The sequence below is a fragment of the Nocardia sp. PE-7 genome, from assembly GCF_030486425.1.
Lineage (GTDB): Bacteria > Actinomycetota > Actinomycetes > Mycobacteriales > Mycobacteriaceae > Nocardia > Nocardia salmonicida_A.
The window spans coordinates 6,076,274-6,191,616 of record NZ_CP129614.1 but is presented as its reverse complement, the minus strand read 5'-3'; the positions used below and the strand labels follow the sequence as shown (position 1 = coordinate 6,191,616).

Below are 115,343 nucleotides of genomic sequence, written 5' to 3'. Positions count from 1 at the left end.
ACTCTCATCGTCGGAGCCGGGTCGGCGGGGTGTGTACTCGCGGCCCGGCTCAGTGCGGATCCGGCGCGCTCGGTGCGAGTGTTGGAAGCCGGCCCGGCCTGCCGGACGACTCGGGAACTGCTCGACCCGGCTCACCTGCCGGTCGGCCCCGAATCCCAGGTGCTCTGGCGGTACCGGGGAAACCTGGTGCGCGGCAAGCTCATCGGTGGATCAGGTGCGATCAACGGCAGCTACTTCATCCGCCCACCCGCCGCCGACTTCGCGGCATGGAGTGCGGTGGCAGGCCCGCGTTGGTCGTTCGAATCTGTCCTTCCGGTGTTCTGCGACCTCGAACACGACATGGATTTCGGCACGGCCCCGGGCCACGGCGTCGGCGGCCCGATCCCGATCTCGCGAACCGACAACCCCACCGAGTTCAGCACCGAGTTCGCGCAACGGTGCGTGGCAGCGGGATTCCCCGAAATCCTCGACCTCAACACACCGACGGGGTATGCACAGCCACGACCCGCGCCGACCGAGAGCCGGGGTGGCATACGGCAGGAACGGCCTCCGATTCTCGGCTCTCCCGGAGTGCCCGATGTCGACCCGACGAGAATCTTCACGCGGCTGGGTGCGAACCACACCGATGGATTCGGTCGGGTGCCGTTGGCGGTGTCGCGGGGTCGTCGAGCGGGGCCGGCCGTGACCCATCTCTATCCAGCGATGCAGCGACCGAACCTGCTGGTTACCAGCGACACCATGGTGACCCGGCTACTCCTCCGCGGCACGAAGGTGATCGGTGTGGAGTGGGCGCGCGGTCGTGAACATGGGCGGACCTATGCCGATCAGACGGTGTTGTGCGCGGGTGCGGTGGAGTCGGCCGCACTGCTGATCAGATCCGGGATCGGCCCCGAACCACTGCTGCGCTCGCTCGGTGTGCCGATCGTGCTGCCCGCTCCGGTCGGCGCGTGGTGCACCGATCACCCCGAGATCGGCGTCGAATTCCCCGACGACGAGCCCGACGAGCCCGCGGTCCCGCTCGAATACGTCCTCGAGATCGACGACCTCGAACTACGTCCGTACACCCAGATGTACACGCCGGGTCTGCGTCGCGTGGGAGTCGCTCTGATGCATCCCGAGTCGACCGGCGAGCTGACGCTCGTCTCGACCGATCCCACTGTTCCCGCCCACGTGGACCAGCGCTACCTCCGCGGCGAAACAGACCGCGCCCGCCTGCGCGACGGCGTAGCGCTCACCGCGGATCTGCTCGGTCGACCGATCGGTCGCATCGACGACGCCTGGCTGTACGCCAACCTCGGGACCTCGCAACACCTGTCCGGTACCTGTCGCATGGGCCCCGAGCGCGACGAGCGCGCGGTGGTCGACGATCAGGGCCGCGTCCACGGAATCGACGCCCTGACGGTCGCCGATCTGTCGGTGGTCCCGGTCCCGCTGCGCCGTGGTCCACAGGCCACGACAGTGATGCTCGCCGCAGCCATAGCCGACCACATGGTCATGTGACGAAGTGACGGTTGATACCACGATGTGACCTGCGGGACAAACCCAGACTTCTGGCATTTTGCTCGATAACTGCCCGGTACAGTTTGTAGCGGGAAAGAAAGGCAAATGGTCAGCAATCTTGCAGGTGGGCGGCCCCCACGGCAGGCATCGGAGTCGGGCGCACAGCTCGGTGCTCTGGAAGCCTATGCCGCACAGGCCCATGGATATCTCAGTGCCGGTGGTGAACAGCTTACCCAGCTGGCCGGTCTTCTACGTCCGCTCGTTCTCGAATCATGGCTGCGCAGTGTGCGCGGTGGTGTCGATCCGACGGACGTCATCGACGGTCGCGGGCTGCGCGGCGCCGATCTCGAGCGGTATCGCGATGCCCATCCCATCGCCGCGCTCATGCCGCTGATCGACAAACTGCTGGTCCAGGACGCGTCGCACGCCGGATTGATCGTGACGGTGGCCGACCAGTTCGGTCGCGTGCTCTCGGTGCACGGTCATCCCGAGCAGGTCGCCGCCGCCGCCGAGATCGGCGTGCGCGAAGGCGACGATCTCAGCGAACGCCGGATCGGCACCAACGCCGTCGGCCTCGTGGTGCGCACCGGCCGCGCCACCTGGATCCACGGACCCGAACATTTCCTGCATCGCATGCATCAGATCACCGGCGCCGCGGCCCCCGTGCACGAGCCGGACGGCCGTCTGATCGGCGTTCTGATGATTGCCGGCGGGATGCGGGTGGCCAAGCCGGAAATCCTCGCTCTGGTCAAAGCCGCCGCGACCGCCGCCGAAATGGACCTGGTGCTGCGGGCGATGCGCGCGAGCCACGGCATCGCGGCGCCGGCGGCGGCCAATCGCGACGACACCGAACAGGCCAACCTCGGTCTCGACGTGCTGGGCCTGGGTCAGCCTCAGCTGAGTATCGCGGGGGAGCGGGTGCCGCTCTCGCAACGTCATGCCGAGATCCTGCTCTTGCTCACCGAGCATCCCGAAGGCCTCGGCGCCGACCACCTGGCGCTGCTGCTCGACGACACCGATCTGGACAACGGCACGATCCGCGCGGCGATGTCGCGGCTGCGTTCGGTGATCGGCGCCTCGGTTGTCGGTTCGCGTCCTTACCGTCTGCGCGTGCATGTCGCAACCGATGTGGAGGCCCTGCGGGCCGCCCTCGACTCCGGTGATATCGAATCCGCATTGCGCTTGTACGCGGGCCCGGTACTGCCGCGCTCCTCGGCTCCCGGCATCTGCGACATCCGCGATGAGCTCCGGGTTCGGTTGCGAACCGCCGTCCTCGCCGCCCCCGACGCCGGTGTGCTGCGTCGGTGGACGTCGGGCCCGGAGGGACGCGACGACGCTGCGGCGTGGGCCGCCTACCGCTCGACGGTCGATCGTGATTCGCCACTGTATGCGCAGATAGAAGCCAAGATCCGAGTACTGGATCGGCGCATCGGCGCAGATGCAACGCAGATGCAACGTTTCGGCTCATAGTGTCCGGGTCTGAAGGTGTGGTGGCTCACATATCGGTGTTCGATGTGTTGGAGCCCACACTCATGCCCTGGTCATGAGTCCTCACTCAGTCCGACTGGACAATCGACCGGTTTTTTTACCGGAATAAGTTCCCTTTTATTAAATGAGCGCCTACTGTCGGCCTTGCATGGACAGGCACCATGTGACGTAACTGACACAGGCGTTGGAGGAACGATCATCAGCTAGGCACCCGCGACGGACGCATCGTCCGTTTGCTTCGGCGACCCGTGGTCGCCGATCTCGTCCACATGATCTGTCGGGGATCTTGCGCGAGTGTGGCGTCACGCCCACCGCGTTCATATCGAATCTTTCGGTTCACGAGGTGTATTCGTGCTGCCCGAAAACATTCGATCTGCTGTTCTTTCGCGATTCGAGGAGGCTCTGGTGCACGGTACGGAGTTGGGTGGGTTCAGTGCGCGACCACAGGAAGCGCAGGTCGTCGGCCTGCCGTTTCCGCTGACCCCAGCCCAGCTGGGTGTCTGGTACGCGCAGCTGCTCGACCCCGATGTCCCGATCACCATCGCCCAGTACATCGAAATTCACGGCGAGCTCGATGTCGCTGTGCTGCAGCAGGTTTCGGCCGAGGCCGCGCACGCGTACGGCTCGCCGCTGGTGCGCATCGGCGAATTCGACGGTGTCCCGCACCAGTACGTCGACCACACCATCGCGGTCGAGCAGGAGCTGCCGCTGATCGATCTTCGCCACCACGACGACCCCGTGGCCGCCGCGCAGGAATGGATGCGCGCCGAGTTCGGCGCCCCCATCGACCTGCTCACCGACCGGCTGGTGGCGGGTGCGGTGCTGCGGGTCGGCGACGAGCGGTGGTTCTGGTATCTGCGTGGCCATCACATCGTGCTCGACGGGTACGGCGCGTTCACCAACTCCCAGCGCGTCGCCGAGCTGTACACCGCGCGGATGCTCGACATCCCGGCCCGCGACGTGGTGCCGGGCGAGCTGTCGGCACTGGTCGAGGGCGAACAGCGGTACCGCGAGAGCACCCGTTTCCTCGGCGATCGTGAGCACTGGGCCCAGCGCATCGCGGGCCTCGACAGTCCCACCGCGCTCGACGGCCGCACCGCGCCGCGGTCGGCGATCAACCTCGTGACCGGTGGACGCCTGTCGGAAAAGCTGGTCGACCGGCTGGAAACCATTGCCGCCAGCGATGATTCGGCGATCTCCGCGGTGATCCTGGCCGCCTTCGCCGCCTACCTGGGCCGCCTCACCGACTGCCCGGACGCGGTGCTGAGCCTGCCCGTCACCGCCCGCACCACCGCGGTCATGCGCCGTTCGGCGGGAATGCTGTCCAATATCGTGCCGCTGCGACTACCCACGGGCGCGGCGGGTTCGGCCGCGACCTGGGGCGAGCTGCTGCGCGCGGCGCGGGTGGAGGTGGCGGGTGCGCTGCGCCATCAGCGCTACCGTGCCGAGGACATCCGCCGCGACGCCGAGGACGACGGCCGCCCCGCCCGGCGCGCGCTGTTCGGCCCGCTCGCCAACTTCATGCTCTTCCGCAGTGACCTCACGCTCGGTCCCACCACCGGCCGCTATCGGGTGCTGTCCACCGGTCCGATCGAGGACCTGAGCCTCAATGTCTACTACGGCGACCGCGATCGGGTGCACGTCGATTTCGAGGCCAACCCGCATCTCTACGACGCCGACACCCTGGCCCGGCATCACGCCCGCTTCCTCGGTTTCCTCGAGCGCCTGGCCGCTGCCGACCTCGGCACCCCGCTGAGCGCGATCGAGGTGGCGACCGAACTGGAACTCCAGGTCAGCACGCGGATCTGGAACTCCACCCGGTTCGACGTCGATGCCGCGCTGGCCGAACGTTCGGTGCCGGCGGCCACCCTGCCCGCTCTGTTCGAAGCCCAGGTCGCGCGTACCCCCGACGAGGTGGCCGTGCGGATGGCGTCGTCTTCGCCCACCGAGGACGCGACGCTGACCTATCGCGAACTGGCTCAGCGGGTCAACCAGCTGGCCCGGCGCCTGCGGGCGGACGGCATCGGCCCGGAATCGCTGGTGGCGCTGAGTATTCGGCGTTCGCCCGAACTGGTCGTGGCGATGTACGCGGTGCTCGCCGCGGGCGCGGCCTACGTGCCGATCGACCCGGATCATCCGGCCGAGCGCATCGCGCACATCCTCGCCACCGCCGCCCCGGCCGCGGTGCTCACGACCACCCGCGACGGCGCGCCCGTCGACGGGCTGCCGGTGCTGACCGTGGACGCCCTCGACCTGAGCGACTACGACGACGCCCCGCTGACCGATGCCGACCGCACCGTGCCGCTGCGCCCCGGTCACCCCGCGTATGTCATCTTCACCTCCGGCTCCACCGGTCTGCCCAAGGGCGTCGCCGTCGAGCACGCCGCGATCGTGAACCGGCTGGTGTGGATGCAGCAGACCTACCGGCTGCACGGTGTCGACGTGGTGCTGCAGAAGACCCCGACCACGTTCGACGTGTCGGTGTGGGAGTTCTTCTGGCCCTTGCAGATCGGCGCCACGCTGCTCCTGGCCGAGCCGGACGGACACCGCGATCCCGGTTACCTTCGCCGCGTGATCGCCGAATACGGCGTCACCGTGGCACATTTCGTGCCGTCGATGCTGGAAGTCTTTCTGGCCCAACAGGAAATCGCCGAGCGCACCTCGCTGCGGCTGGTCTTCGCCTCCGGCGAGGCTCTGCCCGCCGCGCCTGCCCAGCGGCTGCGGCTGCTGACCGGTGCCCGGCTCCACAATCTCTACGGCCCGACCGAGGCCGCCGTCGACGTCACCTTCCACGAGGTGAACGACAGCGACCGGGTCACGGTGCCGATCGGCGCGCCGGTGTTCAACACCCGGCTCCATGTTCTCGACTCACGGCTGCGGCCTGTTCCGGTCGGGGCTTCGGGTGAGCTGTATCTGTCGGGGGTACAGCTCGCCCGGGGTTATGTAGGACGTCCCGAGCTCACCGCCGGACGTTTCGTCGCCGCGCCCGCGGTGGTCTCCACCGACTCCGGGCGCTCGGTCGCCGAGGGCGGATCCGGTGCCGCTGTCGTGCACCCGCTGCCGGGTGAGCGGATGTACCGCACCGGTGACCTGGTCCGCTGGACCACCAATGGTGAGCTGGAATACCTGGGGCGCACCGACTTCCAGGTGAAGCTGCGTGGTCTGCGGATCGAGCTCGGCGAGATCGAGGCCGTCTTGGAGAGCGTCGACTCCGCGGCGCGCGCCGTGGTCGTGGTGCGTGACGACGCGGGCGTCGGCGAGCAGTTGGTCGCCTATGTCGTGGAAGCCGAGCCGGGCGCGGTCGCGATCGACGATCTGCGCGAGACCGCGCTGCGCGCGCTGCCCGCCTACATGGTGCCCGCCGCGTTCGTGCTGCTCGATGCCCTTCCGGTGAACGCCTCGGGCAAGCTCGATCGCAAGGCCCTGCCCGCACCCGTCCGCACCGTCGTCACCTACGCCGAGCCCGTCGGCCCGGTGGAGCAGACCGTGGCCAGGGTGTTCGGCGAGGTACTCGGCCTCGACCGCATCGGTCGCGACGACGACTTCTTCGCTCTCGGCGGCAACAGCCTGGTGGCCACCCAGGTCGCGGCCCGCCTCGGCGCCGACCTCGGCTGCCGCCTCGGCGTGCGCGATCTGTTCGGCGCGACCACCGTCGCCCGCCTCGCCGCCGCCATCACCGAAGGTGACGACACCGGTGTCTCGGCTCAGCTCCCCGTGCTCGCCGCTCGCCCCCGCCCGGCACTGATCCCGCTTTCCCCCGCACAGCAGCGAATCTGGTTCCTCAACCGCTTCGACCCCTCGGCCCCCGGCTACAACATGCCGTTCGTCATCCGCCTGCGCGGCACCGCCGATCTCCCCGCCCTGGTCGCCGCGCTGCACGCGGTCGTCGACCGCCACGAGGCCCTGCGCACCGTGTTCCCCGCGGTCGACGTCCCCGGTGGTGAGGTTGCCGAGCAGGTCGTCCGCGATGCCGGGTCGGTCCGCATCGGTGATCCCGTCGCGGTGTCGGCCGCCGACCTCGACGCCGAGCTGACTCGTTTCGCTCGCGCCGGGTTCGATCTCGAACGCGAAGCTCCCTTCCGCGCGGGCATCTTCGTCGTCCCAGAGACTGTCGACACCGCTGTGGACAACTCCGCCTCGCGGCTCGCCGAGTGCGTACTCGCTGTCGTGCTGCATCACATCGCGGCGGACGGTGTTTCGCTGCAGGTGCTCGTTCGCGACGTACTCACCGCCTACCGCGCCGCGGCCGACGGCGTCGATCCGGGTTGGTCGCCGCTGAGTGTGCAGTACGCCGACTATGCCCTCTGGCAGCGCGAACTCCTCGGCGCCGAAGCCGATCCGCAGTCGCTCGCCGCGCGCGAAATCACCTTCTGGGAGCGGACGCTCGCGGGACTGCCCGACCAGCTCGAGCTGCCCTCGGCCCGGCAGCGGCCGGTCGAGCCGAGCATGCGCGGCGCGCGCACCGCCTTCACCATCGACGCCGACCTGCATCGGCGGCTCGCCGATCTGGCCCAGCAGGCAGGCGCCTCGCTGTTCATGGTCCTGCACACCGCGCTGGCCGTGCTCCTCGCGCGTCTGTCCGGGACCACCGACATCGCCATCGGCACCGGCGTCGCGGGCCGTGGTGACCGCGCCATCGACGACCTGATCGGCATGTTCGTCAACACCCTGGTTCTGCGCACCGAGGTCGACGCGGCGGCGAGCTTCACCGCCGCGCTCGAAGACACCCGCGAAACCGACCTGGCCGCCTTCGCCCATGCCACCGTTCCCTTCGATCGCCTGGTCGACGTCGTCAACCCGGCTCGCTCGCCGTCGCGGCACCCGCTGTTCCAGGTGGCGTTCAACTTCCAGGCCGTGCTCGACACCACCTTCGAACTGGCAGGCTCGCCGGTCACGGTGCGTGAGATCGAACTCGACATCACCAAGTTCGACCTACAGCTCACCCTCGCCGAACGACGCGGTGCCGCAGGCGAACCCGACGGCATCGACGCCGTCATCCTGTACGCCACCGATCTCTTCGACGAGTCCGAGATGCACACGCTCGGCGCGCGTTTCGTGCGACTACTGGCCGCGGCGGTCACCGCCCCCGACACCGCGGTCGGTGACCTCGCGCTGCTGTCGGAGCCCGAACATGCCCAGCTCGTCAGCATGCGCGGAGCGCCGGTGACCGCCACCGGCCTGCTGCCCGATCTCCTGGCCACGGCCGTCGCGGCCGATGCGGATCGCGATGCCGTGACCGACGGCGACCGCACCCTCACCTACCGTGAACTCGACCGGGCGTCGTCACGCCTGGCCAGGGTCCTCATCGACAGTGGCGTCGGTCCCGACGACGTCATCGCCGTCGGCATCCCCCGCTCCATCGAGTCGGTCCTCGCGGTGTGGGCTGTCGCCAAGTCGGGCGCGGCCTGGCTGCCGGTCGACCCGAGCTACCCGCTCGATCGGATCACCCATATGGTGACCGATTCCGCTGCGCGACTGGGTCTTACAGTGTCCGAGTCGCAGTCCGCGCTGCCCGGCTCGATCGACTGGCTGGTCCTCGACGAACTGAAGCTGATGGCCGAATGCGCCGGGCGTTCCAGCGATCCCCTCACCGATGTCGAACGCGTTCGCCCCCTGCGCACCGAGCACCTCGCCTACGTCATCTACACCTCCGGCTCCACCGGTGTGCCCAAGGGCGTGCTGGTCACCCAGGCGGGCATCGCCGGTTTCGCCGCCGAGGAAACCGCCCGCATGTTCGGCTCCGCCGACGCCCGCGTCCTGCAGGTCGGCTCCCCGTCCTTCGACATCTCGGTGATGGAGTTCCTGCTCGCCGTGAACTCCGCCGCGACGCTGGTGATCGCCCCGCTGGGCCGCCATGTGGGAGACGAACTGGCTCAGCTGCTTTCGGAGCAGCGCGTCACCCACGCGCTGATGACTCCGTCCGGCCTGGCCGTCCTCGATCCCGCTCGACTCGACGACCTCCGCATGGTGATGGTCGGCGGCGAAGCCTGCCCGCCCGACCTGATCGCCCGCTGGACCACCGGACCCGTCCCGCGCGCGTTCGTGAACGCCTACGGCCCCTCCGAGACCACGGTCGCCACCAATATCAGTGCCCCCCTCACCGCTGATTCCCCGCTGACCCTCGGCACCCCACTGCGCGGCATCACCCAGTGGGTGCTCGACGCGCGGCTGCGACCGGTCCCCACCGGTGTCGCGGGCGAGCTGTATGTCGCGGGCGCTCAGGTGGCCCGTGGCTACCGCTCCCGCGCGGCCCTCACCGCGGCACGGTTCGTCGCCTGCCCGTGGGCGCCCTCCGAGCGCATGTACCGCACCGGCGACCTGGTCCGCTGGACCGCTGACGGCACCCTCGAGTACCTGGGTCGCAACGATGACCAGGTCAAACTCCGCGGCTTCCGGATCGAACTCGGCGAAATCGAAACCGCCCTGCTCGCCCTGCCGTCGATCCGCCAGGCCGTCGTGCTCGTCCGTGCCGACGCCCACCGCGGCGACCAACTCGTCGCGTACCTGGTGCCCGCCGCCACCGGAGACCGAGCCGTCGACGCGACGGCAGCGGCGCTCGAGGTCGACGCGATCACCGCTGCCCTGCGTGGCACCCTCGCCCCGCACATGGTGCCGTCCGCGTTCGTCGTGCTCGATGCGCTGCCGCTGACCCCCAACGGCAAGCTCGACCGCTTGGCGCTGCCGGAGCCGGTGTTCACCGCGCGCGCCTTCCGTGCGCCCGCCGCGGGCATCGAGTCCGCGGTGGCTCAGGTGTTCGGCGAGGTGCTCGGGGTCGAGCAGGTCGGCGCCGACGACGACTTCTTCGCGCTCGGCGGCAACTCCCTCGTCGCCACCCAGGTGGCGTCTCGCCTCGGCACCACGCTCGGTCGCGCGGTGTCGTTGAAGGTGCTGTTCGAGACGCCGACGGTGGCCGCACTCGCCGCGATGCTCGACTCCGCGGAAGCGGTCGCGCCGAGGCCCGCCCTGACGGCAGGCGAACGGCCGCAGCGGGTTCCGCTGTCCTACGCCCAGCAGCGCATGTGGTTCCTGAACCAGTTCGACGCCGAATCGGTCGCCGACAATATCGCCGCCGCCATCCGCCTGACCGGCGCCATCGACTACGCCGCGATGAACGCGGCCGTCGCCGCGGTCTTCGTCAGGCACGAAGCGCTGCGGACCCGCTACCCCGCCGTCGACGGCATCCCGTTCCAGCAGGTGCTCGACGCCGACCAGCTGACGATCACCCTCGAACCACACGCGATCGCCCCGGTCGACCTCGACAGCCGGATCCGCGCGCTGGCCGCTGTCCCGTTCACGGTCGACCAGGAACCCCCGGTCCGCCTGCATCTGCTGCACACCGACGCCGACGAGCACGTCCTCGTCCTCGTGCTGCACCACATCGCCGCCGACGGCTGGTCGGTCGCGCCGCTGACCCGCGACGTGATGGTCGCCTACGCCGCGCACCGGGCGGGCGGCGCGCCCCAGTGGACGCCACTGTCGTTGCAGTACGCCGACTTCGCACTCTGGCAGCGCGATGCCCTCGGCGCCGAGGACGACGCCGATTCCTCCATGTCACGCCAGATCGCCTTCTGGACGAACGAACTGGCGGATCTGCCCGATCTGCTCTCGCTGCCGAGCGACCGTCCGCGCCCGGCGGTGGCCTCGGGTCGCGGTGCGCGCCACACCTTCACGGTCCCCGCGGCGATCACCGAACGACTGCGCGGCATCGGCGCGGATGCCGGCGCCTCGCTGTTCATGGCGCTGCACACCGTCTTCGCCGCCACACTCGCCAAACTGTCGGGCCAACAGGACATCTCGATCGGCACGCCGGTCGCGGGCCGCGGTGACCAGGCACTCGACGACCTGGTCGGGATGTTCGTCAACACGCTCGTGCTGCGGGCCCGGATCCGGCCCGAGGCCACCTTCAGCGAACTCCTCGGCACGGTCCGCGACGGCGACCTGCGCGCCCTGGCCAACACCGACGTCACCTTCGATCGTCTGGTCGAGGCGCTCAATCCCGAGCGCTCGACCGCGCGGCACCCGTTGTTCCAGGTGATGCTCGACTTCCAGAACAACTCCCGGACCGAACTCGAACTCGCGGGCTTGACCGCCACGGAAATCGAGATCGACACCCACACAGCCAAATTCGACCTGCACCTCACCCTGCGCGAGACCTCCGACGGTCTCTTCGGCCGCTTCGAGTACGCGACGGACCTCTTCGACGCGCAGACCATCACAGATTTCGGCACCCGCTTCCTGCGGATGCTGGATGCGGTGACCGCCGATCCCAGCGTCGTGATCGGCGACATCGACCTGCTCGATACCGCGGAGCGCACCCACCTGCTCGACACCTGGAATGCCACCGCGTACCCGGTCGACGAGCGCATGACGCTGGTCTCGCTGTTCACCGCGCAGGCCCAGCGCACCCCGGATGCGACCGCGGTGAGCTTCGCAGGCGAATCGTTGAGCTACGCCGAGCTCGCCGCCCAGGTGAATCGGCTTGCCCGACTGCTGATCTCGATCGGTGTCCGCCCCGATCGCACCGTGGCGCTCGGTATGCGTCGCTCGACCGACCTGGTCGTCGCCATGTACGCGGTCCTCGCCGCGGGGGGCGCCTATGTGCCGCTCGACCCGGACCACCCGGCCGAGCGCATCGCCCAGGTGATCGCCGCCGCCGACCCGGTCTGCGTCCTGACCCGCGCGATCGACGACATCGATCTGTCCGCGCGGGATCACGATGACGTGCGCGTGTGCGCGCAGCCCGCGATTCTCGATCTCGAGCAACTCGACACCACCGACTACTCGTCCGAGCCGATCACCGACGCCGATCGCCTCGCCACCCTGACTCCCGGCAACGCCGCCTACCTGATCTTCACCTCCGGCTCCACCGGCCTGCCCAAGGGCGTGGTCGTCTCCCACGCCGCCATCGTCAACCGCCTGGTGTGGATGCAGGACGCCTACCGCCTCACCCCCGACGACGTCGTCCTGCAGAAGACCCCCGCCACCTTCGACGTGTCGGTGTGGGAGTTCTTCTGGCCCTTGCAGATCGGTGCCCGCCTCGTATTGGCGCGCCCCGACGGTCACCGCGACCCGGCCTACCTGGCCCAGCTGATCGACGCCGAGCAGATCAGCGTCGCCCACTTCGTCCCCTCGATGCTGGCGGTCTTCGTCGCCGCGCTCGACGAAGCGGATGCCCGCGCCGACGCGGCGAGCGATGCGATCACGACCACCGACAGCTGCGCATCGCTGCGCCTGGTGTTCGCCTCGGGCGAGGCACTGCCGCCCGCACCTGCCCAACTGCTGCGCCGGCGCACCGGTACGGCTGTGCACAACCTGTACGGGCCCACCGAGGCCGCGGTCGACGTCACCTTCCACGAGGTGATCGACGCCGACACCGTCGCTGTTCCGATCGGCGCACCTGTGCACAACACCCAGGTGTACGTCCTCGACGGTCGACTGCATCCGGTCCCCGTCGGCGTTCCCGGCGAGCTGTACCTGGCAGGTGCTCAACTGGCGCGAGGCTACGCGGGCCGTGCCGACCTCACCGCGGACCGCTTCGTCGCCAATCCGTTCACCCCGGCCGAGCGCATGTACCGCACCGGCGACCTCGTCACCTGGAGCGTGGACGGTGAGCTGGAGTACCTGGGCCGCACCGATTTCCAAGTGAAGCTGCGTGGTCTGCGGATCGAACTCGGCGAGATCGAAGCCGTCCTGTCCGGAATCCCCGAGATCACCCAGGCCGCGGTCATCGTCCGCGACGACGCCCTGGTGGCGTATCTCGTCGCACCACAGGACCTCGACGTGGCCGCGGTGAAGTCCACGCTGATCCGTACCCTGCCCGCCTACATGGTCCCCGCGGCGTTCGTCGTTCTCGACGAGTTCCCGCTCAACACCTCCGGCAAGCTCGACCGGAAGGCCCTGCCTGCACCGAGTTTCGAGGCTGCGGTGTTCCGTGCGCCGACCACCGAGGTCGCTCGGATCGTGGCAGCCACGTTCGCCACGGTCCTCGGTTTCCCCGCCGACCGCGAAGTCGGTCTCGACGACGACTTCTTCGCCCTCGGCGGCAACTCCCTCAATGCCACCCAGGTCGCGGCCCGCCTCGGCGCTGCCCTCGACACCCAGATCCCGGTCCGGTTGCTGTTCGACGCGCCGACCGTGGCCGACCTGGCCCACCGGTGCACCGCCCTGCGCGGCACCGGTGGCCGCCTCGAACTCACTACTCGCGAACGGCCACAGCGGATTCCGCTCTCGGCCGCGCAGCGCCGGATGTGGTTCCTCAACCGCTACCTAGCCGACGTCGACGGCATCGGCGATGCCGTCGACAACATCCCGGTCGCGCTGCGGCTCACCGGCGACCTCGACATCGCCGCCCTCGAAGCCGCCCTCGCCGACGTGATCACCCGGCACGAGACCTTGCGAACCAGCTACCCCGACGGCCCGGAGGGCGCCGAACAGCTGATCGCGGACACGGCAGAACTCACCCTGCGGCCCGAGGCGATCACCGAGGCGCAACTGCCCGAGCGCCTGGTGTCCTGCGCCGCGATCCGATTCGACCTCACCACCGAGATCCCGCTGCGTGCGGCCCTGTTCGCGGTGAACGACGACCACGTGCTCGTCCTGGTGGTCCACCACATCGCCGCGGACGGTTTCTCGCTCGGCCCGCTGGCCGCCGACCTGATGGCCGCCTACGCCGCCCGCCGCGAAGGGACCACCCCCACCTGGGCGCCGCTGCCGATCCAGTACGCCGACTACACCCTCTGGCAGCACGAAAACCTCGGTGACGCGGCGGATTCCGGCTCGCAGGCGCACGCCCAACTGGCCTTCTGGCGCCACGGCCTGGCCGGCCTGCCCGAGCAGCTCGACCTGCCGACCGACCGTCCCCGCCCCGTCGAATCCACCTACCGTGGCGCCGTCCACCGCTTCCAGATCGACTCCGATCTGCACAGCGAACTGCGCGAACTGGCCCGCAAGCACGAGGCCACCCTGTTCAGCACCGTGCACGCGGCACTGGCCGTCCTGCTGGCCCGCCTCTCCGGCGGCAGCGACATCGCCATCGGCACTCCGGTGGCGGGCCGTGGCGAGGCCGCCCTCGACGGCCTGATCGGCATGTTCGTCAACACCCTGGTCCTGCGCACCCAGATCGACCCGCGCGTCGAATTCGAGACCGCCCTCGACGCCGTCCGCGCGGGCGACCTCAACGCCCTCTCGCACGCCGACATCCCGTTCGAGCAGGTCGTGGATGCCGTCGACCCGGCGCGAGCCCGCAACCGCCACCCGCTGTTCCAGGTGGCACTGGTTCTGCAGAACTTCACCGTCCCCGCGCTGGAGGCCGCGGGGCTGCGCGTCGACCCTGTCGATTTCGATGCCGCCGTGGCGAAGTTCGACCTGCAGTTCACCGTCGGCGAATCCGACGACATCGACGGCCGCGCGAACGGCATATCGATCGAAATCGCCTACGCCACCGACCTGTTCGACGAGGGCAGCATCGCGGTGCTGGCTCGTCGCTTCACCCAGGTGCTGGCCGCCGTCGTCGCCGATCCGACGGTCGTGGTGGGCGACATCCAACTACTCAGTGCCGAAGAACAGCAGCGCACCCTGCACGACTGGTCGTCCACCGGCGCTTCGGTGGCCGCCGCCGACACCATGGTGGACCGATTCACCCGTGCCGCCGCTCTCGACCCGAACGCCGTCGCCGTGAAGGCGGGCGAACTCAGCCTGAGCTACGGCGAGCTCGACGCCTGGTCCAACCGCCTGGCCCGGCGTCTCGTCGCCGCGGGCGTCGGCCCGGAATCGCTGGTCGCGGTGGCGCTTCCGCGTTCGTTGGAGTTGCCCGTCGCCTTGCTCGCCGTGCTGAAGGCGGGCGGCGGCTACCTGCCGATCGACCCCAACTACCCGGCCGATCGCATCGAATACGTGCTGGACGACGCCCGTCCGCACTGCGCCATCACCAACGACGAGACCGGCCTGGCCCACGACTGGTTCGGTGGCCCGGTCATCGACCCCGGCGCGGGCAACCTGTCCGACTTCGCCGCCGAACCCCTGACCGACGCGGACCGGCGTACACCCCTGACACCCGCCAACGCCGCCTACGTCATCTACACCTCCGGCTCGACCGGCCGCCCCAAGGGCGTCGTCGTTCCGCACGAGAATGTCGTCGCCTTGCTCGACAACACCGCAGCGCGTTTCGACTTCGGTCCGTCGGATGTGTGGACGATGTTCCACTCCTACGCCTTCGACTTCTCGGTGTGGGAGCTGTGGGGCGCGCTGCTGCACGGCGGCTCGATCGTCCTGGTCGACTACTTCACCTCCCGCTCACCCGAACAGTTCCGCGAGCTGCTGAGCACCGAAGGCGTCACCGTGCTCAATCAGACGCCGTCAGCGTTCTACGGGCTCATCGCCGCCGACCTGGCCACGCTCGAACCCACCGAATACGCCCTGCGCACAGTGATCTTCGGTGGCGAAGCGCTCGAGCCCCAGCGCCTGGCCGGCTGGTTCGCCCGCTACCCGGACTCGCCCCGCATGGTGAACATGTACGGCATCACCGAGACCACCGTGCACGCCTCCTACCGGGAGATCACCCCGAACACGAGCTCCGCCAGCGTGATCGGCGGCGCCATCTCGGGACTGACACTGCGCGTGCTGGATTCGCGTCTGCGCCCCGTTCCCGTCGGCGTGCCCGGCGAGATCTATGTGTCCGGACCGCAGTTGGCGCGCGGCTACCTGGGGCGACCCGACCTGACCGCGAGCCGCTTCGTCGCCGACCCCTACGGGCCTGCCGGATCCGTCGCCTACCGCTCGGGTGACCTCGCCCGCTGGACGGTAGCGCCGGACCATCCCGACTCACCGGCTTCGGCCGCCGCCGAACTCGAATACCTCGGCCGTGCCGACCAACAGGTGAACCTGCGCGGCTTCCGCGTCGAGCTCGGTGAGATCGAGGCCGCGCTGCTGCGCAGCTCGGTGGCCCCGCGCGAAGTGGCGGTACTCGTCCGTACCGACCTGGTCGACGAGCCGCGAATCGTGGCCTACCTGGTCGCGGAATCGACCCACATCGACACCGCCGACCTGCGCAAGGAGCTGGCGCGGACCCTGCCCGAGCACATGCTCCCTGCCGCCGTCGTGCTGGTCGACCGCATCCCACTCACGGTGAACGGCAAGCTCGACCGCGCCGCGCTCCCGGCGCCCGTCTTCGAGACCACCGCCTACCGCAAGCCCGCCACGATCACCGAGCAGATCATCGCCGACGTCTACACCGAGGTCCTCGGCCGTGCCGACGGGCAGCCGGTCGGCGCCGACGACGACTTCTTCGCCCTCGGCGGCAGCTCGCTGCTGGCAGCCAAGGCCGTGGCCCGCATCGGTGCCGCCCTCGACCGGCGCGTCGGTGTGCGGACCCTGTTCGAGACGCCGCGCGTCGCCGAGTTGGCCGCCGCCGTCGATGGGCAGTCCGAGATTGCTCGGCCCGCGCTCGTCGGCCGGGCCCGTCCCGAGTTCCTTCCACTGTCCCCGGCTCAGCAGCGGATGTGGTTCCTCAACCGCTTCGACGGCGCGTCGGTGGCCTACAACATCCCGTTCGCGCTGCGCCTGAGCGGTGCGCTCGATACCGGTGCGTTGCAGGCCGCGATGTCGGACGTGGTCGCCCGGCACGAGTCGCTGCGCACCATGTACCCGGTGTCGCGGGCCGCGGGGACCGACGTCGACGGCACCCCGACACAGTCGATCGTGGCTGCCGCCGACGCCGTGGTGTCGCTGGAACCGATCGCGGTCGCCGACGCCGACCTGCCCGCGGCGATTCGCGAACTGGCCGAGACCACCTTCGACGTCACCACCGAGATCCCGGTGCGCATGCGCCTGTTCCAGGTGGCCGATACCGAATTCGTGCTGGCCGCCGTCATGCACCACATCGCGGCCGACGGCTCCTCCATCGCGCCCTTCGTGGCCGACCTGATGCGGGCCTACACCGCCCGGCTCGCCGATTCCGCACCCGGTTGGGCCCCGCCCGCCGTGCAGTTCGCCGACTACGCACTGTGGCAACGAGACCTGCTCGGTGACGAGTCCGATCCGGAATCCGTGGCCGCCCAGCAGGTCCGCTACTGGCAGACCCAGCTCGCCGGACTGCCCGATCAGCTGGCCCTGCCGACCGATCGACCACGCCCCGCCCGGCAGAGCCTGCGCGGCGACAAGGTGAACTTCACCGTCGACGCCGATCTGCACGCCGCGCTGATCGCCCTCGGCCGCGGCAACGGCGCCACGCTGTTCATGGTGGTCCACGCGGCTTTCGCGGCCCTGCTGGCCCGGGTCTCCGGCACCGCCGATATCGCCGTCGGCACCCCGAACGCGGGACGCGGCGAAGCCGAACTCGACGAGGTCATCGGCATGTTCGTCAATACCCTCGTCCTGCGCACCCCGGTCGCGGCCGACGCCGCGTTCACCGATTTGCTCGCCGCGGCACGCACCGCCGATATCGCCGCGTTCTCGCACGCCGATGTGCCGTTCGAGCGGTTGGTCGAGGTGCTCAACCCCGCCCGATCCACCGCGCGGCACCCGCTGTTCCAGGTCGGTTGTTCGTTCCAGAACCACGAGCGCGGTCAGCTGGAACTGCCCGGACTGACCGTCGCCAACATCGAATTCGACACCGGCGTAGCACAGTTCGACCTGCACCTGTTCGCCCTCGACAACTACACCGCCGACGGCTCTCCGGCCGGTATCGAGATGGCCCTCGGCTACGCCACCGATCTGTTCGACGCCGCGACCGCCGAACGCTTCGTCGGACAGCTGCGCCGGGTGCTCGAATCCGTCACCACTACACCGGATGTCGTCGTCGGCGACCTCGATGTGCTCGGCACCGACCGCACCCTGCTCCTCGAGACGTGGAACGACACCGCTCATCCGGTGGAGCGGACCACCCTCGCCGAACTGGTTGCCCGTCAAGCACACCGAACCCCGACGGCCCTCGCGCTGGTGGACGACGCGACCGGGGAATCCCTGGACTACGCCACCTTCGATGCCCAGATCAACCGTGTCGCTCGGCTCCTGATCGCCGAGGGCGTCGGCCCGGAACGCACTGTCGTGCTGGCCATGCGCCGTGGTATCGACCTCGTGATCGCCATGCACGCCGTCGTCCGGGCGGGCGGCGCGTACGTGCCGATCGACCCTGATCACCCCGTCGACCGTATCGCCGACATCGTCGCCACCGCGGCACCGCTGTGCGTGCTCACCACCGCGGTCGACGGTCTGCCGATCTCTGTCGACGTCCCCGTCTTCGAACTGGATCACCGTGCCCTGCAGGATCTCTCGACCGACCCGGTGACCGATGCCGAGCGCATCGCCCCGCTGCGTCCGGAGCACCCCGCGTACATCATCTTCACCTCGGGCTCCACCGGTCGCCCCAAGGGCGTGGCGGTCCCGCATGCCGCGATCGTCAACCAGCTCGCCTGGCTGCACGACCGCTTCGCCATGACCGGCACCGATCGCGTCCTCCTGAAGACCCCCGCCACCTTCGACCTCTCGGTCTGGGAGTTCTGGTCGCCCCTGAGCTCCGGCGGGGCCCTGATCGTCACCCGCCCCGGCGACGAGCGTGACCCGGATCGGCTGCACACCACCATGACCCGGCACGGCGTCACGGTCCTGCACGCGGTGCCGTCACTGGTCGGCATGCTCCTCACCACCGAGACCGAACTCCCGGTGTCGCTGCGCGCCGTCCTCGCCATCGGCGAAGCACTGCCTGCCGCCACCGCCACCCAGTTCCGCGCCGGCGGCACCGCCGCCACTCTGCACAACCTGTACGGCCCGACCGAGGCCGCCGTCTCGATCACCGAATACGAAGTAGCCCATGACCCGTCGCACGTTGTTCCGATCGGCGCACCGGCCTGGAACAGCGCCATTTACGTTCTCGACGCGCGTCTACGGCCGGTGCCGATCGGCGTAGCAGGCGAGCTCTACCTGGCCGGAGACCAACTCGCCCGCGGCTACCACGGCCGCCGTGCGCTTACCGCCGACCGCTTCGTCGCCAACCCCTTCGCCACCGGGGCAGCGGTGTCGCCCGGATCGCGGATGTACCGCACCGGCGACATCGTGCGGTGGCGTGCCGACGGCACCCTCGAGTACCTCGAACGCGCGGACTTCCAAGTCAAGATCGGTGGCTTCCGCATCGAACTCGGTGAGGTCGAAACAGCCCTGCTGCGCTGCGCCGAGGTGCGTGCCGCGGTCGCGGTGGCCAAGACCGACGAGCACGCGGGGGCCCGGCTGATCGCCTATGCGGCGGTCGCCGACCTGACCCCGGGCGACGAACGAACCGTCGCGGCCCGGCTACGCGGCGAACTCGCCGCGAGCCTGCCCGCCTACATGGTTCCCGCCGCGCTGGTGGTGCTCGACGCGCTGCCGCTCAACGCCAACGGCAAGGTCGACCGGGCCGACCTGCCCGAACCGGAGTTCGCCGAGGCGGCCTTCCGCGCCCCGGTCACCGAAGTCGAACAACTCGTCGCTTCGACTTTCGCCGAGGTGATCGGCTGCCCGAGCGCCGGACTCGACGACGACTTCTTCGCGCTCGGCGGCAACTCGCTGATGGCAACCCGGCTGGCCGCCCGTCTCGGCGCCGCGCTCGGCATCCGCGTCCCGGTAGCAGCGGTCTTCGACGCCCCGACGGTGGCCGCACTGGCCGAACACCTCGCCACCGCCGATCCCACCGCCGCCCGCCCCCCGCTGACCAAACGCACCAGCGAAGGGCCCGCGGTCCTCTCGCCCGCGCAGCAACGCATGTGGGTTCTGCACCAACTGTCGCCGCAGTCCTCGGCCTATCACATCCCGGCCGCCATCCGCCTGACCGGTAACCTCGACCTGCCCGCCCTACAAGCGGCGGTCGCCGACCTCCTGGCCCGCCACGACACCCTGCGGACCCGCTACCCGGACACCGCGGGCGGCCCCGTACAACAGGTGATGCCCGCCTGGTCCGCGGCCGTCGACCTCACCCCGATCCCGGTCGCGCCCGCCGATGTCGAAACCCGAATCGCGGCACTGGTCGCGCAACCCTTCGACATCACGGCCGCGCCCCCGATCAGAGTCGCCCTCTACCGCCTCGCCGACAACGATCACGTCCTCGTCGTCGTGGTGCACCACATCAGTGCCGACGGCTACTCGATCGATCCGCTCACTCGAGACCTGGTGCGCGCCTACGTCGATCGCAGCCAAGGGCGCGAACCCGGCTGGAGTCCGCTGGAAATCCAGTACGGCGACTTCAGCGCCTGGCAACGCGACCTGCTCGGCACCGACGCCGACCCCGACAGCGTGCTCACCCAGCAGCTCACCTACTGGACCCGCGAACTCGCGGGCGCACCGGAACTGCTGGCGCTGCCGACGGACCGTCCGCGCGCGGCCCGGCGTGCGATGCGCGGTGCGACGCTGGAATTCGAGATCGATGCCGCGCTCACTCGCACCCTCGACCAGATTGCTCGCACCCACGGAACCACCCTGTTCACGCTGGTCCACAGCGCCCTGGCCGTCCTGCTCGCCAAACAATCCGGCAGCGCGGACATCACCATCGGCGCCCCGGTATCCGGTCGCGGCGCTCGCGAACTCGACGATCTCGTCGGCATGTTCGTCAACACCGTCGCCCTGCGCACCGAGATCGACTCACGCGCACCGTTCACCGATCTGCTGGCCCAGGCCAAACGTCGTGACCTGGCCGCCCTCTCCCACGCCGACGTCCCGTTCGAGCAGGTGGTCGATGCCATGGGTCGCACGCGAACCGGCGCCTACACCCCGCTGTTCCAGGTGATGCTGACCTTCCAGAACATGCCGCCGGGCGGTATCGACCTACCCGGTCTCCATGTTCGAACGCTGGACCCCGGCCTGACGGAAGCCAAGTTCGACCTGCACCTCACCGCCCTGCAGCGCTACGCGGACGACGGCGCCCTGGACGGCCTCGATATCCATTTCGGCTACGCCACCGACCTTTTCGACGCGTCGACGGTCGAGGCGCTGGCCGAACGGTTCCGCAAGATCCTCGCCGCCGTCGCCGCCGATCCCGCCGTGGCGGTGCGTGCCATCGACATGCGCACCGACGCCGAAAAGACCCCACCACCGAGCACCTACACCATTGCCGATCTTCCGGGCCTCGTCGGCTCGGCAGCTCGGCTCGCGCCGGCGACCGTGGCATTCGTCCACGGCGAGCACGCCATCTCCTACGGAGCACTCGACGCCAAACTCGCCGCGGTGAGCAGGGCGATGGGCGCGAAGATGAAACCTGAAGCGTTGGTGAACGTCGCGCTGGCCGGCCTCGTGCCCGGCGTGCTCGCCGCACTCGGCGCGGCCGGTCTCACTTCCACTCTGCAAACACTGGTGACCGATGCCGCCGCGGTAATCGCCGGGGCGGGGTCGGCTGACGACTCGGAAGGACAACTCTGATGTCGCACACGGATTCGGTCACGACCGCCGCCACCCTCGCCGCGCTCCTGCGTGACCTGGACGGCGATCGGCCGCGTGACCCGGCGACCCTGCTCGCCGCCTTCTCCACCTACGCCGACAGCGAACCCGACACCCTCGCGGTGCGCGACGGCGGAAACGGCCTCACCTACGGCGCTTTGGCCGAGCGTGTCGATGCCTTGGCCGCGGCTCTCATCGAGCACGGCGTCGGCCCCGAGACCACCGTCGCGGTGTCGCTACCACGCTCGGCGGAACTCGTCGTCGCCGTGCACGCGGTGCTCGCCGCGGGCGGTGCCTTCGTCCTGCTCGACCCCGCTGCCCCCGCGCAAGTGCAAAGCCGCACCGTGGCGCTGGCCGCGCCGACGCTCGTCCTCACGAGCGCCCGGACTCGGCACCCGGCCGGGTTCCCGGTTCTGTACACCGACGCCACCGTCGAGATCACCCCCGACGAGCTACCGGGACCTACCGCGGACAATCCGGCCTACCTCGTCGTCGACATCGCCGCCTCGACCGCGGTCGTCGTCGGACATCGCGCGGCACAGGCGAATTCGAGCTGGCGCCAGCGGCTCTGCGGTATCGGCGCCGGTGATTCCGTGCTCTGGCACGCGCCGCTGACCGGACAGGCCGCGGTGGGGGAGATGCTGCTCGCCCTGCAAACCGGCGCCACGCTGGTGGTCTCGCCTTCGGACGTGCTCGCCGACGCGATCTCCCGAACAGGCGTGACCACAGCATGTCTCGACCATGCCGAGCTGGCCGAGCTGGCGGCGCTGCCCGATGCCGAGGAACGCCTCGACTCGCTGCGCGTGGTGCTCGGCTCCGGTGGGTCATTGCTCGCGAAAACCGCTGCTGCTCTGCGCTCGGTGAGCGGAGCGACCCTGTGGCATGTGTACGGCAGGCCCGAAACCGCGGGCGAGTTCGTCGCGCACGAGGTGACCGGGGCCGATCTGGAGGTGGTCCCGTTCGGATCGGCCGCCGACGATGTCGAACTGCTGATCCTCGACGAGCACCTGTGCCCCGTCGCCGACGGTGAGATCGGCGAACTCTACGTCTCCGGTGTGCAATTGGCGCGCGGTTACGTCGGCAGGCAGGCCACCGCCGCGACCTTCCTGGCCAACCCCATCGGCCCGGTGGACGACCGCATGTTCGCCACCGGCGACCTGGTGCGGCGCAGGCCGCCGGGCGATGCCTGGACCGCCGAGATCGAATTCGTCGGCCGCATCGACGACGGGCACTATTCCGGTGTGGCGGGCCTACCGGGCGAGCTCCTACTGGACGAGTTCGAAGCGCAGTCCGCCGCGACCCCTTTCGACCCGGCCGTCGTCCATGCGCCGAGCGACGGCCCGACATCGATCATCACCTACGGTGACCTCGACCGGCGCACCAACCAACTGGCCAGGCATCTGATCGCCCTCGGAATCGGCCCCGAATCCGCTGTGCTCGTGGATGTTCCGCGTTCCATCGAATACATGGTCGCCACCTACGCGGTTCTCAAGGCCGGTGGCACGGTGGTGCCGATCGACACCGGAAACCCCCTGATCCCACCGGTTGTCAACCCCGCACTGGCCCTGACCATCGCGGCCCGCGAACACCTCGGGGCCTACGACATCCCGACGGTCACGGTCGATCGAGTCGCGCTGTCGGCCTACTCCAGTGAACCGATCGCCCGCGGCGAACATCGCGCCCCGATCCTGCCGCAGCACTCCGCCCTCGTGCTGTTTCCGCCCGGCTCGACCCACAGCGTCACCATCAGTCACGCGGCCGCGGTCCACCGGGTGACCGCCATGCAGGCTCGCCACCATCTCTGCGCTCGCGACGTCTACCTGCACCAGGCCCACATCGGCGACGCCACCGCCTGGCACGGCTACCTGCTACCTCTTCGCGTCGGCGCGACCGTAGTCCTCAGCGAACCGCCCGACCCCGCCCGGTTAGCCGCCCTCATCACCGCCTACGGCATCACCACCACCGACTTCACCCCGCACTTCGCGCCCGCCCACCCCACCCACAGCGACCGCCTGTTCCGCACGAGCGAGCTCGCCCACCACGAAATCGAAGGCACCCCATCAGCATTAGCCCACCTGGGCACTCTCATCGGAAAGGCCACCCCATGACCAACCCGTTCGACGACGACAACGCCCAGTTCTACGTCCTGGTCAACACCGAAGGTGAACACTCCCTCTGGCCCACCTTCGCCGCCGTCCCCGGCGGCTGGTCGGTGGCCTTCGGCGCCGCTCCCCGAACCTCCTGCCTGCACTACGTGGAATCCCACTGGCTCGACATGCGTCCCAACTCCCTCATCGCGGCCATGTCCAACAAACCCTGATCTGTCGGACCGTCGGGCTAGCTTCTCCCCATGGGACTTACCGTGGGAACCGGGGGACTGGCCTATGCCTTGGAAGACGGCAGTGACCCGGAAAATCTCGACAGGCTGAGCGATCAGTTGCGCGCGCTCAGCGAACTGCTGGTGCAGGAGGGGCTACCCCCTCACGACGAGCCGAGAGTTGCGGGCTCAGCAGTCGACCGCGCTCGGATATTGGGCGTGCCTTACTCTTTCGTGCACTCTCTGCGCCGCGCGTATGCCCTGGCGCGCGAATACCCCGAGCACCCGCTGATTCCCGTTGCCGAGGGTGAGCGGGCTTCGGATGATCCAGTCATCAACCTGGTCGGATCCACCTTCGACTCCCACCTCGTCTGCCACTCGGATTGCGAAGGGCTCTACGTGCCCGTCGAATTCGATGAGGTGCTCTTCGTCGGCGAAGGGGTCGACATCGCCGGTGGCATGGTCGGGTCGAGTATGGCGCTGATGCGCGAACTTGCTTATGTCGCACCGTACTTGGGGATCGGGCTGGTCGAGGGTGAACTCTCCGATGCCGAGCTCGCCCGGATCCGGGCAGTGCTGAACACCCGGAACGATGCGGAGCACCCGTTCTATCGGGAGCTGACCACCTGGCTGTTGTTCTTCGAGGCCGCCAGGGTTTCGATCGAGAACGGCACCATCATCGAATTCGGGTGAATCCAGACCGGACCTATTCGTCGACGCGGGTCATCGGTGGTGGTTGCCACTTCCCGTCGAGCGCGGCCAACTGGGGTGCGTAGAGGCGCATAGTCAGGGAGAAGACGCCTGTCGAGGGAATGGGGAGCCAGTTGCCCGTGGGGACGGCGGGACGTGGGTCCTGTTGTTGGACAGCCAGTTCTACGGAGCCATCGGGGGCGCGGACCACGGCGGGGAAGTGGCCGACCGAGTAGATCTGGTCAGGATTGGGGACCAGGAAGCCTTGGGTGTCATAGGCGGTGATCGTGGCGAAGGCATCGACAGGGGGTGGCCATCGACCTGGTTCGAAGCGGATTCGGTAGCGCAGGGGTTCGCCTCGGTCGTCGGTGGCGGGCGCGTCCAGGTTCGCGTAGAGGACGTCGCGGATCGGGGCGAGGCCGGGCGAGAGCCTGGTGGTGGCCGCGCGGCGTAGGTAGTCGGTGCCGTAGGTGCCGAGGTCGAGGGGAATCTCCCAGCCGTTGACCCGGCGGGCGGTGGGGTCTTTCCAGTCGACGATGCGACGCTGGGCCTGGCGGACCGCTTCGTCGAGGACGTCGGCCGGCAGGGTGTCGACCACTCCGCCGGGCTGGATGTCGATCGTGGCCAGTTCGGTCATCAGTGGTGCGTCGTCGGCGGCCGGGGGATCGGCGATCATCAGTCGGCAGACGCGGTTGAGATAGGTGCGGCCGTCCAGCGCCGCGATCCGTTTCGTCGGGGGTTCCGGCCCACGGTCGATCGGGTGGACGCGGCTGAGGGTGCTGTCGAGTTCACCGCGGTTCCAGGCGCTCAGCGGGATCAGTTTCATCCGCTGCTGCCACTGGTTGACCTTCGGCGCGTCCTCGGCGCCGTTGATCTGGATCCGCCCGACGATCGTGCACAGCTCCGTCGGCATCCGCAGCCGTGTCGTCCCCGCAGGCAACTCGCCCGTCCACTGCGGGTCGGTGAGGAGATAGGTGAAGGGTGGACCGTCGGCGTTCACGGCGGTCCGCGGGTTCTCGCTGGTCAGGTCGTGCACGGTATTGCCCCACCCGTCGAGCAACTGGAACAGCCAGAACCGGTCGGGCTCCGCTCCGGGAATCTGCAACACCATCGGCTCATCGGTCAGGTCCAGCCACGCCTGCGTGTAGACCATGTCGTTGCTGAGTCTGGCCACGCCGCGGTCGTAGGGATCGGGCAGCACGCTGTGATCGAGGCTGTTGGTCGGACCACTGGCCGCCCGCATCATGTCCATCATGATCAACGGATAACCGAAGATGTAGGCGTCGATCGCCAGGGCGAGCACATCCGGGCGACCGGTGGTGCGAACCGGCAAGGACGTCGGTTCGTCACCACCGCAGCCGGGCAACACCGCCCCCACCGCGACCGCGGCGCCGAGCCCCAGCAACGATCGCCTGGTCAGCGCCCTCGCGAGAGGATCCATGCACGCTCCGTTCGACGGCCTGATCGCCGAGCGTAGGCCGAATCGAGAACGGCCCGCCTCATACGCGACGGGTGAATTGCCTCAACCGAGCAGCACCCGCCGCATCAGGAATCCCACCCTGGCCCGGCCCGCGATCGGGTCGTCGCCGAACCGCTGACCGAGGTCGATGACCATGGCGAACGCCGCGTGCACCAGGAATCTCGCCTCGGCGGCGGAAAGCTCCGGCCTCATCTCGCGCACCAGCCGCGCCCACTCCTGCACGCTCAACCGCTGGATATTGCGCAGAACGGCACGCTCCTCGGCGGGCACGTGCCCGAACTCGGCGTAGTAGACGACGGCGAGCGCTCGCTCGTTGAACGTGTCGGCGACGAACTGATCGACCAGCACGCCCAGCGCAGCGCCGCTGTCGGATGTGCTCGCGACGGCGGGTCCGATCGCCCCGGACACCCGGTCCGCCGCTCGCCGGAATGCGGCGGCGAGGATATCGCTCTTGCCGCGATAGAACCGGTACACCGCCGACGCCGCCGACAATCCCGCCGCCGAGGCGATGTCCTCCACACTGACATTGGGATAGCCGCGTTTGTGGAAGAGGTCCACCGCTTTACGAAGCAGCAGTTCGTGTTTGAACGAATCCGGAATCTCGGCGCGGGCACCCTGCTCGGAAACGGTTGCCGCAGGGGGCAATTCCTTCTCGGTCAGCGCCATGCAGGCCGAACCGAGCAGCCTGTTCAGCGTGCGAACGGGCAGCGCCGCGTGGTGATCGGCGACGCTGGTGATCACGCCGAAAATCGCCGTGGAGATCATCCGCCGCTCAGCCGTGGTCAGTTCGGGACGCAAGTCCGCCAACTGTTCGTCGAGCGCGACCAGCACCGACTCCTGCTGCTCGTCGAGCACCACTCGATCGGTCGGTTCGAGGTAGCGGCCCTCCCACCGCACCAGCCGCACCGTCGCGCGATTCTCCACGGTCGCGCCGATCAGCCCGGTCAGCATGTGCCGCAACCGTTGCCCCGCGGGCAACGTGTCCTGCGCCGACACCACGATCGACGCGGTGAAGGCCTGCCCGACCCGAAGTAACTCCTCCCGGAACAACGCGTACTTGCTGGGGTAGTGCCGGTACAGCGCGGCCGAGCTGATCCCCAGCCCGGACGCGATGTCCTCCATGCTCACCCCGTGATACCCCGCGGCCCCGAACGCCACCGCCGACGACGCCGCGATCTGCGCCCGACGATTCTTCGGCCTCCGCCGCACTTCGGTCCCAGCTACCCCACGCGCCCCACGAGACTCGCTGACATTCATACGGGAAGTGTATTAGGGCTTGTCGGGCGGGGTTATCCGGGCATACCAGTCGAGCAGTGCGGGGTCGTCGACCGCGCTGCGTTCGACCACGCGGGCGGGGTCGGCGCCCTGGAAGAGCTTCTTGATGGGGACTTCCAGTTTCTTGCCGGTTCGGGTGTGGGGGATGCCGGGGGCTTCGCGGATCTCGTCGGGGACATGGCGGGGGGAGACCTCGGTGCGGATCGCCGTGGCGAGGCGGGTTTTCAGGTCTTCGGTGAGTTCCGCGCCGGGGGCGAGCAGCACGAACAGCGGCATCCAGTAGCCGCCGTCGGGTTGTTCGGCGCCGATCACCAGGGCCTCGGCGATCTCGGGGAACTGTTCGACGACCTGGTAGATGTCGGCGCTGCCCATCCGGATGCCGTGGCGGTTGAGGGTGGAATCGGAGCGGCCGTGCACGACGATGCTGCCGTGTTCGGTCAGGGTGATCCAGTCGCCGTGGCGCCATACGCCGGGGAAGGTGTCGAAATAGGCCGCGTGGTAGCGCTTTCCGTCGTCGTCGCGCCAGAAGCTGACCGGCATGGACGGCATGGGTGCGGTGACCACCAGCTCGCCGACCTCGCCGCGCACGGACAGGCCCTGCTCGTCGAAGGCATCGAGGGCGACGCCGAGATACGGCGCCGACAGCTCACCCGGCCAGACCGGCACGGTCGGCACCCCGCCGACGAACGCCGACACCACGTCGGTACCGCCGCTGATCGAGTTCACTTGAACATGCTCGCCCGCATTCTCGTTCAACCACAGCGCGCTCGACACCGGCAGTGACGAACCGGTGATGCCGACCGAACGCAGGGCCGAGAGGTCGTGATCGGCGCGCGGCACGGATCCCGTCTTGATGCACCCGAGCACATACCCGGGACTCGTGCCGAAAACGGTGGCGCCCACCTGGGCCGCTATGCGCCACAACGCATCCGGTCCGCCCGCGGTCGGGCTGCCGTCGTAGGTGACGATGGTGGAACCGTTCAGCAGCCCGGCCACCTGGAAGTTCCACATCATCCAGCTCGGGCTGGTGTACCAGAAGAACGTATCCTCGGGACCCAGATTCGATTGCAGCGCCACGGCTTTGAGGTGCTCCAGCAGCACGCCGCCGTGTCCGTGGACGATGCCTTTGGGCAATCCGGTGGTGCCGGAGGAGAACACGATCCACAACGGGTGATCGAAATCGACCGGGACGGTCTCGATCACACCGAGCCCGGCATCGGCGACCGCGTCCGTCCAGGACAGCGTGTCGGACACCTCGAGTCCGAGCTGTGAGACGACGACGGTGGCGCGCAAGCTGGACAGCCCGTCGCGCAAGGCCGCGATGTCGGCCCGCTTGTCGTGCTCCTTGCCGCCGAAACGGTAGCCGTCGGCGGTGACCAGCACCGTCGGTTCGAGTTGGCCGAGCCGGTCGAGCGCGGCCTTGGCGGAGTAGTCCTGACCGCAGGCACTCCACACCGCGCCGATGCTCGCGGTGGCGAGGAACGCGACGATCGCTTCCGGAATATTGGGCAGGTAGCCGATCACCCGATCGCCCGCTTCGACACCCTGCTCACGCAAGGTACGCGCGAACACCGTGACCTGCTCGATCAATTCCGACCAGGAAACTTCCCTCGGCTCGGCGTCCTCGTGCAGGGCGATCACCGCCGGGCGGCCGAACTGGGCCATCCGGATGATCTGGTCGACATAGTTCAGCCGGGTGCCGGGAAACCACTGCGCGCCCGGCATCTCCCGCGAGCCGAGAACCTCACCGGCGGTCTCGCCGAGTTCGAAATAGTCCCACACCGCCTGCCAGAAACCGGCGATGTCAGCCACCGACCACCGCCACAGTGCCTGGTAGTCGGGGTATTCCTCGCCGGTTCGCGCGGTGACGAAGGCGGCGAAGTCGGTGATTCGGGCCGACGCGACGTCGTGTGCGTTCGGTACCCACTGCGGTTGCACCGGATGTCCTCCTCGGACTGGACTACTTCGGTATCGGGGTGTGGTTACCCGATGTTCAGCCGGGCACGCCCGCGCGCCGGACGATCTGTTCGGCGTGCCGGAGCACCGGAGCGTCGACCATACGACCCTCGAACGCGAAGACGCCACGGTGGTCGGGCACCTGCGCCAGCACCCGGTGCGCCCAGTCGAGCTCGGCGGGGTCGGGCGCGTAGGCCGCGCGGATCACGGCGACCTGACTCGGATGGATGGCGACCTTGACGTCGAATCCGACGGCGACGGCATCGCTGGTCTCCGCGGCGAGACCATCGAGATCCTTGATGTCCAGGTACACCGAGTCCAGCGCGAAGCGGCCGAATGCCTTGGCCGCCAGCAGGGTCGACGAGCGCACGTGGCGGGCGACCTCCCGGTAGCCACCGTCGGCGTGCCTGCTGGAGTTGCCGCCCAGGCCGGCGACCAGATCCTCGGCGCCCCACATCACGCCGATGGCGTTGTCGGCCTGCACCGATTCGGTGACTCGCACCTCGCCGAGCGGCGATTCGACCAACACGATCACCTCGTAGCCCGCGACGCTTCGAACCTGTTCGGCCGACTCGCATTTGGGCAACATCACCCGGCGGTAGGCGGTCTGGGCGAGGAGCGCCAGATCGGCCGCGTATTCGTCGGTGTCGGCCGCGTTGACGCGAATCACGGTGTGCTGTGGGTCGAGTGGGGTGTCGATCAGCGCCTGCCTGGCCGCGGCCTTGTCAGCCGGCGCGACACCGTCCTCGAGATCGAGGATCACCACATCGGCCGCCGCGGCGGCCTTCGCGAAGCGTTCGGGGCGATCGGCGGGGCAGAACAGCCACGCGGGACCACTGGGCTGCCAGCTCATACTGCGTCCTCTCGACGGATGCCATGCGTGGGGCAGTTGCTCATGCTGTCGGCGCCTTGCGGACCAAGGTCTTGCGTATCGCCGTCGCCACGATCACGCCGTGCTGGTTGCGTGCGGTGTGCGCCAGGCTGACGATGCCCTCGCCTGGCCTGCTCTTGGATTCGCGCTTGTCGGTGACCATCGTCTCGGCGTACATGGTGTCGCCGTGGAACAGCGGAGCGGGCGTGGTCATCTCGGAGAAGCCGAGGTTGCCGACCAGCGTGCCCTGGGTGAGCTGGGCGACGGAGAGCCCCACCAGGGTCGAGAGCGTGAACATCGAGTTCACCAGGCGCTGGTTGAACGGCGGCTGCGCGTCGGCGAAGGCCGCGTCCAGGTGCAGGGCCTGGGTGTTCATGGTGAGCGTGGTGAACAGGACATTGTCGGCCTCGGTGATGGTGCGCCCGGGTCGGTGCTCGTAGATCGTGCCGATCTCGAACTCCTCGAACCACAGGCCGCGCTGGACGACCCGGCGTTGCTCGGTGCTCGATGGCGCCTGCTCGCGAGGCCCTGCGTGGTCACGCTCCGCTGCCGCCTCCGGGCCGCCGTGATCAGGCGCGCTCACAGACCCAGCTCCCTTGCGATCAGCATCAGCTGAACCTCCGTGGTGCCCTCGCCGATTTCCAGGATCTTGCTGTCACGGTAGTGCCTCGACACCGGGTATTCGTTCATGAACCCGTTGCCGCCGAAGATCTGGGTGGCGTCGCGGGCGTTGTCCATCGCCGCCTCGCTGGCGACCATCTTCGCGATCGAGGCGGCCTTCTTGAACGGCTTACCGGCCAGCATCAACGCGGCCGCGTCGTAGTAGGCGGTGCGCGCGACATGGGCCCGCGCCTCCATCCGGGCGATCTTGAACGCGATGGCCTGATTGCGCCCGATCGCCTGCCCGAAGGCCTGACGTTCGCCCGCGTAGCGCACGCTCTCGTCGACACAGCCCTGCGCGGCGCCGACGGCCAGCGCGGCGATGGCGATGCGGCCCTCGTCGAGAATGCGCAGGAAGTTGGCGTAGCCGCGACCGCGCTCGCCGAGCAGGTTCTCCTGCGGCACCCGCACATCGGTGAAGCTCAGCGGGTGGGTATCGGACGCGTTCCAGCCGACCTTGTTGTAGGCGGGCTCGGCCACGAAACCCGGCGTGGAGGTCGGCACCAGGATGGTGGAGATCTCCTTCTTGCCGCCGGACTGCCCGGTGACCGCGGTGACGGTGACCAGTCGGGTGATGTCGGTGCCGGAGTTGGTGATGAACTGCTTGCTGCCGTTGATCACCCAGCTCTCGCCGTCCTGCACGGCCGTGGTCCTGGTGCCGCCCGCGTCGCTGCCCGCGTCGGGCTCGGTGAGTCCGAAGCCCGCCAGCGCCTGCCCGCTGGTGAGCTGCGGCAGCCATTCGGTGCGCTGCTTGTCGTTGCCGAAGCGGTAGATCGGCATGGCGCCGAGCGACACACCCGCCTCTAGAGTGATCGCCACGCTCTGGTCGATCTTGCCGAGTTCCTCGAGCGCCAGGCACAGGGCGAAGTAGTCGCCGCCCATGCCGCCGAACTCCTCGGGAAACGGCAGGCCGAACAGTCCCATCTCGGCCATGCCGGCCACGACTTCGTACGGAAAGCTGTGTTCGGCATCGTGTTTCGCCGATACCGGCGCAACGACCTGGTTGGCGAAGTCGCGCACGGTCAGCGCGAGTTGGCGATATTCCTCGGGCAGCGAGCCGGAGGACAGGTAGTCGGTCATGCGAGGGATCCTTCGCGCTCGGTTTCGGTGGTTCCTGCGGGATGGGCGACGACGCGCACCAGTACTTGGTCGAGCTTCACCTGGGCGCCGGCGGTGGCGAGCACCTCCACCGTGCCCGCCACCGGCGCGGTGAGCGCGTGCTCCATCTTCATGGCCTCGATGACGATCACCGGATCACCGACGGCGACGGTCGCGCCGTTCTCGACCGGCGTCGCGATCACCGAACCCGGCATGGGACTGCGGATCTCGGCGTCACCGACATGGGCGACATCGCCGCGCACGCTCGCCTCGGCGACCTCGCGCAGGACGGCAAGGGCGCCGTCGTGGCTCACCCACAGCTGACCGTCGGCCTCGGCGATGCGGTAGGTGCGGCGCAGTCCGTCGAGAGTCGCCGCGAGACCCTCGGCCGTGGCGGTGGCGGTGAGCGTGTGCGACGCGAGCTCACTCGATGTCGATACCTCGGCCCCCGGCTCGTCGAGCCACACGGTCGCCGAAGCCGGTGTGCCCGCGATGAATACGTGGCGCACCTGCTCGCCCGCGGACAGTCTGATCGAGGTCGGGGCCGGTGTGCCGAGACGCCATCCCGAGGGGGTCGCCCAGGGATCGCCACCGGCGACGGGCCAGCGTCGCAACCAGTGATGGGCCGCGGCGGCGATGAATTCGAAGTCGGTGACCTCGGCGGTCACGAAGTCGGCCACGCGCCGATCCAGCAGCGCCGTGTCGAGACGGCCTGCCTGCACGTCGTCGTCGGCGAGCAGGAATCGCAGGAACTCGATATTGCTCGTCACACCGAGCAGCACAGTCTGTTCCAGTGCCCGGTCCAGCGCGGCGAGTGCTTCGGCGCGAGTGTTGCCCCGCGCGATCACCTTCGACAGCATCGGGTCGTAATCACTGCCGACGACGGTGCCTACCGACAGGCCCGAATCCACCCGCACCCCGGCGCCTTCCGGCTCCGACAGCGCGAGCACGGTGCCGCCGGTCGGCAGGAACCCGCGGCCCGGGTCCTCCGCGTAGACGCGCGCCTCGACGGCGTGCCCGACGAGGTGGATCTCGTCCTGGGTGCGCGCCAGCTTCTGGCCCGCGGCCACCCGCACCTGGCACTCCACCAGGTCGACGCCGGTGACCATCTCGGTCACCGGATGTTCCACCTGCAGGCGGGTATTCATCTCCATGAAGAAGAACTCGTCCGGCTGGTCGGCCGAGACGATGAATTCCACGGTGCCCGCGCCCACGTAGTCCACGCTGCGGGCGGTATTGCAGGCGGCGGTGCCGATCCGTGCTCTGGTCTGCGCGTCCAGCAGCGGTGACGGCGCTTCCTCGATCACCTTCTGGTGCCTGCGCTGCAAGCTGCACTCGCGCTCACCCAGGTGCACCACATTGCCGAACTTGTCGGCCAGGACCTGCACCTCGATGTGGCGGGGCCGGTTGACGAACCGTTCGAGGAACAGGGTGTCGTCGCCGAAGGCCGCACCGGCTTCGCGCCGGGCGCTCACCAGCGCGGCAGGCAGATCGGCGGGGTCGGCGACTCGGCGCATGCCCTTGCCGCCGCCACCGGCGGAGGGCTTCACGAGCACCGGATAGCCGATTTCTGTCGCGGCGGCGATCAGTTGCTCATCGGTCAGACCGGGCTCGGCGATGCCGGGCACCACGGGAACCCCGAACGCCGTCACCGTCTTCTTCGCGGTGATCTTGTCGCCCATCACCTCGATCGCCTTGGCGGGCGGGCCGAGGAACACGATGCCCGCGTCGGACAGCGCGGCGGCGAAGGCCGAATTCTCCGACAGGAAGCCATAACCCGGATGCACAGCCTGTGCGCCGGAACGAACGGCGGCGTCGACGACCTTCTCGATCGACAGGTAGCTCTCGCGTGCGGGCGCGGGCCCGAGCCGCACCGCGAGATCGGCCTCACGCACATGGCGCGCGTCGGCGTCGGCGTCGCTGTAGACCGCGACCGAGCGAATACCCATGGCGCGCAAGGTCTTGATGACTCGCACCGCGATCTCGCCGCGGTTGGCGACCAGAACGGTGTCGAATTCGACGGGGTGATTGTTGTTCAGCATGTCGCTCACATCCGGAAGACGCCGTAGGAAACGGGTTCGAGCGGCGCTTGCGCGCACACCGAAAGGGCAAGGCCGAGCGCGGTTCTGGTGTCGGCCGGGGCGATCACGCCGTCGTCCCAGATGCGCGCGGTCGCGTAGTAGGGGTTGCCCTGGGTCTCGTACTGCTCGCGGATCGGGGCTTTGAACGCCTCCTGATCCTCGGCCGACCACGGCTTGCCCGCGCTGTCGAGCTGATCGCCGCGCACCGTCGCCAGCACCGACGCGGCCTGTTCGCCACCCATCACCGAGATGCGGGCGTTGGGCCACATCCACAGGAAGCGCGGCGAATACGCGCGTCCGCACATGGAGTAGTTGCCCGCGCCGTAGGAACCGCCGATCACGACCGTGAGCTTGGGCACCCGCGCGCACGCGACAGCGGTGACCATCTTCGCGCCGTGCTTGGCGATGCCGCCCGCCTCGTAGTCGCGCCCGACCATGAAGCCGGTGATGTTCTGCAGGAACAGCAGCGGGATCTTGCGCTTGTCGCACAGTTCGATGAAATGCGCGCCCTTCATGGCAGATTCGCTGAACAGCACGCCGTTGTTGGCGACGATGCCGACGGGATGGCCGTGGATACGGGCGAAGCCGGTGACCAGGGTCTTGCCGTATTCGGCCTTGAACTCCTGGAAGCCGCTCTCGCCGTCGACGATGCGGTCGATGACCTCGCGCACGTCATAGGGGGTGCGCGGGTCGACGGGGACCACGTCGTAGAGCTCGTCCTCCGGCTTGGCGGGCGGGGTGCTCGGCAGTACCTCCCACGGCGCTTCGGGGCGGGGGCCGAGCGTGGCGACGATATTGCGGACGATGCGCAGCGCGTCGCGATCGTCGTCGGCCAGGTGGTCGGTGACGCCGGAGGTGCGCGAATGCAGCAGGCCGCCGCCGAGGTCCTCGGCGGTGACGATCTCACCGGTCGCCGCCTTCACCAGCGGCGGGCCGCCGAGGAAGATGGTGCCCTGGTCGCGCACGATGACGGCCTCGTCGGCCATCGCGGGCACGTACGCGCCACCGGCGGTGCACGAACCCATCACGGCCGCGATCTGGGCGATGCCCTTGGCGCTCATGTTCGCCTGGTTGAAGAAGATGCGGCCGAAGTGCTCGCGGTCGGGGAACACCTCGTCCTGGTGTGGCAGGAAGGCGCCGCCGGAGTCCACGAGGTACACGCACGGCAGGTTGTTCTGCGCGGCCACCTCCTGCGCGCGCAGGTGCTTCTTCACCGAGATCGGGTAGTAGGTACCGCCCTTGACCGTGGCGTCGTTGGCCAGGATCAGGCACTCGCGGCCCGCGACGCGGCCGATGCCCGCGATCACGCCCGCGCCGGGGCACTCGTCGCCGTACATGCCGTCGGCCGCCAGCGGGGACAGTTCGAGAAAGGGGCTGCCGGGGTCGAGCAACTGGTCGACGCGCTCGCGGGGGAGCAGCTTGCCCCTGGCCACGTGGCGTTCGCGGGACTTCTGCGGACCACCGAGCGCGGCGGTGGCCAGCCGCTGCCGCAGATCCGCGACCAGGGCGCCGTGCGTATCCCGGTTGCTCGCCGCGGCCACGGTGCCGTCTTCGGTCTCGTGCGTAACCGTCATCGCGCCCATTCTCTCATTCGGTTAATCGCTAATAACTGAAATTCAGGTTAATCTTCACTAACCAAGTTGTCCAGAGGGGGCGGCCACAATGTCGACCAGCGAGCCTGTCCAGGTGACCCGGCGCGAGCAGCTCAAAGCTCAGCGTCGCGAACAACTGCTCGCCGCGGGCGCCCGTCTCATCGCCGACCGCGGCTTCTTCGGCGTGCGTCTGGACGATCTCGGCGCGGCGGTCGGCATCAGCGGCCCCGCCGTCTACCGTCACTTCGCGAACAAAGAGGCGCTGCTGGTCGAGCTCCTGGTCGGCATCAGTGAGCGCCTGCTCTCGGGCGGTCGCGCCGTCGTCGACGAATCGCCGTCGGCCGCCTCGGCGCTCACGGCGCTGGTCGACTTCCACCTCGACTTCGCGTTCGGCAATCCCGAACTCATCCGCATCCAGGACCGCGACCTCGACAACGTGCCCGCCAACGACCGCCGGATCCTGCGCCGCACCCAGCGCCAATACGTCGAGATCTGGGTAGGCGTCCTGCGCGAACTGAACCCCGGCCTCCCCGAGGAAGCCGCCCGCATTCAGGCCCACGCCGCCTTCGGCCTGATCAACTCCACCCCGCACAGCGCGTCGGCGGCGAGCGCTTCGCGCGCGCGTCCGGTGCTGAGGCAGATGGCGTTGGCGGCGTTGTCAGCCGGATAGTGCTGTCGACGCGTCCGGAGATCGCCACGTCATGCGCCGGTTTCTTCGGCTGGGGTGGCCGGAAGGACATTGATCAGGACAAAGGCGACGGCCACCGCGACGACCACCTGGGGGGTCACCGAGATGCCGTCGGTACCGAGCAACAGCACACCCAGCAGCGCTGAGGTCAACGGGAGGCGCAGCATCACCGCGCACATCGCACCGATGCCCATCGCGATCGCCGGACCCATATCCATGCCCGGCAGTCCGCTCATCGCGATGCCGAGAACGGCGCCGATGAAGATCGACGGGAACACCGGTCCACCACGAAACGCACTCAAGGAGATCGAGTAGGCAACCGTTTTGCAGAGACCGAGCAGAAGCAGCACTCCCACCGAATAGTCGGCGGCGTGGGCGACGAATTCGGGGAGGGCGTCCTGCCCGGAGAACAGCACATGGTTGAAGCTGTTCCCGGAGATCAGCTGGTAAGCGGTGGCGGTAAGACCGATGAGCAACCCGAGGATGGCCGTCACCAGGATGCGATGGGCGTGTACGAGCGGTCGAAGGGCCAGCCCGGCCCAGCGGATCGCCCAGCCGAGAAGCGCCGCGATCGCACCGACGACGACAGCCCAGCACATCGTGGCCACGGTGGGGTTCACCGCCGCCGGGACGGATGTCAGCGCGAGGGAGAACGTGCCGAGTCCGGTGAGACTGTCCAGTCCGACGAAGACGACGGCGCCGATACCGGAGGCGAGCAGTCCCGGTACCGCGACGAGACTCAGCGTCGCGCCGCCGATTCCGGCGGCCTCCATGATCAGGAACGCGGCCAGGATCGGGGAGCCGAACAGCGTGCTGATGGCGGTGAAGCTGCCCGCCGACGCCATGATCACCAGCGCCATCGGCGGCGCGTCCTTCTTCAGCAAGTGCACCGTGAGCACTGCGAGTCCGCCGCCGATCGCGATCAGCGGGGCCTCCGGACCGAGAACGGCACCCAGGCTGAGCGTGGCCAGTGCCGCCAGGATGATGCCCGGCAATTCCTTGTCGACCGGTGTGCCTCCGGCGTGGAACCCGAATGCCGGCGAGTGACCGGCGTTGCCTGGCAGATAGCGGATGGTCGCCCCGGTCAACACGCCACAGAGCACCAACCAGGGCAGCGGCCACCATGATGGCGTGCCACCGGAGAAGACGTCACCCGGGAGGTCGCTGAAGAGGAACTGCTGGATCTTCGTTACCGCGGCCAGGAAGCCATACGCGACCAACGAGATCGGTATGCCCAGAGCCGCCGCCAGCAGGAGAGCCACGAGGTACCGCTTGGAGCGCATGACCGCGACCGGATCGACATCCGGGGCATGCGTCTGCGCCATCACACCTCCATGACCGTATCCCCACGATGAGGAGCGAAGTCAGCCTCTCAGCCCGACTCGGTCCTGTCCTCACCCGAAGCGGGTGAAGCTTCGATCCGGTTCCAGAGCCAGCCGGGGCCGACGGTTTCGGCGCCGTGGGCTTCGACTCTGGTGCGGAGTTCGCGGTCGGCGGTGACGACGGTGATCTGTTCGTGGGAATCGGGCTCGGCGACCACGTCGACGATCTTGTCGTCACCCGACCGGTCGGCGAGGACCACCGTCAGCCGCGGCGCGGAGGGTTCGGCGCCGTCGGCAGCGGCTTTGGCCGCGCCTTCGAGGACGACGGTGACCGCGGTGGTCTCGGGCAGGCGGGTTGTCAGGTTCGCCAGGTCGGCGAGAAGCCTGCGCGCGGCGCCCGCGCGGTCCTTCCACCAACCGTTGGGGCGCGAGCCGATGACATTGGCCGCATCCACCACGATGAGATGCCTCGGATCGCTCATGGGCCCAGTCTGCCCGGTGGCGGAACGGTCAGGCGTCAGGCGGGCGCGGGGACGGCGACGTCGGTGAGGCGGCCGTCGGTCATGCGGTAGACCGCGTCCATGCGGTGCAGGTGGGTCGGGTCATGGGTGACCAGGATGGTGGCGGCGCGGTGTTCGCGGGCGATGGTGGTGATCAGGGCGATGATCGCGGCGCCGCGTTCGGAATCCAGCGCGCTGGTGGGTTCGTCGACCACGAGCAGGGCGGGGTCGTTCATCAGGGCTCGGGCGATGTTGACGCGCTGGCGTTGGCCGCCGGAGAGCTGGGCGGGACGTTTGTGAGTATGTTCGCTCAGACCTACCGCATCGAGTAGTTCTCTTGCGCGGGAACTGGTTTCACTACGCGATGCCCGCTTCGGGCCGCCGAGGTGGGCGGTCACTTCCAGTTGCTCGAGGGCGGTGAGCGACGGGATGAGATTCGGTTGCTGGAAGACGATGCCCATCGAGGTCCGGCGGGCTGTGGCGGCCGCTCGACGGCTCAGCGTGGCGAGATCTGTAGTAGCCGAATCGGTGTCGAGCACAACCGTGCCGGAATCGGGCCGGATCAGGGTCGCGGCGACGGCGAGCAGGCTCGACTTTCCTGATCCGGACGCGCCGGTCACCGCGGCGATGGTGCCGCCGGGGACGTGCATGGTCACTCGGTCGAGGGCCGTGAGACGGTCGGCGCCGTCGGGGTAGGTGAGGGTTACGTCGGTGAGAGTGATTGCCACGGTGGATCCTTCGGTCGGTCGCGGGGTGCACCGGATCGGCGGCGCGACTGCGGCACGGGTTGGTCAGCGGGTCGCGCCGAGCGCGGTCAGCGGGTCGGTGGTGAACAGGAAGCGCAGGGCGACAGCGGCGCCGACGAGGCCGAGGACGATCAAGGCCAGCGCGGGGACCAGGGTCGTCGCGGGGCTGAGCACGAAAGGCATGGCCTCGCCCAGGAACAGCGAGGCGAGGGCGGTGATCGCCAGGCCCGCCGTGACGCCCGCGGTCAGGACGATCGCGGCTTGGGCGAGGGCATCGCGAACCAGTGAGCCGGTGGTCGCGCCGAGAGCCTTCAAGGTGGCGATGTCGGGTTGGCGCTGCACGGTCCAGACCGTGAAGAAGGCGCCGATCACCAGCGCCGAGATGGCGAACAGGAGCACGGTCATCAGGGTGAGCGAGCTGTTCTCGGCCTGGTAGGAACCGATCGCCTGGACGGCGTCTTTCGCGGGCAGCGAGTGCGTTCCGGCTTCGGCGTCGAGGCCGCCGGGAACATCGCCGGTCACCGCGAGCACGGTCGCGGCACCGGAGCGCGGGCTGGCTGCCTGCCAGTCCCGCAGGCTCGTCCAGATCACGGGGGTGTGGCTGTACCACTCGTCGCCGGCCACGTCGGCGACGGTGAACTCGTGGCCCGCCAGCAGGACGATATCGCCGGTACCCGCCGACAGCTCACGGGCCGCCGCCGAACTCAGCACGACTGCGCCGGGAGCGGTAGCAGGACGATTGCTGAACGCCGACGAGTCGCCGCCGAACAACGCGACCTGAGTCGGGCCTGCGCCGACGTGCTCGGCCCTCGTACGGGAGATGCCGATCGGGGTCGCGTCCGCCGATTTCCACTGCGCGATCTGCTGCTCGGTGAGAACCGACGAGTCGAAGGACGGATCGGCCCCGGTCTCGGCGAAAACCACCTGGTCGGCGTCGATGCCCTGGACCGCGGAGATGTTCTGGTGCGCGAGCCCGGCGGTGAGGCCGCTGAGGAAGCTCACCAGCACCGCCACCAACAGCACGACGGTGGTGATGAGCAGGAAGCGGCCACGGGCGGCTCGCAGATCTCGGAGTGCGACGAACATGACTCCACTCTGTCGATCTCGGCGGCCGACGCCATCGCACCGGCGCACGAAACACCGTCCATCCAAGGTCTGGCGGCGTTTACATCTTTCGATGGATGCCCGCGTGGTTGCCGCACATAAGCTGGTCGACGTGCACTCGTCCCCCCTGACCCCGGTGGTCACCACTCTGCGCCTCGGCCTGCATGTGCTGGTGACGGTGCTGGCGGTGGTGGTCGCGGTGCGTGCGGTGCTGCCCGACGGCGGCGGTCACGGTATCGCGGTGGTCGCGCTGACGGTGGTGTGGTTGCTGGTCTATTTCGCGGGGACCGAGTTCCCTCGTTCGCGTTCGCGGACGGTTCCCGATGGTGCGGTGTGGGTGTGGCTGGCGGCGTTGACCGTGTTGTGGCTGGTCTTGCTCGCGCTCACCCCCGATGCGGTCTACTTGGCGTTCGGGCTGTTCTTCGTCTACCTGCACCTGCTGCCACGGCCGTGGGGTCTGGTCGCGGTGGTCGCGGCGACGGCGATCGGTGTGCTCGGGTTCGCGGCGCATCGTGGTTGGTCCGCGGGTGCGGTGGTGGGGCCGGTTCTCGGCGCGTCGGTGGCGATCGGAATCGGGCTCGGCTATCAGGCCCTGCATCGTGAGGCGGTCGAGCGGGAACGGTTGATCGACGAATTGATCGGCACCAGAGCGATTCTCGCCGAACAGGAACGGACAGCGGGCAAGCTCGCCGAGCGCGAACGCCTGGCCAAGGAAATCCACGACACCGTCGCCCAGGGGCTGAGCAGCATTCAACTACTCCTGCACGCCGCCGAGCAGGCCGCACCGGATCATCCCGCGCTGGAACGTATCCGGCTCGCGCGCGAGACCGCCGCCGAAGACCTGGCCGAAACCCGAAGGCTCATCGACGAATTGTCGCCCGCCGCGCTGGACGGACAATCGCTCGCCGAAGCGCTGGAACGCATCTGCCGTCGCGCGCAGTCGCCGACACTGACCACGCAACTGCTCGTGGAGGGCGAACCGGAACGACTGCCGATGCCGGTCGAGGCGGCGCTGGTGCGGATCGCGCAGAGTGCGGTGGCCAATGTGGTCCAGCACGCGCAGGCTGAGCGCATGCGAGTCACCCTCACCTACGGCGACACCGACGCGCACCTGGACATCGTCGACGACGGGATCGGGATCGAACCGGATACGGTGCGCCACCCTCGATCCGGTGCGTTCGGTCTGGCCGCCATGCGCAGTCGCGTCGAGCAACAGGGCGGTGCGATGACCGTCGAATCCGAACCCGGCCATACCGCCGTGACGGTGTCCTTCCCGCTCGGATCCGCCTCATGATCCGCCTTCTCCTCGCCGACGACCACGCCATCGTCCGCGCGGGCCTTCGCGCGCTGCTCGACGCCGCCGCCGACATCACCGTCGTCGGCGATGTCGCGGATGCCGATGCGGCAGTAGCCTTTTGCGCCGCGACGCCCGTCGACCTGGTCCTCATGGACCTGCGTTTCGGCGACGGCCGCTCCGGCGCTTCCGCCACCGCCGACCTGCGCGCCCTGCCCACCCCGCCGAACGTCCTCGTCGTCACCAATTACGACACCGACGCCGACATCCTCGGCGCCATCGAAGCGGGTGCCGTCGGCTACCTCCTCAAGGACACCCCACCCACCGAACTCCTCGCTGCCGTCCGCGCCGCCGCCGCGGGCGAAAGCGTGCTCTCGCCCACCGTCGCCTCCCGCCTGATGACCAGAGTCCGCCGAGCCGACACCACCCTCAGCCCCCGCGAAGTAGAAGTCCTGCGCCTGGTCGCGGCGGGCCTGTCCAACCGCGACATCGCCAAGCAACTGTTCCTCAGCGAGACGACAGTGAAGTCCCACCTCGTCCACATCTACGCCAAACTGGGCGTCAAGTCCCGAACCTCCGCCGTCGCCACCGCTCGACAAAACGGTGCGATCTGAACTCATCGCTGAGTCGGCCCGGCTCGACGTCGATTTCAGCTTTGCAAAGTATACAATTATTTGTATACTAAGGCTGGTGAAGCGACTGGAGTTCGTTGGCACAGCACTCGATGACCTGCGCGAATTCCCTCTCAGCGCTCGCCGCGAGTGTGGCTACCAACTCGATCGCATTCAACGTGGCCTCGAGCCAACAGACTGGCGACCTATGCGTTCCGTCGGGGTCGGCGTATGTGAGATTCGAGTTCGAGAGGACTCCGGCGCGTTTCGCGTCATATACGTCGCGAAACTCGCGGAACGCATCCTTGTGCTGCACTGCTTTCAGAAGAAGACTCAGAAGACATCGGATTCTGATCTGGCGCTGGCGACGAAGCGGTACGCGAGGGCCGGTGTAGCAAGTGGGAAGGGAGAGCGCTGATGGCGGACGAGACGTTCGACAGCGTGTGGGACGCGATCGAGGACACCCCACAGGAAGCCGAGAACATGCGGCTGCGGTCGCGGCTGATGATCGCGTTGACCGAGCACATCGAGAGTTCCGGGTGGACGCAGGTGTCGGCTGCTGAGCGGCTCGGGGTGACACAGCCTCGGGTATCCGATCTGATGCGGGGGAAGATCGGTCTGTTCAGCTTGGACGCGTTGGTCAACATGGTTGTCGCCGCCGGAATGCATGTGGAGATGAGCGTTCGTGCGGCGTGAGTGACCTGCCGGTCAGTCGTTGACGCGAGATGTCGACTCGATGTCCTACCCTGGGCCCATGGCTTCCCTGTCGGATCCCGAGGTGCTCGAATTTCTCTCCTACGGAACGCGAACGGGCAAGGTGGCGTTCGCGGCGGCGGATGGGCGTCCGTTGGTGACGCCGGTGTGGTTCATCGTCGAAGGTGACGAGCTGGTTTTCAATACGGGCAAGAACTCGGCCAAGGGGCGGGCTTTCGCGCGTGATCCGCGCGTCGCGGTGTGCGTCGATCTCGAGGAGCCGCCGTACGGGCTGGTCGAGGTGCAGGGGACGGTCACGCTGTCCGAAGACCTCGATGAGCTGGTGCGCACGGCCACCGACATCGCCGCCCGGTACATGGGGCCGGACAAGGCGGAGGAGTTCGGCAAGCGCAATGGGGTGGCCGGTGAGCTCGTGGTGCGGGTGCGGCCGACCAAGATCATCGCGCAGTTCGATATGACCGGTTAGGCCGTCGCTGATCAGCGACTCGACAGCACGAACTGTTTGCCCGGATCGACCATTTTTCGTACGGTCGCGCCTTTCGAGTATTCGCCCAGGGCCGTCATATTCCATCCGTGCGCGGCGCGGGTGAGCATCGCCAGGAACACCCCGGTGGTCGGTTCGCCCTTCGACAGCTCGAAGCGCACCAACTCGGTGCCGGTGTGTTCGTCGAGCAGACGGCAATGCGCGCGGCCGACCTGATCGAACTTGTGGCCCGCGAAGGAGTTCACGGTGAAGACCAGGGCGTGGACCTCCGGCGGCAGCGCGGTGAGGTCGACGGTGATGACCTCGTCGTCGCCGTCACCGTCGCCGGTCAGATTGTCGCCGGAGTGGGCGATGGCGCCGCCGAATGCCTCCCGTCGCAGGAACCACACGTTGGTCAGTTTCTTCGCCCGGTCGTCGTAGGCGATGACAGAAGCATCGAGGTCGACCCTGCTGCCGTGCGTGGCCGGGTCCCACCCCAACCCCATCCGCACCCGCGTGAGCGGCGGCGCGCCCTGTTTGGTGAGCGATACCGTCTCGTTCTTGCGCAGCGTGACATGGCCCTTGGACAGATCGACCGTCGGTCGCCCGAATTGTGGCGGATCAGCGGGGGCTGCCGGAAGTGGTTGCGCGGCTTGTGGGGTCGGCTCGTCGTCGACGGTGATGCCGAAATCGCCTGCGATCCCGGCTAATCCCTGCGCGTACCCCTGACCGACAGCGCGGACTTTCCACGCGCCGTCGCGTCGGTAGATCTCGCAGGCGATCAGCGCGGTCTCCGGTCCGAGTCCGGTCGGGCTGAAGGTGGCCAGCAGGGCGTCGGTCACCGCGTCGGTCACCGCGATCCGGATCGGTCCGGCCTGGCCCCAGTCGGTGGGTCCGGTCCCGTCGAGACTGGTAGTGAGAACGATCTTTTCGATGTCGAGGGGCACCGACCCGAAAACGACTCGAATCGCCTCGGGCGTCACGACCTCGACACCGGGTGCGACCGGTTGGTTGTAGAAGACGAAATCGCTGTCGGAGCGCACCTTTCCGGCGGCGGTGAGCAGCAGTGCGGCGATATCGACCGGCGTCGCGGCAGTTACCGTCACCCGCACCTCGCTCGCGGGGACCGGCGTGTTCGCGCCCTTGGCCAATTCCATGGTCGTCCTCCGTTCTCGTCCGACTACCGAATGCCCGACATGGGAACCGCGTCGGGACCCGGCGGGGTCGGGTCGTACGGCGGGGGGTCGGTGCGGTCGAAGAGGGGAGACGAGCAGGTCGCGCCGACTTCCGGTGTGGTGTAAGGGTTTTCGCGGAGGGCCACGATGAACTGGTCGATGCGTCCGTCGGCGGCGTCGTCGACGGTGAGCTGATGGCCCCACGACTGCAACGAGATCGGGTGATCCATGTCGGGGATGGGCGACATCAGGGTGTACTGCCTGTCGGTCACCTTCGCGCTCAGCGTCGCCTGGTCCTGCGCGCTCACCCGCGCGGGGTCGTAGGCGATCCACACCGCGCCGTGCTCCAGCGCGTGCACCGCGTTCTCGGTGCGCAGTGCCTTCGCGTACACGACACCGGTGCAGGCCGCCCATTGCGCGTCATGCGGTCCGCCCACCGGGGGAATCGACGGATAGGCCACTCGCTGGTTCGGCCGCACATGCTGCTGCCCCGGCGCGATCTCGGTGACGACGACGCCGGGAATCCGCAGCGAGGGGTCCCGGTTGTCCGACGACGGCGCGAAACTGTCCGCGGTAGCGGTGGCCTGACCGACGACCTTCTCGGCCGAGCACCCCGCCACCAGCGTGGCGGCCACGACGATCACCGCGCAAGTGCCTGCGCCGCGCACCCCACCGGACCTACTCGAAACCCGCATCGCGGACCCCCGTTTCCTCGTCGCCGCCGCTTGCCATCCGACACAGAACCTACTTGTCTCCCGGTCTCGGGGGCACTTCTAGACTCCCGACTATGACTGTGCACTTCATCGGGGCAGGCCCCGGCGCCGCCGACCTGCTCACGGTGCGAGCGGTCGAGCTCCTGCGTGGCAGTCCGGTCTGTCTCTACGCGGGCACCTACCTCGATCCCGAGGTCCTCGCGCACTGCGCGCCCGACACCGAGATGATCGACACCCAGCACCTGGATCTGGACCAGATCATCGACCACCTCGTGCGCGCCACCGAGGCGGGTCGTGACGTGGCACGGCTGTGCTCGGGCGATCCCTCCCTCTACTCGGCCCTCACCGAGCAGACCCGCAGGCTCGATGCCCGCAACGTGCCGTGGGACATCACCCCTGGCGTCCCCGCCTACGCGGCCGCCGCGGCGGCCCTCGGGACCGAACTGACCGTCCCCGAGGTCGTCCAGTCGGTCGTGCTCACCAGGACCCAGGCCCGCTCCACCGCGATGCCCGCGGGCGAGGCCCTGGGGAACTTCGCCGCCACCGGCGCGACCCTCGTCCTCCATCTCGCCATCACCCGGATCAGGGTGCTGGCCGAGGAGCTGGTGGCCGAATACGGTGCGGACTGCCCGGTCGCCGTCGTCTATCGCGCCAGCCAACCCGAACAACTCGTCCTGCGCGGCACGCTGTCCGACATCGCCGACCAGGTGGAGGCGGCGGGCCTGCGTCAAGCCGCGGTGATCCTGGTCGGGCGCGCGCTGTCCACATCCCTCGACTGCGCCCAGTCGCACCTCTACGACCCCGCGAGGACCCGGTAACACCCACTGCCACACCAGCAGACCGATCGGTGTGAGCCATCACTCAGTTCATCCTGCGCGCCGGTGACCAGGCAGGGTTGTGAGAACGCAGACAGGCGTCAGCAAACGAGGGTCGGCGGCTTCACCAGGGACGATGTCGGCCAGCTATGGAGGTGGTTGGTTGCGGGGCGGCCACACCGGTAGATTGGTGCGATGGTTTGCGACGAGTAGACCGGCGCTGGCGGCCGGACGGTCAGGTGCATGGTCTCGGCTGTGTAACGAGACCGACCCGGGCGACAGATAGTGCCAATGGACATTTTGCCTGATTGATTCGAGAACTGAACCCGAGACGCGGGCGCCACGCTGGTAGTTAGGTGGGCGCTCGCGTTCCGGTGTCGTCGGGGAGCGCCTGACCGGGTGTTCCGGAAGCGAGGTTTGGGTTGGACCGGCTGGATTTCGGCGGAAACGGCGAAACTGGTGACGGACGTGGAGGCTCCTCGGAGTACTTCCCGCTCTCGCCCGCACAGCTGGGTATCTGGTACGCGCAGCACGTCGACCCACAGGTGCCGATCAATATCGCCCAGTACGTCGACCTGCGCGGACGCCTCGACGTCGCCGTGCTCGAGCGCGCGAGCGCCGACGCGGCCACCGACCTCGAATCGGGCTGGTTGCGCATCGTCGAGGTCGACGGTGAGCCGATGCAGACCATCGACCCCACCCAGGACGCGACGCTGATCTATGTCGATCTGCGTGGCGAGGCCGACCCCGAAGCCGCCGCCGCCGCGTGGATGCGCGCCGAGTACAGCCGCCCGCTCGATATCGTCGAAGACCGCCTCGTTCAGGCCGCCGCGCTGCAGCTCGGCGATGATCGCTGGTACTGGTATGCCCGCGTCCACCACATCGTGCTCGACGGTTTCGGCGCCAACAACTTCGTCAACCGCACGGCGGAGCTCTATACCGCCGAGGTCACCGGCACCCCGGCCCCGCCGAACAAGGCCACCGACCTGCGCGCGCTCTACGAGTCCGAGCTCGTCTACCGTGACAGCACCCGTTTCCAGTCCGATAAAGAACACTGGGCTCAGCGCGTCGCGGGCCTGGAAGAGGGCAGCAGCCTCACCGGCCGCTCGGCCCCGCCCTCGCCGGTCAACGACGTCACCAGCGCGGCGCTGAGCACGGCGCAGGACGAGTTGCTCACCGCGGCGATCGCCCGCCACGACAGCACCGCCGCACCACTGCTGATCGCCGGTTTCGCGGCGTACCTGGCCCAGATCACCGGCACCGAGGACGTGATCCTCAGTCTCCCGGTCACCGCTCGCACCACCGCGGTGATGCGTCGCTCCGGCGGCGCCACCTCCAACATCGTCCCGCTGCGCCTGCGCGTCGGCCACGACACCACCGTCGCGCAGCTGCTGCGTTCGGTGACCACCGAGGTCTCCGGCGCCCTGCGCCACCAGCGCTACCGCCACGAGGACATCCGCCGTGATTCGGCGGGCGAGGGCATGGTCTCCACGGAGTTCTTCGGCCCGTGGGTCAACATCATGCTGTTCGACAACCACCTGAGCTTCGGTGGCATGGAGGGCACGCTCAACGTGCTGTCCACGGGCAGCATCGAGGACCTCGGCGTCAACTTCTATCAGTCGCACGGTGGCACCCGCTCCCACATCGACTTCGAGACCAACCCGAACCTGTACTCGGCCGCCGAGGCGCAGACCCATCACGGCCGGTTCCTCGAGTTCTTCGACCGGTTCCTGGCCGCCGACGCCGACCTCGCGGTCTGGAAGCTGCCGGTCACCGGCACCGCGGAGCTCGAACGCTCGCTCACCGAGTGGAACGACGCGGCCCACGAGGTCCCCGCCACCACGCTGCCTGCGCTGCTCGACGCGCAGATCCCGCTCACTCCGGACAACATCGCCCTCGACTTCGAAGGCGAGACCCTCACCTACGCCGAGTTCGCCGCGAAGGTGAACCGGCTGGCCCGCTTCCTGATCGCCGACGGCGTCGGCCCGGAATCCCTCGTCGCGCTCGGCATGCGCCGCTCGCTCGACCTGGTCATCGGCATGCACGCCGTGCTGCGGGCCGGTGGCGCGTACGTGCCGATCGACCCGGATCATCCGGCCGACCGCACCGCCTACATCCTGGAGTCCGCGGCACCGGTCTGCGTCCTGACGACCACCGGCGACGACCTCGACCTGCCCGACACCGTCGCCCGCGTCGAGATCGATCGACTCGATACGACCGGTTTCGACGCCACACCTGTCACCGACGCCGACCGCCTGTCCCCGCTGCGCCCGGACAACACGGCCTACGTCATCTACACCTCGGGTTCCACCGGTCGCCCCAAGGGCGTCGCGGTCACCCACCACGCGATCGTCAACCAAGAGCTGTGGATGCTCGACGAATACCGGTTGACCGCCGACGACGTCTACCTGCAGAAGACCGCGACCACCTTCGACGTGTCGCTGTGGGGTTACTTCCTGCCGCTGATGGTCGGCGCGAAACTGGTCATCGCGAGCCCCGACGGCCACCGCGACCCGCTCTACGTCGCGGACATGATCGAACGCCACGGCGTCACCGTGACGGACTTCGTCCCGTCCATGCTCACGGTCTTCGTCTCCCACGCGACGCGGGCCCAATGTGCCACGCTGCGTGCGGTTTTCGTCATCGGTGAAGCACTGCCGCCCGAGACCGCCGCAGGTCTGCGGGCGATCTCCGACGCAGGCCTGCACAACCTCTACGGCCCCACCGAGGCAGCGGTCTCGGTCACCTACTGGGAGGCCACCGAAGCCGACACCACCCAGGTGCCGATCGGTATCCCCGAGTGGAATGTCGAAGTCTACGTACTGGATTCGCGGCTGCGACCGGCCGCGATCGGCGCGCCGGGTGAGCTGTATCTGGCCGGTCGTCAGCTGGCCCGCTGCTACCGAGGCCGCCCCGACCTGACCTCGGATCGCTTCGTCGCCAACCCCGTCGGCGCCCCCGGCGAGCGCATGTACCGCACCGGTGACCTGGTGCGCTGGAACGCCGACGGCGTGCTGGAATACATCGGCCGCACCGACTTCCAGGTGAAGTTCCGTGGTCAGCGCATCGAGCTCGGCGAGATCGAAACCGACCTGCTCGCGCATCCGAGCGTCAGCCAGGCCGCGGTGCTCGTGGTCGATACCGCGACCGGCCAGCAGCTCGTGGCCTACATCGTGCCCGCGCCGGGCCAGTCCGCTGACCCGGCGACGCTGACCCGCTTCGTGTCCGAGAAGCTGCCCGCCTACATGGTGCCCGCGTCGATCATGGTGCTCGACGCGTTCCCGCTCAACACCTCGGGCAAGCTCGACCGCAAGGCCCTGCCCGAGCCCGTCTTCACCGCCGCCGCAGGCGATTTCCGCGCTCCGCGCACCCCGGCCGAACAGATCGTGGCCGGCATCTTCGCCGATGTGCTGAGCCAGGTTCGGGTCGGCGCCGACGACAACTTCTTCGAACTCGGCGGCAACTCGCTGGTCGCCACCCAGGTCGTCGCCCGCATCGGCGCCGCGTTCGGCATCCAGCTCGGTGTGCGCGCGCTGTTCGAGACCCCGACCGTGGCCGGACTCGCCGCGCGGGCCGAATCCGCTACGCCTGCCGATGTTTCCACGCGTCCGCCGCTGGTCGCGCAGCCCCATCCCGAGCAGGTCCCGCTGTCGCTGGCCCAGCAGCGGATGTGGTTCATCAACCAGTTCGACCCCACCGCGCCGACCTACAACCTGCCCTTCGTGGTGCAGATGAAGGGTCGCGTCGACGTCGACGCCCTGATCGCCGCGCTCAATGATGTTGTGGTGCGCCAGGAATCGCTGCGCACGATCTTCCCCGACGCCGACGGCGGCTTCCAGCAGGTACTCGGCGCCGACGAATTCGATCTCGGCATCGCGGTGACCCCGATCGACCAGTCGCGTCTGCGCGAGGAACTGATCGACTTCGCCTCCACCGGCTTCGACGTCACCCTGGAACTGCCCATCCGGGTGCAGATCTTCAAGGTGGTCGGCGGAACGGCTGAGTCCAACGGCGCCGCTCCCGAGGGCTCTGCGTGGTCACGCTCCGCTACCGCCTCCGAGCCCGCCGGTCACGGCGCGGGCACACCGGAATACGCGGTCGCCTTCGTCGTCCACCACATCGCGGCCGACGGCTTCTCCTTCGGTCCGCTGGCCCGCGACGTCGCCACCGCCTACCTGGCCCGGGTCGCGGGCGAGGCTCCGGCCTGGCTGCCGCTGCCGGTCCAGTACCGCGACTACACCCAGTGGCAGCACGATCTGCTCGGCGCCGAGTCCGACCCGACCTCGATGGCCGCGCGTCAGCTCGACTACTGGCAGCGCGCGCTCGAGGGCCTGCCCGACCAGCTCGACCTGCCCAGCGACCGCCCGCGCCCGCAGCAGCAGAGCTTCCGTGGCGCGCGCGTCGGATTCGAGATCGACGCCGACACCCACGAACAGCTCGCCGCCGTGGCCCGCGCCAACGGCGTCACCCTGTTCATGGTGGTGCACGCCTCCCTGGCGGTGCTGCTCGCGCGCCTGTCGGGCACCACCGACATCGCCGTCGGCACTCCCATCGCCGGCCGTGGTGAGCAGGCGCTCGACGACCTGATCGGCATGTTCGTCAACACCCTGGTGTTGCGTTCCGACGTCGACCCCACCCAGCCGTTCACCGAATTCCTCGCCCGCACCCGCGAAACCGACCTGAGCGCGTTCGCCAACGCGGACGTGCCGTTCGAGCGGCTCGTCGACGTGCTCAACCCGTCGCGCTCGCAGGCGCGGCACCCGCTGTTCCAGGTGGTGCTGTCGTTCCAGGAGATGTCGCACGGCACCCTCGAGCTGCCCGGTCTCACGGTCACGGCCGACGAGGTCGAGGTCGACATGGCCAAGTTCGACCTGCAGTGGACGCTGACCGAGGAGCACACCGGCACCGGCTCGCTGTCGGGCATGACCGGCGTGCTCACCTACGCCATCGACCTGTTCGACCAGTCGACCGTCGAAGAGCTGCTGCTGCGCTGGCGCCGCGTGCTCGACGCGATCCTGGCCGACCCGGCCGTCACCGTCGGCGCGATCGACGTGCTCGACGCCGCCGAACGCACCGACCTGGTCACCCGCTTCGGCGCTCCCGCCGCGGTGGCGCGCACCCTGCCGCAGCTCATCGCCCAGGCAGCCCGCGACACCGAGTCGACCGCCGTGGTGTTCGAGGGGACAGCTGTCTCCTACGGCGAACTCGATCGGCGCTCGAACCAGTTGGCGCGCTTGCTGATCCAGCAGGGTCTCGGCGCCGAGGACTTCGTGGCCGTGGCCGTGCCCCGTTCGCTGGAGTCGGTGCTTGCGGTGTGGTCGGTCGCCAAGACCGGCGCCGCGTTCGTGCCCGTCGACCCGAACTACCCGGCCGACCGCATCGCCCACATGATCGCCGATGCCGGTGTGTCCGTGGGTATCACGGTCACCGGGGAAGCAGGCGAGCTGCCGGATTCGGTGAGCTGGCTGGTGGTCGACGACCTCGACCTCGACTACATCTCCGATGCCCCGCTGGCCCCGCGCGAGCTGGTCCGCCCGACCGATCCCGCGCAGCCCGCGTATCTGATCTACACCTCCGGCTCCACCGGTGTGCCCAAGGGCGTGGTGGTGACCCATGCCAGCGTCGCCAACTTCTGCGCCGAGCAGATCGACCTCTACTCGCTCGACTCGAACACGCGCGCACTGCATTTCGCCTCGCCCTCGTTCGACGCCTCGGTGCTGGAACTGCTGCTCGCGATCGGTCGCGGCGGCACCCTCGTCGTCGTCCCGCCGGGCGTCTACGGCGGTGAGGAACTGCGCGACATCCTCATCACCGAACAGGTCACCCACGCCTTCGTGACCCCCGCCGCGCTGGCCACCTTCGACGCGCGCGGCCTCGATCACCTGCGGGTGCTCGCCGCCGGTGGTGAAGCGGTGCCGCCGGAACTGGTCGCCAAGTGGGCGGTGCGCCTGCCCGACGGTTCGCGCCGCATGCTGGGCAATGTCTACGGCCCCACCGAGACCACCATCGCGTCCAACCTCAGCGAAGGGCTGATCCCGGGGGAGCGGGTCGTCATCGGCGGACCCATCCGCGGCGTGCACACCCTGATCCTCGACGACCGCCTCCGCCCCGTGCCGGTGGGCGTCGCGGGTGAGCTCTACATCGGCGGCGTCGGTATGGCCCGTGGCTACCACGCGCGCGCCTCGCTGACCGCCGACCGATTCGTCGCCAATCCCTACGCTCCCGGCGCGCGGATGTACCGCACCGGTGACGTGGTGCGCTGGACCGCCGATCGCAATGTGGAATACGTCGGCCGTTCCGACTTCCAGGTGAAGGTCCGCGGTTTCCGGATCGAACTGGGCGAGATCGACTCCGCGCTCGCCTCGCACGAGACCGTCGATTTCGCGGTCAGCATCGGCCACAAGAACAAGGGCGGCAGCACCTCGCTGGTGTCCTATGTCGTCGCGGTGCCCGGCACGTCGATCGATATCGCCGAACTGACCGACCACGTCGCGCAGCGCCTGCCCGCGTACATGGTGCCCTCGTCGATCATGGTGCTCGCCGCGATCCCGCTGACGGTCAACGGCAAGCTCGACCGTCGCGCGCTGCCCGCGCCGGTGTTCGAGGTGCGCGAGTTCCGGGCCCCGACCACCCCGATCGAGCAGATCGTCGCGCAGATCTTCGCCGACGTGCTCGAACTGGGCCGCGTCGGCGTCGAGGACGACTTCTTCGAACTGGGCGGCAACTCGCTGATCGCCACCCAGGTCGCCTCCCGCATCGGTATCGCCCTCGACACCCGTGTCCCGGTCCGCATGCTGTTCGAGGCTCCCACGGTGGCGGCGCTGGCCGCCCGGGTGGAGTCCCAGGCCGGTGACGGCGCGCGCAAGGCGCTGGTCGCCCGTGAGCGCCCCGACCGGGTGCCGCTGTCGCTGGCACAGCAGCGCATGTGGTTCCTCAACCGCTTCGACACCGCCTCGGCGGTCAACAACATTCCCGTCGCGATCCGGCTCTCCGGTGACCTCGATGTGGCCGCACTGCAGGTCGCGGTCATCGACGTCATCGACCGGCACGAGTCGCTGCGCACGGTGTTCCCCGACTCCGGCGCGGGCCCCGTGCAGGTGGTCCTGGACGCCGCCCAGATCGTCCCCGACCTCACCCCGTACCGGGTCACCGAGGACAACCTGATCGATCACCTGATCGACCTGGCGTCGATGGCGTTCGACGTGACCAGCGAAGTACCGCTGCACGCACGGCTTTTCGAGGTTTCCGAGTCCGAGTACGTGCTCGGCATGGTGGTGCACCACATCTCCGCCGACGGTTGGTCGATGGCGCCGCTCTCGCGCGATGTGATCATGGCGTACGCGGCCCGCACCTCGTGGGAAGCGCCGACCTGGGCCGAATTGCCGGTCCAGTACGCCGATTACGCGCTCTGGCAGCGTGAAGTGCTCGGTTCCGAGGACGATCCGCAGTCGCTGATCTCCTCCGAGATCGCCTACTGGGCCAAGGAACTCGCCGACCTGCCCGACGAGCTGGTCCTCCCGGCCGATCATCCGCGCCCGCCGGCCGCCTCCTACCGGGGTGGCACCTACAGCTTCGTGATCGCGAGCGAAACCCAGCGCGCCCTGGTCGAATTGGGCCGCCGCTACAACGCGTCGCTGTTCATGGTCATGCACAGCGCGCTGGCCGTGCTGCTCGCCCGCGCCAGCGGTACCAGCGATATCGCGATCGGCACCCCCGTCGCGGGCCGTGGTGATCAGGCGCTCGACGACCTGGTCGGCATGTTCGTCAACACCCTGGTGCTGCGCTCGCAGGTCGAGGGCGCCACCCCGTTCGCGACCCTGCTCGACCAGGCCCGCGAGACCGACCTGCAGGCCTTCGCGCACGCCGACGTGCCGTTCGAGCGGCTCGTCGAGGTGCTCAACCCGGCCCGTTCGCAGGCGCGCCACCCGCTGTTCCAGGTGATGCTGTCGTTCCAGAACAACAAGCAGGCCTCGCTCCAGCTGCCCGGCCTCGCGGTCAGCGGCATCGATTACGACCCACAGCTGGCCAAGTTCGATCTGCAGCTCACCCTCACCGAGGTGCAGGACACCGACGGCGAGGCCGGCGGCATGGCGGCCGAGTTCTCTTACGCGCTCGACCTTTTCGAGGAATCGACGATCGCCGCGTTCGCGCGCAGGCTCGACAACATCTTCGCCGCGATCGTCGCCGATCCCGAGGTGTTCGTCGGCGACATCGATCTGCTCGCGCCCGAGGAGCACGCGCAGGTTCTCGTCGACTGGAACGACACCGCGCACGCGGTCCCACAGGGCACGCTCGTGTCGCTGTTCGACGCGCAGGTCGAGCGGACCCCGGACGCCCTCGCCCTGATCTTCGAGCAGGAAGAGCTGTCCTACCGCGAGCTCCAGGAGCGGGCCAACCGCATCGCGCGCCGCCTGATCGCCGACGGCGTCGGCCCCGGTGACCATGTCGCACTGGCGATCCGGCGCTCCACCGAGCTGGTCGTCGCCATGTACGCGGTGCTGCAGACCGGCGCCGCCTATGTGCCGCTCGATCCGGATCAGCCCGCCGACCGGATCGGCCACATCATCGAGACCGCGCAGCCGCGCCTGGTACTCACCAGTCGTCGTGACGCGTTCGAGGCCGACGGCGTCACCGTGCACGTGGTCGAGAACATCTTCTCGCCCGCCGATTTCAGCGGCGCCCCGATCACCGATGCCGAACGCGTGCAGCCGCTTCGGGCCACCAACACCGCCTACGTGATCTTCACGTCCGGCTCGACCGGCCGCCCCAAGGGTGTCGCGGTCGATCATGCGGCGATCGTCAACCGGCTGCTGTGGATGCAGCACGAGTACCCGATCGACGCCGCCGATGCCGTCCTGCAGAAGACTCCGGCCACCTTCGACGTGTCGGTGTGGGAGTTCTTCTGGCCCTTACAGACCGGCGCCCGCCTGGTCGTCGCCAAGCCCGACGGCCACCGCGACCCGGTGTACCTGGCCCAGATCATCGCCGAGCGCCACATCACCACCGCGCACTTCGTGCCCTCGATGCTGTCGGTGTTCGTCTCGACCCTCGGCAGCAACGGCAACGGTGACGCGGTGCGCCTGCGTCAGGTGTTCGCCTCCGGTGAGGCGCTGCCCGCGCCCACCGCGCAGCGGCTGCGCGAGCTCACCGGCGCCCGCCTGCATAACCTGTACGGCCCCACCGAGGCCGCGGTCGACGTCACCTATCACGAGGTCGTCGACGCGGATGTGGAGTCGGTGCCGATCGGCCGCCCGGTGTGGAACACCAGGGTGTTCGTGCTGGATTCGCGCCTGCACCCCGTGGCCCCCGGTGTCGCGGGTGAGCTCTATCTCGCGGGCGATCAGCTGGCCGTGGGCTATCTCAACCGGGCCGACCTGACCGCCGACCGTTTCGTCGCCAACCCGTACGGCGCGGCGGGCTCGCGGATGTACCGCACCGGCGACCTCGTCACCTGGACCGCGGTGTCCGCCGGTAACGGGCTCTCCTACGGCGAGCTGAACTACCTGGGCCGCACCGACTTCCAGGTGAAGCTGCGCGGTCTGCGCATCGAACTCGGCGAGATCGAGGCGACCCTGCTGGCCCAGCCGGGCGTGGCGCAGTCGGTCGTGGTCGTGCGCTCCGACGCGCACGCCGGTGACCAGCTCGTCGGTTACGTGGTGCCCGAAGCGGGGACGACCGTCGACGTAGCCACCGTGAAGGCGGGCGTCACCGCCGAGCTGCCCACCTACATGGTGCCCTCGGCCCTGGTCGTGCTCGATGCCTTCCCGCTCAACGCCTCCGGCAAGCTCGACCGTAAAGCGTTGCCGGCGCCCGTGTTCGAGGCGAAGGTGTTCCGTGCGCCCTCGACCCCGATCGAGGAGATCGTCGCCGAGATCTTCGCCGATCTGCTCGGCGCCGAGCGCGTCGGCGTGGACGACGACTTCTTCGCCCTCGGCGGTAACTCCCTGGTCGCCACCCAGGTCGCGGCCCGCCTGAGCAAGGCGCTCAACGCCGAGGTCGGCGTGCGCACGCTGTTCGAGGCGCCCACCGTCGGCGCGCTGGCCGCGCGCGTGGAATCGCACGCGGGTTCCGGTCTGCGCGCCGAGCTCACTGCCCGGCCGCGTCCCGAGCACCCGCCGCTGTCGCTCGCGCAGCAGCGCATGTGGTTCCTCAACCGCTTCGACGTCGCCGACACCGGCACCTACAACATCCCGGTCGCGGTCCGCCTGCAGGGCCTGCTCGACCTGCCCGCCCTGCGCGGCGCGGTCGCCGACGTGATCGCCCGCCACGAAACCCTGCGCACGGTCTACCCCGTGTACGTGGCCCCCGAGTCGGGGCGCGCCACCATGGCGGAAGGCGCCGCGTACCAGAAGGTCCTCGCCGCCGCGGGCTCCATTCCCGACGTCGAGCTGATCGAGGCCGACGAGACCGATATGGCGATCTCGCTCTACGAGTTCGCCCGCCGCGGCTTCGATGTCACCGCGAACGCGCCGGTGCGCCTGCGGGTCTACGAGCTCGGTGAACGCGAGCACGTGCTGGTGATGGTGGTCCACCACATCGCCGCCGACGGTTTCTCGCTGCGCCCGCTGGTGCGCGACCTGATGACCGCCTACGTCGCCCGCACCGCGAGCACCGAACCCGGGTGGCCGCCGCTGGCCGTGCAGTACATCGACTACGCGCTCTGGCAGCGCGAAGTCCTCGGCGACGAAACCGATCCCACCTCGCTGATCTCCGAGCAGCTCGAGCACTGGCGCGGCGCGCTGGCCGACCTGCCCGACGAACTGCGCCTGGGCCACAAGTCGCGGCCCGCACAGGCCAGCTACCAGGCGGGCACGCACCGTTTCGAAGTGCCGGGCGAGCTCGTCGAGGCACTGAACCGGGTCGCCCACGAGCACAGCACCACCCTGTTCATGGTGGTGCACAGCGCTTTCGCGGTGCTGCTGGCGCGGTTGTCGGGCACCTCCGACATCGCCATCGGCACCCCGGTCGCGGGCCGTGGTCAGCAGGCGCTCGACGATCTGGTCGGCATGTTCGTCAACACCCTGGTGTTGCGCGCACAGGTCGACCCGGGCGCGAGCTTCAGCGAGCTGCTCGGTCGGGTCCGCGAAGACGACCTGGCCGCTTTCGCCCACGCCGACGTGCCGTTCGAGCGTCTCGTCGAGGTGCTCAACCCGACGCGGTCGCAGTCGCGCCACCCGCTGTTCCAGGTGATGCTCTCGTTCCAGAACCTGGGCCGTACCACCCTGGAACTGCCCGGCCTCACGGTCTCCGAGCTGGGCATCGACCAGCACATGGCCAAGTTCGATCTGCAGCTCGCGCTCAGCGAGGTCCCGGCCGACGACGACAGCCACATGGACGCCGAACTCGTCTACGCGACAGATCTTTTCGACGCGGGCTTCGCCGCCACCTTCGGCGCCCGACTGCTGCGCGTGCTCACCGCCGTCGTGGTCGACCCCTCGGCACCCGTCGGTGACATCGAACTGCTCGACTCCGCCGAGCGCGCCCTGGTGCTCGATCGCTGGAACGACACCGAATTCGCCGTCGACGCCGCGCTGAGCACGCCGAGCGACGACGAACCGGCCACTCTCCACGCGCTGTTCGAGGCCCAGGTCGCGCGGACTCCCGACGCGATCGCGCTCACCTTCGAGGGGACGAGTCTGTCCTACGCCGAGTTCGCCGGGCGGGTGCGTCAGCTGGCGCGCTGGCTCAAGGACGCCGGTGTCGGCCCGGAATCGTATGTGGCACTGGGCATGCGGCGCTCGATCGACCTGCTGGTCGGCATGTACGCCGTGTCCGCCGCCGGTGGCGCGTATGTGCCGCTCGACCCCGACCACCCGACCGAGCGCATCGAGCACATCCTCGAGACCGCGCAGCCGGTCTGCGTGCTGACCTCCGGTGAGAGCCTGCCCGCTGCCGCCGGTCGCGAGGTGCGCATCGACCAGCTCGACCTGTCCGGCCACTCCACCGCGCCGGTCACCGATGCCGACCGGCACCGCCCGCTGCGCTCGGACAACACCGCCTACGTCATCTTCACCTCCGGCTCGACCGGTCGTCCGAAGGGCGTCGCGGTCAGTCACGCGGCGATCGTCAACCGCCTGGTGTGGATGCACGCCGCCTACGGCCTCGCCGCCGACGACGTGGTGCTGCAGAAGACCCCCGCCACCTTCGACGTGTCGGTGTGGGAGTTCTTCTGGCCCTTGCAGGTCGGCGCGCGTCTGGTCGTCGCCAAGCCGGACGGGCATCGCGACCCGGCCTACCTGGCCCGTCTGATCGGGGCCGAACAGGTCACCACGGTGCACTTCGTGCCGTCGATGATGGCGGTGTTCGTCACCGAACCGCTGGCGGCCGAGTGTGTCTCGCTGCGCAATGTGTTCGCCTCCGGTGAGGGTCTGCCCGCGCCGACCGCGCAGCGTCTGCGCGAATTGACCGGCGCCGCACTGCACAACCTCTACGGTCCGACCGAAGCCGCGGTCGATGTGACCTATCACGAGGTCACCGACGCCGACACCGAGACGGTGCCGATCGGCGCCCCGGTGTTCAACACCCGTCTGTACGTGCTGGATTCGCGACTGCGACCGGTTCCGGTGGGTGTCGCGGGTGAGCTCTACCTCGCGGGCGTGCAGCTGGCCCACGGGTACGTCGGTCGCGCCGACCTGACGATGGACCGCTTCGTCGCCGACCCGTTCGCGGGCGGCGAGCGCATGTACCGCACCGGCGACCTCGTCACCTGGACCGCCGACGGCGAACTGGAGTACCTGGGCCGCACCGACTTCCAGGTGAAGTTGCGTGGTCTGCGTATCGAACTGGGCGAGATCGAGTCGGCGCTCACCGCGCTGCCGGAGATCGCCCAGTCGGTGGTCGTGGTCCGCGCCGACGAGCACACCGGCGATCAGCTGGTGGCCTACGTCATCCCGGAGACCGGCGCCACCGTCGACACCGACGCGGTCAAGGACGCGCTCGGCGCCGAACTGCCCGTCTACATGGTGCCCGCCGCGTATGTGGTGCTGAACGCGTTCCCGCTCAACGCTTCCGGCAAGCTCGACCGCAAGGCGCTGCCCGCGCCGGTCTTCGCCGCCCGCACGTTCCAGGCGCCGGTCACCCCGGTGCAGCAGATCGTCGCCGCCACCTTCGCCGAAGTGCTCGGCGCCGGTCAGGTCGGCCTCGACGACGACTTCTTCGAACTGGGCGGCAACTCGCTGGTCGCCACCAGGGCCGCGGCCCGGCTGTCCGAAGCGCTCGACACCCAGGTGCCGCTGCGCGCGCTGTTCGAGGCATCGACCGTCGCGGCGCTGGCGGCTCGCGTGGAAACGCACACCGGTCGTGGCGGACGGATCCCGCTCGTGCCGCGCCCGCGTCCCGAGTTGGTGCCGCTGTCACAGGCCCAGCAGCGGATGTGGTTCCTCAACCGCTTCGACAACCGCACCGCGGTCAACAACATCCCCGTCGCGATCCGCCTCACCGGTGACCTCGACGTCGCCGCGCTCGAAGCGGCTGTCGCCGATGTGGTGGCCCGCCACGAATCACTGCGCACCTTCTACCCGGCCTCCGACGTCGCCGCGGGCGCGGTCGACGAAGGCGCCGGCTACCAGCGGGTCCTGCCCGCCGACGAGGTTCGTTTCGCGCTGCCCGCTCAGCCGGTCGCCGCGAGCGACGTGGTCGCGCGCGTGGTCGAGTTGGCGAGCGTGCACTTCGACGTGACCCGCGAGGTCCCCTTCCGCGCGAGCCTGCTGCGCGTCGACGACCGTAATCACGTGGCCGTGTTGGTGATGCACCACATCAGCGGTGACGGCTTCTCGCTGCGGCCGCTGCTGCGCGATGTCGTCGTGGCCTACACCGAGCGCACCCGGGGCGAGATCCCCGCCTGGTCGCCGCTGGAAGTCCAGTACGCCGACTACACCCTGTGGCAGCGCGAGGTCCTCGGCGAGGAGTCCGATCCCGACTCGGTCGCCGCGAGCCAGCTCGCCTACTGGACCGAGCAACTGCGTGACCTGCCGGATCAGCTCGAACTGCCCGCGGACCGTCCGCGCCCCGAGGTCGCCACCAATGCCGGTGACCTGCACCGCTTCTCGATCGACGCGCACCTGCATCACGCGCTCACCGAGATCGCCCGCGCCCGCGGGGTCACCCTGTTCATGGTGATGCACGCGGCGCTGGCCACCTGGGCCGCGCGCCTGTCCAACAGCACCGACATCGCCATCGGCACTCCCATCGCCGGTCGTGGCGAGCGCACGCTCGACGACCTGGTCGGCATGTTCGTCAACACCCTGGTGCTGCGCAGCGAGGTCGACTCCAGCGCGAGCTTCGGTGACCTGCTCGATCAGATCCGCAGGGTCGACCTGTCGGCCTTCGCCAATGCCGATGTGCCGTTCGAGCGTCTCGTCGACGTGCTCAGCCCCACCCGTTCGCAGGCGCACCACCCGCTGTTCCAGGTGGCGCTCACCTTCGAGGCGGCCACCGCCGCCGATGCCGGCACCATCGCACTGCCCGGGCTCGACCTCGATGTCGTCGACTTCGATCCGGGCACAGCGAAGTTCGACGTGCAGCTCACCGTGGGCGAAGCCGCCGACGGCTCGCTGGCGCTGTCGTGGAACTACGCCACCGATCTGTTCGACCCCGAGACCGTCGCCGCCTTCGGTGACCGGCTGGTGCGCATCCTGCGCAGCGTCGCCGAGAACCCCGACGTGATCGTCGGCGATATCGACCTGCTCGGTGAGGCCGAACAGCGCGATGTCGCCCAGCGCTGGGTGTCCTCGGGCGCCGACGCCATCGGTCTGCCGGTCATCCACGACGCCAGCACCCCCGCGGGCTACCGGCGCGGCCTGTTCGGCAACAAGCACACGACCCTGGTCGACCTGTTCGACGCCGCGGCCGCCGCCTACCCGGACCGCATCGCCGCCAAGTTCGGGGTCGAGTCGCTGACCTACGCCGAACTCGATCGCCGCGCGAATGTGTTGGCGCGCAGGCTGATCGACGACGGCGCGGGCCCGGAATCGCTGGTCGCGGTGATCCTGCCGCGCTCGCTCGATCTCGTCGTCGCGCTGCTGGCCGTCGTCAAGACCGGTGCGGGCTACGTGCCGGTGGACCCGACATACCCGGCCGAGCGCATCGCCTACGTGCTCGAGGACTCGCGCCCCACCAGCGTGGTCCTCGATTCCACCGTCCAGGTGACGGTGCCGGCGCACCTGCCCTCGGTGGTGCTCGACGGATTCGCCGTGGAAACCGGCAATATCGAAGACGCCGACGACGCCACGATCACCGACGCCGACCGGCTGGCTCCGCTCTCGCCGGACAACGTCGCCTACGTCATCTACACCTCCGGTTCGACCGGTCGCCCCAAGGGCGTCGCGGTCGCGCACCGCAATGTGGTGCGGCTGTTCGCCAACACCGACCGCGACTTCGGCTTCGGCCCGCGCGATGTGTGGACGCTGTTCCACTCCTACGCCTTCGACTTCTCGGTGTGGGAGCTGTGGGGCCCGCTGCTGTTCGGCGGCTCGCTGATCGTCGTCGACTACTACACCTCGCGCTCGCCCGAGCAGTTCCTGGAACTGCTGCGCGTGGAGCAGGTGACGGTGCTCAACCAGACGCCGTCGGCGTTCTACCAACTGGCCGAGGCCGACCGCAACGCCGGACCCGGCCTGGAACCGCTCGCCCTGCGCTACGTCGTGTTCGGTGGCGAGGCACTCGAGCTGCGCCGTCTGTCGGATTGGGTCGCCCGCCACGGTGACAGCTCGCCGACGCTGGTCAACATGTACGGCATCACCGAGACCACGGTGCACGTGTCGTTCCGTGCGCTGGACGCGAAAACCATTGCCGCCGCGGCGGGTTCGGTCGTCGGCCGGGCGATCGCCGGGCTCGGCGTGTATGTCCTCGACAGCCGGTTGCGTCCCGTGCCGGTGGGTGTCGCGGGCGAAATGTATGTCGCCGGACCGCAGTTGGCGCGCGGCTACCTGGGTCGACCCGACCTGACCGCCACCCGCTTCGTCGCCAACCCCCTCGCGGGCCCGAGCCAGGGCGGCTCGCGGCTGTACCGCTCCGGCGACCTCGCGCGCTGGAACCGCTTCGGCGAACTCGAATACCTGGGCCGCGCCGACGATCAGGTGAAGGTCCGCGGTTTCCGTATCGAGCTCGGTGAGATCGAAGCCGCCGTGCTCGCACAGCCGGGTATCGCTCAGGCCGCGGTGATCGTGCGCGAGGATCAGCCGGGTGACCAGCGGATCGTCGCCTACGTGGTCGCCGAGGGTGACCTGGAACCCGATCTCGAGGTCATCCGCAGCGGTGCGGCCGAACAGTTGCCCGCCTACATGGTTCCCGCGGCGCTCGTGCGCCTCGAGTGGATCCCGCTGACCGTCAACGGCAAGCTGGACCGCCGCGCGCTGCCCGCCCCCGCGGTGCAGGCGCGGGCCTTCCGCGCACCCGTCACACCGGTGCAGGAAACCGTGGCCGCGGTCTTCGCCGATGTGCTCGGCCTGGACCGGGTCGGTGTCGACGACGACTTCTTCGACCTCGGCGGCAACTCGCTGATCGCCACCCGCGTCGTGGCCCGCATCGGTGCGGCGCTCGGCGCCACGGTGCCGGTGCGCGCCCTGTTCGAAGCCTCCACCGTGGAAGCCCTTGCCGCACGGGTGGAATCGCACACCGGCGGCACCGCCCGCGCGGCGCTGGTCGCCCGTGAGCGCGCCGAAGGCGAACTGGTTCCGCTGTCGTTCGCCCAGCAGCGCATGTGGTTCCTCAACAAGTACGACACCACCTCGGCTGCCTACAACCTGCCCGTCGCGATCCGTCTCACCGGCGAACTCGACACCGAGGCACTGGCGCTCGCGCTGGCCGACCTGGTCCGCAGGCACGAATCGCTGCGCACCCGCTATCCCGAGCACGGTGGCACCCCGGTGCAGCAGATCGTTGCCGCGGAACGCATCTCGCTGGATCTGCGCCCCGCCTCGATCGATCGCGACGAGCTGTTCGAGACGGTCACCGAGTTCGTGTCCACCGGTTTCGATGTGGCCGAACAGGTTCCGATGCGCGCGCGGCTGTTCCGCGTAGCCGGCTCGGCCGACAGCGCTCCCGTCGAGCACGTGTTGGTCGTGGTCGTGCACCACATCGCCGCCGACGGTTTCTCCATCGCGCCGCTGACCCGCGACGTGATGCGCGCCTACACCGCCCGCGCCCAGGGCACCGCCCCCGGCTGGGCGCCGCTGCCGGTGCAGTACGCCGATTTCGCGATCTGGCAGCGCGCCGTGCTCGGCACCGAGGACGACGCCGAATCGCTGATGTCGCGCCAGGTGGGCTACTGGCAGACCCAGCTCGCCGGTGTCCCCGACGAACTGACCCTGCCGTTCGACCGCGCCCGCCCGGCGATCGCCTCGCATCACGGCGCCACCGTGCACCGTGAGCTCTCGCCCGAGCTGATCGCGAAGCTCGACGAGGTCGCCCGCCGTCAGGGCGCGTCGCTGTTCATGGTCATGCACACCGCCCTCGCGGTGCTGCTGGCCCGGCTGTCCGGCTCCGACGACATCGCCATCGGCACCCCCATCGCGGGCCGTGGCGAGCAGGCCCTCGACGACCTGGTCGGCATGTTCGTCAACACCCTGGTCCTGCGCACCGGCGTCAGTCCGGCGGAGTCGTTCACCGACCTGCTCGAACGCGCGCGCAAGGCCGACCTCGACGCCTACGGCAATGCCGACGTCCCGTTCGAGCGCCTGGTCGAACTGCTCGCGCCGGAGCGCTCGCAGTCGCGCAACCCGCTGTTCCAGGTGATGCTGGCCTTCCAGAACCTCGACCGCACCACCCTCGAACTGCCGGGGCTCGCTGTCTCGGCGCTCGACCTCGACGAGAGCGTTGCCCGCTTCGACCTGCAGTTCACCCTGTCCGAACTGGGCGAGCCCGGCAGCGGCGGGATGGCGCTGGCACTGAACTACGCCACCGAACTGTTCGACGAGAACACCGTCGCCGCCATCGCGGTGCGCTGGCAGCGCGTACTCGAGGCCGTCGCCGCCGATGCCGCGATCACGGTCGGCGCGATCGATGTCCTCGATGCCGCTGAGCGGTCCGATCTGGTGTTCCGCGTGGGTGAACCGCCGGTGGCCGCCCGCACCCTGCGCGACCTGCTGTCCGAGGCCGCCGCCCAGAACCCGAGCGGCCCCGCCGTGGTGTTCCAGGGGGCGAGCGTTTCCTACGCCGAGCTCGACGAACGCTCGAACCGGCTGGCGCGCTTGCTGATCGCCGAGGGCATCGGGGCCGAAGACCTCGTGGCCGTCGCGGTCCCGCGCTCGGCCGATTCGGTGCTGGCCGCGTGGGCCGTCGCCAAGACCGGCGCCGCCTTCGTGCCGGTCGACCCGACCTACCCGGCCGACCGCATCGCGCACATGGTCACCGACTCCGGCTCGCCGCTCGGCCTCACCGTCGCCTCCGTGCGTGACGGATTGCCGGATTCGGCACGCTGGCTGGTGCTCGACGAGCTGGATCCGGCCACCGTCGACGGTGGTCCGATCGCGGACGCGGAACTCGTGCGGGTGACCACCCCCGAGCAGCCCGCCTACGTCATCTACACCTCCGGCTCGACCGGCGTGCCCAAGGGCGTCGTGGTCACCCATGCCGGTCTGGCGAACTTCGGCGAGGAGCAGGCCGAGCGCTACGCCCTCGATACCGACACGCGCGCACTGCATTTCGCCTCGCCCTCGTTCGACGCCTCGATCCTCGAACTGCTGCTGGCGCTGGCCCGTGGCGGCGCGCTGGTCGTGGTCCCGCCGGGCGTCTACGGCGGCGACGAGCTGTCCGAGCTGATCCGCACCGAGCGGGTCACCCACGCCTTCATCACCCCCGCCGCCCTGGCGACCTTCGATCCCAGCGGTCTCGACTCGCTGCGCGTCCTTGTCGCCGGTGGCGAAGCGGTGCCCGCCGATCTGGTGTCGAAGTGGGCGGTGGCGTCGGCCGACGGCACGACTCGTGCCTTCCACAACGGCTACGGCCCCACCGAGACCACGATCATGACCAACATCAGCGCCGCGCTGGCGCCGGGCGAGCTGGTCACCATCGGTGGCCCCACCCGCGGCATGCGTTCGCTGATCCTGGACGCCCAGCTCCAGCCCGTTCCGGTGGGTGTGGCGGGTGAGCTCTATCTGTCGGGCATCCAGCTGGCCCGTGGGTACCACGCCCGCGCCGGGCTCACCGCCGACCGGTTCATCGCCGACCCGTTCGTCCCGGGGGAGCGGATGTACCGCACCGGTGACGTGGTGCGCTGGACCGCTGATCGCACCGTCGAGTACGTCGGCCGTTCCGACTTCCAGGTCAAGATCCGCGGCTTCCGTATCGAACTGGGCGAGATCGACTCCGCGCTCGCCTCGCACGAGACCGTCGACTTCGCGACCACCGTCGGCCACAAGAGCACCGCGGGCGCTGTCTCGCTGGTCGCGTATGTGGTTGCCGCGCCGGGTCATTCGATCGATGTCGCCGCCCTGACCGCGCATGTCGAGGATCGTCTGCCCGCGTACATGGTGCCGTCGTCGATCATGGTGATCGACCACGTGCCGCTGACCCCGGTCGGCAAGCTCGACCGCAAGGCGCTGCCGGAGCCGGTCTTCGCCACCGAGGTCACCTTCCGTGCCGCGCGCAACCCGATCGAGCAGACCATCGCCGAGGTCTTCGCCGAGGTTCTCGGTGTGGAGCGCGTGGGCGTGGACGATTCGTTCTTCGCCCTCGGCGGCGACTCGATCGTCTCCATCCAGCTCGTCTCCCGGGCCAAGGCCCGTGGCGTGCTGTTCTCCCCGCGCAACGTCTTCGAGCAGCGCACCGTCGCGGGTCTGGCCTCGGTCGCCGAAACCGCCGATGTCGCCGCGGCGTCCGCGATCACCCTCGCCGAGCTGCCCGGCGGCGGCGTCGGCGAGATGCCGCTGACCCCGGTCGTGCGGTTCATGGCCGAGCGGCCCGGTTCGTTCAACCGGTTCAACCAGACCATGGCTCTCGAGCTGCCGGTCGGCATCGACCGCGCGGGCATCGCCGCCACCGTCGGCGCGGTGATCGACCGCCACGACATGCTGCGCTCGCGGCTGCATCAGGTCGACGGCCGCTGGGTCGTCGACACCGCCCCCGCGGGCACGGTCGACGCCGCCGCGCGCATCGACCACACCGTCTTCGATCCCACCGTCTCCGACGCCGAGCTCGTCGACATCGCCTCCGCCGCACTGGACGCCAGCCTGGATCGCCTCGATCCCGCCGACGGTGTCGTGGTGCGATTCGTGTGGCTCGAGCCCGCCGCGCCGGACAGCAGCGACTCGGACACGTCCACCAGGTCCGCCGCTCGGGCGGGTCGACTGATCGTCGTCGCGCACCACCTGGTGGTCGACGGCGTGTCCTGGCGCATCCTCGTCCCCGACTTCGTCGCCGCGTGGGGTCAGCTCTCGGCCGGTCAACAGCCGGAGCTGGTCGCCCCCGCGACCTCGATGCGAGCCTGGGCGCACGCCCTCGCCGACGAGGCGAAGAGCGCCGAACGCGCCGCCGAGCTCGACTTCTGGCGTGCGGTCGTCGACACCCCTGACCCGCTGCTCACCGAGCGGGCGATGAACCCGGCGGTCGATGTCTCCGGCGTGGTCGAGAAGCTGCCGGTCGAGGTCTCCGCCGAGGTCACCAAGGCACTGCTCACCACGGTCCCCGCCCTGTTCCACGGTGGCGTCAACGACGGCTTGCTCACCGCGCTCGCGCTGGCCGCCGCCAAGTGGCGCTCCACCCGCACCGGCCCCGGCGCACTGGGTAACGGCCGCCGCGCCGACTCGACCGGCGACGCACTGCTCGTGCGTCTCGAAGGCCACGGTCGCGAGGAAGAGGTCGCGCCCGGCGCCGACCTGTCGCGCACCGTCGGCTGGTTCACCGCCATCTTCCCGGTCCGCCTCGACTTGGCCGGCATCGACATCGACGCCGCGCTCGCCGGTGGACCGGCGCTCGGCCAGGCCGTCAAGGCGGTCAAGGAACAGCTGCTCTCGGTGCCCGACAAGGGCATCGGCTACGGCCTGTTGCGGTACATGAACGCCGAGACCGCCGCCGAACTGCCCACGCAGCTCCCCGGCCAGATCAGCTTCAACTACCTCGGCCGGGTCGCCGACAGCGATGTCCCCGACGCCCTGCGCGGCTTCGGCTGGATCCCCGCGCCCGAGCTGGCCGCCCTCGGCGGCGCCTACGACGCGGACATGCCCGCGATGGCGCCACTGGACGTGAACGCGATCGTCGTCGGCGACAAGCTCAGCGCCAATATCGGCTACCCGAGCACGCTGCTCGCCGAGGCCGAGGTGCGCGAGTTCGCCGACCTGTGGATCACCGCGCTGGAAGCTGTGGCCCGGCACGCCAATTCGGCCGACGCGGGCGGTCACACACCGTCCGACTTCGCCCTCGTGCGCTCCACCCAGCGCGATATCGACACCTGGGAGAAGCGCTACCCCGAGCTCACCCAGGTGTGGCCGCTGGCCGCGCTGCAAGCGGGTCTGTTCTTCCACGCGCGCCTGGCCGCCACCTCGGTCGACGTCTACACCGCCCAGGCGGTCCTCACCCTCACCGGTCGCGTCGACGCCACCCGTCTGCGCGCCGCTGCCCAGGCATTGCTCGACCGCCACGAGACCCTGCGCACCGCGTTCGTCACCGACCACGACGGCAATGCCGTGCAGGTCGTCCTCGACACCACCCGCGTGGCCTGGACCGAACACGACCGCATCGAGACCGGCGAATACGCCGACCTCGTCGAAGCCGACCGCACCGCCCGCTTCGACCTGGCGAACCCGCCGCTGATCCGCTTCACGCTGATCCAGATCGCCGAGCACGAGTGGCGCTTCGTGGTGTCCAACCACCACATCCTCCTCGACGGCTGGTCGACGCCGCTGGTCATGCGTGACCTGCTCGCCCTCTACGCCCTGCACGGCGACGCGAGCGCGCTGCCCGCCGTTCGCTCCTACCGCCACTTCCTGGAATGGGTCGCCCGCCAGGATCACTCGGTCTCGGTCGAAGCCTGGTCGCACGCGCTGCGCGGCGTCACCGAGCCGACCATGCTGGCCCGTCCCGACGCGAGCCGCGAGATCGCGGCGTTGTCCGACGAGTACCTGTTCGACCTCGACGAGCCCACCACGGCGCGGCTCGTGGCGTTGGCCGCCGACCTCGGCGTCACCCCGAACACCGTCCTGCAGGTGGCCTGGTCGATCGTGCTCGGCCGGATGACCGGCCGCGACGATGTGCTCTTCGGCACCACCGTCTCGGGCCGTCCCGCGCAGCTGTCGGGCGTGGAATCCATGGTCGGTCTGTTCATCAACACCGTCCCGGTGCGCGTGCGCTTCGACGCCGCCGAAACGGTGCGCGACGTGCTGACCCGCACCCAGGGCGAGCAGGCCGACCTGCTCGACCACCACTACATCGGCCTCGCCGAGATCCAGTCCGCGGCCGGAATCGGTGGCCTGTTCGACTCACTGGTGGTCTTCGAGTCCTACCCGGTCGACGCCGAGGGCATCAAGGCCCAGGCCGCCGACATCGACGGCATGGCTGTCACCGGCCTCGACGCCGCCGACGCCACCCACTACCCGCTGTCGCTGATCGCCCAGCTCGACACCCAGCTGCGCGTGCGCGCCGGCTACCTGAGCGACCTGTTCGACGCCGCCACCGTGCATCGCATCGCCGAGCGCCTGATCCGGGTGCTCACCGCGATCACCACGGAACCGACTGTCGCCGTGGGCGATATCGAACTGCTCGACGCCGCCGAACGTGAACTCGTGGTGCGTGAGTGGAACGCCACCGCGCACGAGGTCGACCAGCGGGCCACCCTCGTCTCGATGTTCGAGGCCGAGGTCGCGCGCACGCCGCAGGCCACCGCCCTGTCCTTCGAGGGCACGAGTCTGACCTACGCCGAGTTCGCCCAGCGGGTCTACCGCCTGTCGCGCTGGCTGATCGACCGTGGCGTCGGCCCGGAAACCTATGTGGCACTGGGCATGCGCCGCTCGATCGACCTGGTCGTCGGCATGTACGCGGTGAGCGTGGCCGGTGGCGCGTATGTGCCGCTCGACCCCGATCATCCGGCCGAGCGCACGGAATACATTCTCGCGACGGCAGATCCGGTCTGTGTGCTCACCTCGGGCACCGATCTGGAGATCGACACCGCACAGGTCCGGATCGACCTGCTCGACCTGGACGGCTACGCCGACACCCGCGTCACCGAGGCCCAGCGGATCGCGCCGCTGCGTCCGGAGAACACGGCGTATGTGATCTTCACGTCGGGTTCGACAGGTCGTCCGAAGGGTGTGGCGGTCAGCCATGGTGCGATCGTCAACCGTTTGGTGTGGATGCAGGCGGCGTACGGTCTGACCGAGGCCGATGTCGTCTTGCAGAAGACGCCTGCCACGTTCGACGTGTCGGTGTGGGAGTTCTTCTGGCCCTTGCAGATCGGCGCGAAGCTGGTTGTCGCGAAGCCCGACGGGCACCGCGATCCGGCCTACCTGGCCGAGATCATTCGCGTCGAGGGCGTCACCGTCACGCACTTCGTCCCGTCGATGCTCGCGGTGTTCGTCGCCGACGCCGACGCCGCGCGCTGCGAGTCGCTGCGGATGGTGTTCGCCTCCGGTGAGGCGTTGCCGCCCAAGCCCGCGCACCGTCTGCGCGAGCTGACCGGCGCCGCGCTGCACAACCTGTACGGCCCCACCGAGGCCGCGGTCGACGTCACCTTCCACGAGGTCGTCGACGCCGATTCCGACACCGTCCCGATCGGCGCCCCGGTCTTCAACACCCAGGTCTACGTCCTCGACGCGCGCCTGCGCCCGGTGCCGGTCGGTGTCGCGGGTGAGCTCTACCTCGCGGGCACCCAGCTGGCCCGCGGCTATGTGGCGCGCCCCGACCTGACCGCCGACCGTTTCGTCGCCGACCCGTTCGGTGACGACGGCGAGCGCATGTACCGCACCGGCGACCTCGTGGCCTGGACCGAACAGGGCGAGCTGGAATACCTGGGCCGCACCGACTTCCAGGTGAAGCTGCGTGGTCTGCGCATCGAGCTCGGCGAGATCGAGTCCGCGCTGACCGGCCTCGACGAGGTGGCGCAGTCGGTGGTCGTCGTGCGCGGCGAGCAGCACACCGGCGATCAGCTGGTGGCCTATGTGATCCCGGCGACCGGCCGCACCGTCGACATCGAGGACGCCCGCGAGGAACTGGGCAGCAACCTGCCCGCCTACATGGTGCCCGCGGTGATCATCGTCCTCGACGAGTTCCCGCTCAATGCCTCGGGCAAGCTCGACCGCAAGGCGCTGCCCGCGCCGGTGTTCGAGGCCGCGGTGTTCCGCGCCCCGACCACGCCGGTCGAGGAGATCGTCGCCGCGACCTTCGCCGACGTGCTCGGCCTGGACCGGGTCGGCCTCGACGACGACTTCTTCGCCCTCGGCGGCAACTCGCTGACCGCCACCCAGGTCGCCGCCCGCCTGTCGGCCGCGCTGGACACCGACATCGGCGTACGCGAGCTGTTCGAGGCCTCCACCGTCGCCGGGCTGGCCGCCCGCGCCGAGACGCACTCCGGCGCCGAACGCCGCGCGCCGCTGGTGCCGCAGCAGCGCCCCGAGCGGGTGCCGCTGTCGCTGGCCCAGCAGCGTATGTGGTTCCTCAACCGCTTCGACCCCGAGTCCGCGGTGGACAACATCCCCGCCGCCGTCCAGCTGTCGGGCTTGCTCGACCGTCAGGCGCTGCAGGTGGCCGTGGCCGACGTGCTCGCCCGCCACGAGTCTCTGCGCAGCTACTACCCGGAGGTGTCGGGGGCCGGCTACCAGGTGATCGTCCCGACCGGCAAGGTCATCCCCGACCTGGCGCCGATCGAGACCACTGTCGCCGAACTCCCGCAACGGCTTTCGGAGCTGGTACAAACCGCGTTCGACGTCACCGCCGAGGTGCCGTTCCGCGCCGCCCTGTTCGAGGTGAGCCCCACCGAACACGTGCTCGCCCTTGTCGTGCACCACATCTCGGCCGACGGCTTCTCCATGGGCCCGCTGACCCGCGACGTGATGACCGCCTACAGCGCCCGCGTCGAAGGCGCCGAACCAGCCTGGCGTCCCCTCGAGGTCCAGTACGCCGACTTCGCGCTGTGGCAGCGCGCCGTGCTCGGTGACGAGGACGACGCGAAATCGGTGATCGCCCAGCAGATCTCGTACTGGGGTTCGACCCTGCGCGGGCTGCCCGAGCAGCTCGACCTGCCCGCCGACCGGCCGCGTCCCGCGGTCGCCAGCGGACGCGGCGCCACCCACACCTTCGAGATCGACGCGAAAACCCATGCGGCACTGACCGAGCTGGCCCGCACCCGTGGCGCGACGCTGTTCATGGTCGCCCACGCCGCGCTGGCCCTGCTGCTCTCGCGCCTGTCCGGCGAGCACGACATCGCCATCGGCACCCCCATCGCGGGCCGTGGCGAGCGTGCCCTCGACGACCTGATCGGCATGTTCGTCAACACCCTGGTGCTGCGCACCGAGGTCGACGGCGACGCCAGCTTCACCGACCTGCTCGGTGCGGTCCGCGCGAGCGACATCGCCGCGTTCGGCCACGCCGACCTGCCGTTCGAGCGCCTCGTCGAGATCATCAACCCCGCGCGCTCGCAGGCCCGTCACCCGCTGTTCCAGGTCATGCTGGCCTTCCAGAACACCGGCCAGACCAGCCTGGAACTGCCCGGCCTCACCGTGAGCGGTGTGGATCTGCCGATCGACGTGGCCAAGTTCGACCTGCAGGTCGTGCTCACCGAGAAGCCGGGCGACGCGTCCGGCATCGTCGCCGAACTGATCTACGCCACCGATCTGTTCGACGCGGCCACCATGGACCGCTTCGGCGCCCGCTTCGCCCGCCTGCTCGCCGAGATCGCGGCGGCTCCGAACCGCGCCGTCGGCGATATCGCCCTGCTCGATTCCGCCGAAACCGCACTGGCCGTGCGCGGTTGGAACGACACCGCGCACGAGTTGCCCGGTGCGGGCACGCTGGTGGACGAGTTCGCCCGCCAGGCGCTGGCCACTCCCGACGCGGTCGCGATGGTCGACCCCGCCACCGGCGAGACCCTGACCTACGCCGAATTCGCCGCTCGCGTACACCGTTTGGCGCATCGCCTGATCGAAGCGGGCGTCGGCCCGGAATCCCTCGTCGCGCTCGGCCTTCGCCGCAGCATCGACCTGGTCGTCGCCGCGTACGCGGTGCAGGAAGCAGGCGGCGGCTACGTGCCGCTCGACCTGGACCAGCCCGCCGACCGCATCGCCTACGTTCTGGAGACGGCGGCCCCGGTCGCCGTCCTCACCACCACCCGCGACGGGTTCGGACTCGACGACGCGGCCGTTGACACCGCTCCGATGACGCTGGTCATCGACGCGATCGACCTCACGGCGTACCCGCAGACCCCGGTCAGTGATGCCGAGCGGATCGTTCCGCTGCTCCCGCAGCATCCGGCCTACGTCATCTTCACCTCCGGCTCGACCGGCCGCCCGAAGGGTGTGGCCGTGCCGCACTCGGCGGTGGTGAACCAGATTCGCTGGATCACCGGCGAATACGGCATCGACGCCGACGATGTGGTGCTGTTCAAGACCCCCGCCACCTTCGACGTGTCGGTGTGGGAGCTGTTCGGTCCGCTGAGCACTGGCGGCCGGATCGTCGTGGCGAGCCCCGACGGTCACCGCGATCCGCAGTACCTCGCCGATGTCATCGCCGCGCAACGCGTCACGATGACCTCGTTCGTGCCGTCGATGCTCACCGTCTTCGCGGGCAGCATCGATGCCGCCGCCGTCGCGGGCGGAGCGCTGTCCTCGCTGCGCGCCCTGCTGATCGCCGGTGAGGCGTTCACCGCCGACGCGGTCGTGGCGCTGCGCAAGGTGAGCGACGCGGCTCTGTTCAACCTGTACGGTCCCACCGAGTTCACCGTCCACGCGACGCACGGCCCGGTCGCCGACCAGGTCGACGGCGCCGTCCCGATCGGCTCGCCGGTCTGGAACTCGCAGGCCTACGTCCTGGATTCGCGACTGCACCCGGTCGCCGCCGGTGTCGCCGGTGAGCTGTATCTGGCCGGTGCCCAGCTGGCCCGCGGCTACTTCGGCCGTGCCGATCTCACCGCCGACCGCTTCGTCGCCGATCCGTTCGGGACCGACGGCGAACGCATGTACCGCACCGGTGACCTCGTCCGCCGTGACCAGAACGGCGTGATCACCTACCTGGGCCGCACCGACTTCCAGGTGAAGCTGCGTGGTCTGCGCATCGAGCTCGGCGAGATCGAAGCCGCGCTCACCGCGCACAACACCGTCACGCAGGCCGTGGTGGTCGTGCGTTCGGACGCGCGCACCGGTGACCAGCTCGTCGGCTATGTCGTCCCCGCCGCGGGCGCGACCGTCGACATCGACGCGCTGCGCGCGCATCTGTCCGCGCAGCTGCCGTCCTACATGGTTCCGGCCGCGTTCGTCGTCATCGACGAGATGCCGCTGAGCGCCAACGGCAAGCTCGACCGTCGTGCCCTGCCCGAGCCGGTGTTCGAGGCGCGGGAGTTCCGTGCGCCGCGCACGCCGATCGAGGAGATCGTCGCCGCCACCTTCGCCGAGGTGCTCGGCCTGTCCGGCGACCGCGCGGTCGGCCTCGACGACGACTTCTTCGACCTGGGCGGCAACTCGCTCATCGCCACCCAGGTGGTCGCCCGACTCGGCGCCGCCCTCGACACCCGCGTCCCCGTGCGCGCGCTGTTCGAAGCGCCGTCGGTGTCCGCGCTGGCCGCCAAGGTCGAGGTCCACGCGGGCAGCGGCAGCCGCCGCGAGCTCGTGGCCGGTGCGCGCCCGGAGCAGATCCCGCTCTCGCTCGCCCAGCAGCGCATGTGGTTCCTCAACCGCTTCGACAGCGCGACCGGCGTCAACAACATCCCGTTGGCGGTCCGCCTGACCGGCGACCTCGACATCGACGCCCTGCGTCAGGCCGTCGCCGACGTGGTCGACCGGCACGAGGTGCTGCGCACCGTCTACCCGGAGACCGCGGAGGGTCAGGGCGTACAGGTCGTCCTGCCCGCCGGTCAGATGCCGATCTCGCTGCACCCGATCACCGTCGGCGAGGACGAGATCCGCGACCGCATCAGCGCACTCGTGCTCGCCGGGTTCGACGTCACCGCCGAGGTCCCGGTGCGCGCCGAGCTGCTGCGCGTCGCGGGCTCGATGGACGGTTCGCACCCCGACACCCACGTGCTGGTCTTCGTCGTGCACCACATCTCCGGTGACGGCTGGTCGGTGCGCCCGCTGGCCCGCGACGTGATGATCGCCTATGCCGCGCGCTCGCGCGGTGAAGCGCCCGGCTGGGCGCCGCTGCCCGTGCAGTACGCCGACTTCGCGCTGTGGCAGCGCGAAACCCTCGGCTCCGAAGCCGATTCGGCGTCGATGATCGCGCAGCAGGTGGCCTACTGGTCGCAGAACCTGGCCGGGCTGCCCGACCAGCTCGATCTGCCCGCCGACCGTGCCCGTCCCGCCGTCGCGTCCAACCGCGGTGGCGTGCACGAGTTCTCGATCGACCCCGCGCTGTCGGCCGGACTCAACGCGCTGGCCCGCGAACACGGCGCCAGCCTGTTCATGGTCGTGCACGCCGCGTTCGCCGCACTGCTGGCCCGCCTGTCGGGCAGCGACGACATCGCCATCGGCACCGCCGTCGCCGGTCGTGGTGAAGCGGTGCTCGACGACGCCATCGGCATGTTCGTCAACACTCTGGTCCTGCGCAGCGCCGTCGACCCGGCCCAGCCGTTCACCGAGCTGCTCGACCGGACCAGGGAGAACGACCTCGCCGCCTTCGGCCACGCCGACCTGCCGTTCGAGCGGCTCGTGGAGATCCTCAACCCGGCCCGTTCGCAGGCGCGCCACCCGCTGTTCCAGGTGATGCTGTCGTTCCAGAACACCGGCGAGGCGTCCTTCGAACTGCCCGGCCTCGAGGTCGCGGGCGTGCCGCTGGATGTGGTCACCGCCAAGTTCGATCTGCACCTGAACCTGGCCGATCGTCACCGTGCCGACGGTTCCGCCGATGGCATGACCGCCGAATTCGCCTACGCCACGGACATGTTCGACGCCGACACCGTCGCCGCCCTCGCGCAGCGCCTGGTGCGGATGCTGACCGCGGTCGTGGCCGAGCCCGCCCGCGCGATCGGCGAGATCGACCTGCTGGCCCCGGCCGAATACCGCCAGGTGGTCACCGACTGGAACGCCACCGAGCACGCCGTCGACCAGGCCGCCACGCTGGTGTCGATGTTCGAGGCGCAGGCCCTGACCAGCCCGAACGCGACCGCCGTCACGTTCGAGGGGACGAGTCTGTCCTACCGCGAGTTCACCGCGCAGGTGAACCGCCTTGCCCGTCATCTCATCGCCCAGGGCGTCGGCCCGGACACCATGGTCGCGCTCGGCATGCGCCGCTCGCTCGACCTGGTGATCGGCATGTACGCGGTGAGCGTGGCCGGTGGCGCGTATGTGCCGCTCGACCCCGACCACCCGGCCGAGCGCACCCACTACGTGCTCGAGACCGCGGCCCCGGTGTGCGTATTGACCACTGTCCGTGACGAATTCGACGCGGGCTCGACCACGGCGCTGAACATCGAACGCCTGGATCTCTCGGGCTACTCGGATGCGCCGGTCACCGATGCCGAGCGGATCGCGCCGCTGCGTCCGGAGAACACGGCGTATGTGATCTTCACGTCGGGTTCGACGGGTCGTCCGAAGGGTGTGGCGGTCAGCCATGGTGCGATCGTCAACCGTTTGGTGTGGATGCAGGCGGCGTACGGTCTGACCGAGGCCGATGTCGTCTTGCAGAAGACGCCTGCCACGTTCGACGTGTCGGTGTGGGAGTTCTTCTGGCCCTTGCAGATCGGCGCGAAGCTGGTCGTCGCGAAGCCCGACGGCCACCGCGATCCGGCCTACCTGGCCGAGATCATCGCCACCGAGGGCGTCACCACCGCGCACTTCGTGCCGTCGATGATGTCGGTGTTCGTCGCCGAACTCGCCGAGTCCGCCGCTGTCGCGCTCGCCGACGGACGGCAGATCTCGAACAGCCTGCGCCTGGTGTTCGCCTCGGGCGAGGCGCTGCCCGCGCCGACCGCGCAGCGGATGCGCGCCCTCACCGGCGCGGCCCTGCACAACCTGTACGGCCCCACCGAAGCCGCGGTCGACGTGACCTTCCACGAGGTCACCGACGCCGACACCACCTCGGTGCCGATCGGCGCGCCGGTCTTCAACACCCAGGTGTACGTGCTGGATTCGCGTCTGCACCCGACGCCCGTCGGCGTTCCCGGCGAGCTGTACCTGGCCGGTGTCCAGCTGGCGCGCGGTTACGTCAACCGTCCCGACCTCACCGCCGACCGCTTCGTCGCCGACCCGTTCGGGACCGACGGCGAACGCATGTACCGCACCGGCGACCTCGTCGCGTGGACCGCCGACGGCGAGCTGGAGTACTTGGGCCGCACCGACTTCCAGGTGAAGCTGCGTGGTCTGCGCATCGAGCTCGGCGAGATCGAGTCGGCGCTCACCGCGCTGCCCTCGATCGCCCAGTCCGTGGTCGTGGTCCGCTCCGACGAGCGCCTCGGCGACCAGCTGGTCGGCTACCTGATCCCGGCGGCCGGGGCGAGCATCGACCTCGATGCCGTGCGCACCGACCTCGGTGGCGCGCTGCCGACCTACATGGTTCCTACCGCCTTCGTGATCCTGGATGCCTTCCCGCTCAACGCCTCCGGCAAGCTCGACCGCAGGGCGCTGCCCGCGCCGGTGTTCGAGGCCAAGGTGTTCCGCGCGGCGTCCACCCCGATCGAGGAGATCGTGGCGGGCACCTTCGGCGACGTGCTCGGGGTGACCCGTGTCGGCGCCGACGACGACTTCTTCGAACTCGGCGGCAACTCGCTGCTGGCCACCCAGGTCACCGCCCGCATCGGCGCGGCCCTGGACACCCAGCTCTCGGTGCGCGACCTGTTCGAGGCCTCGACCGTCTCCGCGCTGGCTGCCCGCGCCGAGCACAACGCGGGCTCCGGCCGGACGCGTCCGCGCCTGACCGCGGGGGAGCGGCCCGCCGTCATCCCGCTCTCGCCGGCCCAGCAGCGCTACTGGTTCCTCAACCAGTTCGACACCTCCACCTCCGCGGTCGACAACATCCCGCTCGCGGTGCGCCTCACCGGCGAACTCGACGTGCCCGCGCTCGAACAGGCCATCGGCGACGTGTTCGCCCGCCACGAGATGCTGCGCACCACCTACCCGGCCTCGCCCGACGGCCCTCATCAGGTGATCCTGCCGAACTCGCAGATCAGCGCGCAGGTGCACCACATCGAGGTCGACGAGACCGAATTGCTCGGCGCAGTCATCGAATTCGCGATGACGACCTTCGACGTCACCCGCGAGGTGCCGCTGGCGGTCGCGCTGTTCGAACTCGCCGAGACCGACCACGTACTCGCGTTCACCGTCCACCACGTCTCCGCCGACGGTTCGTCGATGGGCCCGTTGGCCCGCGACATCATGGCCGCCTACGTGGCCCGCGTGCAGGGCGAGGCGCCGCAGTGGGCGCCGCTGCCGGTGCAGTACGCCGACTACGCGCTGTGGCAGCGTGAGGTCCTCGGCGACGAGACCGATCCCGAATCCCTGGCGACCAAGCAGGTCGCCTACTGGACCGAAACGCTGGCGGGCCTGCCCGACCAGCTCGAACTGCCCACCGACCGGCCCCGCCCGCCCGCGCAGTCGTTCCAGGGTCAGGCCATCCGCTTCGAGATCGACCCGACCCGGCACGCGGCCCTGCACGACCTGGCGCGGGCGAACAACGCCTCGCTGTTCATGGTCGTGCACGCCGCGCTCGCGGTGCTGCTCGCTCGCCTGTCCGGCACCGACGACATCGCCGTGGGCACCCCGATCGCCGGCCGTGGCGAGCGTGAGCTCGACGACCTGATCGGCATGTTCGTCAACACCCTGGTGTTCCGCACCGCCGTCGACTCCGGCGCGTCCTTCGCCGAACTGCTCGCCGATGTGCGCAACCGCGACCTGGAAGCCTTCGCCAACGCCGACGTACCGTTCGAGCGCCTGGTCGAGGTGCTCAATCCGGTCCGCTCCACCGCGCGCAATCCGCTGTTCCAGGTGGGCCTGTCATTCCAGAACCTGGCCGACACCACCTTCGAACTGCCCGGCCTGACCGTGAGCGCCGTCGACTACGACTCGCAGCTGGCCAAGACCGACCTGCACGTCACCCTCTACGACCGCTACACCGACGACGGCGCACCGGCCCAGCTGGTCACCGAATTCGGTTACGCCATCGACCTGTTCGACGAGGCGACGGTCCAGAGCTTCGCCGACCGCTTCGTCCTGGTGCTCGACGCGGTCGCCGCCGACGCCACCATCGCGGTCGGCGACATCGACCTGCTCACCACGCCGGAATCCGAGCGGATCGTCACGGCGTGGAACGACACCGCCAACGCGGTCGACACCGACGCCACCCTGGTGTCGCTGCTCGATGCGACAGTGGCGGCCACTCCCGAGGCCATCGCGCTGGTCGTGGACGAGCCGGAATCCGAAGCGGTTGCCGCCGGCGCCGAATCCGGTAGTGGCACCGCTGCGGTCGGTCGGATCGTCGCAGGACGCCGCGAGCTGACCTACGCCGAGCTCGACGCCGAGGTCAACCGTCTCGCGCGGCACCTGATCTCGCGCGGGATCGGCACCGAAGACCGGGTGGCTCTTGCCATCCGCCGTTCCGCCGAGCTGATCATCGCGATGTACGCGGTGGCCCGCACGGGCGCGGCCTACGTGCCGATCGACCCGGATCAGCCTGCCGAGCGCACCGACTACATCCTGGAGACGGCCGCACCGGCTGTCGTGCTGACGACGGCGAACGCCGAATTCAGCACGGCGGCAGCCGAAGTTGTGGTCCTCGATGACCTCGACCTGAGCGATGTCAGCGCTGCCGCGATCACCGGGCGCACCCTGGTCCCCGCGAACACCGCGTACGTCATCTTCACGTCCGGCTCGACCGGCAAGCCCAAGGGTGTGGCGGTCTCGCACGGCGCGATCGTCAACCAGCTGCTGTGGGAGACAGCCGAATTCGGCATCGGCGCCGACGACGCGGTGCTGCTCAAGACCGCCGCCACCTTCGACCTCTCGGTCTGGGAGTTCTGGACCGCCGCCGTCGCGGGTGCCCGTCTGGTGGTCGCGACCGCCGACGGCCACCGTGACCCGGCCTACCTCAACGACCTGATGCGGGCCACCGGCGTCACCACGCTGCACGTGGTGCCGTCGATGCTCGACGCCTTGCTCACCGAATCCGGTGCGGCGCTCCCGCGTACGTTGCGCCGCGTCCTCGCGATCGGTGAGGCGCTGCCCGCCGCGACCGCGCAGCGCTTCCGCACGGCCAACACCGCCGGGCTGTTCAACCTGTACGGCCCGACCGAGGCCGCGGTCTCGATCACCAGCCACGCGGTCACCGACGCGGACACGGTGTCGGTCTCGATCGGTGCGCCGGAGTGGAACAGCCGTGTCTACGTGCTGGATTCGCGCCTGCGTCCGGTTCCGGTCGGTGTGTCCGGTGAGCTGTACCTGGCCGGCGCCCAGTTGGCCCGCGGCTACTACGGCCGCGCCGACCTCACCGCCGACCGTTTCGTCGCCGATCCGTTCTCGGCGCTCGGCGAGCGCATGTACCGCACCGGTGACCTCGTCGCCTGGAACGCCGACGGTGAACTGGATTACCGGGGCCGGACCGACTTCCAGGTGAAGATCCGTGGCTTCCGGATCGAGCTCGGCGAGATCGAGGCCGCGCTGCTGCGTCAGCCGGGCATCAGCTCCGCCGCTGTCCTGGCCCACACCGATCCCGTGGTGGGCGATCGCCTGGTGGCCTACGTCGTGGCCGACGATGAGGTCGACAAGCTGACCCTGCGCGCCGCACTGGCCGCCGAGCTGCCGTCGTACATGGTTCCGACCGTGTTCCTGCAGCTCGACGCGCTGCCGCTCAACGCCAACGGCAAGCTCGACCGCAAGGCTCTGCCGGAGCCCGAGGTCGAGAAGGCCGTGTTCCGCGCGCCGGTGAGCCCGAGCGAACAGCTCGTGGCCGCCACCTTCGCCGAGGTTCTTCGCCTGGACGCCGACAAGCGCTTCGGCCTCGACGACGACTTCTTCGCCTGGGGCGGTAACTCGCTGCTGGCCACGCAGGTCGCCGCACGACTCGGCGAAGCGCTCGACACCCGTATCCCCGTGCGCCTGCTGTTCGAGGCGTCCACGGTGTCCGCGCTCGCCCACCGGGTGGAGCAGCACGCGGAAACCGGCGACCGCAAGGCGCTCACCGCCGGTCCTCGCCCTGAGCACATCCCGCTGTCGCTGGCGCAGCAGCGCATGTGGTTCCTCAACCGCTTCGACACCCAGTCGGCCGCGTACAACGTGCCGGTCGCGGTCCGCCTCACCGGCGAACTCGACATCGACGCGCTGCGTGCCGCGGTCACCGACCTGGTGTCGCGCCACGAGATCCTGCGCACGATCTACCCGCAGACCGAATCCGGTGCGGCACAGGTGATCCTGTCGCCCGCACAGGCGGCGCCGGAACTGATCGAACGCGTCGTCGCCGCCGAGGAGATGGAATCGGCGGTCGCGGAACTGATGTCGACGATGTTCGACGTCACCGTCGAGGTGCCGCTCAAGGTCGCGCTCTTCCGCGTCGAGAACGCGGTATCTGATGGCGATGCTCTCGAGGGCCCTGCGTGGTCACGCTCCGCTACCGCCTCCGGGCCCGCCGGGAGCATCGCGGGCGACTTCGTCCTCGCCCTGGTCATCCACCACATCTCCGGTGACGGCTCCTCGGTCGCCCCGCTGACCCGCGACCTGATGACCGCCTACGCGGCCCGCTCGATGGGCTCCGAGCCCGGCTGGGCGCCGCTGGCCGTGCAGTACGCGGACTACAGCATCTGGCAGCGCGATCTCCTCGGCAGCGAGGACGACGCCGATTCCATGGCATCCAAGCAGGTCGCGCACTGGAAGCAGGCCCTCGCCGAGCTGCCTGATCAGCTCGACCTGCCCGCCGACCGTCCGCGCCCCGCCGTGCAGACGTTCGCGGGCAGCAAGGTCGACGTCCAGATCGACGCCGACACCCACCGCGCGCTGGTCGAACTGGCCCGCGCCGAGGGCGCGACGCTGTTCATGGTCGTGCACACCGCCCTCGCGGTGCTGCTCGCCCGCCTGTCGGGTACCGACGACATCGCCATCGGCACCCCGATGGCCGGTCGTGGCGAAGCCGCGCTCGACGACATGATCGGCATGTTCGTCAACACCCTGGTCTTCCGCACCAAGGTCGACAGCGGCGAAGCCTTCACCGAGCTGCTGGCCCGTCAGCGCGAGGACGACATCGCGGCGTTCGCCAACGCCGACGTGCCGTTCGAGCGCCTGGTCGAGGTGCTCAACCCGGTCCGTTCCACCGCGCGTCACCCGCTGTTCCAGGTGGGCCTGTCGTTCCAGAACCTCAGCCGCGCCACCCTGGAACTGCCCGGCCTCACGGTGTCCGGCCTCGACATCGACTCCAAGCTGTCGCAGTTCGACCTGCACCTGATCGCCACCGACCGCTACGGCGACGCCGGTGAGCCCGAGGGCATCTCGGGTCTGTTCACCTACGCGACCGACCTGTTCGACCACGCCACGGTCGAAGGTTTCGTGGAGCGCTTCGTCCGCCTGCTCGGCGCGATCGTCGCCACCCCGCGCACCGCGGTCGGCGATATCGAGCTGCTGGCCCCGGCCGAACGCACCAGGGTGCTCGACGCCCGCAATGCCACCGCCTACCCCGTCGACGCCGAGGCCACCCTGGTCTCGCTGCTCGACGCGTCGGTGGCCGCCGATCCGAAGTCGACCGCCCTGGTCACCGACGACGGCGCGCAGCTCACCTACGCCGAACTCGACGCGAAGGTGAACCGTCTCGCGCGGCACCTGATCTCGCTCGGTGTGGGCCCGGAGTCCCGGGTCGCGCTGGCGATGCGCCGCTCGGTGGACCTGGTTGTCGCGATGTACGCGGTGGCCAAGTCCGGTGGCGCGTATGTGCCGGTCGACCCCGATCAGGCGGCCGAGCGCACCGACTACATCCTCGAGACCGCGGCACCGGTCTGCGTGCTGACCAACGCCGAGTTCGCCACCGAGGTCGCGCCCGTCATCCGTATCGACGAACTCGACCTGGAATCGATCGCTGCCACCACGATTTCCGATGCCGAGCGCACCGAACCGCTGCGTCCGGAGAACACCGCGTACGTGATCTTCACGTCCGGCTCCACCGGCCGCCCGAAGGGTGTCGCGGTTCCGCACGCCGCGATCGCCAACCAGCTGCAGTGGAAGCTGATCGAGTTCGGCATGGACGCCGCCGACGCGGTGCTGCTCAAGACCGCCGCCACCTTCGACCTCTCGGTCTGGGAGTTCTGGTCGGCAGCGGTCTGTGGTGGCCGCCTGGTGATCGCCTCGGCCGACGGCCATCGTGACCCGGCCTATCTGAACGAGCTGATGTCGCGCGAGTGGGTCACCACCCTGCACGTGGTGCCGTCGATGCTCGACGCGCTGCTCGCCGCGGGGATGCCCGATTCGCTGTGGCGGGTCCTGGCCATCGGTGAGGCGCTGCCGGGCTCGCTGGCCCAGCGCTTCCGCGCCGAGTTCAGCCGCACCGAGCTGTTCAACCTGTACGGCCCGACCGAGGCCGCGGTCTCGATCACCTCGCACCGGGTGAGCGCCGCCGACCAGGTGTCGGTCTCCATCGGTTCGCCCGAGTGGAACAGCCAGGTCTACGTGCTCGACGAGCGCCTGCGCCCCGTGCCCGACGGCGTCGCCGGTGAGCTGTACCTGGCCGGCGCGCAGCTGGCCCGTGGCTACTTCGGCCGCGCCGACCTGACCGCCGACCGGTTCGTCGCCAACCCGTTCACCCCCGGTACCCGCATGTACCGCACCGGTGACCTGGTGGCCTGGAACAACCGCGAACTCGACTACCGCGGCCGCACCGACTTCCAGGTGAAGATCCGCGGCTTCCGCATCGAGCTCGGCGAGATCGAGGCCGCGCTGCTCGCGCTGCCCGAGATCGCGCAGGCCGCCGTGATCGCCAAGTCCGATCCACGCACCGGCGACCGCCTGGTCGCCTACCTGGTCGGCACGGATATCGAGGTGGCACAGGTCAAGTCGACGCTGTCGGCCGGTCTGCCGTCGTACATGGTGCCCGCCGCCTTCGTGGTGCTGGACGCGCTGCCGCTCAACGTGAACGGCAAGCTCGACCGCAAGGCGCTACCGGAGCCGGAGTTCGAGGCACAGGCCTTCCGCGCGCCGTCGACCCCGATCGAGGAGATCGTGGCCGGCGTGTTCGCCGATGTGCTCGGCGCCGAACGCGTCGGCGCCGACGACGACTTCTTCGCCCTCGGCGGTAACTCGCTGCTGGCCACCCAGGTCACCGCCCGCCTCGGTGCCGCACTGGACAGTCGGGTGCCCGTGCGCCTGCTGTTCGAGGCGTCGACGGTGGCCGGTCTCGCGGTGAAGGTCGAGCAGGGCGCGGGCGCCGGTGGGCGTCGCGCGCTGGTCGCCGGGCCGCGTCCCGACCAGGTGCCGCTGTCGCTCGCGCAGCAGCGCATGTGGTTCCTGAACCAGTTCGACACCGCTTCCTCGGTGAACAACATCCCCGTCGCCGTCCGCCTGACGGGCGCGCTGGATGTCGAGGCGCTGCAACTGGCCGTCGCCGATGTGCTCGCACGGCACGAGACCCTGCGCACGGTGTACCCGTCGACCGACGGCACACCGCACCAGGTGATCCTGCCGGTCGAGGGCAATGTGCCGGATCTGACGCCGGAACAGGTTGCTCCCGAACAGGTTCGCGGCAAGATCGGCGAGCTGATCTCCACCGGCTTCGACGTGATCGACGAAGTTCCGTTGCGTGCTCGCCTCATGCAGGTCGCCGAAGAGGAATTCGTTCTCGTCTTCGTCGCCCACCACATCAGCGCCGACGGCTGGTCCATGGGCCCGCTGACGCGCGATGTGATGATCGCCTACGCCGCGCGTGCCGCCGGTGAGGCGCCGGGCTGGGCGCCGATGCCGGTGCAGTACGCCGACTTCAGCGTCTGGCAGCGTGAGGTGCTCGGCGCCGAGACCGACGAGACCAGCCTCGTGGCCCAGCAGGCCGACTACTGGAAGCGCGCGCTCGCCGGTGTGCCCGACGAGCTGAACCTGCCCCTGGACCGCCCGCGTCCCAGCACGCAGTCCTTCGCCGGTGGCCGGGTGCTGTTCCCGATCGGCGGCGACATCCACGCCGGACTGTCCGCCATCGCTCGCGAGCAGAACGCGACGCTGTTCATGGTCGTGCACACCGCGCTGGCGGTCTTCCTGGCGCGCATGTCGGGTACCGAGGACATCGTCATCGGTACCCCGATCGCGGGCCGTGGCGAGGCCGAACTCGACGACGTGATCGGCATGTTCGTCAACACCCTCGCCCTGCGCACGCAGGTGGGTGGACAGCTGAGCTTCGCGGAGCTGCTGACCCAGGCCAAGGAAGCCGACCTGGCCGCCTTCGCCCACGCCGACATCCCGTTCGAGCGTCTGGTGGAACTGCTCAATCCCGAGCGCTCCACCGCGCGGCACCCGCTGTTCCAGGTGGCGCTGTCGTTCGAGAACCTGCCCGACGCCAGCTTCGAGCTGCCGGGTCTGTCGGTCTCGGCCGTCGACTTCGACGTCGACACCGCCAAGTTCGACCTGCTGCTCACCGTGCGTGAGGCGACGGTCGGCGACGACGCAGGCGCCTACGCCGAGTTCTCCTACGCCAGTGCGCTGTTCGATCAGTCGACAGTGGAGAAGTTCGCGCAGCGCTTCCAGCGTCTGCTCGCCGAGGTCGTCGCCGACACCACGACGCCGGTCGGCGATCTCGAACTCCTCGACGAGTCCGAGCGCATCGAACTGCTTTCTCGCACAGGCGGTCCCGCCGCTTCGGTGAGTACCTTGCCGGAGCTCCTCGCGCAGGCCGTGGCGACGAACCCGACCGGTCAGGCCATCATCGCGCCGGGCGAGTCGGCCTCGCTCACCTACGCCGAACTCGACGCGGCCTCCTCGCGGCTGGCGCGGGTGCTGATCGACCGTGGCGCCGCACCGGAGACGGTCGTCGCCATCGCCATGCAGCGTTCGCTCGATACCACCCTGGCCATCTGGGCGGTCAGCAAGACCGGCGCGGCGTTCCTGCCGGTCGACCCGAAGTATCCGGCCGAACGCATCGCGCACATGATGTCGGACTCCGGTGCGGCACTGGGCATTACGGTGTCGGCCGAGGTCGACCACCTGCCCGCGCCCGCACTCGGCGACTGGCTGACTCTCGACGACGCGGCCATCGAGGCCGAGATCGCCGCGCAGTCCGACGCCGAGATCACCGAGGCCGATCGTCGTGGCGCGGTACGCCCCGGCAACACGGCCTACATGATCTACACCTCGGGTTCGACGGGTCTGCCCAAGGGCGTCGTCGTGACCCACGCCGGTGTACCCAACTTCGCCGCCGCCCAGGTCGCGCAGTTCGGGCTGGACAAGAACGCTCGGACCCTGGCCTTCGCCTCACCGTCGTTCGACGCCTCGATCCTCGAGTTCCTGCTCGCGGTCGGCTCGGCGGGCACCCTCGTCATCACGCCGGTCGGCGTGGTGGGCGGCGAGGAACTGGCCGACATCATCGCGAGCGAGCGGCTCACCCACGTGTTCCTCACCCCGCTGGTCGCGGCGTCGATGGAACCCGCGGCGCTGGCCGGACTCCAGGCACTGATCGTCGGTGGCGACAAGGCCCCCGTCGACCTGGTCGCGAACTGGCACAGCGCGGGCACCGACCCGGCCCACCACCGGTTCTACAACGCCTACGGTCCGACCGAGGCGACCATCGCCACCAACCTGTCGGATCCGTTGCTGCCGAGCGACACCATGAACATCGGTGGCCCGATCGCGGGCGCGACCGTGCTGGTGCTCGACTCTCGCCTGCGGCCGGTGCCAGAGGGCGTGGCCGGCGAGCTCTACCTCGGCGGCGTCCCGCTGGCTCGCGGCTACCATGCGCGCCACGGCCTCACCGCCGAGCGTTTCGTGGCCAGTCCGTACGCCGTCGGCGAGCGGCTGTACCGCACCGGTGACGTCGTCGCCTGGCGCACGGTCAACGGCAAGCCGGTCGTGGAATACGTGGGCCGCAACGACTTCCAGGTGAAGATCCGCGGTTTCCGGATCGAACTGGGCGAGATCGACGCGGTCCTCACCGCGCACGACGACGTCGAGTTCGCCGCCACCATCGGTCGCAAGACCGACGCGGGCGCCACCATCCTGGTGTCCTACGTGCGCGGCCACGTCGACCCGGCCGCCCTGGTCGACTACGCGGCGCAGCACCTGCCCGCGCACATGGTGCCCGCCGCCGTGATGGTCCTCGACGAGATCCCGCTGACCCCCGCGGGCAAGCTGGATCGTCGCGCACTGCCCGAGCCCGTGCTCGCCCCGCGCGAGTTCCGCACGCCGACAAGCGAAGTCGAGGCGATCATCGCCGTCGTCTTCGCCGAGGTGCTCGGCGTCGACGCCGTCGGTCTCGACGATTCGTTCTTCGCCCTCGGCGGCGACTCGATTCTGTCCATCCAGCTGGTCTCGCGCGCCAAGGACCGCGGCGTGCTCTTCAAGCCGCGCGACGTGTTCGAAAAGCGCAGCGTGGCAGGGCTTGCCGAGATCGCCGTGCTCGCGGGCGACGCCGAGCAGATCGTCCTCGAGGAACTGCCGGGCGGCGGTGTCGGCGACATCCCGATGCTGCCGATCATGCGCCAGATCCTGGCCGGTGGTTCCACCTACGACCGGTTCTCCCAGTCGATGGTGCTACGCCTGCCCGAGAACATCACCGCCGAGGTCCTGCACGCCACGATCGGTGCGGTCTTCGACCACCACGACGTGCTGCGTTCGCGGGTTGCGCGCGGCGAGAACGGGTGGGAATTCGAGGCTTTGGCGCCCGGCGAGGTCGACGTGACCACGCTCGTGCGTCGGGTCGAGGTCGCTGGCGACGTCGCCGAGGACCAGCTGTCCAAGCTGGCCAGCGTCGAATACGACGAGGCCATGGGCCGACTCGATCCCGCGAACGCCGCCATGGTGCAGTTCGTCTGGTTCACCTTCGGCGCACCCGCCGAGGGGCCGCGTCGTCGCGACGTGCTGCTCATCGTCGGCCACCACTTCGTGATCGACGGCGTCTCCTGGCGCATTCTGATCCCGGACCTCGGCATGGCCTGGGGCCAGATCGCGGCCGGTCAGCAGGTGACGCTGCCCGTCAACGGCACCTCGATGCGGCGCTGGGCGCACAGCCTGGTGGAGCAGTCGACGGATCGTCGTGCGGAACTGCCGTTCTGGCGCGAGGTTTCGGCCACCGCCGATCCGCTGCTGGGCGCGCGGGCGTTCGACCCGCAGGTCGACACCTTCGCCACCGTCGACCGGGTGCAGGTCACCCTCTCGCCCGAGGTCACCGACGCGGTCCTCACCGCGATCCCCGGCCTCTACCACGGCGGTGTCAACGACGGCCTGCTCTCCGCCCTCGCCCTGGCCGTATCCCGGTGGCGCGGTGACGAATCCGGCACCGCGGCACTGATCAAGCTGGAAGGCCACGGCCGCCAGGAGGAGATCGTCGCCGGTGCCGACCTGTCGCGCACCGTCGGCTGGTTCACCACCGCCTTCCCGATCCGCCTCGACCTGGCCGGCGCCGACCTCGACGACGCGTTCGCCGGTGGCGCCGTGCTCGCCGACGTGATCAAGTCGGTCAAGGAGCAGATGCTGGCTGTGCCCGACAAGGGCATCGGTTACGGCATGCTGAAGTACCTGACCACCGAGGGCGCGGATCTGCCGAGCGTCGGTCAGATCAGCTTCAACTACCTCGGCCGCGCGACCGCCGGTGAGATCCCCGCCGAGCTCGCCGAACTCGGCTGGGTGCCGGTGGCGGATCTGGGTCAGCTCGATGCCGAGATGGACCTCGACATGCCCGCCAACGCGACGCTGGATATCAACGCCATCGTCAACGACGGCGACGAGGGTCCGCAGCTCGGCGCGAATATCGCGTTCCCGAAGGGTCTGCTCACCGCCGACCAGGCCCAGGAGTTCGCCGATCTGTTCGTGGCCGCGCTGACCGCGCTCGCCACCCACGCGCAGCGTGCCGACGCGGGTGGCTTCACCCCGTCCGACATGCAGCTCGTGCGGGTCGGCCAGTCCGATATCGAGCTCTGGGAGCGCGAGTACCCCGCGCTGTCGGAAGTGTGGCCGCTCTCGCCGCTGCAGGCAGGCTTGATGTTCCACGCCATGCTCAGCTCGGCGACCGTCGACGTCTACACCGTGCAGGCCGTGCTCGACCTGACCGGCACTCTTGACACCGAGCGGCTGCGCGGCGCGGCCCAGGCCGTGCTCGACCGGTACCCGAACCTGCGGACCGCGTTCGTCACCGATTCGGCCGGTCAGCCGGTGCAGGTGGTGCTGTCCGAGCTCGAGGTGCCGTGGCGTGAGGTCGACCTCACCGACCTGCCCGAGGACGAGCGGATGCCGCGCATGCGGCAACTGCTGCTCGCCGACCGCGCCGACCAGTTCGACATGGCCACCGCGCCGCTGATCCGCTTCGGTCTGTACACGACCGGCGAGGGCACCGCGCACCTGGCGATCACCGTCCACCACATCCTGGTCGACGGCTGGTCCATGCCGCTGCTCATGCGCGACCTGCTCGTCCTCTACGCGGTGCGCGGTGACCTCACCGCGCTCCCGCGGGTGGCGTCCTACCGCAACTTCCTGTCCTGGCTCTCGGGTTGGGATCGTGAGGTGTCGCTGCAGGTGTGGGCCGAGGCGCTGGCCGGGGTCGAAGCCCCCACCCAGCTCGCGCCCGCGCCGCGCACCGAGGAACGCTACGAACTCGACAAGGTCGTCGTCGAGATCGACAACGACCGCACCAGGGCTCTCGGCAAGTTCGCCGGTGAGCTCGGCGTCACCGTGAACACGCTGCTGCAGACCGCGTGGGGCATCGTCGTCGGTCGCCTCACCGGCCGTGACGACGTGGTGTTCGGCGCGACGGTCTCCGGTCGTCCGGCGGAGCTGCCCGGCGTGGAGTCGATGGTCGGCCTGTTCATCAACACCCTGCCCGTGCGCATCCAGATCGACGACCGGATGACCGCGGAGAAGCTGACCCAGCGGGTGCAGTCGGAGCAGGCCGAACTGCTCAGCCACCACTTCGTCGGGATGTCCGACATCCAGCGAGTGGCGGGTATGGGCTCGCAGTTCGACACCCTCGTGGTGTTCGAGTCCTACCCGATGGACAAGGACGCCGTCACCGCGGCGAGCTCGATCGACGGCATGCAGGTCACCGGTGTGGGCCTCGACGACGCCACCCACTACCCGCTCACGCTGGTGGTGATGGCCGAGTCGACCATCGAGATCACGATGAAGTACCTGACCAGCACTTTCACCGCCGACGAGGTTCGCACGCTGTCGCAGCGCCTGCTGCGCGTGCTCGACGAGCTGCTCGACAATCCGACCGGCCTGGTCGGCGACATCGACATCCTCGACGCGAGCGAACGGGCCCAGCTGCTCGCCGATTCCGGTGTGACAGCCGCTGTTTCGGCTCCGGTGGCTACCGGCGTGGGCGCGCAGACGGTGGCCAAGGTGCTGGCCGAGGTCGTCGAAGCCGACCCGCAGGCCCCGGCGCTGTTGCGCGGCGACAGCGAAATCGCCTACAGCGCACTGGATCGCAAGTCCTCGCAGCTGGCCCGCGTGCTCATCGCACGCGGTGCGGGCCCCGGCGACGTGGTCGCGATCTCGCTGCCGCGCAGCGTGGATTCGGTCCTCGCCGCCTGGGCGGTCCAGAAGGCGGGCGCCGCGGCCCTGTTCGCCGGCGACCTGCCCGGCGTCGAGATCGCTGCCGCCGGAGCGACATTCGGCATCAGCGCGACCCCGGTCGCCGGTGTGGCGGGCCAGTGGTTGGTCCTGCCCGACATCGAAGCCGACATCGCCGCGGCCGCGGCCCACCCCGTGTCCTACGCCGACCGAGTCCGCCCTCTCACCGAAGACCACCCGGCCTTCGTGCTGGTCTCCGGCGAGAACACCACGGTCCTCGGCCAGTCCGAAGCGGTGGCTCTCGCCGAGCGCCTCCGCGACGAACACGGCATCGATTACGAATGCACCACCTACACCACCCACGCCTCCGGCCCGGCCGCCGTCCAGGAATTCCTGGCCTCGTCCACCGCGGGCGCCCTGTCGGTGCTCCCCGACGCGTCGGTCGAAGACGACCTGGCCGAGGGCGAGGTGACGCACTGGTTCGTGGTGGCGGGCGATGCGACCGACGCTGCCGAGGGTGAAGTGACGGTGATCGTCGCCGAATAGGACGGCCTGTGACGTGAAGTCCTTCCTGTCGAAATGTGCCTGAAGCAGAACCGGGATATGGTCCGGGTTCTCTACGGGAAACAGGAAGGGAGCGGTTGGTATTACGCTTCGGATTTGGCTGAGCAGTGCGGGGGCGGCGACCGTTCAGGTCATGCGGTTGCTGCGGGAGAACCCCGACGGGGTCGATGTCACAATTTATGCCAGCAATGTGGATCCGAGTGCGGCTGCTCTCTCGGTGTGTGATGTGTCGGCGGTCGAACCTCGGTACGCGAGCAACGAGGAGTACGCGCAGTTCGCGCTCGACTTCTGTCGGATGCACCGCATCGACGTACTCATCCCGCCGCGCCGCCTCGACGCGCTCGCGGGTCGGGTGGCGGACTTCGCGGCGGTCGGCACCAGCGTGATGTGTTCGCCGTTGTCAGCGGTGACGGCATCGACCAGCAAGGTGCTCACCTACGAGATCGCCGGCGCCGCGGGCATTCCCGTGCCGCCGTGGCGTGAGGTGAGTGATGCCGACGAGTTCTACGCGGCCGTCGACGAGTTGTCGCTCACCGGGGAGACGCTGTGCGTCAAGCCGAGCGGTGAGTATTCGGCGTTCGGATTCCGCATTCTGGACGACCGCCCGCTGACCATGGCGAACCTGCGGGTGGCACCCCGCCCGGTGGTCTCGGTCGAGGCGATCGCGGGGGCGATGCGGCGGGCGGCGCAGGACGGGGAAGCCGTGCTGCCCCTGCTCGTGATGCCGTTTCTCGAAGGTCCGGAGATCAGCATCGACTGTCTCTCGGCTCCGGGAGGCGAATTGCTGATGGGGATACCGCGGGCGAAGCAGGGGCGTTTCCGTATGTTGCTCGACGATCCCACCGTGGTCGATATCGCACGCCGTCTCGTGCGGCACTTCGAACTGGCCTTCCTGACGAATGTTCAATTGCGTTATCGCGGTGGAGAACCGGTGCTTCTCGAGGTGAATCCACGACCCTCGGCGGGCCTGTTCCACACGTCCTTCGCCGACGTGAATCTGCCGTGGGCCGCGGTTCGGCTACTGCTGCAAGGTGATTCGGGATTGCGGAAACCGCCGCGGCTGGGCGCCTGTCTCGCCGTGGCGGAAGCGGTCATGGAGGTCGTGCCGCAATTGGATGGTCACTTGCCCGGTGCGGTGCGCAGGAGTGCGGACCTGGTACCCAACTGATCGATGGGTCCATTTCCCTTGTGGACAAACCACTGGCTACTTTCCTGGACGGTGAATTCGGGTCGTGCGGAGGTCACTAAGTGGTAACACCGGGTTTTTCCGGGGTCACGCCGGTAAGCCGTCGACTTTCGCAGCATGCGGGATTTTCGGGCGTGCCCGTCGAATGGCGAAAGTGACAGTTCCGCGACACCGCGGCGCCCGGCGTGATGCTTTCTTGTCTGGAATTAACCCTCAGGGCGGCGAACACTGAGAAGGCGCGTAGCCAGGAAATAACCGAGTACACCCGAGGGAAGGATTCCCCTATGTCCGTGAAGATGAGCAAGGCAGCCGCCGCGGCCGCCATCGTGCTGGCACTCGGCGCTGTCGCCGCTCCTGTGGCCTCTGCTGCCGCGCCTGGGCCGCAGGCATCAGAAGTCGGATCGGTGGGGATCTGCTTCCCGGTAGGCAGCGTGGAAATCTGTTTCTGATCGCAGCCGGCGTTGGTCCATGGGTTTCTTGCCCTCTGTAGCTCGGAGACGAAGTCGACACCGGTGCGGTGTCCACCGATCGGTGGACACCGCACCCGTGTCAGTGGGGGAGCAGTCCGGCCAACCCTTCGAGAAGTAGATCGAGACCGAAGGTGAAATCAGCCGCGCCGGAGTGGGCTCCGGTGATGACGAGGGTGGCCAGCGCGTGCATGTGGGGATGGGTTTCGGTGGGGATGAGCGGAAGGAATCGTGCTGCGGCCGAGGCGTATTCGGAGGGTTCGAGGGGGAAATTGACGGCCTGGACGGTGAAGCCGTAGATGTGGCTGTCCAGGGCATTCCAGGCGCGATCGGCCTGTTCGTAGGTGAAGCCGGCGGTGATCAGGCAGCCGAGGGTGGCGTCGATGTAGCCGAGCATGGCCGGGCCGACATTGATGCGGGAGCCGAGTAGGCCGGTGGCCCAACGGTGGTTCAGCAGGACCTCGTGGGCGGAGATGGCGCGGTGGCGCAGTTCCGCCCGCCAGTCCTCGCCCGCTCGGGGGACGTAGATCTCCGCGACCACCAGGTCGATGATGCCGTCGTAGAGGTCGTCCTTGTTGGCGACGTGGTTGTACAGCGACATCGCTTCCACGCCGACCGTCTTGGCGAGGTTGCGCATCGACAGGGCGGCCAGACCCTGCTGGTCGGCGAGCTCGATGGCGGCACGCAGGACTCGTTCTCTGGTGAGTGGGGTGCGCGGCGGCATGGGGCTCCTGACTGTTTCCTTGACCTACTTACGGCGTAAGCGTAGCGTCTCGCGGTAGAAACTTACGCTGTAAGTGCGAGACGAGGGACAATTCTCATGACCGATGTGGATACGGCTTCGATGACCGCCTGGATCGCGCCCCGGTACGGCGGGGGCGAGGTGTTGCGGGCCGAGGTCGTGCCGCGACCGACACCAGGAGATCGGGATGTGGTGGTCCGGGTGCGGGCGGCGTCACTGTGCAGCGGCGATCTGCATCTGCTCAACGGGACGCCGTATCTGCTGCGGCTCGGGTTCGGCTTGCGCAGGCCCAAGCATCGGATGATCGGGCAGAACCTGGCGGGCGAGGTGGTCGCCGTCGGTGGCTCGGTGACTGATTTCAGGGTCGGGGATCGGGTCTTCGGTGAGGTTCCCAGCGGTGCGTTCGCGGAGTACGTCTGTGCCGACGCGGGCGCGTTCGCCATTGTTCCCGCCGCGTTGGGCATGGAAGAGGCTGCGGCTATACCTGATTCGGGTATGACGGCATTGCAGGGCCTGCGCGACATCGGCAAGGTCGGGCCAGGGCACCGGGTGTTGATCAATGGCGCGTCCGGTGGCGTCGGGAGTTTCGCGGTGCAGATCGCGAAAGTGCTCGGCGCGCACGTGACGGCGGTGTGCGGCACCCGGCATATCGAGATGGTGCGCGATATCGGTGCGGACGTCGTCATCGACTACACCGCTGCTGATTTCACTCGTGCGGAAGTTCCTTACGACGTGATCTTCGACCTGGCGGGCAACCGCGAGCTGCGCGAGATCCGCCGAGTGCTGGCCGCCGACGGCGTCTTCGTCTCCTCTGCCGCCGCGCCGGGCAACAATTGGTTCGGCCCGATCCGATGGCTGGGTCAGGTGGCGCTCACCGACCTGTTCGCGCGGCAGACCCTGAAGGCTCTGCTCATGCGACCCGCCGCCGCCGACCTGGAATACCTGTCCGGGTTGGCTGTCGACGGAAGTGTGCGACCGGTGATCGAGCGACGGTTCCCGTTGTCCGACACGGCATCGGCCATCACGACGTTCGAGCAAGGGCATGCGTCGGGAAAGACCGTTCTCGTCGCATGAGCGCCCCCGTTGTCGTCAGTCGGTGAGTTCTCCGGCGGTGCGCCAGGACTGACGTTCCTCGGCGAAGGCATCGGCTTGGAGCGCGCGGAAATCGGAGATGGAATCGTCGTTGTCCGCCAGGAACTTGCGGTAATCGGCGAGGCGGAAATCGCCGTCCTCGGTGGTGATGTCCACCTTGCCCGCGGCGAAATCCGCCCGCAGGTCCAGCAATTCATCCGCCTCTACCGGGTGCCAGCGGATGCGGTCGAAATAGCGTAGGAGCCAGGGAGTTTCGGCATCGGTGGAGAAGCGGTCCACGCCGGGTCCGGCGGTGCCGGTGGGGCGGGCTCGGTGGTTCCAGACCTGGGTGGTGCGGCCGACGAATTGGTAGCCGCCGGGGCCTTCCATGCCGTAGATGCACAGGTAGGCACCGCCGATGCCGACCGCGTTTTCGGGGGTCCAGGTGCGGGCGGGGTTGTACTTGGTGGTGACGAGGCGGTGGCGGGGATCGGTGGGGGTGGCTACGGGGGCACCCAGGTAGACATCGCCGAGGCCCAGGACCAGGTACTCGGCGTCGAAGACGGTCTTGTAGACGTCGTCGACGGAGAAGAGGCCGTTCATGCGGCGGATGAATTCGATGTTCCACGGGCACCACGGGGCGTCGGCGCGGACACCGTGCATGTAGCGGGTGATCGCCTCCCTGGTGGCGGGGTCGTCCCAGGACAGCGGGAGATGGACCGTGCGGCTCGGGACCACCAGCTGGTCGGAATTCGGTAGTTGCGCTTCGGCTTCGGCGAGCAGATCGAGCAGGCGGGGAATCGGCAGGACGGCCGGATCGACCCTGATCTGGAGAGAACGGATTCCCGGGGTGAGCTCGATGACGCCACGCAGCCCGATCGCGATGAGGTGCTGGTGCAGGGCGTGGACCCGGGCGCGCAGGCCGAGATCCAAAGTGAGCGTGCCGTATTCGACGAGCACGCCGTCGTCGCCCTGTCGTCGGTAGGTCACGCCGGTTTCGTCGTCGACTTCGGTGCGGCGCAGGATGCCGTCGTCGCCGTCGCGGCCCGCGGAGATGACGGTGCCGAACGCGGCGCGTCGGCGGGCACCGAGTTCTTGTGCGGGAGCCGCGTGTTCGGAACGGATGGGGACGAAGCGAACCTTGTCGCCCGGGGTGAGTTGGCCGAGTTTCCAGCGGTCGGCGGCGACCACGGTGACCGGGCAGACGAATCCGCCGAGGCTGGGACCGTCCGGGCCGAGCAGGATCGGGGTGTCGCCGGTGAAGTCGAGGGCGCCGATGGTGTACGCGTTGTCGTGGATGTTCGACGGATGCAGGCCCGCTTCACCGCCGTCGGTGCGGGCCCACTCGGGCTTCGGGCCGATGAGGCGGACGCCGGTGCGATCGGAGTTGAAATGGACTTCGTAATCGGTGCCGACGATGGTGTCGAAGTCCTTGCGGGTGAAGAACTCCGGTGCGCCGTGTGGGCCCTCTGTGACGGCGAGTTCCCAGCGGTGGGCTAAGGCGGGTTGATCGGCCATCGGGACCGCGGGGGCGAGGCGGGTCGACGGTTCGCCCAGCGTGAGCGATTCGTCGACCCGGAGGGCGGCGCCGGTTCCGCCGCCGAACTTGCCGAGGGTGAATGTCGCCGCGCTGCCGAGGAATTCGTCGACGTCGATGCCGCCCGAGATCAGGATGTAGGTCCGCATGCCGGGGCCACGGATCGCGCCGACATCGAGCACGCCGCCCGCCGGCACCTCGACGGTGCGCCACTGCTCGACCGGGATGCCGTCCACCCGGACATCGGCGACCGCGCCGGTGACACACACCCACGTGGGGGCCGAGAACCGCAATGCGGGCCCGCCCAGCGTGCACTCCAGCCCGGCCGCGCCTTCGGCGTTGCCGAGCACTCGGTTGCCGAGGCGGAACGACAGGTCGTCCATCGGGCCCGACGGCGGAACGCCGATGTGCCAGTAACCGATTCGGCCCGGCCAGTCCTGGACGGTGGTCTGCATCCCGGGCCGCACGACATCGATGTGCCGCCGCGAACGGGCGGGCACAACCGCGCCGACGACCGCTGTGGACGTGGCAACCGAAGTCATAGCGCAGGCGGCGGAAACGGGATTGTCGACGCGGGTATCGATGAGGCTCATCGGGTCACCACCATGCGGACCGGGGTCGGGTCGAAACCGTTGCAGGGATTGTTGATCTGGGGGCAGTTGGAGACCAGAACCAGGGTGTCGATCTCGGCACGGAGGGTGAGCTTCTTGCCGGGGGCGGAGAGTCCGTCGACGATGCCGAGGGTGCCGTCGGATTCGACGGGGACGTTCATGAACCAGTTGATGTTGGAGACCAGGTCGCGTTTGCCGAGGCCCCATTCGAGGGCGGCGGTGAGGAAGTTCTCCACGCAGGCGTGCTGGTGGCGGGTGTGGTGGCCGTAGCGCAGGGTGTTGGATTCCTGGGAGCAGGCGCCCGCGATGGTGTCGTGGTTGCCGACCTCGTCGGCGACCACCGTCATCAGGGGTGTGCCGCCTTCGGTGCGCAGGACGCTGCCGGTGGTGAGGAAGATATTGCGCTGGGCGGCGACGGTGGCCTGGGCACTGTAGCGGTCGGTGCGGTCGGCGGCGGAGTAGAGCAGGCAGTCGACGGCCTGGTTGCCGTGCAGGTCGATGATGTCGAGGTGGTCGCCCGCGCGGACGATGGCCGACCACGGCGCCCGGGCGGGAACGGTTTCGTCGAGGACGACGGTGCGGGTGGCGGTCATGCCGGAACCTCCGTGTTCAGTGCGGCCGTCCAGGCGGCTTCGGTGTTCTCCACGGCCCGTCGGTATTCGGGGTCGTCGTTGGTGGCGCGGTCGGCGGGCGCGGACCAGGCGATCAGGTCGAGGTCGCCGGTGGGGCGGTCGTCGAGGGGATGGGGTGCGTTGGCCACCAGGAGGGTCACGGGTAGATGGACGATCAGGTCGATGGCGGCGCCCGCGTCGCCGTTGCCGGTCGACTCGATCGCGCCGTCCGGTGCTACGCGAGCGCCGCGGAACAGGGCGATGGAAGGGCCGATGTCGCGGGGTTCGAGGCCCTGTTTTGCCGCGGCGAGCTGGAGCTGGTGGCGGCCGTCGGTGGTGGGGCCGCACAGGGTGTCGTGGTGGCCGGAGGTGTCGCTGAGCACGGTCGCCAGGACTCTGCCCTGGTCGGAGAGCAGCGGATGGCCCGCGCTCAGGTACGCCTGCCAGGGAACCTTCACAGTGTCGGCGACATTCAGCCGCTCCCACGGAGATTCGGCGCGCAGCAGGAACAGGTGGGCGCAGGTGGTGCCGGCGGGGTCGGCGAGGCGCACCCGGGTGCCGCGGCCGAGGACGACGTTCGCGTAGCCGCCCGTGGGAATGCGTTGTGCGACGACGACCGTGGCGGGATCGATGCCGTGCGGTGTCTCAGGACGCGCGGGGGTTGCTGCCGCAGCCTGGGCGCGCGCGTGGGCGCGGGCGCCGTCGGTGGATCGGGTACTCGTCATCGGTTACTCCTCGGCGAGTGGGTTGACGAATGGGGACAATGGGCGAGCTCGTGGGAGCAGGGGTGGTTTCGCGCGGCGGATGCGTACTCGCCACACCCGCCGCGAAACCGGATCAGGCTGTCGCGGGAGCTGTTTCGGCCTCGGGCCCGGCGGTCTTCGGGGTCGCGACCACGAAGCGGTAGACGACCGCGCCGACAGTGAGGATCACGGCCACCGACAGCGGGCCTGCCCAGAGCTGCCACCAGCTGCCGCCCGCGGGGGTGTAGACCTCCGGGCGGGGCCAAGCCAGGTTGATGACCATGGCGATGCCCCACACCACGGCGAGCGCGTTGATCGGGATGCCCCAGCGACCGAGGTGGAACAGGGTCTTGTCCTCGGGGGCGGGCAAGCCCTGAATGCGGCGCAGCAGCAGCGGCACGGTGACCAGCAGGTAGGCCAGGTACAGGCTGACGATGCAGACGCTGGCCAGGGTGGCGAAGATCGCGGGGTTGCCCAGGTTCAGTACCAGCAGGCCGATGCCGAGAGCGCCGATCACGACGGCGGGCCAGACGGGGGTGCCGAAGCGGGGGTGCACGGTCGAGAGGGCCTCGGCGAAGGGCAGCTTGCCGTCGCGGGCCATCGAGAACATCAGGCGTGAGCCCGCGGTCTGGATCGCCAGGGTGCAGACGATCACCGCGACCGCGACGCAGCCGAGGAGCACCGAGCCCGCCGGGCTGTTCAGCTTCGAGGTGATGACGTAAGCCAGCCCGCCGGTGGACAATTCGCCGTCGGTCAGACTCGGCGCCGCCATCAGCGCGCCCAGCAGCATGAGGCCGCCGCCCAGCGCCGAGACGGCCAGGGCGAGCAGGATGGTGCGCGGCGCGACCTTGCGCGGGTTCTTGGTCTCCTCGGAGAGCTCACCGGCGGAATCGAATCCGACCATCACGTAGGCGGCCATCAGGCCCGAGACCAGGAACGCCGCCCAGTACGGACCGGGGGAGGCCTGGTCGGTCTGGAACACCACATCGGGGCCGCGCTCGGTATTGACGAAGAACAGCGCGATGATCGCCAGCACGCCGACGATCTCGACGGTGACGCCGATCGAATTGATCTTCGACATCAGGTCGATGCCGATCACATTGATGGTGGTGGTGACGACGAGCAGCACGCTGCCGAGCAGGACGGCGTTCATCGCGCCGTCGCGAGAGGTGAGCGCGGTGTCGGTGCCGATGAGCTGGAATCCGCTCCAGATCGAGGGCAGGACCACCTGGAGCGCGATGGCGGCCGCGGCGGCGGTGACGACCTGGGCGATCACCATCATCCAACCGGCGAACCAGCCGATCACCCCGCCCGCCAGGCGACGTGACCACTGATAGATACAGCCGGAGATCGGATACCGGGCGGCGAGCTCGGCGAAGTTCAGCGCGACCAGGAACTGGCCCGCGAACACGAGCGGCCACGTCCAGAAGAAGGCGGCGCCGCCGAACGAATAGCCGAAGCCGAAGAACTGGAAGATCGTGGTGAGGATGGAGACGAACGAGAAACCTGCCGCGAAGGACGCGTAGCGCCCCAGTTTGCGGTGCAGGACCGGTTGATATCCGAAAGCTGCAAGGTCGGCGCTGTCGCGGCCGAGTTCGGCTGGGGCGGCGGGGGATTCGAGGGTCGTGGCCATGTCGGTGTCCTTCAGCGGTGCGGCCAATATCTATCAGTCGATAGTTTTGCGCGCGCGATCGCTCGAACGGTGTCGTGCGTGTATCGACTGCGCGGCCCGCGGTAACTTCTGTGTTGCGTGAGTTTCTGTCAAATGACAGAAATTCGACCGTCCGGCATTCTCGCTGGTGAGCTGCCCCCTTCCGGGCAGGTGGTAGCCCGATGACAGAATCTCCGGTGTGGCGAATCTCGGTCCCGGGCGTCCCCGGCTGGAACAGCGGCGCAGACAGGGAACTACGCCGCGCGCGGAGATCCTCGACGCGGCAGCAGAGCTCTTCACGACCAAGGGGTATGCCAACACCTCGACGCGGGCGGTGGCCGACGCGGTCGGTATCCGCCAGGCATCGCTGTATCACCACTTCGCGGCCAAAGACGACATCCTCGACGCGCTGCTGGCGGAAACCGTGGCGGGGCCGGTCGAATTGGCGCAGCGGATGATGACCGAACCGGACGACGCGGTGACCCAGCTGTACGCGCTGGCGCTGTTCGACGTGCGTCAATTGCGCACGGCGCGCTGGAATCTGGGGGCGCTGTATCTGCTGCCCGAGTTGCGTACCGAACGTTTCGTCGCGTTCCGGCGTCGTCGGGACGAGCTACGTGGGCACTACGAGCGCCTCGCCGCCGAGTCGTCGGCGGCCGCCGGTGAAACCGACGAGGCGCGGATCCTGCCGTTTCGGCTGGTCGAGACGGTGATCGCGATCAGGTATGACGAAGGAGCTGTGGGCGTGGACGCCGAGCGCGTCATCCCGGACGGCGTCGTGCGGATCGTCGGGCACCGCGGTGACATCGGTGCGGTGCGTGCCGCGGCGACCGCGCTACTCACCCGGCTCGACGAACTCGGCGGCAGCCCATCTGCCTGAGGGCCGCCGCCGGATGGCCCGGTCAGCGACTGGTCGGTGGGGCGATCTGCCAGTGCTGGTTGAGGGCACCGGCGATCTCGGGCAGCACGGTGATCGGGATGCGCTTGGCACGCAGCATCTCCCTGATCTCGCTCACCTGCTCGCGCTTGCGCATGTCGTAGGCGCCGGTGACGGGCCGGATCACCGGCGGGATCGACAGCAGCACGAGTTCGTCGGCCGACTCGCCGTCCAGGTCCAACGCCAGCGCCCAACGCGCGTGCTCGTCGAGGGTGAAGCGGCCCGCCACCACGCGGTCCCACAGCACCGTCGACGAGCTGAACGGGGTCCGCGTGTAGATCGCGTGCTCGTGCAGTTCGATCACGTCACGGACGAACAGCGCGACGCCCACCGCGAATCCGCCGACCGCCCCGACCAGCAACCCGGTGACCACCCGGTTCACCCCGAACATCGCCAGGAACAACCCGACGACGCCCGTGGTGACCAGGACTCCGATCAAGCAATAGAACAGGCTCCGCCTGGTGGACACCACACCGGCACGCACGACCGACATGCGGACCTCCCTCTCCAGCTCGCCGGGCCCGATGCTCGCGCCGATCGGCGAATCACGATTCGTGGCTCACCCTAGCGGTGCGCGCCGCCGCGGGTTCACGAGCCGAGCGACACCGCCGCCTCCGAGGTGTCGACGAGGAAGGTGAAGGTCTCCTGGAAGTACAGCTGCACGATCTCGGCGTCGTGACTGAGGTAGCCGATCGACAGGTCCTGACCGAGCGCGAGCTCGAAATCGCCGCCGCGGGTGGTGAGCGCGAAACCGCCGGAAATCGCAGGCGCCCAGATGATCTCGCCCTCGATCAGCCGCTCGATGTGGGTCCGGATCGGGTGACCGTGATCGGAGGTCTCGCTGACCTGGGTGTAGAGCTCGGCGCTGAGCACCACCGAGTACGGGCCCTGCACGCCGGCCAGTCGCAGGCCGGTGAGGGCATGCGAGACGGCATCGGGGATGTCGACGACATTGCTCGGGAGGGCGACGGGTGGGTTCGAGGAGGCCTCGCGGATACCGGTGATGGCCGCCGCGGCGTAGCTCTCGAAGATCGCCCGGTCTTCGGCGAAGGCGATTTTCTGCGCGGCGTCCTTGAGATTGTCGAAATCGGCGTCATCCGCTCCGCGCGCGATGTCGTCGAGTTCGGCGCGCTGCAGGGTGAACGGCACCCGCAGCTCGATCACCGGTTGAATGACGCGCTGACGGGCCTGCACGCCGTCGTCTGGCGAGTCGATCGAGGTGACCCGGCCGAGGTTGTGGGCCGAGAAGTCGAAACCGTGCGGTCCCGACACATCGACCACCCGGCGGCCCGCGATATTGCGCTTGAACGTGCGGGTCGCCTCCTCCTCGATCTGCGACCAGGCTTCGCCGGTGATCGGCGCCAGTTCGCGATGCAGGTTGTTCATTCAGATACTCCTTTTCATCGTGCCGATTGCGAGGGAGCCGTCGGAGCGAGCTTCCGCCGTCGCATTCGCGCGTTCGACGGGGTCGATTTCCGGCAGGGTCGCCGGCTCGATCTCGGTGCCTGCCGCGTCGGGTGCGTCGGGCAGGTCATCGAGGAAATCCACGGTGGGCGTGAAGAAGAGTGTGCCGGTGACGGCGAAGGAGAAGTCGAGGATGCGGTCGTGGGCCGCCTCGCCGGTGCCGAGGAACATCCGCTCGAGCATGCGTTCGGTGACGCTCGGAGTGGCGGCGTAGCCCACGTAGTAGGTGCCGAACTCGCCGGTGCCGACGGTGCCGAACGGCATGTTGGCGCGCACGATCTGGCGTTCGGTGCCGTCGGGGTCGGTGATGGTGTTCACCGCGACATGCGAGTCGGCGGGTTTCACGTCGTCGGGCAGTTCGTAGTCGGCGAGCTTGGTCCGCCCGATCACCCGCTCCTGTTCCTCGATCGACAGCGCATTCCACTGGTCGAGCGGGTGGGTGTACTTCTGCACGATCACGTAGCTACCGCCGGTGAACTCGGGGTCCTCGTCACCGATCAGCGCCGCCGAGACCGCGCCTGGGCCCTCCGGGTTCTCGGTGCCGTCGACGAAGCCGAGCAGGTCGCGCTGTTCGAAATAGCGGAAGCCGACGGTCTCGTCGACAACGGTCGCCGCGCCTTTGAGGCGGGCGCCGATCACCATGGCGAGTTCGAAGCACGGGCCCTGGGTCTCACCCCTGATGTGGAAGAACAGGTCGCCCGGGGTGGCCGGTGCGCTGTGGATCGGACCGTTGTAGCCGGGAAACTCGTGCAGCTCAGCGGGTTTCGGGCCGACGAAGAGCCGGTCCCAGGCCGCGGAACCGATCGAGGTGACGCAGGTCAGTCCTTCGCCGGGTACCCGGAAACCGATCGAACGGCGCAATCCGGAGATGTCTGCCAAGAGGTCACGGACCGCGGATTCGCCACCGGAGTCGATGGTGGCGACAAGGAAGATCGCGGACGGCGTGAGTGGATCGAGGATCGGCTGTGGCTCACCCATGGCGTCCACAGTACGGCTCCGAACCGACAGGTTTGATCAACACCTCGGAGGTGTTGACCAATTCGGGCGATCGACCTGCTATTTCGCGACGGTCAGCAAAAATGTGACGTCGTCGACAGCTTTGACGCTGTGACGGGCGCGCGGCACCACGAGCAGATCGCCCGCCGAACCCTTCCACTCGTCGGTGCCCGCGATCAGCACCAGCGTGCCGGAGAGCACCTGGATGGTGGCGTCACCCGCATTGTCGTGTTCGGCCAGACTCTGACCCTCGGCCAGCGCGACGACCGTCTGGCGCAGCGCATGGGTATGGCCGCCGATGAGGGTTTGCGAACTCCGGCCGCTCGTCGAGGTGGCCGCCAGCTTGAGCTGTTGACGGGCCACCGCGGTCAGCGATTTCTTGTCCATGGGATCGGGCCTTTCGCAGGCTTCTCGCGGGCTGGTCTTCGAAGGAGTATGCCCGACAGCGCCCACGCGTTCGGGCGTTTTGCCGTGACCGTTAGCTGGGTGTTGTCAGTCGCGGGTGTAGCGGCGAATGCGGTAGCGCAGACCGGATTTCGAGGTCAGCCACGGAGTGTCGTCCGCACGCCATTCCGGGCCGATGACCGGGGCGAAGGCATCGCCCGCCACGGTGGTGTCGACCTCGGTGACCAGCAGTGCCGTCGCGAGCGGCAGCGCGGCGCGGTAGATCTCGCCGCCGCCGGCGACCCAGGTGTCGGTCTCGCCGGTCAAGGTCAGTGCATCGGGCACCGAGGCGGCACGTTCGGCGCCTTCTGTAGCCCAATCAGTCTGGCGGGTGACTACGATATTGCGGCGGCCCGACAGCGGACGAAAACTCGCCGGGAGCGAATCCCAGGTCCGTCTGCCCATGATCACTGGGTGGCCCATGGTGGTGTCGCGGAAATTGGCCATGTCCTCGGGCACGCGCCACGGAATCGTGTTGTCGACGCCGATCACACCGTTGTTCGCCTGCGCCCAGATCAGACCGATCATCTTCACACCGCCACCGGCGCCTTGATGCCGGGGTGATGTTTGTAGTCGGACACCTCGATGTCGTCGTAGGCGTAATCGAACAGGCTCGTCGCCGGGCGCAGGTGCAGCGTCGGGAACGGGTAGGGCTCGCGGGTGAGCTGCTCGCGGACCTGGTCGACGTGGTTGTCGTAGATGTGCACGTCGCCGCCGGTCCAGATGAACTCGCCCGGCTCGAGCTCGGTCTGCTGGGCGACCATCAGGGTGAGCAGGGCGTAGCTGGCGATATTGAACGGCACCCCGAGGAACAGGTCGGCGCTGCGCTGGTACAGCTGGCAGGACAGTTTGCCGTCGGCGACATAGAACTGGAAGAACGCGTGGCAGGGGGCAAGGGCCATCTTGTCCAGGTCGGCCACGTTCCAGGCCGAGACGATCATCCGGCGCGAATCGGGATCGGTGCGCAGGGTGTGCAGTACCTGGGCGATCTGGTCGATGTGGGTGCCGTCCGGGGTCGGCCACGAGCGCCACTGCACGCCGTAGACGGGACCGAGCTCACCCTTGGCATCGGCCCATTCGTCCCAGATGGTGACGCCGTGTTCGCGCAGCCAGGAGACATTGGAATCGCCGCGGAGGAACCACAGCAGTTCGTAGGCGATGGACTTCATGTGGACCCGCTTGGTGGTGATCAGCGGGAAGGACTCGGCCAGGTCGTAGCGCAGTTGGTGACCGAAGATGCTGCGGGTTCCGGTACCGGTGCGATCGGCCTTGGGCGTGCCTTGCTCCAGAACGAGCCGGAGCAGATCCTCGTACTGCGTATCAGGGGTGGCCACGTCTCGCGATTCTACGGGGGTGGGCTCGGCCGATCGGCACCTGGCAAGCTCTTCGGCTATGCGCAAGCTCTACGTGATCGGCATCGGTGCCGGAGACCCCGACCAGGTGACGGTGCAGGCGGTCAAGGCCATGCGGAAGGCCGAGGCCTTCTTCGTGATCGGCAAGGGCGCCGAGAAGCAGGAACTCGTCGACGTACGGACCACGATCTTGGCCGAGCACGTGGACACGCCGCATCGGATCATCGAGATCGCCGACCCGCCGCGTGAGCGCACCCCGGCGGACTACGCCGGCGTCGTCGTGGACTGGCACGAGCGGCGCTCCGAGCTCCTCGAAGCCGCGTTCGACCAGGTGGACGGTATCGGCGCCATCCTCGTGTGGGGCGATCCCGCGCTCTACGACAGCACCCTGCGGATGGTCGAGCACGTGCTGGCGCGGGGGCGCGCCGACTTCGACTACGAGGTGATCCCCGGCGTCACCAGCATCGCCGCGCTGGCGGCCCGTCACCGCATGGTGCTGCACCGGATCGGCGAACCCGTCCATGTCACGACCGGGCGCCGACTGCGCGAAGAAGGGCTCGGCCCCGGATCGACCGTGGTGATGCTCGACGGCGAATGCTCGTTCACCGAGGTTCGCGGCGAGGATATCCAGATCTGGTGGGGCGCCTACCTCGGCATGCCGGACGAAACGCTGATCGAGGGAAATCTGCGCCAGGTCGAGCGCGATATCGTGGCCCGCCGCGCGCAACTGCGCGCGGAAAAGGGCTGGATCATGGACGTTTATCTGCTCCGCGCCGGCTGACGGATCCCGCGCCGATCCGCGAGAGATCGCTAAACTGGCAACCGTGCCCGAGCTGCCGGAAATAGAGGCGTTGGCGCAGTTCCTTCGGGACCATGCCGTCGGCGCTGTGGTCGGCCGTGTGGACGTGGCGGCCCTGAGCGCGGTGAAGACCTTCGATCCGCCGGTGACCGCGTTGTCCGGCCGCGATGTCACCGGTGCCGGGCGGTGGGGGAAATTCCTCGGAATGGATTGTGGCGGACTGTGGTTGATCACCCACCTGTCGCGCGGAGGGTGGTTGCGCTGGGTCGATGAGCCGAATCCGCTACCACCGAAGCCGGGTGGAAAGAGCCCGCTGGCGCTGCGCGTGCATTTCTTCACGCCAGAAGGCGCCACGCCCGCGATCGATCTGACCGAGGCGGGCACCAAGAAACGGCTGGCGGTGTATGTCGTCGAGGACCCGCACATGGTGCCGGGCATCGCGCGGCTCGGGCCGGACGCGCTCGGACTGACCGAGGACGAATTCGCCGCGCTGCTGAAAAGCACCTCGCAGCGGATCAAGACCGCGATCGTGGATCAGACCCTGATCGCCGGAATCGGCAACGCCTATTCCGACGAGATCCTGCACACCGCGAAGATCTCCCCGTTCGCGAACACCAAAACGATGTCGGCGGACAAAGTTTCGCAGTTGTACACCGCGATGCGCACAGTCCTGCTCGACGCGGTCGATCGGTCGGTGGGCCAGGACGCGGCCCGGTTGAAGGGCGAGAAGCGTTCGGGCATGCGGGTTCACGCCAGAACCGGACAGCCGTGCCCCGTGTGCGGGGACACCGTGCGCGAGGTGTCCTACGCCGAGCGTTCGTTCCAGTACTGCGCCACCTGCCAGACCGGCGGCAAGGTGCTCGCCGACCGGCGGATGTCGCGGCTGCTCAAATAGTCTTCTCGCGCCAGGTTTCCAGCAGTCGGAGCCAGAATTCGCTGACGGCGGGGAAGGCGGGCACCGCGTTCCACAGTGTGTCCAGCGGCACCTGTCCGACCACCGCGATGGTCGCCGCGTGCAGCTGCTCGCCCATGTCGGGGCCGACGAAGGTGGCGCCGAGAATGCGGTCGGCCGCGGTGTCGACGACGAGCTTGGCGCGGCCGTGGAAGTCGTCGCGCGAAAGCGCGGAACCCGCGACGGCGATATCGAGCTCGACCGTGTCCACCGCGTATCCGGCGGTGCGCGCCTCGTGTTCGGTGAGACCGACGGACGCGAGTTCCGGTGCGGTGTAGACGACTTGGGGCACCTGCTGATGGTCGGCGCTGGCGGTGAACCGAGTGCCGTTCAGTGCCCTGCCCTCGGCGCGGGCGGCGATCACATCACCGCACACTCTGGCCTGATACTTGCCCATATGCGTCAGTGCCACACGGTGATTCACGTCGCCGACGGCGTAGAGCCACTCGCCGGGAACCTCGCGCGCGGTGAGCTGGTCGTCGACCTCGATGTATCCCGCGGGCAGCCCCACCGTGTCGAGGCCGAGACTCGAGGTGGCGGGAGTGCGGCCGGTGGCGACGACGAATTCGTCGACCTCCAGTTCGCCGTCGGCGAGCACCACGGTGACCGGACCGCCGTGGATACGGCCCACACCGGTGTCTTCGGGATCGCGGCGCGAGACCAGCAGCGGTTCGGTATGGAACCGCACCGTGACGACACCGGTGTCGCGCAAGCCCCGCAGGACCAGTTCCGAGGCGAACGGCTCGCTGCGTGGCAGCAGGCGGTCGCCCCGGACCAGCAGGGTCACCTCCTCGGCGCCGAGTTCGGCCAGCCAGGTCGCCGTTTCGCAGGCGACGACACCGCCCCCGATGATGGCGACCCGGCGCGGGACGACGGTCAGGTTGGTGGCGTCACGGGAGGTCCACGGCAGGGCCTCGCGCACGCCCTGGATGTCCGGAATGGTGGCCGTGGTGCCGGTCGCGACGACCACCGCGTGCCGGGCGCGCAAGACCTTGACGCCGTCGTCGGTAGCGACTTCGACGAGTCGTTCGCCGATCAGGCGACCCGCGCCGCGGACGGGATCGACGCCTGCCGATTTCGCCCACTCGACCTGGGAGCTGTCGTCGTGGTTGTGCACGAAGCCGTTGCGGCGGGCGAGCACGTCGGCCACCTGCGGGCCGCTCGCGCTCACTCCCGGCATCGACTTGCCGAGGCCGAGTACGGCGCCGGGGCGCAGCAGCGCCTTGCTGGGGATGCATGCCCAGTAGCTGCACTCGCCGCCGTACAGCTCCCGCTCGACGAGAGCGGCGGTGCGGTCGCTGCCCGCGATGGCGTAGGCGGCGGCGTTCTCGCCCGCCGGTCCCGCGCCGATGACGATGACGTCGTATTCGGCCTCGGTCACTGCAGGTAGCCCTCGACCTCACGGGGGGAACGCAGCCCGGTGTCCTCGGGAGATTCCCCGGAGCCGGTGCGAGCACGTCTCTGCCGCAACAGATCCCAGGCCTGATCGAGCATCACTTCCAGCTCGGCCAACTGCTTGCGTTCGGCTACCGGGTCGATCTCGCCCGCGGTGGCCTTGGCTCGCAGCGCGTGCTCGTCGTCGACCAGCTGCTTGATCCGCGCCAGAATGTCCTGATCGGTCATGTGCTCACCTCTTCGATAGTCGCCAGGGGTAGTGCCGGTTCCTGGTCCATGCTACGACCGCGAAGGGTCGACTATCCGTTCGATGCTTCGGCGAGGCAGTCGGCCGCGACGGGCATGGCGCGGGCGAGGTCGGCGCTGGTGAGGGCGGTGTAGCCGATGGCGACGCCGAAATGGTGCGGTTCGGCGAGGTGGTGGCGAGCCAGGCCGTCGAGCAGGACGCCGCGAGCGCGGGCGGCGTCGACGGCGTGGCGTTCGGCGTCGGGGCCGGGGAGTTCGACGACTACGTGCGAGCCCGCGTCGTCACCGATGACGGGTAGGCCGTGGCGCGCGAGTTCGTCGACGACCACGGCGCGTCGGGGCGGCACGACCCGGCGCAGTCGGCGCAGGTGCCGGGACAGGTCGCCGTGGCGGGCGAATTCGCTGAGGATCCGTTGCCCGGCCGGGCTCGGGGAACTGCCGATCTCGGCGCGATGGGCGAGGACGGCGTCGGCGATGTCGGGACGGGCGACCAGCCAGCCGACGCCGAGGGTGGTGGCGATGATCTTGCTGGTGGTGCCGAGATGTACCACGACGTCGGGTGCCATCGCAGCCAACAGCGGCAGCGGAGCTGTGTCGTAGCGCAATTCGCCGTCGTAATCGTCTTCGATGATGAAAGTTCCGGTTCTTCTGGCGCATTCGATGAGCTCGACCCGGCGGGCCGCGGGCATCATCGCACCGAGCGGGAACTGGTGTGCCGGTGTGCAATACACCGCGCGAACACCGTCCGGGATCAGGTCGACGCGCAAACCGTCGGCGTCCACGGGCACCGGGAGCGCCTCGACGCCCGCGGCTCGCAGCGCGCCGACGGCCCGCAGGTAGCCGGGATCCTCGATGGCGACCCGATCGCCGGGACGAAGCAGCGCGGCCGCCAGCTCACCCACCGCCGCGCTCGTACCCGCGGTGGCCATGACCACCGATCCGGCCCCGGCGGCCAGCCCGCGATGGCGCAGGAGGTGATCGGCGACCGCCGCGAGGAAGTCCGGTTCGCCCGCGCGGTTCTTGCGGGCCTCGGGCGCCTGATCGCCTGCCGCGCGCCAGGCACGGCGCCACGCGGCGGAGTCGACCGCTTCGGCGCACGGTGCGCCGGGGCCGAGATCGAGCAGGCCCGCGTCGGGATCGGGGCCGTGGTCGGTCTCGGCGCTCGGCGGGGCGGTGGCCGGAGCGGTGCTCAAGTAGGTGCCGGAGCCGTGCCTGCCGGTGAGCCAGCCTTCCGCGTGCAACTGGTCGTAGGCACCCGCCACCACGGCCCGGCTCACTCCGAGTCGCTGTGCCAGTGCGCGCGAAGACGGCAAACGGTCGCCGACGCGCAGTACCCGGCCGGTCGCCGCGGCGCGCAGGGCGTCGGCCACCTGCACCGAGAGCGGCTCGGAGGCAGTTCGGTCGAGGGGAATCGGAAGGTCGTCGAGCATCGTCCACCTCGAATTGGCCTGTTGAAATTCGGTTGGATTGGACCTACACATGGTCCACTTCTTCGGCGAAGCTCATCATATGAGCACGCACGACGTCCACCGCAACCCGCTGTCGCCGACCCCGCGCACCACGCTGACCCGCGCCAAGGAGCGCGGCGTCACCGATCGCGCCGCACTCGACGACGTACTCGACGCGGGTCTCCTCTGCCACCTCGGTGTGCTGCTCGGCGGGTCGCCGGTGGTGCTGCCCACCATCTACGGACGCGTCGGTGACACCGTCTACCTGCACGGATCCACCGGGGCAGGCAATCTGCGCGCCGCGATCGACACCGATATCTCGCTCACCGTGACCCATGTCGACGGGCTGGTGTACGCCCGCTCGGCCATGCACTTCTCGATGAACTACCGCAGCGCGGTGATCCGGGGCAGGGCGGTGCTGGTCACCGACGAGGCCGAGCGCGACAACGCCCTCCGGGTGATTGTCGAGCACGCCGCGCCCGGCGCCTGGGATCGGGTGCGGCCGCCCAACCGCAAGGAGCTGGCGGCGACGATGGTGCTGGCGCTCGACCTCACCGAGGCCTCGGTGAAGGTGCGCACGGGCGGGCCGAACGACGACGAGTGCGACATCGCGGCCGGTGGCGTGTGGGTCGGTGTGCTGCCGTTGCGACAGGTCTGGGGCGAGCCGATCCCGGCCGACAACCTCGAGTCGGGCATCGACGTGCCCGCCGATGTCGCCGACCGGGTGACATCGATCGACGTGCCGGTTCCCTAATTCCCCGCCGCGCCGAGCGCCATCAGGTCCTTGGCCGAGACCTCGGGCAGGTAGGCCTTCGTCAGCGCGATGCCGATTCGGGGCAGGTCCGCCTCGTCGCGGTAGCACAGGTACACCGGCTCGTGGCGGGGCTGGAACTTGGCTTTGAACGAATGCAGCGACCGGAAGCCGTAATACGGTTCCATCGCGGCGCCGAGCCCTTCGAGCAGACGATCGATCGGTTCGGCGCCCTCGGTGCTCGCGCTGCGCGCCAGCGGTGCGCCCGACAGCGAAACGATCTCGGCGCCTTCTTCTTTGAACTCTTGGCACGCCGAGGCGATGAGGAATTCCACGACCGGCCGGAAGCCGTCGGGGCGCCTGCGCATCACGTCGAGGGTCCAACCGCGGATCTCGTCGCCGGGGCCGTAGACGGGCAGCCAGGAGGTGACGCCGTGCACGCTGCCCTGGCTGTCGATCGCCAGCCCCACCCGCACGGCCGGATCCATGGCTTCCTCCACCCCGCCGAGCGTGAATCCCATTTCCGGCAGACCTTTTTCGCCCACCCATTCCTCGGAGATCGCGCGCACCTGGGCGATCACCGCGAACGGTTGATCACCCAATTCGACGAGACGGAACTCGATGCCCTCCTTGGTCGCCCGGTTGATCGCCGACCGGATGTCCTGCCACGCTTTGCCTTTGAACTCGAGCTCGGGCAGGTCGACGATGGTGTCCTCGGCGATCTGCACGCTGCGCCACCCGAGCTCGCCCGCGATGTCCGCGACGGCCTCGGTGGTGGAGAACAGACACGGAACCAAACCGTGGTTCTCGCAGGTGTCGGTAAAGGCGGCGATGGTGTCCGGAAGGAGTTCTTCGGGACCGATCGGGTCGGTGAGCGCGATGACGGTGCCCGCGTGGCGTTGGTAGGCGACGCACCGTTCACCGTCGTCGGCGAACCAGTATTTGTTCTCCGGCCACGTGGTCATCCACGACATGGTGCTGCCGCCGTAGCGGGCGAGCAGGGTGCGCACCGCGTCGCCGGGATCGGCGCCGGTGAGCGCACCGTCGGAGATCCTGCGCCGGACCGGTACACGGAACGCGCCGCGGCCGCCGTAGAGCAGCGCCACCTCACCCGCCCACAGCAGGGCGGTGCCGACGGTCACCGCGCCGGTGGTCTCGTAGTCGGTGCCGATGGCCACGCCGAGCAGCACCAGGGTGAGCACCACATGCAGCAGGCCGTAGCCGAGGGTGACCCACCACGCCCAGTGTCTGCCCTTGCGGAGCTGATCGGCGACCAGCGCGATCACCACGACCGTGACGATCGTGCTCCACAGCGAACCGCGTTCGTTCTCGGTGGGGCCGAGCAGGCTGTTGGCGGGGAAGAAATACACCGCCACCGAGGCCGCGGCGATCACCATCGATCCGGCGAAGGCCAGCATGCGCACCTCGCGTCGGGTGCGTGGCCAGAAGCCGTGTTCGGTTCGGCTGAAGAGCTTTTCGCCCGCGGGCAGCCACACGGCGACCGCGATGAGGTGCATGAGATCGGCGAAGGTCGATTCGAACAGGAAGGTGATCGCCACATGTGCCATCAGCAGGGCGCGCACCCGTAGACGCCACGGCGAACGCAGGGTCGCCGAGACCGCGGCCACCGCCGAGATCGCCGCCGTGGTGAACCCGACATCGCGCACCTCGGAAAGCCGGTCGGCCCAACCGAGATGGGTGTGTGCCAGCAGCCCGACCGTCACCGACGCGCCGAGGACCCCGATCAACTGACCCGACAGGCAGACGAGGGCGGTGCGCACGGTGCCGAGCCGCCACTCCGCCCAGCCGATCGCGGCCGCTGAAAAGAGTGCCATGCAGAGGTATTGGACGGGGGTGAGCCCGAAGAACCAGCCGGACAGCGGCGTCCACCACCGGCCCTCGGTGAGCGCGAGCCAGCCGTAGGCGACGTCGGGGTACCAGGAACGCTGATCGAGCCTGCGCCAGAGGCCGCCGGTGGCGAGACCGAGAATCAGGACCGCCACGAGGAAGCCGAGCGTGAACGGCACCCGGCGGATCACGGTGTGCGCCAGGGCGACGCCGCGCGAAGGAGCCGGTTCGGTGGCAGTCGCGTCGTCGTCCATGGAACCACCCTTTGCTGCGAGTGCGCCGCACCGGCGCGGTGACGTCTTCTGTGTACCGTATGTCATCGCGGTGGTACCGGGACCGCGATGCGTGCGCTAGGGCGGTCGAGGTGGCATCTGTGGAGGTCAGCGATGACGCGAATCACCGATCTGTCGTTGCTCACCGGATGGCTGCCGGTGGCGTTGACTGTGTTGGGCGCCGTGGGTGCGGTGTGGTTGCTGTTTCCTCGCGTACGGCGGTATGTCACGACGACCATGCCGATCGTTTTGCTGTCCGCCGTGGTGCTCACCGTGGCGATGTACCTGTTCGTCGAAGAGGTATGGCGGCCGTTTCCCGATCCGGTGGCCGTCTCGGTGTACGTGCTGATCGGGATCGCGGTGGCCGCGGTGCTGCTGGTGCTGCCACGGATTCTGGTGCACCGGAGTGTGGGGACCGTGCTGGTGACGGTGCTCGCAGCCGGTGTCGTGCTGGTCGCGGTGGGAGTGCGGATCAACCTGGTGTACGCGTCGTATCCGACGGTGGGCGCGGCGCTCGGGGTGGAGGAGGTCGATCGGGTCGAGGCCGGTGAACTGACCCGGAGCGAGCGGGTGATCAGCGCGCGTCCGCTCGAGCCCGCGTGGCGAGCACCCGACGGCTTGCCCGACGGCGGGCGGATGCTGACCGCGACCGTACCGCCGACAGCGTCCGGATTCTCCGCGCGCGAGGCTCAGATCTATTTGCCGCCCGCCTATTTCGCGGACCCGCGTCCCCTGCTGCCGGTCCTGGTGTTGCTCGCCGGTGAGCCGGGCGCGCCGCAGGACTGGTTCGTCGGTGGGAAGTTGGCCGCGACCATGGATTCCTTCGCCCGTGCGCACGACGGCCTCGCGCCGGTGGTGGTGGTGGCCGACGGGACCGGCTCCCAGCTGGCCAACCCGCTGTGTCTGGACTCCGCGCTCGGCAAGGTCGCCACCTACCTGGCCGTCGACGTGCCCGCATGGACGAAGGCGAATCTGCAGATCGATCCGGATCCGCGCTCCTGGGCGGTGGGTGGTCTGTCCTATGGCGGCACCTGTGCACTGCAACTGGCCACCAACTATCCGGAGGTCTATCCCACCTTCCTGGATATCTCCGGTCAGGACGAGCCCACGCTGGGCGACCGGCAGCGCACCGTGGACGCCGCGTTCGGTGGGGATACCGCGGCGCTGCTGCGGGTCAATCCGCTCGATCTGCTGCGATCGCGGACCTATCCGGATTCCGCGGGCGCGTTCGTGGTCGGCGCCGAGGACGAGATGTATCGGCCGCAGGTGGAGCGGATGTATCAGGCGGCGAAAGACGCGGGGATGGACGTGCGGTTGCGGATTCTGCCCGGCGGCCACAACTTCGCGCTGTGGGCGTCCGGACTGCGCGATCAGCTGCCGTGGTTGGCCACCCGGCTCGGCCTGACACCCTGATCGGTGTCGGATTCCGTCAGGGTTCCCGGAGTACAGTCGACCGCATGTCCGAGGCGAAAACCCCAGGTACGGACGCCGGTAGCGCAGCAGGAGCGCTCACCGAGGAACAAATCTCCGACGCCGCGCTCGCCGTTCTCGACGCGGGCGGTAGGCGGGCTCTGTCCGTCGGGGCGGTGGCGCAGCGGCTCGCGGTCGACGCGGCCGCGGTGCGTGCTCGCGTGGGCAACTCGGACGGACTCGAACGCGCCGTCATCGAACGAGTCCTGTCGTCGGTGGCGCTCGGGCCGCTCACCGACGACGGCGTGGAGTGGACCGCGGCGGTGGTCCAGTTCGCGCTCAGTGTGCGCGGTCGGCTGTTCGATCACCCCGCGGTGCCGGAGTTGATCATGTCGGGCCCCATGGACAGCCCGTCGGCGGACGGGCCCGCGGCACGCGAGATGACCGAATCGCTGTTCGTCTGCCTCGCTCGCGGCGGACTACCGGCGCCCATCCGCGCGCACGGGGTCTACGCGGTGATCGTGTACGTGCTCGGCTCGGTCGCCCTCGACGTGGCCGAAACCGACGGAAAGCCGCCGCTGCCAGGCGAATCCGAGCGAATCGCGACCCGCCGCGCGGCCCTCCACGACCTGGATCCGACCCGCTGGCCGCGCACCGCGGCGCACCTCGAGGAGATCGCCGCCTGGACCTCCGTCGATCAGTTCGTCTGGGGGCTTCGTGTACTGCTCGTCGGGATGACGGCGACCTGACGGACGAACGCGCCGCGGCCGAGCAGCGCCGCGAAGGCCGGCAGCCGAACGTTCCACAACACGTAGCCGACGAAGTTGACGACGTCGGCGGGCTCGATGCCGAGCGCCGGCCGCGCTCTGCCGCGCAGACGCGATGACGGCGTAGAATTCCGAAGATCAGTTCGTGTGGGGGTTGGGTGCCCTGCTCGCCGGGATGGCCGCCGACTGACTACCAGTAGTGCGGGTGCAATCCCACTGCCGCACAGGACCTGTCGATGGCATCGAGCAGTGCGTCGTTGTCCGCGGCGAGGCTGACGAGGGCGAGTGTGTAGGTATCGCCGAGGTGGGAGAGGTAGCCCGCGAGTCGGGTGCGGGGGAACGTGGTGATGTCGGGGTGGATCGCGCGCGCGGCTACTCGGGTGCAGTTGTGCGGCCCGACTTTTCGCACGGCTTCGGGGAGGGTGCCGATGTTGGAGCACAGGATGTCTCGCTCGCCCGCGCCCTTGCTGAGGGTGTAGGCCCAGCGGTCGGGGATCACCTGGAGGATCTCCTCGGGAAGGCTTGCGGGGCTCGACATTCGGCGCTGATACGCGGCCTTGGCCTTGTCGCGGATCGTCGCGGGGGAGTCGGTGCGCCAGATCGCGATCTCGGTCATCGCGAGGTCGTTGTCGACGCGTGGTTCGTCGCGGGTGTCCACGGGCAGGCTCGCGATGATCGTCGGATCGGTGAATCCGATGTGCCACAGAATATTCGCGGTCAGATGGATGAACAGGCTGTTCGCGGTTCCGTCGGCAGCTGCCGCGGTGGCGTCCCAGTGGTCTGCGTCGAAGGTGAGCAGGGTGCTGTGGACGGCGCGATCGGCGGACGTGTCGGGGGTGCTGGTCGCGGGTGGCCGCGGAATGCCTCGGCGCAGCGCTTGTGCGGTGCCGCTGACGATGGTGGTCCATTGGGTGCGCGCGTCGGCCCAGTCCGAAGGCGTTGTGCGCAGGCGCTTCCCGCCGTGCGGCGGACCCTGCTCGGCTGCCGGTGCCGTGTGGGTGGAATCGGCGGCTCCGAGGGCGACGGTGATGGCGTGGATCAGGCCACGGGCGTCGGCGAGTGCGTGCGAACACGTCACGGCCACCACGGTTCCGCCGTCGTCCAGGCGCGCGGCCGACAGACGCCATCCCGGGGTGTACTCCGGGTCGAGATCGGTGCCGAGGGTATCGGCCCAGGGCAGGATCGCGTTCTCGGCGAGTGGTCCCACGCTCCGGGAGGTGAGGTCGTCGCCGTCGTCCGGGCTGATCGGTGTTGTCGGCCAATCTGCTTCGGACGTCCCGGTGGCGTTCGGGAGGAGGTCGAGAGCGTGGGCTCCGGCGTTGGGCTGCCAGGCTCGGCGGGCACCCGGGACTCGCGGGTTGACGACTCTGCGACCCAACCGTCCGCGACGTAAGTGGTCGTGAATCGCTTGCAGCAGGGCGGGTTCCATCGCGTCGGTGGTGCGCCAGAGCCCCTGGAGCGCGATGGGGGTGCCCATGCCGCGGTGGGTGCGCAGGAAGATCTCGTCGACGACCGTGAGACGGTCCATCAGCGGCGGTCTGCGCTACCGTGCCTGCCCTCACCCGCGGCGAAGCGGGCGGCGCCGTCGAGCGCACCGCCGGTCAGGGCGGTCAGGCCGTGCCGGAATTCGACGCGCAGCGCCTCTTCCTCGGTGTGGCCGTACTGGTCGTACAGGGCGGCGCGGTCGGTGCGCAGACATGTTTGGGGCAGCGCCGCGAGCTGGGCGGCCAGCTCCTCGGCGACGCGGCGGGCATCGCCGGTGGGCACGACCCGGGTGACCAGGCCCATCTGGAGCGCTTC

The 115,343-nt window shown here is 69.0% G+C and carries 54 protein-coding genes (2 of these 54 running past the window's edge); 23 read left to right on the top strand and 31 right to left on the bottom strand.

Going from position 1 to position 115,343, the window contains the following annotated elements:
* The 6 genes from QX204_RS28860 to QX204_RS28835 form a co-directional block, all read left to right on the top strand.
* On the top strand, positions 1-1,500 hold the 3' portion of the coding sequence (locus QX204_RS28860) for a GMC family oxidoreductase N-terminal domain-containing protein (RefSeq protein WP_301903657.1). It extends 9 nt beyond the left edge of the window; 1,500 of the gene's 1,509 nt are visible here — the last part of the coding sequence; its start codon lies beyond the left edge, outside the window; its stop codon occupies positions 1,498-1,500.
* A gap of 105 nt (positions 1,501-1,605) precedes the next feature.
* The gene (locus QX204_RS28855) at positions 1,606-2,970 is read left to right on the top strand and encodes a GAF domain-containing protein (RefSeq protein WP_301903656.1); all 1,365 of its coding nucleotides are present in this window, start codon (positions 1,606-1,608) and stop codon (positions 2,968-2,970) included.
* Between the two features lie 423 nt (positions 2,971-3,393).
* Positions 3,394-21,363, top strand: a complete 17,970-nt coding sequence (locus tag QX204_RS28850; protein WP_301903655.1) for a non-ribosomal peptide synthase/polyketide synthase — start codon at positions 3,394-3,396, stop codon at positions 21,361-21,363.
* Positions 21,363-23,489, top strand: a complete 2,127-nt coding sequence (locus tag QX204_RS28845; protein ID WP_301903654.1) for an AMP-binding protein — start codon at positions 21,363-21,365, stop codon at positions 23,487-23,489. The genes QX204_RS28850 and QX204_RS28845 overlap by 1 nt, the downstream gene beginning before the upstream one ends.
* The gene (locus QX204_RS28840; RefSeq protein WP_056814159.1) at positions 23,486-23,701 is read left to right on the top strand and encodes an MbtH family protein; all 216 of its coding nucleotides are present in this window, start codon (positions 23,486-23,488) and stop codon (positions 23,699-23,701) included. Before QX204_RS28845 ends, QX204_RS28840 begins: the two co-directional genes overlap by 4 nt.
* Positions 23,702-23,743: 42 nt before the next feature.
* The gene (locus QX204_RS28835; RefSeq protein WP_301903653.1) at positions 23,744-24,391 is read left to right on the top strand and encodes a putative DNA-mimic protein; all 648 of its coding nucleotides are present in this window, start codon (positions 23,744-23,746) and stop codon (positions 24,389-24,391) included.
* Positions 24,392-24,404: 13 nt separating this feature from the next.
* Here QX204_RS28835 and QX204_RS28830 read toward each other — a convergent pair whose 3' ends face one another.
* The 8 genes from QX204_RS28830 to QX204_RS28795 all read right to left on the bottom strand — a co-directional run bounded on the left by QX204_RS28830 (position 24,405) and on the right by QX204_RS28795 (position 35,383).
* Positions 24,405-25,829, bottom strand: a complete 1,425-nt coding sequence (locus tag QX204_RS28830) for a DUF1254 domain-containing protein (protein ID WP_301903652.1) — start codon at positions 25,827-25,829, stop codon at positions 24,405-24,407.
* An 81-nt stretch (positions 25,830-25,910) separates the two neighbouring features.
* A complete protein-coding gene (locus QX204_RS28825; protein ID WP_301903651.1) occupies positions 25,911-27,125 on the bottom strand; it encodes a TetR/AcrR family transcriptional regulator in 1,215 nt (404 codons plus the stop codon).
* A 12-nt stretch (positions 27,126-27,137) separates the two neighbouring features.
* The gene (locus QX204_RS28820) at positions 27,138-29,081 is read right to left on the bottom strand and encodes an acetoacetate--CoA ligase (RefSeq protein ID WP_301903650.1); all 1,944 of its coding nucleotides are present in this window, start codon (positions 29,079-29,081) and stop codon (positions 27,138-27,140) included.
* Positions 29,082-29,136: 55 nt separating this feature from the next.
* Positions 29,137-29,952: an HpcH/HpaI aldolase/citrate lyase family protein gene (locus tag QX204_RS28815; RefSeq protein WP_301903649.1), complete on the bottom strand. Its 816-nt coding sequence runs from the start codon at positions 29,950-29,952 to the stop codon at positions 29,137-29,139.
* A gap of 40 nt (positions 29,953-29,992) precedes the next feature.
* Complete coding sequence (locus tag QX204_RS28810; protein WP_301908138.1) at positions 29,993-30,442, bottom strand: MaoC family dehydratase; 450 nt, start codon at positions 30,440-30,442, stop codon at positions 29,993-29,995.
* Between the two features lie 107 nt (positions 30,443-30,549).
* Complete coding sequence (locus QX204_RS28805) at positions 30,550-31,710, bottom strand: acyl-CoA dehydrogenase family protein (RefSeq protein WP_062987042.1); 1,161 nt, start codon at positions 31,708-31,710, stop codon at positions 30,550-30,552.
* Positions 31,707-33,770: an acetyl-CoA carboxylase biotin carboxylase subunit gene (locus QX204_RS28800; protein ID WP_301903648.1), complete on the bottom strand. Its 2,064-nt coding sequence runs from the start codon at positions 33,768-33,770 to the stop codon at positions 31,707-31,709. The genes QX204_RS28805 and QX204_RS28800 overlap by 4 nt, the downstream gene beginning before the upstream one ends.
* A 5-nt stretch (positions 33,771-33,775) precedes the next feature.
* Positions 33,776-35,383, bottom strand: a complete 1,608-nt coding sequence (locus QX204_RS28795) for a carboxyl transferase domain-containing protein (protein ID WP_301903647.1) — start codon at positions 35,381-35,383, stop codon at positions 33,776-33,778.
* 88 nt (positions 35,384-35,471) lie between these two features.
* On the opposite strand from QX204_RS28795, the gene QX204_RS28790 reads away from it, so the two are divergent.
* Complete coding sequence (locus QX204_RS28790; RefSeq protein WP_301903646.1) at positions 35,472-36,071, top strand: SACE_7040 family transcriptional regulator; 600 nt, start codon at positions 35,472-35,474, stop codon at positions 36,069-36,071.
* Positions 36,072-36,100: 29 nt separating this feature from the next.
* Here the strand turns inward: QX204_RS28790 and QX204_RS28785 are convergent, their stop codons facing one another.
* The 4 genes from QX204_RS28785 to QX204_RS28770 all read right to left on the bottom strand — a co-directional run bounded on the left by QX204_RS28785 (position 36,101) and on the right by QX204_RS28770 (position 39,743).
* Positions 36,101-37,414 (bottom strand): chloride channel protein, encoded by a 1,314-nt coding sequence (locus QX204_RS28785; protein ID WP_301903645.1) that lies wholly within the window; start codon positions 37,412-37,414, stop codon positions 36,101-36,103.
* A 47-nt stretch (positions 37,415-37,461) separates the two neighbouring features.
* A complete protein-coding gene (locus QX204_RS28780) occupies positions 37,462-37,893 on the bottom strand; it encodes an NYN domain-containing protein (protein WP_301903644.1) in 432 nt (143 codons plus the stop codon).
* Positions 37,894-37,928: 35 nt separating this feature from the next.
* Positions 37,929-38,639, bottom strand: a complete 711-nt coding sequence (locus tag QX204_RS28775) for an ABC transporter ATP-binding protein (RefSeq protein ID WP_301903643.1) — start codon at positions 38,637-38,639, stop codon at positions 37,929-37,931.
* Positions 38,640-38,702: 63 nt separating this feature from the next.
* On the bottom strand, positions 38,703-39,743 hold the full coding sequence (locus QX204_RS28770; RefSeq protein ID WP_301903642.1) for an ABC transporter permease: 1,041 nt from the start codon (positions 39,741-39,743) through the stop codon (positions 38,703-38,705).
* 130 nt (positions 39,744-39,873) lie between these two features.
* Here QX204_RS28770 and QX204_RS28765 point away from each other — a divergent pair, with 130 nt between their 5' ends.
* The 5 genes from QX204_RS28765 (at position 39,874) to QX204_RS28745 (ending at position 42,846) form a co-directional block, all read left to right on the top strand.
* Positions 39,874-41,055, top strand: a complete 1,182-nt coding sequence (locus QX204_RS28765; RefSeq protein ID WP_301908137.1) for an ATP-binding protein — start codon at positions 39,874-39,876, stop codon at positions 41,053-41,055.
* Positions 41,052-41,669 (top strand): LuxR C-terminal-related transcriptional regulator, encoded by a 618-nt coding sequence (locus QX204_RS28760; protein ID WP_301903641.1) that lies wholly within the window; start codon positions 41,052-41,054, stop codon positions 41,667-41,669. Before QX204_RS28765 ends, QX204_RS28760 begins: the two co-directional genes overlap by 4 nt.
* 76 nt (positions 41,670-41,745) lie before the next feature.
* Positions 41,746-42,084: a type II toxin-antitoxin system RelE/ParE family toxin gene (locus QX204_RS28755; protein WP_301903640.1), complete on the top strand. Its 339-nt coding sequence runs from the start codon at positions 41,746-41,748 to the stop codon at positions 42,082-42,084.
* Entirely contained in the window at positions 42,084-42,362 is a 279-nt protein-coding gene (locus QX204_RS28750; RefSeq protein WP_301903639.1) for a helix-turn-helix domain-containing protein, read from the top strand. Before QX204_RS28755 ends, QX204_RS28750 begins: the two co-directional genes overlap by 1 nt.
* Positions 42,363-42,420: 58 nt before the next feature.
* A complete protein-coding gene (locus QX204_RS28745) occupies positions 42,421-42,846 on the top strand; it encodes a PPOX class F420-dependent oxidoreductase (protein ID WP_301903638.1) in 426 nt (141 codons plus the stop codon).
* An 11-nt stretch (positions 42,847-42,857) separates the two neighbouring features.
* Here QX204_RS28745 and QX204_RS28740 read toward each other — a convergent pair whose 3' ends face one another.
* Complete coding sequence (locus QX204_RS28740; protein ID WP_301903637.1) at positions 42,858-44,000, bottom strand: TerD family protein; 1,143 nt, start codon at positions 43,998-44,000, stop codon at positions 42,858-42,860.
* Between the two features lie 23 nt (positions 44,001-44,023).
* Positions 44,024-44,713, bottom strand: a complete 690-nt coding sequence (locus QX204_RS28735; protein ID WP_301903636.1) for a thioredoxin-like domain-containing protein — start codon at positions 44,711-44,713, stop codon at positions 44,024-44,026.
* Between the two features lie 92 nt (positions 44,714-44,805).
* Here QX204_RS28735 and cobM point away from each other — a divergent pair, with 92 nt between their 5' ends.
* From cobM to QX204_RS28715, 4 genes are all read left to right on the top strand, one after another.
* Positions 44,806-45,549, top strand: a complete 744-nt coding sequence (gene cobM, locus QX204_RS28730; protein ID WP_301903635.1) for a precorrin-4 C(11)-methyltransferase — start codon at positions 44,806-44,808, stop codon at positions 45,547-45,549.
* A 419-nt stretch (positions 45,550-45,968) separates the two neighbouring features.
* Positions 45,969-89,825, top strand: coding sequence for a non-ribosomal peptide synthase/polyketide synthase (locus tag QX204_RS28725; protein WP_301903634.1), 43,857 nt, complete (start codon positions 45,969-45,971; stop codon positions 89,823-89,825).
* A gap of 151 nt (positions 89,826-89,976) precedes the next feature.
* Positions 89,977-91,011: an ATP-grasp domain-containing protein gene (locus QX204_RS28720; protein WP_301903633.1), complete on the top strand. Its 1,035-nt coding sequence runs from the start codon at positions 89,977-89,979 to the stop codon at positions 91,009-91,011.
* A gap of 302 nt (positions 91,012-91,313) precedes the next feature.
* The gene (locus tag QX204_RS28715) at positions 91,314-91,478 is read left to right on the top strand and encodes a hypothetical protein (RefSeq protein ID WP_301903632.1); all 165 of its coding nucleotides are present in this window, start codon (positions 91,314-91,316) and stop codon (positions 91,476-91,478) included.
* A 100-nt stretch (positions 91,479-91,578) separates the two neighbouring features.
* Here QX204_RS28715 and QX204_RS28710 read toward each other — a convergent pair whose 3' ends face one another.
* The gene (locus tag QX204_RS28710) at positions 91,579-92,220 is read right to left on the bottom strand and encodes a TetR/AcrR family transcriptional regulator C-terminal domain-containing protein (protein WP_301903631.1); all 642 of its coding nucleotides are present in this window, start codon (positions 92,218-92,220) and stop codon (positions 91,579-91,581) included.
* 96 nt (positions 92,221-92,316) lie between these two features.
* On the opposite strand from QX204_RS28710, the gene QX204_RS28705 reads away from it, so the two are divergent.
* Complete coding sequence (locus tag QX204_RS28705; protein WP_301903630.1) at positions 92,317-93,312, top strand: NAD(P)-dependent alcohol dehydrogenase; 996 nt, start codon at positions 92,317-92,319, stop codon at positions 93,310-93,312.
* 15 nt (positions 93,313-93,327) lie between these two features.
* Here QX204_RS28705 and QX204_RS28700 read toward each other — a convergent pair whose 3' ends face one another.
* The 4 genes from QX204_RS28700 to QX204_RS28685 form a co-directional block, all read right to left on the bottom strand.
* Positions 93,328-95,439, bottom strand: a complete 2,112-nt coding sequence (locus QX204_RS28700; RefSeq protein ID WP_301903629.1) for a 5-oxoprolinase/urea amidolyase family protein — start codon at positions 95,437-95,439, stop codon at positions 93,328-93,330.
* Complete coding sequence (locus QX204_RS28695; RefSeq protein ID WP_301903628.1) at positions 95,436-96,050, bottom strand: urea amidolyase associated protein UAAP2; 615 nt, start codon at positions 96,048-96,050, stop codon at positions 95,436-95,438. The genes QX204_RS28700 and QX204_RS28695 overlap by 4 nt, the downstream gene beginning before the upstream one ends.
* A complete protein-coding gene (locus QX204_RS28690; RefSeq protein ID WP_301903627.1) occupies positions 96,047-96,793 on the bottom strand; it encodes a DUF1989 domain-containing protein in 747 nt (248 codons plus the stop codon). The genes QX204_RS28695 and QX204_RS28690 overlap by 4 nt, the downstream gene beginning before the upstream one ends.
* Positions 96,794-96,905: 112 nt before the next feature.
* Positions 96,906-98,444, bottom strand: coding sequence for an amino acid permease (locus QX204_RS28685; RefSeq protein WP_301903626.1), 1,539 nt, complete (start codon positions 98,442-98,444; stop codon positions 96,906-96,908).
* 217 nt (positions 98,445-98,661) lie between these two features.
* Here QX204_RS28685 and QX204_RS28680 point away from each other — a divergent pair, with 217 nt between their 5' ends.
* Positions 98,662-99,342 (top strand): TetR/AcrR family transcriptional regulator, encoded by a 681-nt coding sequence (locus QX204_RS28680; RefSeq protein WP_301903625.1) that lies wholly within the window; start codon positions 98,662-98,664, stop codon positions 99,340-99,342.
* Positions 99,343-99,364: 22 nt separating this feature from the next.
* Here the strand turns inward: QX204_RS28680 and QX204_RS28675 are convergent, their stop codons facing one another.
* The 6 genes from QX204_RS28675 to QX204_RS28650 form a co-directional block, all read right to left on the bottom strand.
* Entirely contained in the window at positions 99,365-99,892 is a 528-nt protein-coding gene (locus QX204_RS28675; protein ID WP_301903624.1) for a hypothetical protein, read from the bottom strand.
* 95 nt (positions 99,893-99,987) lie between these two features.
* Positions 99,988-100,785: a family 1 encapsulin nanocompartment shell protein gene (locus QX204_RS28670; protein WP_301903623.1), complete on the bottom strand. Its 798-nt coding sequence runs from the start codon at positions 100,783-100,785 to the stop codon at positions 99,988-99,990.
* Positions 100,786-101,841: a Dyp-type peroxidase gene (locus tag QX204_RS28665; protein ID WP_301903622.1), complete on the bottom strand. Its 1,056-nt coding sequence runs from the start codon at positions 101,839-101,841 to the stop codon at positions 100,786-100,788.
* Between the two features lie 78 nt (positions 101,842-101,919).
* Positions 101,920-102,246: a cupin domain-containing protein gene (locus QX204_RS28660; RefSeq protein ID WP_301903621.1), complete on the bottom strand. Its 327-nt coding sequence runs from the start codon at positions 102,244-102,246 to the stop codon at positions 101,920-101,922.
* Positions 102,247-102,351: 105 nt separating this feature from the next.
* Entirely contained in the window at positions 102,352-102,831 is a 480-nt protein-coding gene (locus tag QX204_RS28655) for a dihydrofolate reductase (RefSeq protein WP_301903620.1), read from the bottom strand.
* Positions 102,832-102,833: 2 nt separating this feature from the next.
* Complete coding sequence (locus QX204_RS28650; RefSeq protein WP_301903619.1) at positions 102,834-103,637, bottom strand: thymidylate synthase; 804 nt, start codon at positions 103,635-103,637, stop codon at positions 102,834-102,836.
* Positions 103,638-103,695: 58 nt separating this feature from the next.
* Between QX204_RS28650 and cobF the strand changes: the two genes are divergently transcribed.
* Positions 103,696-104,436 carry a precorrin-6A synthase (deacetylating) gene (gene cobF, locus QX204_RS28645; RefSeq protein WP_301903618.1) on the top strand — a complete coding sequence of 247 codons (741 nt, stop codon included), beginning with the start codon at positions 103,696-103,698 and terminating at the stop codon, positions 104,434-104,436.
* Positions 104,437-104,479: 43 nt separating this feature from the next.
* Positions 104,480-105,349, top strand: coding sequence for an Fpg/Nei family DNA glycosylase (locus QX204_RS28640; RefSeq protein ID WP_301903617.1), 870 nt, complete (start codon positions 104,480-104,482; stop codon positions 105,347-105,349).
* Here QX204_RS28640 and QX204_RS28635 read toward each other — a convergent pair.
* From QX204_RS28635 to QX204_RS28625, 3 genes are all read right to left on the bottom strand, one after another.
* On the bottom strand, positions 105,342-106,787 hold the full coding sequence (locus tag QX204_RS28635) for a dihydrolipoyl dehydrogenase family protein (RefSeq protein WP_301903616.1): 1,446 nt from the start codon (positions 106,785-106,787) through the stop codon (positions 105,342-105,344). The two genes, QX204_RS28640 and QX204_RS28635, sit on opposite strands and share 8 nt — an antisense overlap.
* Entirely contained in the window at positions 106,784-107,029 is a 246-nt protein-coding gene (locus QX204_RS28630) for a DUF2630 family protein (RefSeq protein WP_301903615.1), read from the bottom strand. Before QX204_RS28630 ends, QX204_RS28635 begins: the two co-directional genes overlap by 4 nt.
* A gap of 71 nt (positions 107,030-107,100) precedes the next feature.
* Positions 107,101-108,477 carry a MocR-like pyridoxine biosynthesis transcription factor PdxR gene (locus tag QX204_RS28625; protein ID WP_301903614.1) on the bottom strand — a complete coding sequence of 459 codons (1,377 nt, stop codon included), beginning with the start codon at positions 108,475-108,477 and terminating at the stop codon, positions 107,101-107,103.
* A gap of 79 nt (positions 108,478-108,556) precedes the next feature.
* On the opposite strand from QX204_RS28625, the gene QX204_RS28620 reads away from it, so the two are divergent.
* Positions 108,557-109,249 (top strand): pyridoxamine 5'-phosphate oxidase family protein, encoded by a 693-nt coding sequence (locus QX204_RS28620; protein ID WP_301903613.1) that lies wholly within the window; start codon positions 108,557-108,559, stop codon positions 109,247-109,249.
* On the opposite strand, the gene QX204_RS28615 is transcribed toward QX204_RS28620, so the two are convergent.
* The gene (locus tag QX204_RS28615) at positions 109,246-111,348 is read right to left on the bottom strand and encodes an MprF family protein (protein ID WP_301903612.1); all 2,103 of its coding nucleotides are present in this window, start codon (positions 111,346-111,348) and stop codon (positions 109,246-109,248) included. The genes QX204_RS28620 and QX204_RS28615 overlap by 4 nt on opposite strands.
* A 132-nt stretch (positions 111,349-111,480) precedes the next feature.
* On the opposite strand from QX204_RS28615, the gene QX204_RS28610 reads away from it, so the two are divergent.
* Together QX204_RS28610 and QX204_RS28605 are read left to right on the top strand one after the other, a co-directional pair.
* Positions 111,481-112,779, top strand: coding sequence for an alpha/beta hydrolase (locus tag QX204_RS28610; protein WP_301903611.1), 1,299 nt, complete (start codon positions 111,481-111,483; stop codon positions 112,777-112,779).
* A gap of 44 nt (positions 112,780-112,823) precedes the next feature.
* Positions 112,824-113,525 (top strand): TetR/AcrR family transcriptional regulator C-terminal domain-containing protein, encoded by a 702-nt coding sequence (locus QX204_RS28605; RefSeq protein WP_301903610.1) that lies wholly within the window; start codon positions 112,824-112,826, stop codon positions 113,523-113,525.
* Between the two features lie 208 nt (positions 113,526-113,733).
* On the opposite strand, the gene QX204_RS28600 is transcribed toward QX204_RS28605, so the two are convergent.
* Positions 113,734-115,071 carry a hypothetical protein gene (locus QX204_RS28600; RefSeq protein ID WP_301903609.1) on the bottom strand — a complete coding sequence of 446 codons (1,338 nt, stop codon included), beginning with the start codon at positions 115,069-115,071 and terminating at the stop codon, positions 113,734-113,736.
* Positions 115,071-115,343, bottom strand: partial view of a crotonase/enoyl-CoA hydratase family protein gene (locus tag QX204_RS28595; protein WP_301903608.1) — the end only. It continues 525 nt past the right edge of the window; 273 of the gene's 798 nt are visible here — the last part of the coding sequence; the start codon falls outside the window, past its right edge; its stop codon occupies positions 115,071-115,073. Before QX204_RS28595 ends, QX204_RS28600 begins: the two co-directional genes overlap by 1 nt.

Excerpts from the sequence above, each read along its gene's own strand:
- QX204_RS28615 (WP_301903612.1), bottom strand. The coding sequence starts at position 111,348 with ATGGACGACGACGCGACTGCCACCGAACCGGCTCCTTCGCGCGGCGTC.
- QX204_RS28700 (WP_301903629.1), bottom strand. The coding sequence starts at position 95,439 with ATGAGCCTCATCGATACCCGCGTCGACAATCCCGTTTCCGCCGCCTGC.
- QX204_RS28800 (WP_301903648.1), bottom strand. The coding sequence starts at position 33,770 with ATGCTGAACAACAATCACCCCGTCGAATTCGACACCGTTCTGGTCGCC.
- QX204_RS28710 (WP_301903631.1), bottom strand. The coding sequence starts at position 92,220 with ATGCCGCCGCGCACCCCACTCACCAGAGAACGAGTCCTGCGTGCCGCC.
- cobM (WP_301903635.1), top strand. The coding sequence starts at position 44,806 with ATGACTGTGCACTTCATCGGGGCAGGCCCCGGCGCCGCCGACCTGCTC.
- QX204_RS28720 (WP_301903633.1), top strand. The coding sequence starts at position 89,977 with ATGCGGTTGCTGCGGGAGAACCCCGACGGGGTCGATGTCACAATTTAT.
- QX204_RS28695 (WP_301903628.1), bottom strand. The coding sequence starts at position 96,050 with ATGACCGCCACCCGCACCGTCGTCCTCGACGAAACCGTTCCCGCCCGG.
- QX204_RS28685 (WP_301903626.1), bottom strand. The coding sequence starts at position 98,444 with ATGGCCACGACCCTCGAATCCCCCGCCGCCCCAGCCGAACTCGGCCGC.
- cobF (WP_301903618.1), top strand. The coding sequence starts at position 103,696 with ATGCGCAAGCTCTACGTGATCGGCATCGGTGCCGGAGACCCCGACCAG.
- QX204_RS28855 (WP_301903656.1), top strand. The coding sequence starts at position 1,606 with ATGGTCAGCAATCTTGCAGGTGGGCGGCCCCCACGGCAGGCATCGGAG.
- QX204_RS28740 (WP_301903637.1), bottom strand. The coding sequence starts at position 44,000 with ATGGAATTGGCCAAGGGCGCGAACACGCCGGTCCCCGCGAGCGAGGTG.
- QX204_RS28620 (WP_301903613.1), top strand. The coding sequence starts at position 108,557 with ATGAGCACGCACGACGTCCACCGCAACCCGCTGTCGCCGACCCCGCGC.
- QX204_RS28610 (WP_301903611.1), top strand. The coding sequence starts at position 111,481 with ATGACGCGAATCACCGATCTGTCGTTGCTCACCGGATGGCTGCCGGTG.
- QX204_RS28665 (WP_301903622.1), bottom strand. The coding sequence starts at position 101,841 with ATGGGTGAGCCACAGCCGATCCTCGATCCACTCACGCCGTCCGCGATC.
- QX204_RS28660 (WP_301903621.1), bottom strand. The coding sequence starts at position 102,246 with ATGGACAAGAAATCGCTGACCGCGGTGGCCCGTCAACAGCTCAAGCTG.
- QX204_RS28705 (WP_301903630.1), top strand. The coding sequence starts at position 92,317 with ATGACCGATGTGGATACGGCTTCGATGACCGCCTGGATCGCGCCCCGG.
- QX204_RS28795 (WP_301903647.1), bottom strand. The coding sequence starts at position 35,383 with ATGACGGTTACGCACGAGACCGAAGACGGCACCGTGGCCGCGGCGAGC.
- QX204_RS28605 (WP_301903610.1), top strand. The coding sequence starts at position 112,824 with ATGTCCGAGGCGAAAACCCCAGGTACGGACGCCGGTAGCGCAGCAGGA.
- QX204_RS28690 (WP_301903627.1), bottom strand. The coding sequence starts at position 96,793 with ATGACGAGTACCCGATCCACCGACGGCGCCCGCGCCCACGCGCGCGCC.
- QX204_RS28630 (WP_301903615.1), bottom strand. The coding sequence starts at position 107,029 with ATGACCGATCAGGACATTCTGGCGCGGATCAAGCAGCTGGTCGACGAC.
- QX204_RS28780 (WP_301903644.1), bottom strand. The coding sequence starts at position 37,893 with ATGAGCGATCCGAGGCATCTCATCGTGGTGGATGCGGCCAATGTCATC.
- QX204_RS28750 (WP_301903639.1), top strand. The coding sequence starts at position 42,084 with ATGGCGGACGAGACGTTCGACAGCGTGTGGGACGCGATCGAGGACACC.
- QX204_RS28760 (WP_301903641.1), top strand. The coding sequence starts at position 41,052 with ATGATCCGCCTTCTCCTCGCCGACGACCACGCCATCGTCCGCGCGGGC.
- QX204_RS28600 (WP_301903609.1), bottom strand. The coding sequence starts at position 115,071 with ATGGACCGTCTCACGGTCGTCGACGAGATCTTCCTGCGCACCCACCGC.
- QX204_RS28830 (WP_301903652.1), bottom strand. The coding sequence starts at position 25,829 with ATGGATCCTCTCGCGAGGGCGCTGACCAGGCGATCGTTGCTGGGGCTC.
- QX204_RS28770 (WP_301903642.1), bottom strand. The coding sequence starts at position 39,743 with ATGTTCGTCGCACTCCGAGATCTGCGAGCCGCCCGTGGCCGCTTCCTG.
- QX204_RS28655 (WP_301903620.1), bottom strand. The coding sequence starts at position 102,831 with ATGATCGGTCTGATCTGGGCGCAGGCGAACAACGGTGTGATCGGCGTC.
- QX204_RS28815 (WP_301903649.1), bottom strand. The coding sequence starts at position 29,952 with ATGAGCTGGCAGCCCAGTGGTCCCGCGTGGCTGTTCTGCCCCGCCGAT.
- QX204_RS28790 (WP_301903646.1), top strand. The coding sequence starts at position 35,472 with ATGTCGACCAGCGAGCCTGTCCAGGTGACCCGGCGCGAGCAGCTCAAA.
- QX204_RS28785 (WP_301903645.1), bottom strand. The coding sequence starts at position 37,414 with ATGGCGCAGACGCATGCCCCGGATGTCGATCCGGTCGCGGTCATGCGC.
- QX204_RS28675 (WP_301903624.1), bottom strand. The coding sequence starts at position 99,892 with ATGTCGGTCGTGCGTGCCGGTGTGGTGTCCACCAGGCGGAGCCTGTTC.
- QX204_RS28845 (WP_301903654.1), top strand. The coding sequence starts at position 21,363 with ATGTCGCACACGGATTCGGTCACGACCGCCGCCACCCTCGCCGCGCTC.
- QX204_RS28715 (WP_301903632.1), top strand. The coding sequence starts at position 91,314 with ATGTCCGTGAAGATGAGCAAGGCAGCCGCCGCGGCCGCCATCGTGCTG.
- QX204_RS28745 (WP_301903638.1), top strand. The coding sequence starts at position 42,421 with ATGGCTTCCCTGTCGGATCCCGAGGTGCTCGAATTTCTCTCCTACGGA.
- QX204_RS28735 (WP_301903636.1), bottom strand. The coding sequence starts at position 44,713 with ATGCGGGTTTCGAGTAGGTCCGGTGGGGTGCGCGGCGCAGGCACTTGC.
- QX204_RS28625 (WP_301903614.1), bottom strand. The coding sequence starts at position 108,477 with ATGCTCGACGACCTTCCGATTCCCCTCGACCGAACTGCCTCCGAGCCG.
- QX204_RS28670 (WP_301903623.1), bottom strand. The coding sequence starts at position 100,785 with ATGAACAACCTGCATCGCGAACTGGCGCCGATCACCGGCGAAGCCTGG.
- QX204_RS28840 (WP_056814159.1), top strand. The coding sequence starts at position 23,486 with ATGACCAACCCGTTCGACGACGACAACGCCCAGTTCTACGTCCTGGTC.
- QX204_RS28825 (WP_301903651.1), bottom strand. The coding sequence starts at position 27,125 with ATGAATGTCAGCGAGTCTCGTGGGGCGCGTGGGGTAGCTGGGACCGAA.
- QX204_RS28805 (WP_062987042.1), bottom strand. The coding sequence starts at position 31,710 with ATGACCGACTACCTGTCCTCCGGCTCGCTGCCCGAGGAATATCGCCAA.